The organism is Jatrophihabitans sp. sgz311053 (assembly GCF_056135305.1).
The window spans coordinates 223916-339258 of record NZ_JBWAXP010000003.1 but is presented as its reverse complement, the minus strand read 5'-3'; the positions used below and the strand labels follow the sequence as shown (position 1 = coordinate 339258).

98 protein-coding genes, 5 tRNA genes, 1 pseudogene and 1 riboswitch (2 of these 105 running past the window's edge) are annotated in these 115343 nt (G+C 71.4%); of the genes and pseudogenes, 40 read left to right on the top strand and 64 right to left on the bottom strand.

What is annotated here, in order from left to right; all coding sequences use genetic code 11:
* Nucleotides 1-376: the 3' end of an amino acid ABC transporter ATP-binding protein gene (locus tag AC0NZQ_RS19550; RefSeq protein WP_474531752.1), read on the top strand. The gene continues 407 nt to the left of window position 1, outside the view; the window shows 376 of its 783 coding nt (coding positions 408-783); its start codon lies beyond the left edge, outside the window; it ends in the stop codon at nt 374-376.
* A gap of 6 nt (nt 377-382) precedes the next feature.
* Here the strand turns inward: AC0NZQ_RS19550 and AC0NZQ_RS19545 are convergent, their stop codons facing one another.
* A complete protein-coding gene (locus AC0NZQ_RS19545; RefSeq protein WP_474531751.1) occupies nt 383-1417 on the bottom strand; it encodes an alcohol dehydrogenase catalytic domain-containing protein in 1035 nt (344 codons plus the stop codon).
* 9 nt (nt 1418-1426) lie between these two features.
* Nucleotides 1427-2365, bottom strand: coding sequence for a LysR family transcriptional regulator (locus AC0NZQ_RS19540; protein ID WP_474531750.1), 939 nt, complete (start codon nt 2363-2365; stop codon nt 1427-1429).
* 93 nt (nt 2366-2458) lie between these two features.
* Between AC0NZQ_RS19540 and AC0NZQ_RS19535 the strand changes: the two genes are divergently transcribed.
* Nucleotides 2459-3652, top strand: a complete 1194-nt coding sequence (locus AC0NZQ_RS19535; RefSeq protein ID WP_474531749.1) for a TDT family transporter — start codon at nt 2459-2461, stop codon at nt 3650-3652.
* Here the strand turns inward: AC0NZQ_RS19535 and AC0NZQ_RS19530 are convergent.
* The 3 genes from AC0NZQ_RS19530 to AC0NZQ_RS19520 form a co-directional block, all read right to left on the bottom strand.
* Nucleotides 3610-4935 carry a chloride channel protein gene (locus AC0NZQ_RS19530; protein WP_474531748.1) on the bottom strand — a complete coding sequence of 442 codons (1326 nt, stop codon included), beginning with the start codon at nt 4933-4935 and terminating at the stop codon, nt 3610-3612. The two genes, AC0NZQ_RS19535 and AC0NZQ_RS19530, sit on opposite strands and share 43 nt — an antisense overlap.
* Before the next feature lie 41 nt (nt 4936-4976).
* Entirely contained in the window at nt 4977-5339 is a 363-nt protein-coding gene (locus tag AC0NZQ_RS19525; RefSeq protein ID WP_474531747.1) for a fluoride efflux transporter FluC, read from the bottom strand.
* Complete coding sequence (locus AC0NZQ_RS19520; RefSeq protein WP_474531746.1) at nt 5336-5830, bottom strand: fluoride efflux transporter FluC; 495 nt, start codon at nt 5828-5830, stop codon at nt 5336-5338. The genes AC0NZQ_RS19525 and AC0NZQ_RS19520 overlap by 4 nt, the downstream gene beginning before the upstream one ends.
* Nucleotides 5827-5903: riboswitch (Fluoride riboswitch) on the bottom strand. (Overlaps the previous gene by 4 nt.)
* A 94-nt stretch (nt 5904-5997) precedes the next feature.
* Here AC0NZQ_RS19520 and AC0NZQ_RS19515 point away from each other — a divergent pair.
* The 3 genes and pseudogenes from AC0NZQ_RS19515 to AC0NZQ_RS19505 form a co-directional block, all read left to right on the top strand.
* Nucleotides 5998-6297 (top strand): annotated as a pseudogene (locus AC0NZQ_RS19515) (CinA family protein); the annotation flags it as partial.
* Nucleotides 6275-6517, top strand: coding sequence for a CinA family protein (locus AC0NZQ_RS19510; RefSeq protein WP_474531745.1), 243 nt, complete (start codon nt 6275-6277; stop codon nt 6515-6517). The pseudogene AC0NZQ_RS19515 and the gene AC0NZQ_RS19510, both read left to right, overlap by 23 nt.
* On the top strand, nt 6505-8562 hold the full coding sequence (locus AC0NZQ_RS19505; RefSeq protein WP_474532035.1) for an NAD(+) synthase: 2058 nt from the start codon (nt 6505-6507) through the stop codon (nt 8560-8562). Before AC0NZQ_RS19510 ends, AC0NZQ_RS19505 begins: the two co-directional genes overlap by 13 nt.
* 20 nt (nt 8563-8582) lie before the next feature.
* On the opposite strand, the gene AC0NZQ_RS19500 is transcribed toward AC0NZQ_RS19505, so the two are convergent.
* From AC0NZQ_RS19500 to AC0NZQ_RS19490, 3 genes are all read right to left on the bottom strand, one after another.
* On the bottom strand, nt 8583-9380 hold the full coding sequence (locus AC0NZQ_RS19500) for a TrmH family RNA methyltransferase (RefSeq protein ID WP_474531744.1): 798 nt from the start codon (nt 9378-9380) through the stop codon (nt 8583-8585).
* Nucleotides 9381-9425: 45 nt separating this feature from the next.
* Entirely contained in the window at nt 9426-9716 is a 291-nt protein-coding gene (locus AC0NZQ_RS19495; protein WP_474531742.1) for an ANTAR domain-containing protein, read from the bottom strand.
* A 128-nt stretch (nt 9717-9844) separates the two neighbouring features.
* A complete protein-coding gene (locus AC0NZQ_RS19490) occupies nt 9845-10810 on the bottom strand; it encodes an aldo/keto reductase (protein ID WP_474531741.1) in 966 nt (321 codons plus the stop codon).
* Nucleotides 10811-10906: 96 nt separating this feature from the next.
* Between AC0NZQ_RS19490 and AC0NZQ_RS19485 the strand changes: the two genes are divergently transcribed.
* Together AC0NZQ_RS19485 and AC0NZQ_RS19480 are read left to right on the top strand one after the other, a co-directional pair.
* Nucleotides 10907-12550 (top strand): dihydroxyacetone kinase subunit DhaK, encoded by a 1644-nt coding sequence (locus tag AC0NZQ_RS19485; protein WP_474531740.1) that lies wholly within the window; start codon nt 10907-10909, stop codon nt 12548-12550.
* 211 nt (nt 12551-12761) lie between these two features.
* Nucleotides 12762-12941 carry an ANTAR domain-containing protein gene (locus tag AC0NZQ_RS19480; protein ID WP_474531739.1) on the top strand — a complete coding sequence of 60 codons (180 nt, stop codon included), beginning with the start codon at nt 12762-12764 and terminating at the stop codon, nt 12939-12941.
* A 38-nt stretch (nt 12942-12979) separates the two neighbouring features.
* On the opposite strand, the gene AC0NZQ_RS19475 is transcribed toward AC0NZQ_RS19480, so the two are convergent.
* A complete protein-coding gene (locus tag AC0NZQ_RS19475; RefSeq protein ID WP_474531738.1) occupies nt 12980-13267 on the bottom strand; it encodes an ANTAR domain-containing protein in 288 nt (95 codons plus the stop codon).
* Nucleotides 13268-13499: 232 nt separating this feature from the next.
* Entirely contained in the window at nt 13500-14138 is a 639-nt protein-coding gene (locus tag AC0NZQ_RS19470; RefSeq protein ID WP_474531736.1) for a TetR/AcrR family transcriptional regulator, read from the bottom strand.
* Between the two features lie 111 nt (nt 14139-14249).
* On the opposite strand from AC0NZQ_RS19470, the gene AC0NZQ_RS19465 reads away from it, so the two are divergent.
* From AC0NZQ_RS19465 to AC0NZQ_RS19445, 5 genes are read left to right on the top strand one after another with little or no spacing between them, the layout of a single operon-like run.
* On the top strand, nt 14250-15374 hold the full coding sequence (locus AC0NZQ_RS19465) for a VOC family protein (RefSeq protein WP_474531735.1): 1125 nt from the start codon (nt 14250-14252) through the stop codon (nt 15372-15374).
* Nucleotides 15371-16327: a fumarylacetoacetate hydrolase family protein gene (locus AC0NZQ_RS19460; protein WP_474531734.1), complete on the top strand. Its 957-nt coding sequence runs from the start codon at nt 15371-15373 to the stop codon at nt 16325-16327. Before AC0NZQ_RS19465 ends, AC0NZQ_RS19460 begins: the two co-directional genes overlap by 4 nt.
* Nucleotides 16324-17895 (top strand): bifunctional 3-(3-hydroxy-phenyl)propionate/3-hydroxycinnamic acid hydroxylase MhpA, encoded by a 1572-nt coding sequence (gene mhpA, locus AC0NZQ_RS19455; protein ID WP_474531732.1) that lies wholly within the window; start codon nt 16324-16326, stop codon nt 17893-17895. Before AC0NZQ_RS19460 ends, mhpA begins: the two co-directional genes overlap by 4 nt.
* Nucleotides 17888-18724, top strand: coding sequence for an SDR family NAD(P)-dependent oxidoreductase (locus AC0NZQ_RS19450; RefSeq protein ID WP_474531731.1), 837 nt, complete (start codon nt 17888-17890; stop codon nt 18722-18724). The genes mhpA and AC0NZQ_RS19450 overlap by 8 nt, the downstream gene beginning before the upstream one ends.
* Nucleotides 18721-19884 carry a cytochrome P450 gene (locus tag AC0NZQ_RS19445; protein ID WP_474531730.1) on the top strand — a complete coding sequence of 388 codons (1164 nt, stop codon included), beginning with the start codon at nt 18721-18723 and terminating at the stop codon, nt 19882-19884. The genes AC0NZQ_RS19450 and AC0NZQ_RS19445 overlap by 4 nt, the downstream gene beginning before the upstream one ends.
* Nucleotides 19885-19916: 32 nt before the next feature.
* On the opposite strand, the gene AC0NZQ_RS19440 is transcribed toward AC0NZQ_RS19445, so the two are convergent.
* From AC0NZQ_RS19440 to AC0NZQ_RS19415, 6 genes are all read right to left on the bottom strand, one after another.
* Nucleotides 19917-20861, bottom strand: coding sequence for a formylglycine-generating enzyme family protein (locus AC0NZQ_RS19440; RefSeq protein ID WP_474532034.1), 945 nt, complete (start codon nt 20859-20861; stop codon nt 19917-19919).
* Nucleotides 20862-20911: 50 nt separating this feature from the next.
* Complete coding sequence (locus tag AC0NZQ_RS19435) at nt 20912-22606, bottom strand: WD40 repeat domain-containing protein (RefSeq protein ID WP_474531729.1); 1695 nt, start codon at nt 22604-22606, stop codon at nt 20912-20914.
* Complete coding sequence (locus tag AC0NZQ_RS19430; protein WP_474531728.1) at nt 22603-23184, bottom strand: flavodoxin family protein; 582 nt, start codon at nt 23182-23184, stop codon at nt 22603-22605. The genes AC0NZQ_RS19435 and AC0NZQ_RS19430 overlap by 4 nt, the downstream gene beginning before the upstream one ends.
* Nucleotides 23181-24452 carry an MFS transporter gene (locus AC0NZQ_RS19425; RefSeq protein ID WP_474531727.1) on the bottom strand — a complete coding sequence of 424 codons (1272 nt, stop codon included), beginning with the start codon at nt 24450-24452 and terminating at the stop codon, nt 23181-23183. The genes AC0NZQ_RS19430 and AC0NZQ_RS19425 overlap by 4 nt, the downstream gene beginning before the upstream one ends.
* Nucleotides 24449-26326 carry a WD40 repeat domain-containing protein gene (locus tag AC0NZQ_RS19420; RefSeq protein WP_474531726.1) on the bottom strand — a complete coding sequence of 626 codons (1878 nt, stop codon included), beginning with the start codon at nt 26324-26326 and terminating at the stop codon, nt 24449-24451. Before AC0NZQ_RS19420 ends, AC0NZQ_RS19425 begins: the two co-directional genes overlap by 4 nt.
* 268 nt (nt 26327-26594) lie before the next feature.
* Complete coding sequence (locus AC0NZQ_RS19415) at nt 26595-27269, bottom strand: GTP cyclohydrolase II (protein WP_474531725.1); 675 nt, start codon at nt 27267-27269, stop codon at nt 26595-26597.
* A gap of 232 nt (nt 27270-27501) precedes the next feature.
* Here AC0NZQ_RS19415 and AC0NZQ_RS19410 point away from each other — a divergent pair, with 232 nt between their 5' ends.
* The 6 genes from AC0NZQ_RS19410 to AC0NZQ_RS19385 are packed head-to-tail and all read left to right on the top strand — an operon-like array spanning nt 27502 to nt 32857.
* Nucleotides 27502-27927, top strand: coding sequence for a hypothetical protein (locus tag AC0NZQ_RS19410; RefSeq protein WP_474531724.1), 426 nt, complete (start codon nt 27502-27504; stop codon nt 27925-27927).
* Nucleotides 27928-27963: 36 nt separating this feature from the next.
* Complete coding sequence (locus tag AC0NZQ_RS19405) at nt 27964-28671, top strand: response regulator transcription factor (protein WP_474531723.1); 708 nt, start codon at nt 27964-27966, stop codon at nt 28669-28671.
* Nucleotides 28668-30143 (top strand): sensor histidine kinase, encoded by a 1476-nt coding sequence (locus tag AC0NZQ_RS19400; RefSeq protein ID WP_474531722.1) that lies wholly within the window; start codon nt 28668-28670, stop codon nt 30141-30143. The genes AC0NZQ_RS19405 and AC0NZQ_RS19400 overlap by 4 nt, the downstream gene beginning before the upstream one ends.
* Nucleotides 30144-30201: 58 nt before the next feature.
* Complete coding sequence (locus tag AC0NZQ_RS19395; protein ID WP_474531721.1) at nt 30202-31602, top strand: ferredoxin reductase family protein; 1401 nt, start codon at nt 30202-30204, stop codon at nt 31600-31602.
* Between the two features lie 11 nt (nt 31603-31613).
* A complete protein-coding gene (locus tag AC0NZQ_RS19390; protein ID WP_474531719.1) occupies nt 31614-32051 on the top strand; it encodes an FMN-binding protein in 438 nt (145 codons plus the stop codon).
* On the top strand, nt 32048-32857 hold the full coding sequence (locus tag AC0NZQ_RS19385) for an FAD:protein FMN transferase (RefSeq protein ID WP_474531718.1): 810 nt from the start codon (nt 32048-32050) through the stop codon (nt 32855-32857). The genes AC0NZQ_RS19390 and AC0NZQ_RS19385 overlap by 4 nt, the downstream gene beginning before the upstream one ends.
* 101 nt (nt 32858-32958) lie before the next feature.
* Here AC0NZQ_RS19385 and AC0NZQ_RS19380 read toward each other — a convergent pair whose 3' ends face one another.
* On the bottom strand, nt 32959-33363 hold the full coding sequence (locus tag AC0NZQ_RS19380; RefSeq protein WP_474531717.1) for a hypothetical protein: 405 nt from the start codon (nt 33361-33363) through the stop codon (nt 32959-32961).
* A gap of 111 nt (nt 33364-33474) precedes the next feature.
* Here AC0NZQ_RS19380 and AC0NZQ_RS19375 point away from each other — a divergent pair, with 111 nt between their 5' ends.
* Nucleotides 33475-35415: a PAS domain-containing sensor histidine kinase gene (locus tag AC0NZQ_RS19375; RefSeq protein ID WP_474531716.1), complete on the top strand. Its 1941-nt coding sequence runs from the start codon at nt 33475-33477 to the stop codon at nt 35413-35415.
* A gap of 2 nt (nt 35416-35417) precedes the next feature.
* Here AC0NZQ_RS19375 and AC0NZQ_RS19370 read toward each other — a convergent pair whose 3' ends face one another.
* The 8 genes from AC0NZQ_RS19370 to AC0NZQ_RS19335 all read right to left on the bottom strand — a co-directional run bounded on the left by AC0NZQ_RS19370 (nt 35418) and on the right by AC0NZQ_RS19335 (nt 42931).
* Nucleotides 35418-35807: a response regulator gene (locus tag AC0NZQ_RS19370; RefSeq protein WP_474531715.1), complete on the bottom strand. Its 390-nt coding sequence runs from the start codon at nt 35805-35807 to the stop codon at nt 35418-35420.
* A gap of 47 nt (nt 35808-35854) precedes the next feature.
* On the bottom strand, nt 35855-36499 hold the full coding sequence (locus tag AC0NZQ_RS19365; RefSeq protein ID WP_474531714.1) for a response regulator: 645 nt from the start codon (nt 36497-36499) through the stop codon (nt 35855-35857).
* Between the two features lie 292 nt (nt 36500-36791).
* Nucleotides 36792-38510: a DNA/RNA helicase domain-containing protein gene (locus AC0NZQ_RS19360; RefSeq protein ID WP_474531713.1), complete on the bottom strand. Its 1719-nt coding sequence runs from the start codon at nt 38508-38510 to the stop codon at nt 36792-36794.
* Entirely contained in the window at nt 38491-38817 is a 327-nt protein-coding gene (locus AC0NZQ_RS19355) for a nucleotide pyrophosphohydrolase (protein ID WP_474531712.1), read from the bottom strand. The genes AC0NZQ_RS19360 and AC0NZQ_RS19355 overlap by 20 nt, the downstream gene beginning before the upstream one ends.
* Nucleotides 38818-38878: 61 nt before the next feature.
* Nucleotides 38879-39307 carry a hypothetical protein gene (locus tag AC0NZQ_RS19350; protein WP_474531711.1) on the bottom strand — a complete coding sequence of 143 codons (429 nt, stop codon included), beginning with the start codon at nt 39305-39307 and terminating at the stop codon, nt 38879-38881.
* A gap of 280 nt (nt 39308-39587) precedes the next feature.
* Nucleotides 39588-39659: transfer RNA gene (locus tag AC0NZQ_RS19345), tRNA-Val, on the bottom strand.
* Between the two features lie 33 nt (nt 39660-39692).
* Nucleotides 39693-41252: a sensor histidine kinase gene (locus AC0NZQ_RS19340; RefSeq protein WP_474531710.1), complete on the bottom strand. Its 1560-nt coding sequence runs from the start codon at nt 41250-41252 to the stop codon at nt 39693-39695.
* A 200-nt stretch (nt 41253-41452) separates the two neighbouring features.
* Nucleotides 41453-42931, bottom strand: a complete 1479-nt coding sequence (locus AC0NZQ_RS19335) for a sulfatase family protein (protein ID WP_474531709.1) — start codon at nt 42929-42931, stop codon at nt 41453-41455.
* Between the two features lie 462 nt (nt 42932-43393).
* Here AC0NZQ_RS19335 and AC0NZQ_RS19330 point away from each other — a divergent pair, with 462 nt between their 5' ends.
* Together AC0NZQ_RS19330 and AC0NZQ_RS19325 are read left to right on the top strand one after the other, a co-directional pair.
* On the top strand, nt 43394-45838 hold the full coding sequence (locus AC0NZQ_RS19330; protein WP_474531708.1) for a molybdopterin cofactor-binding domain-containing protein: 2445 nt from the start codon (nt 43394-43396) through the stop codon (nt 45836-45838).
* Nucleotides 45839-45851: 13 nt separating this feature from the next.
* The gene (locus AC0NZQ_RS19325; RefSeq protein WP_474531707.1) at nt 45852-46328 is read left to right on the top strand and encodes a (2Fe-2S)-binding protein; all 477 of its coding nucleotides are present in this window, start codon (nt 45852-45854) and stop codon (nt 46326-46328) included.
* A gap of 59 nt (nt 46329-46387) precedes the next feature.
* On the opposite strand, the gene AC0NZQ_RS19320 is transcribed toward AC0NZQ_RS19325, so the two are convergent.
* The gene (locus AC0NZQ_RS19320; RefSeq protein ID WP_474531706.1) at nt 46388-47698 is read right to left on the bottom strand and encodes a cytochrome P450; all 1311 of its coding nucleotides are present in this window, start codon (nt 47696-47698) and stop codon (nt 46388-46390) included.
* Between the two features lie 50 nt (nt 47699-47748).
* Here AC0NZQ_RS19320 and AC0NZQ_RS19315 point away from each other — a divergent pair, with 50 nt between their 5' ends.
* From AC0NZQ_RS19315 to hrpB, 3 genes are read left to right on the top strand one after another with little or no spacing between them, the layout of a single operon-like run.
* A complete protein-coding gene (locus AC0NZQ_RS19315) occupies nt 47749-48243 on the top strand; it encodes a COG4315 family predicted lipoprotein (protein ID WP_474531705.1) in 495 nt (164 codons plus the stop codon).
* A gap of 5 nt (nt 48244-48248) precedes the next feature.
* Entirely contained in the window at nt 48249-48920 is a 672-nt protein-coding gene (locus AC0NZQ_RS19310) for a hemerythrin domain-containing protein (RefSeq protein WP_474531704.1), read from the top strand.
* Nucleotides 48917-51406 (top strand): ATP-dependent helicase HrpB, encoded by a 2490-nt coding sequence (hrpB, locus tag AC0NZQ_RS19305; protein WP_474531703.1) that lies wholly within the window; start codon nt 48917-48919, stop codon nt 51404-51406. Before AC0NZQ_RS19310 ends, hrpB begins: the two co-directional genes overlap by 4 nt.
* Nucleotides 51407-51411: 5 nt before the next feature.
* On the opposite strand, the gene AC0NZQ_RS19300 is transcribed toward hrpB, so the two are convergent.
* Together AC0NZQ_RS19300 and pip are read right to left on the bottom strand one after the other, a co-directional pair.
* Complete coding sequence (locus AC0NZQ_RS19300; protein WP_474531702.1) at nt 51412-51888, bottom strand: GtrA family protein; 477 nt, start codon at nt 51886-51888, stop codon at nt 51412-51414.
* Between the two features lie 520 nt (nt 51889-52408).
* Nucleotides 52409-53374, bottom strand: a complete 966-nt coding sequence (gene pip, locus AC0NZQ_RS19295; protein ID WP_474531701.1) for a prolyl aminopeptidase — start codon at nt 53372-53374, stop codon at nt 52409-52411.
* A 53-nt stretch (nt 53375-53427) separates the two neighbouring features.
* Between pip and AC0NZQ_RS19290 the strand changes: the two genes are divergently transcribed.
* Complete coding sequence (locus AC0NZQ_RS19290) at nt 53428-55188, top strand: DNA polymerase (RefSeq protein ID WP_474531700.1); 1761 nt, start codon at nt 53428-53430, stop codon at nt 55186-55188.
* Nucleotides 55189-55346: 158 nt separating this feature from the next.
* Here the strand turns inward: AC0NZQ_RS19290 and AC0NZQ_RS19285 are convergent, their stop codons facing one another.
* On the bottom strand, nt 55347-56633 hold the full coding sequence (locus AC0NZQ_RS19285) for an alpha-hydroxy-acid oxidizing protein (protein WP_474531699.1): 1287 nt from the start codon (nt 56631-56633) through the stop codon (nt 55347-55349).
* 138 nt (nt 56634-56771) lie between these two features.
* Between AC0NZQ_RS19285 and AC0NZQ_RS19280 the strand changes: the two genes are divergently transcribed.
* The gene (locus tag AC0NZQ_RS19280; protein WP_474531698.1) at nt 56772-57512 is read left to right on the top strand and encodes a response regulator transcription factor; all 741 of its coding nucleotides are present in this window, start codon (nt 56772-56774) and stop codon (nt 57510-57512) included.
* Nucleotides 57513-57578: 66 nt separating this feature from the next.
* On the opposite strand, the gene AC0NZQ_RS19275 is transcribed toward AC0NZQ_RS19280, so the two are convergent.
* The 7 genes from AC0NZQ_RS19275 to AC0NZQ_RS19245 form a co-directional block, all read right to left on the bottom strand.
* Nucleotides 57579-58409, bottom strand: a complete 831-nt coding sequence (locus tag AC0NZQ_RS19275; RefSeq protein ID WP_474531697.1) for an MEDS domain-containing protein — start codon at nt 58407-58409, stop codon at nt 57579-57581.
* Nucleotides 58410-58809: 400 nt separating this feature from the next.
* Nucleotides 58810-58884 (bottom strand) — tRNA-Val (locus AC0NZQ_RS19270).
* 33 nt (nt 58885-58917) lie between these two features.
* Nucleotides 58918-58988: transfer RNA gene (locus AC0NZQ_RS19265), tRNA-Cys, on the bottom strand.
* Nucleotides 58989-59014: 26 nt separating this feature from the next.
* A tRNA-Gly gene (locus tag AC0NZQ_RS19260) sits at nt 59015-59087 on the bottom strand.
* Between the two features lie 76 nt (nt 59088-59163).
* Nucleotides 59164-59763 (bottom strand): dephospho-CoA kinase, encoded by a 600-nt coding sequence (gene coaE, locus AC0NZQ_RS19255; RefSeq protein WP_474531696.1) that lies wholly within the window; start codon nt 59761-59763, stop codon nt 59164-59166.
* A 169-nt stretch (nt 59764-59932) separates the two neighbouring features.
* Nucleotides 59933-61399, bottom strand: coding sequence for a 30S ribosomal protein S1 (gene rpsA / locus AC0NZQ_RS19250; protein WP_474531695.1), 1467 nt, complete (start codon nt 61397-61399; stop codon nt 59933-59935).
* Between the two features lie 234 nt (nt 61400-61633).
* Complete coding sequence (locus AC0NZQ_RS19245) at nt 61634-62593, bottom strand: alpha/beta hydrolase (RefSeq protein ID WP_474531694.1); 960 nt, start codon at nt 62591-62593, stop codon at nt 61634-61636.
* 50 nt (nt 62594-62643) lie between these two features.
* Between AC0NZQ_RS19245 and AC0NZQ_RS19240 the strand changes: the two genes are divergently transcribed.
* Entirely contained in the window at nt 62644-63447 is an 804-nt protein-coding gene (locus AC0NZQ_RS19240) for a class I SAM-dependent methyltransferase (RefSeq protein WP_474531693.1), read from the top strand.
* Nucleotides 63448-63631: 184 nt separating this feature from the next.
* On the opposite strand, the gene pgfA is transcribed toward AC0NZQ_RS19240, so the two are convergent.
* Nucleotides 63632-64645 (bottom strand): cell envelope lipid trafficking protein PgfA, encoded by a 1014-nt coding sequence (pgfA, locus tag AC0NZQ_RS19235; protein ID WP_474531692.1) that lies wholly within the window; start codon nt 64643-64645, stop codon nt 63632-63634.
* A 123-nt stretch (nt 64646-64768) separates the two neighbouring features.
* Here pgfA and AC0NZQ_RS19230 point away from each other — a divergent pair, with 123 nt between their 5' ends.
* Complete coding sequence (locus AC0NZQ_RS19230) at nt 64769-66646, top strand: hypothetical protein (protein ID WP_474531691.1); 1878 nt, start codon at nt 64769-64771, stop codon at nt 66644-66646.
* Nucleotides 66643-67839, top strand: a complete 1197-nt coding sequence (locus AC0NZQ_RS19225) for an acyltransferase family protein (RefSeq protein WP_474531690.1) — start codon at nt 66643-66645, stop codon at nt 67837-67839. The genes AC0NZQ_RS19230 and AC0NZQ_RS19225 overlap by 4 nt, the downstream gene beginning before the upstream one ends.
* Here the strand turns inward: AC0NZQ_RS19225 and AC0NZQ_RS19220 are convergent.
* Nucleotides 67735-71898: an alpha-(1->3)-arabinofuranosyltransferase domain-containing protein gene (locus tag AC0NZQ_RS19220; protein ID WP_474531689.1), complete on the bottom strand. Its 4164-nt coding sequence runs from the start codon at nt 71896-71898 to the stop codon at nt 67735-67737. The two genes, AC0NZQ_RS19225 and AC0NZQ_RS19220, sit on opposite strands and share 105 nt — an antisense overlap.
* A gap of 91 nt (nt 71899-71989) precedes the next feature.
* Here AC0NZQ_RS19220 and AC0NZQ_RS19215 point away from each other — a divergent pair, with 91 nt between their 5' ends.
* Complete coding sequence (locus AC0NZQ_RS19215; protein WP_474531688.1) at nt 71990-73126, top strand: glycosyltransferase family 4 protein; 1137 nt, start codon at nt 71990-71992, stop codon at nt 73124-73126.
* A gap of 42 nt (nt 73127-73168) precedes the next feature.
* On the opposite strand, the gene AC0NZQ_RS19210 is transcribed toward AC0NZQ_RS19215, so the two are convergent.
* Nucleotides 73169-73315 (bottom strand): hypothetical protein, encoded by a 147-nt coding sequence (locus tag AC0NZQ_RS19210; RefSeq protein ID WP_474531687.1) that lies wholly within the window; start codon nt 73313-73315, stop codon nt 73169-73171.
* A 77-nt stretch (nt 73316-73392) separates the two neighbouring features.
* Nucleotides 73393-75153 carry an MmpA family trehalose lipid delivery protein gene (locus AC0NZQ_RS19205; RefSeq protein WP_474531686.1) on the bottom strand — a complete coding sequence of 587 codons (1761 nt, stop codon included), beginning with the start codon at nt 75151-75153 and terminating at the stop codon, nt 73393-73395.
* A gap of 93 nt (nt 75154-75246) precedes the next feature.
* On the opposite strand from AC0NZQ_RS19205, the gene AC0NZQ_RS19200 reads away from it, so the two are divergent.
* Entirely contained in the window at nt 75247-76527 is a 1281-nt protein-coding gene (locus AC0NZQ_RS19200; protein WP_474531684.1) for a hypothetical protein, read from the top strand.
* Here AC0NZQ_RS19200 and AC0NZQ_RS19195 read toward each other — a convergent pair.
* A complete protein-coding gene (locus AC0NZQ_RS19195; protein ID WP_474531683.1) occupies nt 76440-77882 on the bottom strand; it encodes a hypothetical protein in 1443 nt (480 codons plus the stop codon). The genes AC0NZQ_RS19200 and AC0NZQ_RS19195 overlap by 88 nt on opposite strands.
* A gap of 18 nt (nt 77883-77900) precedes the next feature.
* Between AC0NZQ_RS19195 and AC0NZQ_RS19190 the strand changes: the two genes are divergently transcribed.
* Together AC0NZQ_RS19190 and AC0NZQ_RS19185 are read left to right on the top strand one after the other, a co-directional pair.
* Entirely contained in the window at nt 77901-78587 is a 687-nt protein-coding gene (locus tag AC0NZQ_RS19190) for a class I SAM-dependent methyltransferase (RefSeq protein ID WP_474531682.1), read from the top strand.
* Between the two features lie 57 nt (nt 78588-78644).
* A complete protein-coding gene (locus tag AC0NZQ_RS19185) occupies nt 78645-79511 on the top strand; it encodes a GNAT family N-acetyltransferase (RefSeq protein WP_474531681.1) in 867 nt (288 codons plus the stop codon).
* Between the two features lie 46 nt (nt 79512-79557).
* Here AC0NZQ_RS19185 and polA read toward each other — a convergent pair whose 3' ends face one another.
* From polA to AC0NZQ_RS19145, 8 genes are all read right to left on the bottom strand, one after another.
* Nucleotides 79558-82299: a DNA polymerase I gene (polA, locus tag AC0NZQ_RS19180; protein ID WP_474531680.1), complete on the bottom strand. Its 2742-nt coding sequence runs from the start codon at nt 82297-82299 to the stop codon at nt 79558-79560.
* Between the two features lie 33 nt (nt 82300-82332).
* Complete coding sequence (locus AC0NZQ_RS19175) at nt 82333-82923, bottom strand: GNAT family N-acetyltransferase (protein ID WP_474531679.1); 591 nt, start codon at nt 82921-82923, stop codon at nt 82333-82335.
* Nucleotides 82924-83106: 183 nt separating this feature from the next.
* On the bottom strand, nt 83107-83880 hold the full coding sequence (locus AC0NZQ_RS19170; RefSeq protein WP_474531678.1) for an ABC transporter ATP-binding protein: 774 nt from the start codon (nt 83878-83880) through the stop codon (nt 83107-83109).
* Nucleotides 83877-84803, bottom strand: a complete 927-nt coding sequence (locus AC0NZQ_RS19165; RefSeq protein ID WP_474531676.1) for an ABC transporter ATP-binding protein — start codon at nt 84801-84803, stop codon at nt 83877-83879. Before AC0NZQ_RS19165 ends, AC0NZQ_RS19170 begins: the two co-directional genes overlap by 4 nt.
* Nucleotides 84803-87088: a branched-chain amino acid ABC transporter permease gene (locus AC0NZQ_RS19160; RefSeq protein WP_474531675.1), complete on the bottom strand. Its 2286-nt coding sequence runs from the start codon at nt 87086-87088 to the stop codon at nt 84803-84805. The genes AC0NZQ_RS19165 and AC0NZQ_RS19160 overlap by 1 nt, the downstream gene beginning before the upstream one ends.
* Nucleotides 87085-88050, bottom strand: coding sequence for a branched-chain amino acid ABC transporter permease (locus AC0NZQ_RS19155; protein WP_474531674.1), 966 nt, complete (start codon nt 88048-88050; stop codon nt 87085-87087). The genes AC0NZQ_RS19160 and AC0NZQ_RS19155 overlap by 4 nt, the downstream gene beginning before the upstream one ends.
* A gap of 183 nt (nt 88051-88233) precedes the next feature.
* Nucleotides 88234-89433 (bottom strand): branched-chain amino acid ABC transporter substrate-binding protein, encoded by a 1200-nt coding sequence (locus AC0NZQ_RS19150; RefSeq protein ID WP_474531673.1) that lies wholly within the window; start codon nt 89431-89433, stop codon nt 88234-88236.
* A gap of 187 nt (nt 89434-89620) precedes the next feature.
* Entirely contained in the window at nt 89621-90256 is a 636-nt protein-coding gene (locus tag AC0NZQ_RS19145; RefSeq protein ID WP_474531672.1) for an ANTAR domain-containing response regulator, read from the bottom strand.
* A gap of 83 nt (nt 90257-90339) precedes the next feature.
* On the opposite strand from AC0NZQ_RS19145, the gene AC0NZQ_RS19140 reads away from it, so the two are divergent.
* Nucleotides 90340-90424 (top strand) — tRNA-Leu (locus tag AC0NZQ_RS19140).
* 81 nt (nt 90425-90505) lie between these two features.
* On the opposite strand, the gene AC0NZQ_RS19135 is transcribed toward AC0NZQ_RS19140, so the two are convergent.
* The gene (locus tag AC0NZQ_RS19135; protein ID WP_474531671.1) at nt 90506-92122 is read right to left on the bottom strand and encodes a metallophosphoesterase family protein; all 1617 of its coding nucleotides are present in this window, start codon (nt 92120-92122) and stop codon (nt 90506-90508) included.
* An 82-nt stretch (nt 92123-92204) separates the two neighbouring features.
* Here AC0NZQ_RS19135 and AC0NZQ_RS19130 point away from each other — a divergent pair, with 82 nt between their 5' ends.
* The gene (locus AC0NZQ_RS19130) at nt 92205-93611 is read left to right on the top strand and encodes a pyridoxal-dependent decarboxylase (RefSeq protein ID WP_474532033.1); all 1407 of its coding nucleotides are present in this window, start codon (nt 92205-92207) and stop codon (nt 93609-93611) included.
* On the opposite strand, the gene tesB is transcribed toward AC0NZQ_RS19130, so the two are convergent.
* From tesB to AC0NZQ_RS19085, 9 genes are all read right to left on the bottom strand, one after another.
* Entirely contained in the window at nt 93594-94478 is an 885-nt protein-coding gene (tesB, locus tag AC0NZQ_RS19125) for an acyl-CoA thioesterase II (RefSeq protein ID WP_474531670.1), read from the bottom strand. The two genes, AC0NZQ_RS19130 and tesB, sit on opposite strands and share 18 nt — an antisense overlap.
* Nucleotides 94471-95904, bottom strand: a complete 1434-nt coding sequence (gene pyk, locus AC0NZQ_RS19120; protein ID WP_474531669.1) for a pyruvate kinase — start codon at nt 95902-95904, stop codon at nt 94471-94473. The genes tesB and pyk overlap by 8 nt, the downstream gene beginning before the upstream one ends.
* A 99-nt stretch (nt 95905-96003) precedes the next feature.
* Nucleotides 96004-96642: a DUF1345 domain-containing protein gene (locus tag AC0NZQ_RS19115; protein WP_474531668.1), complete on the bottom strand. Its 639-nt coding sequence runs from the start codon at nt 96640-96642 to the stop codon at nt 96004-96006.
* Entirely contained in the window at nt 96642-97061 is a 420-nt protein-coding gene (locus AC0NZQ_RS19110) for a hypothetical protein (RefSeq protein WP_474531667.1), read from the bottom strand. Before AC0NZQ_RS19110 ends, AC0NZQ_RS19115 begins: the two co-directional genes overlap by 1 nt.
* On the bottom strand, nt 97054-97416 hold the full coding sequence (locus tag AC0NZQ_RS19105; RefSeq protein ID WP_474531666.1) for a hypothetical protein: 363 nt from the start codon (nt 97414-97416) through the stop codon (nt 97054-97056). Before AC0NZQ_RS19105 ends, AC0NZQ_RS19110 begins: the two co-directional genes overlap by 8 nt.
* Before the next feature lie 76 nt (nt 97417-97492).
* Nucleotides 97493-102043, bottom strand: a complete 4551-nt coding sequence (gltB, locus tag AC0NZQ_RS19100; protein WP_474531665.1) for a glutamate synthase large subunit — start codon at nt 102041-102043, stop codon at nt 97493-97495.
* Between the two features lie 190 nt (nt 102044-102233).
* Complete coding sequence (locus AC0NZQ_RS19095; RefSeq protein WP_474531664.1) at nt 102234-104546, bottom strand: [protein-PII] uridylyltransferase; 2313 nt, start codon at nt 104544-104546, stop codon at nt 102234-102236.
* Between the two features lie 7 nt (nt 104547-104553).
* On the bottom strand, nt 104554-104892 hold the full coding sequence (locus AC0NZQ_RS19090; RefSeq protein WP_474531663.1) for a P-II family nitrogen regulator: 339 nt from the start codon (nt 104890-104892) through the stop codon (nt 104554-104556).
* Complete coding sequence (locus AC0NZQ_RS19085) at nt 104889-106184, bottom strand: ammonium transporter (RefSeq protein WP_474532032.1); 1296 nt, start codon at nt 106182-106184, stop codon at nt 104889-104891. Before AC0NZQ_RS19085 ends, AC0NZQ_RS19090 begins: the two co-directional genes overlap by 4 nt.
* Before the next feature lie 220 nt (nt 106185-106404).
* Between AC0NZQ_RS19085 and pepN the strand changes: the two genes are divergently transcribed.
* The 3 genes from pepN to AC0NZQ_RS19070 all read left to right on the top strand — a co-directional run bounded on the left by pepN (nt 106405) and on the right by AC0NZQ_RS19070 (nt 109819).
* The gene (gene pepN, locus AC0NZQ_RS19080) at nt 106405-108843 is read left to right on the top strand and encodes an aminopeptidase N (protein ID WP_474531662.1); all 2439 of its coding nucleotides are present in this window, start codon (nt 106405-106407) and stop codon (nt 108841-108843) included.
* A 132-nt stretch (nt 108844-108975) separates the two neighbouring features.
* Nucleotides 108976-109362, top strand: a complete 387-nt coding sequence (locus AC0NZQ_RS19075) for a helix-turn-helix domain-containing protein (protein WP_474532031.1) — start codon at nt 108976-108978, stop codon at nt 109360-109362.
* A 37-nt stretch (nt 109363-109399) separates the two neighbouring features.
* Nucleotides 109400-109819: a VOC family protein gene (locus tag AC0NZQ_RS19070; RefSeq protein WP_474531661.1), complete on the top strand. Its 420-nt coding sequence runs from the start codon at nt 109400-109402 to the stop codon at nt 109817-109819.
* Here the strand turns inward: AC0NZQ_RS19070 and AC0NZQ_RS19065 are convergent.
* Genes AC0NZQ_RS19065 through ftsY form a run of 3 tightly spaced genes read right to left on the bottom strand, consistent with a single transcriptional unit; the run spans nt 109816 to nt 113246 of the window.
* Nucleotides 109816-110997 (bottom strand): glycine C-acetyltransferase, encoded by a 1182-nt coding sequence (locus tag AC0NZQ_RS19065; protein WP_474532030.1) that lies wholly within the window; start codon nt 110995-110997, stop codon nt 109816-109818. The two genes, AC0NZQ_RS19070 and AC0NZQ_RS19065, sit on opposite strands and share 4 nt — an antisense overlap.
* A 2-nt stretch (nt 110998-110999) precedes the next feature.
* Nucleotides 111000-112031: an L-threonine 3-dehydrogenase gene (gene tdh / locus AC0NZQ_RS19060; protein ID WP_474531660.1), complete on the bottom strand. Its 1032-nt coding sequence runs from the start codon at nt 112029-112031 to the stop codon at nt 111000-111002.
* A complete protein-coding gene (gene ftsY / locus AC0NZQ_RS19055) occupies nt 112032-113246 on the bottom strand; it encodes a signal recognition particle-docking protein FtsY (protein WP_474531659.1) in 1215 nt (404 codons plus the stop codon).
* A gap of 295 nt (nt 113247-113541) precedes the next feature.
* On the opposite strand from ftsY, the gene AC0NZQ_RS19050 reads away from it, so the two are divergent.
* Complete coding sequence (locus AC0NZQ_RS19050) at nt 113542-113970, top strand: hypothetical protein (protein WP_474531658.1); 429 nt, start codon at nt 113542-113544, stop codon at nt 113968-113970.
* Between the two features lie 17 nt (nt 113971-113987).
* Here AC0NZQ_RS19050 and AC0NZQ_RS19045 read toward each other — a convergent pair whose 3' ends face one another.
* Nucleotides 113988-114227, bottom strand: coding sequence for a hypothetical protein (locus AC0NZQ_RS19045; protein ID WP_474531657.1), 240 nt, complete (start codon nt 114225-114227; stop codon nt 113988-113990).
* A gap of 122 nt (nt 114228-114349) precedes the next feature.
* On the opposite strand from AC0NZQ_RS19045, the gene AC0NZQ_RS19040 reads away from it, so the two are divergent.
* Nucleotides 114350-114595, top strand: coding sequence for a hypothetical protein (locus tag AC0NZQ_RS19040; RefSeq protein WP_474531656.1), 246 nt, complete (start codon nt 114350-114352; stop codon nt 114593-114595).
* A gap of 105 nt (nt 114596-114700) precedes the next feature.
* On the opposite strand, the gene AC0NZQ_RS19035 is transcribed toward AC0NZQ_RS19040, so the two are convergent.
* On the bottom strand, nt 114701-115343 hold the 3' portion of the coding sequence (locus tag AC0NZQ_RS19035) for a L,D-transpeptidase (protein ID WP_474531655.1). 347 nt of this gene lie beyond the right edge of the window; the window shows 643 of its 990 coding nt (coding positions 348-990); the start codon falls outside the window, past its right edge — the gene reads right to left on this strand; it ends in the stop codon at nt 114701-114703.

Sequence of the window (115343 nt, the reverse complement as noted above, 5' to 3'; positions counted from 1 at the left end):
CGAGCGGGTCGGGCTCCGGGAGCGGGCCGGTGCCCGACCGGACGACCTCTCCGGCGGGCAGCAGCAGCGGGTGGCCATCGCTCGAGCCCTCGTGACGCGGCCGCGGGTGATGCTCTTCGACGAGGTCACGAGCGCGCTGGACCCCGAGCTCGTCGGCGAGGTGCTGCGCCTGATCGGCGAGCTGAAGGACGACGGCATGACGATGCTGCTCGCGACCCACGAGATGGGTTTTGCGCGTCAGGTGGCCGATCAGGTCTGCTTCCTCGACGGGGGCCGGGTGCTGGAGCAGGGACCGCCGTCGCAGGTGCTGGCCGATCCGGTGGAGGAGCGCACCCGGCAGTTCCTGCGCCGCATCATCGACGCCGGGCGGCTCTGAGCGCAGTCACGGCTCGATGAGCGTGACTCCGTCCACGGTGGCCGTCGCCAGGCCGGCGAGGGCGGCGGGGGCCTCGTCCAGGGTGATGCGGCGGGTCACGAGAGCGGCGAGGTCCAGCTCGCCCGAGGTGACCGCCGCCAGCAGGGCCGGATAGTCGGCCGCGGCCATGCCGTGGCTGCCGACCAGCTCGAGCTCGCGCGCCACCGCCAGGCTCACGATCGACGCCGGCACCGTGGCGGTGTCGCCGAGCAGACCGACCTGGACGTGACGGCCGCGCCGCCGCAGCGACGAGACCGCGGTGAGCATCGGCTCGGCACCGCCGATGGCGTCGAGCGACACCCGAGCACCACCGCCGGTGAGGTCGGTCACGGCGGCCGCGACATCGGTGCCGGCGGGGTCCAGGGCATGGTGGGCGCCGAGGACGAGGGCCCGTGCCCGCCCCACGGGCGAGACGTCGACGGCGACGACCCGCGCCCCGCGCGCCACCGCGATCATGATCGCGGCGAGACCCACTCCCCCGCAGCCCACGACCACGACGTCGTCGCCCGGTCCCACGCCGCCGTGGGCGACGACGGCGCGCCACGAGGTCGCGACCCGGCATCCCAGACCGGCCGCGAGTCCGAGCTCGAGATCGTCGGGGAGGGCGACGGCGTTGACGTCCGCCGCCGGCACGGCCACGAACCCGGCATACGAGCCCGGGTAGGTGAACCCCGGCTGCTGCTGCCGCTCGCAGACCTGACCGTCACCGCGGCGACACGTCGGGCAGGTGCCACAGGCGCAGACGAACGGGGCGGTGACCCGATCCCCGACGCGGACCCGGCCGACCGCCTGCCCCACCTCGACCACCGTGCCGGCGAACTCGTGGCCGGGGACGTGCGGCAGCACGATGTCCGGGTCGTGCCCCATCCAGCCGTGCCAGTCGCTGCGGCACAGGCCGGTGGCGGCCACGGCGACGACGATGCCGTCGGCCGGGCAGGCGGGATCCGGCACCTCGCGGACCTCCGGCGGGGCGGCGAAGGCATCGATGACGACGGCACGCACGGACCCACCCTAGGAGCCGGACGCCCGCGCGCCGATGTGGGCCAGCAGGTCCCGGACCGCGCCGGCGGGCGGAGTGCGGGTGCCCGCCCACACCGCCCGCAGGTCCCGGCGCAGTTCGAGGTCGGCCACCCCGACGCGCCGCAGCCGGCCCGTGGCCAGATCGTCGGCGACGGCCAGCCGGCTGACCACGGCGGGCCCGGCCCCGGCGAGCACCGCGCCCCGCACCGATGCCGACGTGGAGAGCTCCAGGGCCGGCGGCACGATCTCGGTCACCCCGACGGCCGCCAGTGCGGCGACGAGGGCGTCCCTGGTCCCCGAGCCCGTCTCGCGCACCACCAGCGGTGTCGCGGCGAGTTCGGCCGCGGTGACGACCCGGCCGCGTCGGGCCCAGCGGTGCTCGGCGGGGACGACCAGCACCAGCTCGTCGCGGGCGACGACCCGGCCGGCCAGACCCCGAGGCGCCCGCGGGCCCTCCACGAAGCCGAGGTCCGCGCGCCCCTCCCGCACATCGGCCGTGACGTGGTCGGAGTTGGTCGCGGTGAGCACCACCTCGGGGGCGACGGCGCCTCGCCGTGCCGCGGCGTCGCGCAGCGACACCAACCAGCCGGGCAGCAGGTGCTCGGCCACGGTGAGGCTGGCACTGATGCGCAGCCGGGAGCGGGTGTCGTCCCGCAGCGACGCGAGCCCGGCGTCGACCTCGGCCGCCACCCGGAGCAGCCGGTCGGCCCACTGGGCGACGACGGCGCCGGCGGAGGTCAGCTCCGAACCCCGCGACGTCCGCACCACCAGCGAGACCCCGGTCCGCGCCTCCAGCGCGGCGATCCGCGCGGAGACCGCCTGCTGCGTGAGTCCCAGCTCCCGTGCCGCTGCGGTGAGGCTGCCCGTCCGCGCGACGGCGAGCAGCACCTCGAAGACGGCGAGGTCGGGCATACGGGCACTCAGGGCCATGCCCGCACGCTACCGCCGGCCACAAATCGCGGTTGTGACCTCACAACCAGACGCCCGCTACCGGCGCGACGACCGGACGACCACCGTGGAGCCATGACCGCCGCCGTGACCCGGACCGCCGCCGTGACCAGCGCCGCCGTAACCACCGCCGAGTCCACCGCCGTGCCCGGACCCGCGCGACGGTCGGGTGGGTTCTCCTCGACGCGGATCACCCCCAACTGGTTCGCCGCGGTCATGGGGACGGGCATCGTCGCCGTCGCGGCCGCCGGGTTGCCGCTGCAGCCCGACGGGCTGCACACGATGGCGGTGGCGCTCTGGTGCGCGGCGGCCCTGCTGCTGGTGACCCTGCTCGGCGCGTCGCTGCGACTCTGGCATCGGCATCGCCCGATCGCTCGCAGCCACCACCGCGACCCGGTCATGGCGCACTTCGTCGGCGCGCCGCCGATGGCGATGATGACGGTGGGGGCCGGGGCCATGCTGGTGGGGCGTGACGTCATCGGGGCTCGGGCCGCCCTGGTCGTCGACATCGTGCTCTGGACGGCCGGGACCCTGACCGGGCTCGCCACCGCCGCCCTGGTGCCGTACCGACAGTTCACCCGGCACGAGCTGCGCCTCACCGACGCCTTCGGCGGCTGGCTGATGCCGGTGGTCCCGCCGATGGTGTCGGCCTCCACCGGGGCCCTGCTCGTCCCGCAGCTGCCCGCCGGGCAGCCCCGCGAGAACTTCGTGCTGCTCTGTTACTGCCTCTTCGGCGTGAGCCTGCTGGCCAGCCTCGTCGTCATCACGCTGGTCTGGCTGCGGTTGGCGAGCCGGGACGTCGGGCCGGCCGCGATGGTGCCGACCCTCTGGATCGTCCTCGGACCGCTGGGGCAGTCCGTCACCGCCGCCAACCTTCTCGGCGGCGTCGCGGCCACGGCGATGCCCGCGCCCTACGGTGAGGCCTTCCAAGCCTTCGGGCTGGTCTACGGCCTGCCGGTCTTCGGCTTCGCGATGCTGTGGGCCGTCATCGCCGGAGCGGTCACCGTCCGCACCGCCCGTCGCGGCCTGCCCTTCGCCCTCACCTGGTGGTCGTTCACCTTCCCGGTCGGCACGTGCGTCACCGCGGCGACGGGGCTGGCACTGCACTCCGGGTCACACCTCTTCGCCGCCGCCGCCGTCGTCGGGTTCGTCGCGCTCGTCGCGGCCTGGGCCGTGGTCGCCGGCCGCACCCTGCACGGCTGCGTCGTCGGCGACCTGCTCCGCGCTCAGACCGAGGTCGGCGCCGGTGCGGTGAGCCGCGCGGAGTAGATGCTGTAGCCGTCGATCCAGCGGGCCACCGCGGTCGCCAGCGCCGTGGCCAGCACGATCGGCACCATGAGGCCGAAGCCGCTGTGGGTCAGCTCGAGCACCAGCGCCACCGCCGTCAACGGTGCCTGCATCGCCGCGCCGAGCAGGGCGGCGGCACCGATCATCGCGTAGGCGCCGACCGGCGAGCCGGGCCAGAGCTGGCTCCAGAGGAGGCCGAGACCGCCGCCGAGGACCGCACCGGTGCTGAGGACCGGCGTCAGCAGCCCGCCCGAGATGCCGGATCCCAGGCAGAGCGCGGTGACGACGGGCTTGAGCAGCGCCAGCGCCAGCAGCAGACCGATGCTGCCGAGACCGAGGAACGCCTCGTGCGCCATCCCCTTGCCGTTGCCGTAGAGCTGCGGATATCGCTGCCCGATGAGCGCCAGGATGCCGAAGGCCAGCAGCGGCGTGACCAGCACCCAAGCGCCGGTCACCCGGTGGTGGGACAACCAGCCGATCACCCGCACGTAGCCGGCGGCCAGCACGCCGGCGAGCGGTCCGAGCAGCAGCGCCCAGACCAGCAGTCGCAGGTCGAAGGCGTGCTCGACGATGCCGAGGTAGGTCGGTTCGCGGGGCAGGTAGAGCCAGGCGGCCAGGGTGGCGGTGGCCGTGCAGGCCAGCGCAGGCAGCACCACCGGCAGGTTCACCGCGCCCACCATCACCTCCGCGGTGAAGAGCGCACCGCCGAGCGGGACGTTGTAGACGCCGGCGAGTCCGGCGCCGGCCCCACAGGCGATGAGCAGGCGTCGCTGCGGGTCGGTGAGGCCGGTCCAGCCGGCAAGCAGGCTGCCCGCGACGGCGCCGAGCAGCTTCGGCGCGGCCTCACGCCCCACCGAGGCGCCGAGGCCGATGACCACCTCCGAGAGCACGGCGGTGCCGGTGCTGCGCCGGAAGGACAGCCGCCCCGCGCCGCTCCAGAGGACGTCGTCCACCTCGCTGCGGCGGCCCGGTGTGAAACGGCGCAGCAGGTACCAGCCGGGGCCGGCGATGACTCCCGCGACGAGCAGCGGCCAGGCCCGGTCCCAGCCCTCGGCACGCCCCACGGCTGCCGTGAAACCGCGGCCGTCGAAACCGACGTCGAAGGCGAGGTGCTGGACCGCGAAGAGCAGGGCCATCAGCGCGGCACCGATCAGGCCGGCAAGGCCGCCGGTGGCCAGCAGCGCCAGCCACAGCCGCAGCGTCAGCCGGGCCTCACCGTCGCCGGTGACGTTGGGCTGCAGCATCGACCCGACGCCCGAGGGCATCCTGGTCCTGAGTAGCGGCGCGGGACGGCGCTGCCGCTGGCTCACGCCGTCACCGCCAGCCCGGCGCCCGCCGCGAGCAGGCTCAGCGCGACCGTGCCGGCGGCGTAGCCGAGCGTGGGCAGCGGCGCCCGCCGCTGCGCGAGCCGCACCGTCTCCACGCTCGCGGTGGAGAACGTGGTGTAACCGCCGCAGAGCCCGGTGCCGAGGACGACACGGAGGTCGCCCGGAGCGCCACGGAACATGACCCAGCCCGTCAGCAGCCCCAGCAGCAACGACCCGGTGACGTTGATCAGCAACGTCCCCCACGGGAAACCGTCGCCGAGGCGGGCCTTCACCGCGCCGTCCACGCCGAAGCGGAGCACCGAGCCGAGGCCACCGGCCAGCACGGCGAGCAGGACGATCACGGCGTCCGACCCGTCACGCGCCGGGCCAGGCCGATGCCCAGCCACGCCACCAGCGCGCCGACGACCACCGTCGTCCCGACGTAGGCCAGAGCCAACCCCGCGACATGGTCGCGGACGAGCAGGTCGGTCTCGACGGCGAGCGTGCTGTAGGTCGTCAGGCCGCCGCAGAACCCGGTGCCGACCAGCAGCCGCAGCCGACGGCGACCGCCGGTGTCGGAGCCGGCGCGACTCAGCGCTTCGAGCAGCACGCCCAGCACGAGCGCGCCGACCAGGTTGGCGACGAAGGTGCCGGCGGGCCAGTGACCCGGTCGTGCCGGGCCCAGCGTCTCGACGCCGAGACGGGCGGCGGTGCCGAGGGCACCGCCGACGAAGACGAGCAGCAGCGCCGCCGGTTGCCGGTGCAGCGGACGGCTGCCCGTCCCGCTGGCCGGAGCCGCGGGGACGGCGCGGGGATCTGGCGAGGACAGGGCTATCCCTCCCGGTGTCGACACGAGAAGGAACCATCAGCCGGGACGGCGGTTCGATCGAGGCTTCGATCAGGCGGGATCCATCGCCGCGGACATTCTAACGCGGCCTCGCCGTCCGGACCGCGAGACGGTTGTCCGCGGCAGGGAACGCCGTCGGTGACGCGGACCGGAGCGCCGGGCAGGTCGGGGTCGTGACCACGTCCGACCCCTGGCAGGAGGCCCGTGCGCAGGCCGACCGCGTCCACAGCCGGCTCGTCGAGCTCGGCGCCACCGTTGCGACGGCCGAGTCGCTCACCGGCGGGCTCATCGGCGCCCTGTTGACCGAGGCCCCGGCCACCAGCGTCACCTATCGCGGTGGCCTCATCGTCTACGGCGAGGACACCAAGCAGCACATGGCCGGCGTCGACGACGAGCTGCTGGAGACCCACGGCCCCGTCCACCCCACCGTCGCCGCGCAGCTCGCCGCCGGTGCCGGTAGTCGCGTCGACGCCGACTACGGCCTCGGCATCACCGGGGTCGCCGGTCCGCCGGACGCAGGGCGGCCGGCCGGTGGGCGAGGTCCACGTCGGGATCGCCTCGGCGCGCGGTGCGGACAGCCGTCAGCACCACCTGGAGGGCACCCGCGGGGAGATCCGGGTGGCGGCGGCGATCGCGGCGCTGGGTGATCTGGTCGCCGTCCTGGACAGCCACACGGCACAATCGGCCTCGTGAGCGACTTCGCGAGCCTGCACGCGCACGGCCTGGCGCGGGTGGCCGCCGCCACCCCGTTGACCGCCACCGCCGATCCCGCCCGCAATGCCGAGGCCACCGTCGAGCTCGCCCGCCGGGCCGATGCCGAGGGCGTGGACCTGGTGGTCTTCCCCGAACTCAACCTCTCGTCCTACGCCATCGACGACCTGCTGCTGCAGGACGCCCTCCTCGACGCCACCGAGGCGGCGGTCGCGACGGTGCGGGAGGCGAGCCGGGACCTCTCCCCGGTGTTGCTGGTCGGCGCCCCGCTGCGGCACCAGGGCCGGCTCTACAACACGGCGGTGGTGATCAGCCACGGCGAGATCCTCGGCGTCGTCCCCAAGACCTTCCTGCCGAACTACCGGGAGTACTACGAGAAGCGCTGGTTCGCGTCGGGGGCCGGCACCGCGGGTGGCGAGATCAGCGTCGCCGGTGCGCGGGTGCCGTTCGGCAACGACCTCGTCTTCGCCGCCGACGATCTCGCCGACTTCGTCGTCGGCGTCGAGATCTGCGAGGACTTCTGGGCCACCGTCCCCCCGTCGTCCCACCTCGCCCTGGCCGGGGCAACCGTGCTCGCCAACCTCTCGGCCTCCAACATCACGGTCGGCAAGTCCGCCGATCGCGCGGCGCTCTCGGCGGCGCAGTCGGCCCGGGCCGTCGCTGCCTACGTCTACTCCGCGGCGGGGCCCGGCGAGTCGAGCACCGATCTGTCCTGGGACGGCCAGGGCACCGTGCACGAGATGGGTGCGCTGCTCGCCGAGTCGGAGCGTTTTCGCGACGATGCGCAATTGCTGGTGGCCGACGTCCACCTCGCTCGCATCCGATTGGAAAGGATGCGGACCGGCACGTTCCACGACTCGGCCCGGCTCGCCGGGGCCGGGCCGGTGCGGCGCGTCGGCTTCAGCCACCGCCCGCACGGCCGTGACGTCGGCCTGCGCCGGCCGCAGCGCCGCTTCCCCTTCGTGCCGGACGAGCGCGCCCACCTCGACCAGGACTGCTACGAGGCCTTCAACATCCAGGTCGCAGCGCTGGCGCGGCGCTTCGCGTCAGCCGGCGACCGGATGATCATCGGCGTCTCCGGTGGGCTGGACTCCACCCACGCCCTGATCGTGGCGGCCAAGGCCTGCGACAGGTTGGGGATCCCGCGCAGCACCATCCTCGGCTACACGATGCCGGGCTTCGCGACGGGTGACGCGACGAAGTCCAACGCGTGGGCGCTGATGCGGGCGCTCGGCATCGAAGCCGCCGAGATCGACATCCGCCCGGCGGCCGAGCAGATGCTCGCCGACATGGGCCACCCCTACAGTCGCGGCGAGCGGTCACGCGAGGTCTACGACGTGACCTTCGAGAACGTCCAGGCCGGGCTGCGGACCGACTACCTCTTCCGGTTGGCCAACCAGCACGGCGGCTTCGTCGTCGGCACCGGCGACCTCAGCGAGCTGGCGCTGGGCTGGTGCACCTACGGCGTCGGCGACCAGATGAGCCACTACGCGGTGAACTCCGGTGTCCCCAAGACGCTGATCCAGTACCTCATCCGCTGGAGCGTCAGCAGCGGACAGTTCGACGAGCCCACCGGCGAGCTGCTGACCTCGATCCTGGACACCGAGATCTCCCCCGAACTCGTCCCGGCCGACGAGGAGACCGGGGCGATGCAGAGCACCGAGGACCGCATCGGCCCCTACGAGCTGCACGACTTCTTCCTCTTCCACGTGCTGCGCTACGGCCTGGCGCCCTCGACCGTCGCCTTCCTGGCGTGGCACGCCTGGCGCGACGCCGACGCCGGGAACTGGCCGGCCGGTTTTCCCGACGACGGCCGCCACGCCTACGACCTGGCGACGATCACCCGCTGGCTGCGGGAGTTCCTGCAGCGCTTCTTCGGCTTCTCGCAGTTCAAGCGGTCGGCGCTGCCCAATGGTCCCAAGGTCAGCGCGGGCGGGGCCCTCTCGCCACGCGGCGACTGGCGGGCCCCCTCCGACGGCAGCGCGGCCGCGTGGCTCGCCGAACTGGAGCGCAACGGGCCGACGTGATCAGCGCGGGCGGCACAGAGTCAGCGCGGGCGGCGCAACTCGTAGAGCATGATCGCCGCCGCGGCGGCGAGGTTCAGTGACTCGGCCGTCCCCGTCATGGGGATCCGGACGGCGAGCGTGCTCGGCACGTCGGCAGGCAGCCCCTGCCGCTCGCTGCCCAGCACCAGGACGGGACTCTGCGGGTAGTCGACGCCCCAGTGATCGGACGTGGCGGCACCGGTGACGGCGACGATCTCCCGGTCCGCCGCCGCGGCCGCCGCCGCGAGGGTGGCGAGGTCGGGCAGCCGCAGCACCGGCACAGCGAAGAGCGATCCCATGCTCGCCTTCACCACGGCCGGGGAGTACGGATCCACGGCGTCGCCGACCAGCACCACCGCGGCCGCGCCGGCGGCGTCGGCGGTACGGACCACGGAGCCGACGTTGCCGGGGTTGGCCGGTTCGAAGAGGGCGACGACCGGGCCGGGACGGGCCAGGAGGTCCACGGCCGAGGGCGCCGGCCGGCGGACCACGGCGGCGACCCCGGCGGGGCCGTCACGCTCAGATATCCGGGTGAAGACATCGCGGGAGAGGTCGACGACCCGCGTGGTCCCGGCCAGCTCCCGCACCATTCGACCCGCCGGGGAGTCGCCGAGCAGCTCGGTGCACGTGAGGACGACCTCGACGTCCCAGCCGGCCTCCAACGCGCGTCCCGTCGGCTGCGCCCCTTCGACGACGAAGGCCCCGTCGCGCTCACGGTGGCGGCGATCGGTGAGCAGTCGCCTTACCCGCTTGACCAGCGGATTCGCCGGGCTGGTGATGCGGTCGTCCGGCGCGGTCACACCGGCGACCCTAGCGTCAGCCGGGGGTGGGGTTGGTGGGTCTGATCAGATGGTGGGCAGGGCTCGCGCCGCGACGACCTCGTCGGCCAGCGCCCGCAGCCGCGACTCGCTGCGGCCGGCGGCCCGTCCCAGCAGCTCGACGGCCTCGGACTCGGTCGCATGGTGGCGCGCCATCACGATGCCGATCGCCATCCCCACGCGACGCGACGACTGCAGCGTCTCCTCGAGGTTGTCGAGCACCCCGTCGAGGTGCTGCACGCTGGCGCGCATCACATCCAGTTCCAGACGGCACTCCTCGATGCCGCAGGTGCTGGTCTCAGCGTCGTCGTGCGCCATGGCTGCGCCTCGGGCGCCTATCGCGATCATGACGTCAATTGAACCAGTTCAGTTGCGCGCTACCTATGATTCGGCTCGCAATCAGGCAGCCGAAAGACCCGAGTTTCCGGGCCTTGGACGGTGATTTGTCAGCGCCAGGGACGGTCCGAGCGTTTCGTCCAATAGTCCTCCGGTGCCTCCGGGGCGGTGACGACCGTCACCAACTCCTCGTCGGTCAGCCCGAGCTCGACCGCCGCGAGATTGCTGCGCAGCTGCGCGACGGTGACCGCGCCGGAGAGCACGCGTGGCCGCCACGGCTGGGCGAGGACAGCGGCGAGGGCGACCGTGTCGGCACCCACGCCGTGAGCCGCGGCGATCCTCCTCACCGCGGCCGCCGCCGGCGCCGGGTCATCGCTGCCGGGCGCGAGCCGGCCGTTGGCCATCCCCTCCTTGATCACCACGACGAGCCCCGACGCGGCAGCCTCGGCCAGGGCCGTGCCCGCGGAGGTCTCGAGAACGTTCCAGGTCGACTGGACGATCCGGAAGAGCGGGCTCCCGCCGCGGGCGATCGGCAGCGCACGCCGGATGGTCTCCCCCTGCCTCGGCCCGGAGGTGGAGAAGCCGACGGTGACCCCGGCGTCGCGCAGGCGGGCGAGGGCGTCGAGTGCCATGGCGTCGTCGAAGAGCGGATCGTCGGGCATGACGGAGTGCACCTGGTAGCCGGCGAGCCGATCGCCGAGCAGGTCACGGGTCTCGGCGAGCTGCCGGTCGAAGGCCACCGCCGAGTGGTCCTTGATCTCGTGGACCTCCGCGTCGAGGCGCCACTGGCCGACGTAGCGGTACCCCCACTTCGAGGCGATCACGACGTCGTCGACCTCCGGTCGCGAGCGCAGCCACCCGGCGAGGAACTCCTCGGCGCGACCGTAGGAGCGCGCCGCGTCGACGTAGCGCACCCCGGCCGCGTAGGCCGCATCGAGCAGCTGCCCGGTCAGCGCCTGCATCGCCTCGACCGAACGCGCGCTCCCGAGGTCCTGGTCGCGGCCGGCGGTGATGTAGGCGGGGCGACCCAGGGCGGCGAGGCCCAGCCCGAACCGCTCCGTGATCGTCTCCGCCATTGCGCTCCTCTGGTCCGTCGTCGTCGGTGGTGGCCGTCGTGCGTGCCCGCTGCCAGGATCGGTGATACCCACCCCCGACCCCTCGGAGTGCCGCGCATGACGCATCTGGTGAACGATCTCGACGCCGTGGTGACCGAGGCGATCGACGGCCTGATCCGCTCGGCCGGTGGGGCCCTGGCCCGGCTCGACGGCTATCCCGACGTCAAGGTCGTCCTCCGGACCGAGGCCGACGCCGGACACGTCGCGCTGGTCTCCGGTGGCGGCGCCGGGCACGAGCCCGCGCACGCCGGTTTCGTCGGACGCGGCATGCTCACCGCCGCCGTCTGCGGCGAGATCTTCGCCTCCCCCAGCGTGGACGCCGTCCTCGCCGCCATCCTCGCCGTGACCGGCGACGCCGGCTGCCTGGTGATCGTGAAGAACTACACCGGCGATCGGCTCAACTTCGGCCTCGCGGTCGAGCGCGCGCGCACGCTGGGGTTGGAGGTCGAGATGGTCGTCGTCGGCGACGACATCGCCCTGCCCGACACCCCGCAGCCGCGGGGTCTGGCCGGCACCCTGCTGGTGCACAAGATCGCCGGTGCCGTCGCGGAGTCCGGGGCCGATCTTGCCACCGTTGCCGGCATCGCCCGACAGGTCGCCGACGGCGTCCGCACCCTCGGGGTGTCGCTGAGTCCGGTCGCCATCCCCGGCCGCCCGGTCGAGGACCGCATCGCCGAGGGCCGCGCCGAGCTCGGTCTCGGCATCCACGGCGAACCGGGTGCCGAGACGATCGACGTCGCCAGCGCCCGGGCAGTGGTCGGCACCATGACCGAGCGACTCGCCGCCACCGTGGCCGACGGTCCGCTGGCGCTGCTCGTCAACAATCTCGGCGGCATCGCCGCGCTGGAGCTCGGCGTGGTGCTCCGCGACGTCCTCGACACCCCTCTCGGGCAGCGGGTCGAGCTCGTCACCGGTCCCGCCGCGCTGATGACCTCCCTCTCGGCGCAGGGGCTCTCCCTCACGGTGCTGCCACTCACCGACGCCCTGCGAGACGGGCTCACGGCACCGGTGGCCGCGCACACCGCCTGGCCGGCCGCGCGGACGGTCGGCGCGGTGGCGCTCCGGCCGCTGCCGGACCTCGCCCACGACGCCCCGGCACCGTCGTCCGACGCCGGCGTGCGGCGGCTGCTCGAGGGGGTCGCCGCGGCCCTCGTCGACGCCGAGGCCGAGCTGAACGCCCTCGACGCGAAGGTCGGCGACGGCGACACCGGCTCGACCTTCGCCACCGCCGCCCGACGCGTCGCGGCCTCGCTCGATCAGCTGCCGCTGGCCGAACCGGCGGCGCTGTGCCGGGCGCTCTCCACCACGCTCGCCACCGCCATGGGTGGCTCCAGCGGGGTGTTGGGATCGATCTTCTTCGCCGCGGCCGGGACGGCGTTGGACGAGGGCGCCGAGGTTCCCGACGCGCTCGCCAGCGGTGCCGAGTCGATGCAGCGCCACGGCGGGGCCGCCCCCGGTGACCGCACCCTGCTCGACGCGCTCGTACCCGCGCTGGCAGCCCTGCGCGACGGCGGCCTCGCTGACGCCGCGGCGGCGGCCGAGGCGGGCGCCAACGCGACCGCGGGGATGACCCGCGCCGCCGCCGGCCGCTCCGCCTACGTCTCTGCCGAGCATCTCCACGAGGTACGCGACCCGGGCGCAGCCGCCATCGCGATCATGCTCCGCGCGGCCGCCGAGGCGGCCACGACCGAGTCGCCGTGACCCTTCCGACGTCGATGGCCGGGGGCGGAGGCGACCGGCCATCCTGCGCATCTTTGCGGTATCCGGATTGCCCGCCGCGGTCCCGCGACGATGGACTACCGCTGACGCGGGTGATCGACACAAGACACCCGCGCTGAGCCATGTCACGAGGTAGGACTGCTTGGACAACTGCGGCGGCAGACTCGACATCGCCGAGGCCGAGATTGAGAACTTGAAGATCGCGCTCACGAGCGCCCGCCGGATCGGCGCCGCTGTCGGCATCATCATGGTGCGACGCGGGATCACCGACGAGGCCGCCTTCGCGGTGCTGAGCAAGGCCAGTCAGGACCGCAACCAGAAGTTGCGCGACCTCGCCGAGCACGTCGTCCTCACCGGCGAGCTGCCCGACTGACGCGTCCTCGGGCAGCGACCAGGGTCTCCGACCGGCGATCAGGGCAGCCGGCCGGTGCTGACGAGGTGCGCCGCGATGTCGGCGATGGAGTGGCCGATGTCGGCGGCGACGGTCTGCAGGATGCGCTCGGCGTGATCGACGGTGATCTTGAGCTTGTCCGCGACGATGCCGATGGCCATGCCGACGGTGCGACTGTCCGTCAGTTGCCGGGAGAGTTCGGCGTTGCGTTCGCGGAGCGCGGCGAGTCGGTCGGCCAACTCGTCGGCTACGGCGTCGGGGGCGACGGGCAGCGGACGGGATGTGGTGGATTCCAGCTGGATCGTCATCTCTGGTGTCCGATCGTCGGGCGATGACCGGGCTCTCGGGTCGAGCAGCATGTCGCGGTCTTTCACTGCACCACAGCGGCCCCCCGGCGGGCCAGGGCCTTGTCCGGTGACCTCACAAGATCATCCGCGGAGCGCATAGTCCGCAATCCGGATGCCCGCTTCCGGCCGCGAGGGCGGGACGCCGTTTCCGTGGGGCGAACCCCGACCCCGGCGGGTCAGCGCATCCGGCAGGTCAGCGCACCCGGCGCGGCCTGGGGAGCGGTCGTCCGGCGATGGCGACAGCCTCCGCCTGCGGCAGCCCGAACATGGTGAGCATGTTCTGCGCGAGCTCGTCGGCGGCGCGGTCCACCTCGCGGCGGCGAGCGCCGAAGGTGTGGATCACGCCCATCAACGCGCCGCCCACGCAGGCCAGCGCGACCTGGACGTCCCGGTAGCGGAACCGTCCCGCCGCCTTGGCCCGCTCCAGGTCGCGCAGCGCCCGGGGCGCCAGACCGCGATCGCTGTCGAGATAGGCGGGACCGGTGCGGACCATGATCGCGGCCAGGTCGGGGCGCGTCTTGGGGAACCGGGCCGTGATCCGCAGGCTGGCGGCGAAGATTTCGGCGGGGTCGTCGAGATCCGCGGTGAGCTCGTCGAGCATCGCGCCGTGCTCGTCCAGGACCTCGACGATCGCCGCGGCGAAGGCGTCGTCCTTGGAATCGAAGTGGTTGTAGAAGGAGCCGAAGCCGACGTCGGCGGTGTCGGTGATCTGCTTGATGCTCACCGTCGCCGGGTCGCGTTCGATCAGCAGCGCGCGGGCGGCGTGGACCAGCGCCGCCCGGGTCCGGGCCTTGCGACGCTCCGACCGGGACTCCGTCACCTCGTCGACCATAGACCGATGATAGCTCATTTCTGATGAGGCGATCATTCATGATGCACGTCTGGACCGCGCGACGTCGCGGACCCGATCCTGGTGCTCCCACGGCATCCGGAGGTGAGCGACGTGACCGCACCGGCGACGCACGGCGCCCTGCACAGCGAGGACGGCGCCGAGCGCGGTGACCGTCCTGACCGCTCCCGCAACCCCGTCGTCAAGGTCGAGGATCTGGCCTGGCTGGAGTTCACCAAACCCGACCTCGACGCCGCCGAACGCTTCGCCCACGACTTCGGCTTCGCCACCGCGGCCCGGACCGCCGACGCGCTCTACCTGCGCGGAGCCCTCGCCGGCGGGGTCTGCGTCGTCGTGCGGCGCGGTCCGGCCTCCCGCTTCGTCGGCCCCACCTTCCGGGCGGCCGACCGTGAGGACGTCCGGCGGCTGGCGGCGGCGCACGGGACGCTCCCAACCGCAGTCACCGACCCCTGCGGCGGCCTCGCCGTCGACCTGCGGGATCCCTCTGGGATGCCGGTGCGGGTCGTCGCCGACGCGACCGTCCTGCCCGAGCTGAACCGGCAGCGACCGCTCACCGTGAACACGCCCGACGAGCTGGCCCGGGTCAACGCCATGCAGCGCCCGCCGCGGCAGCCGGCGCGCATCGAACGGCTCGGACACGTCGTCATCGAGTCGGCGTCGTTCAGTAGGGACCTCGACTGGTACCTCGACAACTTCGGACTGATCGTCTCGGACTTCCTCTACTACGCCGGCCAGCGCGACCGCGGACCGAGCATGGCCTTCATCCGCTGCGATCTCGGCGAGACCCCGGCCGACCACCACACGCTGGCGATGAATCTCGGCCCGGGCCGGCGCTACATCCACTCGGCCTATCAGGTGGCGGGGCTCGACGCGATGGCCGCCGGCCAGGCATACCTCGCCGAGCGGCGCTATCGCCACGCCTGGGGCATCGGCCGGCACATCGAGGGCAGCCAGATCTTCGACTACTGGCGTGACCCGGACGGCTTCATGGTCGAGCACTTCACCGACGGCGACATGTTCGACCGCTCCGTGGCGGCCGGCTGGGCGCCGATGTCCGCCTCCGGCCTGTCGCAGTGGGGGCCCAAGGTCACCGCCGAGTTCCTCGGCACCAAGCCCTCGGCGTCCATGGCGCGCCACGTGCTCACCTCGCTCGCCGACCGTGACAACGAGTTCGACCTCCGCCGACTCCTCGGCCTGATCAAGGTGGCTGCCACATGAGCACGACCTTCGTCCGCCACGACACCGGTACTGACGCGGGTACCGACACCGGGCCGCGCTGGGGGCTGCTCGTCGGCGACGCCGTCCACGAGCTCCCCGCCTCGATCCAGCAGACCGCCGAGGTCATCGGTGAGGCCGCCGCGCTGGCCGAGACCGCTCGGACCGCAGCAGCCACGCCGCTGCACGAGCTGCGGCTGCTGCCGCCGACCCCCGGTGCCCGCATCCTCTGCCAGGGGGCGAACTACCGCTCCCACATGGTCGAGTCCGGGATGGACCCCGACCGCGCCTTCAACATGCTCTTCACCAAGTCGACCGCGTCGCTCTCCGGCCCCGAGGACGACATCGTCCGCCCGGCCCACGTCCGCCTGCTGGACTACGAGGTGGAGCTGGGCATCGTGCTGCGGGCAGCGATCACCGGCCCCACCGAGGTCACCGACGCGACGCTGGCCGACTACGTCGGCGGCTTCGTCGTCGCCAACGACGTCTCCGCGCGCGACATCCAGCTGCCGCAGGGGCAGTGGTACAAGGGCAAGTCGTATCGCAGCTTCTGCCCGGTCGGCCCCTACCTCGTGGTGCCGGAACGCGACGAGGTGGCCCGCTGGTCGCAGCTGCGGCTGCGGCTCTCGGTGAACGGCGAGCTGCGGCAGGAGGGCCTGGCCGGCGACATGGCCTTCGGCCCGGCGGCGACGCTCACCGAACTCTCGCAGCTCGAGGACCTCGCCCCCGGCGACCTGCTGCTCACCGGCACCCCCGGCGGCGTAGCGCTGCAGCCGCCGCCGGCCGCGGTGCAGCGCATCGCCGGTCTGCTGCCCGAGGCCCGCCGCTGGGCGCTCTTCGTCACGGGGCAGTCCCGCAGCGAGGCCTACCTGCGACCCGGTGACCTCGTCGAGGCGAGCATCCGCAGCGACGACGGCGCATTGGACCTCGGCACGCAGCGGACCCGGGTGCGATGACCGCGGACGAACCGGAGTTGCGCCGCAGCCAGGTCGTCGTCGTGGGGTGCGGCCCCACCGGCGCCACCGCGGCGATCTCGCTGGCGCAGCGCGGCCTCGAGGTGCTCGTCCTGGAACGCTGGTCCGAGCCCTACCCGCTCCCGCGGGCCGTCCACTTCGACGACGAGGTGTACCGCATCTTCGGCGACCTCGGCATCGCCGACGAGCTGGCCGACATCTCCCGCCCGGCGCCGGGGATGCAGCTGGTCGATGCCCGGCTGCGGCCGCTGGCGACCTTCCGCCGCGACCCCGCCGGCGGCCGGTACGGCTATCCGCAGGCCAACATGTTCGACCAGCCCGAGCTCGAGCGCGTGCTGCGTCGGCGGATGGCGGACTTCGACGCCATCACCGTCCTCGCCGGGATGGCGGTGGTCGGCATCGACCAGCCTCGCCGCGCCGGGGAGCCGACGACCGTCCGGGCCCGCTCGGTCGCCGACGGGACCGAGCTCGTCGTCGCCGCCGATGCCGTCCTCGGCTGCGACGGCGCCAACAGCACGGTGCGCAGCCTGCTCGGCGCGAGGCTGCGCAGCCTCGGCTTCGAGCAGCGGTGGATGGTCGTGGACGTCACCAGCCCCGTCGCCCTCGACGTCTACGACGGCGTGCAGCAGGTCTGCGACGCCGACCGGGCGGCGACCTTCATGATGGTGACCCCCGGCCGGTACCGCTGGGAGTTCCGGCTCCGTGCCGACGAGGCGGCCGAGGACGTCACCGACGAGGACGTCCGCCGGCTGATCGATCCCTGGCTGGGCGGGGTCGACCCGCAGCAGCTGACGGTGGTCCGCCGGACCTGGTACACCTTCCGCGGCGCCGTCGCCGACCACTGGCGACACGGCCGGGTCTTCCTGCTCGGCGACGCGGCGCACCTCACCCCACCCTTCATCGGGCAGGGCATGTGCGCCGGCATCCGCGACGCGGCCAATCTGGGCTGGAAGCTGGCCGCCGTCCTCGCCGGTGCGGCCGGCGAGCGGCTGCTCGACACCTACGAGCAGGAGCGTCGCCCCTTCACCGAGCGGGTCGTCCGGCTCGCCATCGGCGTGGGCTGGGTGATGACCGGCGGCTCGGCCGGCTCCGGAGCGCTGCGCCGGGCCGCGCTGCGCGGCCTGTCCCGGCTGCCCGGCGTCGAGGACCGGGTGGTCAGCACCGCGATGCCGAGCTTCCCCCGCGGTCCGCTCACCACCGCGCACCGGGCGGCCGGCCAGCTGCTGCCCCATGTCCCGGTCGAGCTCGGGCTCGGCTGGGCGCTGGTCACCCTCGACGCCGCCGCGGTGGACGTCTTCGAGCCGCAGCTGCTCGCCTGGTTCGACGAGCTCGGCACCCGCGTCGTCGCGGTCGAGGCCGGCGACCCGGCTGCCGCTCACCTCACCGCCTTCTGCCGCGAGACCGGCGCCCGCGCGCTGCTGGTCCGGCCCGACCGCACCGTGGCCGCCGCGGCCGATCGTCTTGACCTGCGGGCCTGGCGCGAGCAACTGCAGGCGGCCGGGATCTCGGCGGGCTCCGGCGCGCCTCGGGAGCGTGTGAACCATGGCTGAGCGGATCGCGATCGTCACCGGCGCCACCCACGGCATCGGCCGAGCCCTGGCGGTGGAGCTGCGCGACCGCGGCTTCGCTGTCCACGGCACCGGCCGGGACGTCGCCGCGCTGCGCGACCTGGAGCGGGTGGGCATCCACGGCGTGGCCCTCGACGTCACCGACGAGGCGGCTCGGGATCGCTTCGCCGCCGCATTCGACAGCGTCTCGCTGCTGATCAACAACGCCGGCTACGGGCTCATGGGGCCGGTCGTCGAGCTGCCGCCGGCGCAGCTGCGGCACCAGTTCGAGGTGAACACCTTCGCCCCGATCGCACTTGCCGGGGCGCTGCTGCCCGCACTCGTCGCGGCCAGCGGCACGGTCGTGAACGTCACCAGCATCAGCGGCGTCCTGACGACACCCTTCGCCGGTGCCTACTGCGCGTCGAAGGCTGCCCTCAACTCCCTCACCGAGGCGCTGCGGGTGGAGCTGGCCCCCTTCGGCGTCCGGGTGCTCGCACTGCAGCCGGGGCACATCGCCTCGGACTTCGGCAGCACGGCGGGACGGCTCGCCGAACGCGACTGGGCGCAGTCGCGCTACGCGCCGGTGCGGGAGGCCATCGCGCAGCGCGCCCAGGCCTCGCAGCACCGCGCCACCCCGGCCGCGGAGTTCGCCCGCGAGGCGCTGGACCACGTCCTGTCGTCCCGGCCCCGGCCGGTGGCGACCTTCGGCCGTGGCGGCCGGCCGCTGGTCGTCCTGGGACGGTACGTGCCGGCGCGGTGGCGCGACCGGCTGCTGGCCCGCCGGTTCCGGCTGCAGGCGCTGGCCGGCACCGCGGCGGAGGCTCGATGACGACCCCCACCCTCGCGATCGACCTCTACGGCAACCGGGCGCTGGACGATCCCGACGGCACCTATCGCGCGATCCGGGACGCCGGCGCCGCCGTCTGGCTGCCGCGGAACCGGCTCTGGGCGATCGGCCGGTACCGGGACGTCAAGGCCGCGCTGCGCGCCGCGGACGTCTTCACCAGCGGCGCCGGCGTGGCGGCGAACCCGGTCACCAACCGGCTCGGCAGCCACACCGTGCTCGCCAGTGACGGCAGCGACCACAAGCGCCGCCGCGGCGTCATGCTGGACTACCTCGCCGCCCGCCGCGTCGCCGCGCTGGAGCAGACCCTCGTCCCGCGCGCGGAGCAGGTGGTGGACGAGCTGCTCACCCGCCCGCGCTTCGACGCCGTCACCGACTTCGGCGCGGCGCTGCCGGTGGGTATCGTCGCCGACCTGGTGGGGCTGGGCCGGGACGGCGCGTGGATGCTGACCCGCGCCGCCGGCACCTTCGACGCCCTCGGTGGGACGAACCCGCGGCTGCTGCGCGCCGGGGCGCGCGGGCTGTCGCTGAAGCTCTTCGGGGCGCGCCTGCGCGAGCGCGACGTCGCGCCGGGCAGCTGGGCCGCCGGCATCTTCGCCGCCGCCGAGCGGGGCGAGATCAGCCGGGCCGAGGCGCGGGCGATGGTCATCGACTTCACCGCGCCGAGCCTGGACACGACTATCCTCGCCAGCGCGCACCTTCTCGCCCTGCTCGCCGCCGATCCGCAGCTGTGGCAGGCGGTCCGCGCCGACGAGAAGCTCATCGGCCCGATGGTGGCCGAGGCCGTCCGCCTCTCCTCCCCCATCCGGGGCTTCACCCGCCGGGTCGCCTCCGACACCGTGGTGGACGACCAGCCCCTGGCCGCCGGTCAGCGGGTCGCGGTCCTCTTCGCCGCGGCCAACGGCGACGAGCGGCAGTTTCCCGACCCCGCCCGCGTCGACCTGACCAGGCCGGGCAATCAGCAGCTCGGCTGGGGACACGGTCGGCACGCCTGCGTCGGTATGCACCTGGCGAAGCTGGAGATGTCGGCACTGCTCAGGGCGATGCGCGACCGTGTCACCGCCGTCCGGCGGCACGGCCGGGGCACCAGGCTGCGGAACAACACGCTGCAGGGGTATGCCAGCCTCCCCGTCTCGTTCTGCTGAGCGGCCCACCATGCGACAGCCGAGCCCGTCGCCTAGGTCTCGCAGGCGTCCTCGGCGAGGCGAAAGCCGACGGCATAGATGTCTCGGTCGAACCACCCGTGTCGGCGGCGGCATCGAGCGAGATCGCCGAACCGAGTGAAGCTGCCGCCGCGAGTCACCCGATATCTTCCGCGAGTCGCGGTCAGATCGTCATCGACGACGGTGCCGCCCGGATAGGCGCCGTAGTAGTCGGCAACCATCTCCTCCACGTTCCCGGCGAGGTCGGCATGGCCGAACGGACCGTCTCCCGCCGGATACGCGCCGACAGGAGTAGTGGTGAGCGGACCGGCCTCCACCGTGTTGGCCTTCGACGGATCGAACTCGTCCCCCCAGGGGTACTCGCGCCGACTCCCTCCGCTCGCGGCGTACTCCCATTCGATCTCGCTGGGCAGGCGAAAGGCACGTCGAGTCGCGGTGCGCAACCACGCCAGGTAGGCCGCCACCGACTCGTCGTCCACGCCCCACACCGGGTGGTTCGCTTGCTCTCGCGGAAAGGCACCGAAACGCCACGACGTGGGCAGTCGAGGCCATCCGGTCCCCTCGAGAAAGATGCGAAATTCGTCATGGGTCACCGGAAACCGACTTAGACGGTAGGACCGGATCGACACCTCGTGGGCAGGACACTCCTTCTTTATCCACGAGGCTTGCACGCCGACCGAGGCCCAGCGCGCTACGACCTCGGGCACCTCGGCGGGGTCGGTCCCCACGACGAACGTGCCACCCGGCACGTCGATCATGGGAGGGTCGAGGACATCGATACGTGGGTCACCCACCAGCGCGAGAAGAGCGCCAGCGGCGTGCCGCGCTGCCACCGTCTCCCGCGCGTCGCCCACGATGCCGAGGGCGCGACGGACAACGTCGCCGCCGAGGCCGATCCGAGCGGCCTCATCAGCGGTTGGCGGTCGTCCACGAGCAACGAAGTGCTCCGGCAGTCCCATAGCAGCGCGCGTCGACTCGGCATGGGGGTCGACGAGCAGGACGTCACCGGTCAACGGTCGATCCGCGGGTAGCTGATCGGAAAGACGTTGCCGTCGTAGCTGCTGGCAAGAAACTGCCTGCTCTCGTCATCGGCGTACAGCGACGAGATTCCGCTCGCAGTCGGCCGTTGCACCTTCTGCCACTCGCCTCGCTCACGGTCATAGACCGCCACCGTCCCGAAGTAGGAGCCCGTGGCGACGAAGCGGCCGGAATCATCGCTGGCCACGCACTTCACCGAGTGGTCGTGCGGTGTCGGGATCTCCTCGGCGCGGTGGGTCGTATCCCAGAGCCGAAGGGTCAAGTCACGACTGACCGAGGCGAAGCACCCACCGGGCAGGGCTGCACAACCATTGGCGATCTTGCGATGAGCCCCGGGGAGCCGTTCGAGGAGTTCGAGGGTCGATGCGTCGAACCACGCGGCAGAAGCGTCGGCGCAGACCGAGAAGATGACCCCGTCGGATACGGCGATCCCCTTGATGGCGTTGTCATGCATCGGCACGTCGGCGACGTGGCGGACATCGTCGTCGACGCGGAAGATCAGTGCCTCTCCGGTGTAGGAACCGACGACAGCGTGCTGCACACCATCCCGGACGAATGCGGCACCGCAGTTGAGCGGCGAACGGTGTTGCCAGAGGGTTCGGCCTGTGGCGGCGTCGAACACCCTGCCCAGCTGTCCGCCGGTGAACACGGCGTCACCGGCCGGCGTCAGAAAGTTGCAGAGGCTACCGAGCTCGTGCCGGGGCCGGCCCTCGCTGCGAACCGTTCCGGCATCGCCAACGGTGAGGCGCCTACCACCGACACGCGTCACGGCATTGACGCCGCCGGTAGGAGGGACTTCGTGGTCCTCCCACCGGTCTTTCGCCACGTCATAGGTGCGGTACGTGGCGCCGAAGGTCGCGAACACAAGCGTCGACTCCCCGGCGTAAGCACACGACCGCGCCCAGACATCATCCGGATACCCGGCCTGACGTATCAGCTGCGGGTGACCCTCCGTCAGATCCCACAGTGCCATGGAGCGGTCATAGCTGAGCGTGACCAGCTTGTCGCGTTGTCGGTCGAGGACGACGCGCTTGACGCCTGCGGCGTGAGCGGGAAGGAAAGCGACCTCGCCTTTGGCGATGGTGATCAACTCGCCGCGATCGTTGCCGGCGTAGATGGTTCCGTCGGCATGAATCGCCACCGTGTCGGTCTCTACGCCGTCCAGATCGATGTCCTCGAGCAAGCTGCCGTCGACCAACGACCAGCGCTTGATCGTGCCATCGTCGCTGGAACTGATGACCGACGTGCCGTCGGAAGACCACTCGACAGAGATCACGTCAGCGGTGTGGCCTCGAAACGAGACGACAGGTGTGCCGTCGAGCCCAAAAACGCGAACGACATGATCTCGCGATGCTGTGGCCACCTGACATCCCGACGCGTCGAAGACGGCCATCTCGACGTCGTCGTCGTGGCCACCCAGCACCGCGCTCAGCCGGAGGTCCGGCACCGACCAGAGACGCGCTCCGTAATCGCTGGAGGACGAGACGAGCAACGTTCCATCGGGGCTGAAGGCGCAGTGGTTCACAAGGTGGTCGTGACAGGCACGAGCGACGCTTTCGTGCGTCCGCTGATTCCACAGAATGAGCTGGTTGTCGTAGCCGGCGGTGGCGACCCACTGGTCGCTGTAGGCGGCAATGCCGCTGATCGGCGCGGCGTGACAGATCATCGGAAGGTCCTCTCATGAGACAGGGCACGCGAGACGCGGGCGAGCCGTCGGCCCTGGTGGCGTGCAAGCTCGCGCACGGCTTCGGGGATGGTGAAACCGTCGGCCGTGGAGACCGAGGTCCCATACGGGTTGCCGCCCGCCTCGACGGCCCGCGGGTGGGCATAACCGGTGGGGACGATGACGCCGCCGAAATGGCAGAGGCTCGCGTAGAGGCCGGCGATAGCCAGTTGCGAGCCGCCTTGGGGCGAGTTCGAACTCGTGAACGCGGTGAAGGCCTTACCGTCGAGCTCGTGGGTCTTCCACAGCGGCGCCCACGATTCGATCTCCGCTCTGAGGGCAACGGTCGCGGCGCCGAAGCGGACCGGGGATCCGAGGGCAATCCCGTCGGCCCAGATCAGATCGTCGGGAGCGTCCACGACAGCCGTCGCGCCGGAGACGTGATCCTTGCCGACGCTCTCCTCACAGCACCGGCGCAGACGGACCTCGGCGCCCTCATCAAGGGCACCGGTTGCCAGCTCGTCGGCCAGTTCGAGGGTTGTGCCGTGTCTCGAGTCGTAGACGACCAGAATGCGGGTCATCGCGCGTTCCCCCCGGTGCTCGTCCGGTACGGGAGGAGCGAATCGGAGGTGCGCTGCGAGATGTTCCCCGGGCCGGTCATCGCCACTCTGGCGTGGCACAGCGAGCTGATCGCCAGACCCGTCACCAGCACGCCGAGGTAGAGGTAGAGCCACGTCAGGCTACTGGCGGTGGCGACGGTGACAGCCGCTCCCGAGATCAGCACGGCTACCCCGCCGAAGAGCCCGAAGCCGCCGGAGATCGCGCCGTAGGACGACTCCGGGGCGAACTCGACCAGCGCGACGACGTAATAGCTGATGCCGACGCCGACCGCGAATCCAAGTGCGGCAATGCCCACGGCGCACGCGATCAGATTCGGCGACGGAACGAGGACGGCTCCGGCGACAGCGGCGACCAGTCCGCACCCGATGGCCAGTGCCGGGCGGACCGCCCTGAGCGCCGACACGGTCTGATTTCCCAAGTACACGCACAGATTGACTGCAGCCAGCACGTTAAGCGGTTTGTCGTCGATGTCGAATCGGACGGCGACGAGGACGGCCAGGACACTGCCGGACATCGCCACCAGACTCAGGTAGTAGGCGAGCAGGCTGCGGATTCGTCGGTCTCGACCAATAGTCCTGGCGGCCGCCGCCACCGCACCGATGAGCGCCGGCGGGGTGCCTCCGGAAGGCGAGGGCGACGGAGATTGGTGACGGCGATCGAGCAGAACCAGGGCGCAGACGGGTGCTGCGAAGGTGAGAAAGTCGAAGATCAGGAACCAGCCGAACCCGCCTGCGACGAGGATCCATGAGGCGAGCAGCGGCCCGGCAACACCGGCTGCGTAGAAGGCGGTGTTCAGACTGGCTCGGGCCCGCTTCCGAAACTCCGGGAAAAGCTCACCCAATCCCACCTTCCATCCGTTGAGGTAGGCGTTTGCGCAGATCTGATTGATGACGATCACGACCGCGAATGCCCCCACCGAGGCCACGTGTCCACCGACGAAGGCCGCCAAGGTAGCGATCGACATGGCCTGTCCGGCCAGCCCGAACGCGAAGAAACGGCGCCATCCCCACCTGTCGATCGCGGCACCCAACCATGGCGAGGCCAGGCTCGACACGCCGGTAGCGATGACGAAGACGCCGGCGGCTCCTACGCCGGCCCGACTGGCAAGAAGTAGCGGGGCAATGCCGGTGAATGCAGTCTCGCCCAGGTTGTTCACGACATTGCCGGCCGCGAAGAGACGAAAGCGACCGTCCCGAAGCGGGGGCGCCTCGAGGGCACCCAGGCTCATGACGACGTAACCCGTAACCGGAGCTCCGGAGCAGCGGATCGCACGTAATGCTCCGCCGTGCACCGAAGCTCGACGGACCCATCCCCGTCGACCTCGAGGTTGTAGACGCGTAGGTAACCGCCCCGCCCGCCGACCACGAAGCAGGTGTCGTTGATGGCGAAGATGGCCTTCGTGAAGTCTGGAAGCGTCTCGTCCAACGCGACCGGCTCCGCGTCGTCGGCGCGATACACGGCGACCTGCATCCCGTAGGAGACACAGACCACGTAGTCCCCGATGCGAACAGCATTCTCGGCGGTGTTGTCGAGATACTCCTTGTACGTGGCCGACACCGCTCCCGTCGCCACGTCGTAGGAACGCACTCCACCGCCGCCGGTGAATACGAGCCTGTCTCCCCACCACAGTGCGCGCTTGGGATATCCACCGATGTCCCCAACACGGATGGTGGAACGACGAGAAAGATCCAGGTGGAAGACCTGGCCGGTTCGGCTCGCAGCGAAGAGCGTACGGCTCGCGTCGTCGTAAGCGACCGACCAGATCGGTAGCCCGTCGAATTCGAGGCTGTCGACCCGCCGACCTTCCGCGCAGTCGATCACGTCGATGCCTTCGAAGGTGCCGACGTAGACAAGTCCGTCGACCACCGCCATCTCGTACACCGGCTTGCCGAGGTTCACCGACCACAGGACGCGCCCGGTGCGGCTGCGACGCTCGACCGTCTCGTGCCATAGCAGGGTGAGAAGGTCCCCGTCGGGCAACGGCGCCAGTCGACGGACGAATGCCCCGGTGGGAATGTGCTCGACGTCCGCGGACAGCTCGCCGGTGGTGGCGTCCAGCCGGCGGAGTTCAACGCCTGAGTCGGTCGCGATGGCCATCTCCCCGCCTCCGCTGAGTGGTTTGATGTCCCAGACGCACGAGCGTTCGAAGCCTGCGCTGCGGCGCAACGCTCCATCCCACATGACCTCGGTCAGTTCACCGTCCTGCGTCAGAACGACGATGGCGTCATCACCGGTGACGACAGCGTCGATGATTTGATGCGAGAAGCCGGTGACGATGCGTTCCGGGTCGAGCTCCGAGGAGCTGGTGGACATAAGGTACAGAGCGTTGTCGAACCCGCCGAAGGCCATGCGCCGCCGGTCATGGGACAGGACGATGGTCTCCATATCGTTGCGGGCGCCGAGCCACGTCGCGACGACCTCACCCTCGGGAGAGACCTTCGCGATGCCGTTGCGGAATGCATGCTCCCCGGAGCCGGCATCGAGGGTGGCCCAGTAACACCGGTTCGCACTGTCCCACACCGCCTTGTGGACGTTGCCGCCGTCTACCCGCACCTCGAAGTGGACAGTGGGCTTGGAGAGATCCGCAAAGCTGAGGCAGCCCTCGCGGTCGGAGACGACGTCGACCGGCCCGTCCAGACTGAAGGAATCGATCCGCCGGTCAACGAGAACGTCCGTGACCACCTCTGGCCGAAGCGTTTCGAGATCCACCCGCGTGAGCTGGAAGAAGCCGTTGGAGTAGTAGGCATACCCATCGACGATTCCGACACCTCGAACGATGGTTGGCGACGGTTCCTCGCCCGGCATCAGGAGTTCACGGGCGGCGACGGCCTGCGCCGGCAGGACGGCAACCACCCTGCCCGAACGCAGGTCGGTCACACCAAAGGTCCCTCGCTTGTTCCGCGTATACGCACGATCTCCGTGGACTGCCAGCCCGTAGATGGCGCGAGCAGCGGGTTGCGCACCGAGGTCGGGCACCGGAATGCGCCGACATGCCTGCAGATCCTCACCGATGACGAGGAGGCTGCCCTCGACCGTCGCAGCGACGAGGCCCCACTCGGTGGACCACACCAGCTTGGTGATTCGCTCGGAATGTGTCGTCACTCTGTACTCCTCAGTTGACTCGAGACTCCTCAGATGACTCGAGCTGCCGAGATTGCGCTCGAGATGACCTGCGCACGCCAGCGCGTCGTGCTCACGGCGCGCTGGCGCTCGCCCTTCGACGCAAGCCGAGCGGGCGAGCGCCAGCCGCCGGCGGGAGAACTCAGATCTCGACGGAGACCTTGCGGCGGACGATCTTCGCCATGGCAATCCCTCCTCTCTACGTCGTCATACCGCTCGCCTTGTGGAGCGGCCGGTCTCGACTGCGCAGCTACCCGGCGATGTTCACCGAATGCTCCGCCCGGGCGACGGACGTGACGGGATCGTCGCCGTCCAGACGCAGCGCATGCCGCGTGACGTCGCGTTTAGCGCGCAGGTACTGGACGTTGTACGGGTTCTGCGCGGTACGGGTCGGCAGAACGCGACGGACGATAACGCCGTGTCGACGCAACTGGTCGACCTTGTCCGGGTTGTTGGTGACCAGATCGACGCGGTTCAGGTCGAGCGCGCGCAGCATGGCCGCGGCCTCACCGTAATCACGTTCGTCGCTTCCGTGACCCAGTGCCCGGTTCGCTTGAAACGTGTCCAAGCCGGCATCCTGCAATACGTACGCGTCGATCTTGTTGTACAGACCTATTCCGCGCCCCTCTTGACGCAAGTAGAGCAGCACCCCGGCCGTGCGGGAGAAGTAACGCAGCGACTCCCTCAGTTGCGGTCCGCAGTCACATCGCAACGAGGCCAGCACGTCGCCGGTGAGACATTCGGAATGAACCCTTACCGGTGAAATCCCGGAACCCCCCACATTCCCCAGCGACACCGCGAGGTGTTCCAGACCGCTGGGCAGTCCGTCGAATGTTGTGACCTTCGCCGGGACGCTTGCGTCTCCGATGGCCAAGGGCACCGTGACTTCAGTCCTGATCCGCACCTTCGACAAGATTTCGGCCATGTCCGCTTTATCCCAAAGAAGTTACTTAGGTCGATTCGCGACGATTTTTACTCCGTTTCGAGCACGAGTCAAGGCATACGTTGCGCGCGATCCACAGCGCGGTGCCAGTCGTTTCACGCGCTGTCGCGCAAAACCAGGAGCGGCACGATCAGATGTCGGACGAACAGGTCCCCACCGGATCTCTCCGTCGATCGCAGAGGGTTTTGAGAGCAAACCTGGTGAGGCTGCCGGCATGAGCGCTGGTCACTCCCCCACCCACCCCACCACCACGCGGGCCACCCCCGCGCGCGTCTACACCGTGCTACTCGGCCTCGCCGCGCTGGCTGTCCTGCTGCAGGGGCTCTGGGCCGGCCTCTTCGTCCACGAGGGGCAGGACTACAAGGACAACTGGGTCGAGGTCCACGCCCGCGGCGCCGACACCGCCATCGTCCTGAGCATCGTGGCCTTCGCGGTGCTGGTCTGGAAGTTCCGCGAGCGCCGGGACCTGCTCGTCGGCACCGGCGCCCTCGCCGTCGTCCTGGTGCTCGAGGCCTACCTGGGCGGGCTCATCGGCGACTCGCCGGACGTGACTGTGATCCACTTCCCCCTCGCCATGGCGCTGATGGGACTCGCGGTGTGGCTGCCGATCAGGGCACGGGGCCTCGGCCGCTCGGCGTAACCGGCCGTCGCGACACCGGCACGGCATGCTGGGCGCGTGCAGTCCGTGACCCCGCCGGCGATCCGCGCGCTCGTGGTCGAGGACGAGCGGGATCTCGCCGACGTCCTGGTCCGGGTGCTGACCCTCGAGGGCTGGACGGCGGCGGCCGCCCATGACGGGAACGCCGCCATCCGCGCCGCCCGGGCCGAACCGCCGGACCTCGTCGTCCTCGATGTCGGACTGCCGGACATGACCGGGCTCGACGTGCTGCGCCACCTGCGCGAGGCCAACCCGGCGGTCTGCGTGCTCTTCCTCACCGCGCGCGACGCCGTCGAGGACCGGGTCGCGGGCATCACGGCCGGCGGCGACGACTACCTGACCAAGCCCTTCGCGATGACGGAGCTGGTGGCGCGGCTGCACGGCTTGGTGCGGCGCGCGGCCATGGTGGCGGCGGCCGAGCCGGACGACCGGCTGGTCGTCGGCGACCTCACGATGGACGAGGCGGCCCGGGAGGTGCGGCGCGGCGGCGAGGTCGTCGACCTCACCGTCACCGAGTTCGAGCTGCTGCGCTACCTGATGCGCAATCCCCGCCGGGCACTGTCGAAATCGCAGATCCTGGACCGGGTCTGGTCCTACGACTTCGGCGGCGACGCCCACGTCGTCGAGCTCTACATCTCCTACCTGCGCCGCAAGATCGACAAGGGCCGCGAACCCATGATCCACACCGTCCGGGGCGTCGGTTACCTGCTGAAGCCCGCGCCGTGAGCTGGCCTCCGAGGCGGCCCAGGCCGCACCTGCCCCGCACGCTGCGGGGGCGACTCGCCGCGGTCCTGGTCGTGGTGCTCACCGTCGGCCTCGCCGCCGCCGCGGTCGTCATGGCGCTGGTGGTGCATCACGTCCTCGTCGACCGCCTCGACGGGCAGCTGCGGGCCGCCGGGGACCGCTACGCCGTCAGCCTGGAACGCGACGACGGCGACGCCGACAACCGCTTCGGGGAGGTGACGGGCCAGGCCGACGGCACCCTGGGGGCACGGTCGAAGGACGGCCGGCTCACCGACGCGGCGATCGTCGGCGAGCACGACAACGCCGCCGGTATCCCGGACGAGGCCCGCGACAAGCTCGCCGGCCTCACGCTCCACCCGAAGCCACAATCGATCCACCTGCACGACCTCGGTGACTACCGCGTCACCGTGACGGCCGGACGCGACGGCGACCTCCAGATCACCGGGCTGCCCGAGGAGGAGATCGAGGAGACCACCGACAAGCTCGTCGCGGTCGTGGTCGCCGTCTTCGCGGTGAGCCTGCTGGTGATCGTCCTGGCCGCCACCGGGCTGCTGCGCGTCATGCTGCGGCCACTCACCCGGATGTCGGCGGTCGCCACCGAGATCGCCGGCATGCCGCTCGGACAGGGCGCGGTGGTGCTGCCCCCGCGCGTGGCGGCAGGCGATCGCGGCGCCGCCAGCAGCGAGATCGACGCGCTCGCCGATGCTTTCGACGCCATGCTCGCGCAGGTCGAGGGGGCGCTGGCCACGCGAGCACAGTCCGAGGAGCGGCTGCGCCGATTCCTCGCCGATGCCTCGCACGAACTCCGCACCCCGGTCGCCGTCGTCCGGTCCCACGCCGAGCTCGCCCGTCGCGAGGGCGGCGAGGCGGTGCCGGCGGCGGTGAGCGGCTCGCTGGCGCGCATCGTCGCCCAGTCCGAGCGGATGGGGCACCTCGTCGAGGATCTGCTGCTGCTCGCTCGCCTCGACGCCGGACGCCCGGTGGGGCGCGAGCCGGTCGATCTGGTCCGGGTCGCCCTCGACGCGGTGGACGATGCCCGTCACGCGCACGCCGATCATCACTGGCGGCTCCGGCTGCCCGAGACGGAGCTGACGGTCGTCGGTGACCGGCACGCCCTCGGCCAGATCCTCACCAACCTGCTCGGCAACGCCGCCGCCCACACCCCGCCCGGCTGCGCCGTCACGGTCTCGCTGACCGCCGTCGGCGAGCAGGACTCGGTGCGCCTCACCGTCGCCGACGACGGTCCGGGGATGCCACCGGCCGTCGCGGCCAGGCCCTTCGACCGCTTCGTCCGCGGTGGCGGTGATCGCGCCGACAGCCGGGGGTCGTCCGGTCTGGGGCTCTCCATCGTCGCAGCCCTCGTCGCGGCGCACGGCGGCGAGATCGACCTCACCACCGGTCCTGCCGGGACGACGGTGACGATCACGCTGCCGGCGACCGCGGCTGAGGCTTGAGAGGGTCTGCAGAGCAACCGCGGCCACCCTGATCGGCAGTCACCGAGAAGGGATCATCATGACCGCGACGCTGCCCGCACCCCGCGCCGCCCGAGCAGGACGCCGAGCAGGACGCCGGGCCGCGTCGCCGACGCTGCGTCTCGCGGCGCCGGGCGCTCTCGTCGCCATCGCCGCGGGGGCGCTGCCGGTGGTCGCCCTCTGGTGGCAGGACACCGGCTTCGTCTACGGCTGGGGCAGCGAGCTGACGAACGCCGGCCGGCTCACCGGCCTCGCGGCGGGTTACGCGATCCTGGTCGTCCTGGCCCTCATGGCCCGCGTCCCCGCCCTCGAACGCGGCGTCGGCGCTGACCGGCTCGCCCGCTGGCACGCCGCCGGCGGTCGCTACGTCGTCTCGCTGGCCGTCGCGCACACGCTGCTGATCATCTGGGGTTACGCCGTCACCGCCCACGCCGGCGTCGTCACGGAAACCGCCATGCTGGTCACGAGCTATCCCGACGTCCTGCTGGCCACGATCGCGGTGGGCCTGCTCGTGCTCGTCGGGGCGGTGTCGGCACGCGCCGCACGGCGCAGGCTGCCCTACGAGGTGTGGCACCTGCTGCACCTGACGACCTACGTGGCGATCGCCCTCACCTTCGCCCACGAGTTCGCCACCGGCGCCGACTTCACCGACCTGCGCGTTCGGGTGCTCTGGCTCTCGCTCTACCTCGTCGTCTTCGGGCTGCTGCTCTGGTACCGCATCGTGGTGCCGCTGCGCCGTTTCGTCCGCTCGCCGCTTGTGGTCCGGGCGGTCGTGCCGCACGGGCCCGAGACGGTGTCGGTGATCGTCTCGGGCCGCGGTGTGGCGCAGCTCGGGGCGCAGGCCGGCCAGTTCTTCCGCTGGCGATTCCTCACCCGGTCGCTGGTCGGTGCCGCCAACCCGTACTCGCTGTCGGCAGCCCCCACCGACGACGAGCTCCGCATCACCGTGAAGACGGCCGGACGCCACTCCGCCGCGCTGCGCGGGCTCCGCCCCGGCACCCGGGTCCTGGCCGAAGGGCCGTACGGCGCCTTCACCGGCGACCTCGCGCGCCGTTCCACGCGAGGCCGCCGTAGCGGCAAGGTGCTGCTCGTCGGCATCGGCATCGGCATCACGCCGGTGCGGGCCCTGCTCGAGACCGCGCCGGCGGCGCCGGGTGGGATCACGCTGCTGTACCGAGCCCGCTCGGCGAGCGACCTCGTGCTGCGGGACGAGATCGAGGAGCTCGCCGCGGCACGCGGTGCTCGGGTGCACTACCTGCTCGGACGACGCGAGGAGGGCAATCACCTGGACGTCCGGCAGCTGCGACGCCTCCTCCCCGACCTCGCCCGGCACGAGGTCTATCTCTGCGGGCCGGACGAGCTCGTCGGCCGGCTCACGCGCGAGCTACGCCGGGCCGGGGTCTCCCGCGGTGGCATCCACGTCGAGTCGTTCAGCTTCTGAGGGGACACCTGATGCGACGCCTGCTTCTCACCACCGGGGCCACGCTGGCCGGCCTGGCCGCCCTGCTGTCGATCAAGACCGAGACGGCGCCCGTCGCCGACGGCGGTCCGCTGCCGTCGGCGACGCTGCACCTCCCCACACCACCCGCCACCGCGGCGCGGCTGCAGCCCGCCCGCAGTGACGTCGGCAAGGCCGTGACGACGCGATACGGGGTGGTCCAGGTGCGGGTCACCGTGGCCGGTGGCCACATCACCGACGTCGGCTTCACCCGCTTGGACGCCTTCGACCACCACTCGCAGCGCATCAATGCCGCGGCCGGACCGCAGCTGCTCCGCCGAACCCTCGCTGCGCAGACGGCGCAGGTCGACACCGTCTCCGGGGCGAGCTACACCTCAGCGGGTTATCGCGAATCCGCGCAATCGGCCCTCGATCGGGCGGGACGGCGATGACGCTCCAGCTCCGTCCGGGACCCACCGCGCTCCCGCTGCACCATGTCGAGCACTGCATGGGGACGGTCTTCTCCTTCCGGGTGCCGGCCCCCGGCGTCTCACCTGCCGCGCTGGCCGACGCGGTGGCGTGGCTGCACGAGATGGACGCGCTCTTCTCCACCTACCGTCCCGACAGCGAAGTGAGCCGGATCAACGACGGCTCGCTGCGGGTGACGCGCGCCAGCCGCGAGCTGCGCCAGGTGCTCGCCGCCTGCGAGGAGCTCGAGACCGAGACCGGGGGGTGGTTCAGCCCGCGACCCGACGGGCGCAGCCTCGACCTCGACGGCTACGTGAAGGGCTGGGTGACGCAGCGCGTCGCCGATCTCTTCGCGGCGGCGGGGTCGGCGAACCACTGCGTCAACGGTGGCGGCGACGTGGTCTGCGCGGGCCGGCCCGAGGCGGGGCGGGGATGGGGTATCGGCATCGCCGACCCGCACCGGCGCGGCTCGCTGCTGACGGTTGTCGAGGCCGAGGGCCCGGTCGCGGTCGCGACCTCCGGCCTCGCCGAGCGCGGCGCGCACATCCTCAATCCACACCGCGCCGCCCCGGCCCTCGGGCTGGCGTCGGCCACCGTGCTGGCCGCCGACCTGGTCACCGCTGACACCTGGGCGACCGCCGCCGTGGCGATGGGCCCGGACGAGGCACGCAGCCGGCTCGCCCGGCTGGACGGCGTCGCCGCCCTGCTCGTGCTGCCGGACGGCGCCGTCACCACCGTGGGTCCCTGGCCCGCGGCGGCTGAGATCGGCCCACTCGATGAGGGGCGCTGACACCGTGGGTCCGCCGGACGAGAGGACCCCGACCCCCGTCGGGGGAACGGGGGCCGGGGTCGTCGAGCGCCGTGACGCCGGGGGAACGTCACGGCGAGCTGTCACGCCGTGAGGCGGCGGGTGACCTCGTCGAGCAGCTCGGCGAGGCGGAGCGACACCTCGCGCTGCGGCGCGTGCCGTCCGTCGGCGCTGCCGTCCGAGGTGGGGTCGGGAGCCGCCCCGAAGGCGTCCACCCTCACGACGTCGGCGATGCGGCGCACGCTGATCCACCGCGGCAGCCAGGCCGTCGAGAACGGGTCCGCGACGAGAGCGTGGGCGGTGGCCGCCGCGCTGCCCACGGCGAGCAGGCGATGCCCGTCGTGACCGGCGGGCTGATGATCGCCGAGGTGACCGGCGACGTCGACTTCGGCCAGGATGTGAAGACCACGGCGGCCGGCCTCGTCGCGGATGAGCACCATGACGGCGTCGATACCGGCACGCACCGATGTCGTCGTCTTCGAATGCACGGTTCTTCCGTCCCTGGCGTCGGCGCCGCGCAACGACCAGTCTTGCCGAGACGCGCGGAGTGCCCGCTGGTGCGGGCCTCACTGTGAGAACACTGCCGGAGGTCCACGCCGATGAGCAGAGCCGATCGCACCAACTTGACCGGTGCCGATGCACTACCTCCCCCGCTTGACGACCGGCCGTCGCCGGCCCAGATGATCACCGACCTGGCCCACGTGCTCGTCGGCGACGACGACTGCCGAACCTGCATGAGCGCCGCGGTGAAGCTGATCGCCCCCACGCTGCGCGCCGACGCCGTGCTCGTGCTGGCCGATCCGCCGGGCTACGACGGGCAGGTGCTCTCGGCCGCCTCGGCGACGTCCCCGGCCGCGCGGGAGTCCGCCGCGGCGATCACGCAGGCGCTCGTCGCGGTGCGTGGCGACGACGGCGGCCGAGCACTGCCGCCCGAGCGGGCCGGCGAACGGCTCGCCGAGGTGGTGCGGCCGTGCCCGGGACAGCAGGTCATCGTCTCGCCGGTGCCGGGCGACCCCGGGCTGGTCGGCGTGCTCGCCTGCTCCCGCCCTGCTGACGCGGCCGCCTTCGACGACGCCGACCGGGGTGACCTCGCCGCGGCGGCCGGCGTCATCGGGCTGCTGCTGCGGATCTCACGCCAACGCTGGGAGCAGGATCGCCTCTCGCGTCGCTGGCAGGAGGCCTTCGACTCGGCTCCGGTGGGCATGGGCGTGCTCGACGCGGCCGGCTGCATCGCCCTGGTCAACCCGCGCGCGGAGCAGATCTTCGGGCGCAGCGCGGAGCAGCTGGCGGGAGTGAACTGGCGGGAGGTGACACACCCGGATGACCTGGAGGCGGAGAGTCGCCACCTGGCCGACGTGCTGCTGCAACGGGTGCCCCGCATGGACCACACCAAGCGAGTGCTGCGGCCGGACGGCGAGGCGCGGTGGGTGCAGGCCTCCACGGTCATCCGCGCACCCGCCGAGGACGAGCCGGCCGAGTACTTCACCCAGCTGCTCGACATCACCGACCAGCGCGCGGCCGAGGGCGAGGCGCACCGCTTCGCCGCGCTCGTGGAGTCCAGCGTTAACTTCATCGGCCTCGCCGGCCTCGACGGTCGGCTCACCTACCTCAACCCGGCCGGACGCCGCCTGGTCGGCCTCGCCGAGGACGTCGACGTCACCGGCCTGGTCACCTCGGACTTCGCCGTCCCCGAGTCGGTCGAGGCCGGGGCACGGGACCGGCTGCTGCGGGAGGGCCGTGTCATCTCGACCCTGGAGCTGCGTCACTGGGACGGCGGCGAGGCGATCAGCGTGGCCTCGAACGCGTTCCTGCTCACCGATCGCGATACCGGGGCGCCCATCGGGTTGGCCACGATCTGCCGGGACATCCGCGGCGAGATCGAGTCCCGTCAGGCGCTGGAGCGGGTGAGCGAGCAGCGTCGCCAGCTGCTGCAGGAGGTCGTCACCGCCGAGGAGAACGAGCGCGGCCGGCTGGCCGAGGTGCTGCACGACGAGCCGATGCAGCTCGTCGCGGCGATCGGGCTGCGGCTGCGGGCGCTGGCCGGCGCCGAGGCGCCCACGGGCGAGCTGGGAACGGTCATCGACCTGGTCGACCGCGCCGGCCACAGCCTGCGCGCCGTGCTCAGCGACCTCGATGTCGGCCCCGCCGACGAGTCGTTCGCCGCCATGATCGCCGAGGTGGCGCCACGGCTGTGTCCGGGCGTCGTCGTCACCGTCGAGGGAGATCCCGGCCCGCTGCCGGACGCGGCGGCCCTGGTCCTGGCACGGGCGCTGCGGGAGACCCTGACCAATGTGGGACGTCACGCCCACGCCCGCTCGGTCTCGATCGGCTTCGACCGGGACGAGCGCGGCTTGGCGGTCCGGGTCCGCGACGACGGTGTGGGAATGGGTCGCGTGCCGGAACGGCGGGGGCATCTCGGCCTGCGCACGCTCACTGCCCGCATCGAGGCGCTGGGCGGTTCGTGTCGGGCCGGCGACGACGAGCGGGGCGGCTCGGTGGTGCAGCTGTGGTTGCCCGCCGCGGCGCTGGACCTCAGCTGATCTCAGCGCGGGTCGGCGGCCACGACCCGGCGCACCAGTTCGGCGACGCGGGACTTCTCCGCGAAGTAGGAGGCACCAGCCGTCAGCATGCGCTCGCGCTGTCCGGTGTGGGTGGAGGTGCTGACGATCGTCGTCGTCGGCCAGCGGTTGCGGACGGTCGTGACGAGTTCGGCCCCGCCGCCGGCCATGCGGACGTCCAGCACCGCGATGTCGACGTGCTCGTCCTCGAGCGTGGCGACGGCGCTCGTGCCGGTCTCGGCGAGACTGATCCGTAGCGGCGGTGAACTGTCGGCCGACCCGGCGATCGCGTCCCGCAACGCCTGCAGGACATCCGGTTGATCGTCGGCGATGAGGACGTGCAGCGTGGCCGCAGTGGCCTCGTCCCGACGCATCCTTCGATGGTGACCGCTGCTCCGGCTCGTCGGTAGGTGCGATTGCACTATTGGCTGTCCAGGACGGACTCCCGGGTCGCGATGGCTGCCGCCTCGAGTTTCGAGTGCGCGCCGAGCTTCGTCAGCACCGACTGGACGTGGTTGCGGACCGTGTTGACCGAGACCACGAGATCGCCGGCGATCTGCTGGTTGGACTGGCCGGCGACGATGCCACGCAGCACGTCCCGCTCGCGGGCGGTGAGGTCCGCACCGGGCCGGCGGCCGGTCTCGGAGCGGGCGATCCGCGCCAGCAGCCGGGCCAGCAGGTCCGGGGCGACGGTCGACTCCCCCGTCGCCGCCCGCGCGATCGCCTCGCGGACCGTCTCCAGCGAACCGGTCTTGGTCACGAACCCCGCGCAGCCGGCCTCGATCGCCGACAGCAGCACCCGCTCGTCCTCCACCGCCGTCACCATCACCACCGCCGCATGCGGCGCCAGCTCCGCGATGGCGCCGGGGCCGTCGAAGCCGGTCGTGTCGGGCAGGCGGTAGTCGAGCAGCACGACGTCCGCGGTGCGCGTCCGCAGCACGGCGAGTCCCTCGGCCAGGGTCGCCGCCACGCCCACGACCTCCAGGTCAGGGTCACTGGCCAGCGCCGCCCGCATCGCCTCGGCGAAGAGCACGTGGTCGTCGATCACCAGCACGCGAGTCGCCACCCACGCCTCCTCCGGTCGGCAGAGGGCAACAGTATGCGCATCGGCCGGCGACGAAGGTCGTGCCGGGAGGTCGGGCCAGCGGTCGCCGCTCTCGTCGTCGCGTGTCGAGGCGTCGATTCACGATGGCCACGCAGTTCCGGTCTACGGATCCGCCCCCGGTGTGAGACCGCAGAGCCGCCGGAGCCCCCCGAGGCCACGCTGCCCGCGGCGAGATCCACATCGCGTAGCCGCCACGGTCGGCGCCTGCTCGCCAGAGCGCACAGTCCCTCGACGCCATCCCGGCACGATTTCTCTAGCCCCCGAACACCCGTCGCAGGTGCTCCCGAAGCCGCTCGTCACAGACGTAGACGTAGGTACCTCGCATGCCGCGGGTCAAAAGCACGGCGTAGATGTTCCGCACGAAGGCGAGCAGGTCGTCATCGCTGTATCGCAGGCCCCTCGCGGGGTTGTTCTGCTTTCCTCGCTTGTCGAAGTAGTTGCTTCGGTCGAAGCGAAGGCGGCCGCTGCCGGGGTCCAGCTGCAGGTCGCGCCCAATGACGACCCCTGCGTAGTTTAGGTCGTAACCCTGAATGGTGTGAATCGAACCGACCTCGTGCTTCGAGGTGGGCGAGTTGACCCAGTCCACGTCTGTCTGGTTCCACTGCAGGTCAACCCCCTCGAGGCGGATGTCCGTCGCGGTGCGGTCGTCCTTACTCACCCAAGGCCAGGCGAAACCCGCGAGTAGACGGGCCAGTCCGTCCTCGGCATCTCGTCGCTGGAGCTCCGTCCGCATGGCGACGAAGTCGTCGAAGAAGCGAAGATCGTAGTTCGGGAACTGCCTCGGCGCTGGTGGGTCGTCACTCAATGCTCGCCGCACGTAGTCGACGTAATCGTCGCCGCCCCGAACTCGAAGCTGCGACCGCAGTCGGTGCAGGCGCTGTGCAGTTCCCGCCGCTCCCAGCACCGCTTCCAGAGTTCTGCGCGGGAGGTCCGCCGGTCGAACACCCTGAGATGCGTCGAGCAACAGCACCCGATGCCTGCTCTTCGCGCGGATCCAGTCCAGCTGCGTGTGTGACGGATCGTCGTCCCCGAAGAGCGAGAGGTTGATCTTCTTGAACTTCGCGTTCAGCACACCGGTCGACTGATTCGCTCGCTGGCTGAGTCGATGCGTCTCATCCACGATCAACAGATCGAATGCCGTGTTGGACTCGCCCACCTGAAATGGCGTCAGGACACTGGCGGGATCCAACCCGGGGGTCTTTCGAAATACCCTCTCGATGGACTTACGAAGGGATTGTTGCGGAACGACAATGCCAATCTTGAACTGGCGAAGAAGGTCGGCGTTGTCGCTGGCGAAGAACTCGGCGAGCCGGGTATCAACCTCGGAGGCGGTGAGCGCATCGTCGGCACGGATGTCTGCCAGAAGTTTCATCAGAAAGATTCCGACGACGGTCTTGCCGGTACCGGGATCACCCTGAACAACCGTCTCGGAGTGCTCCCCGGAGCGAAGGTCGGCGAACAGGCCGGCCAGTAACGACTGCACTGATTCGCTTTGGTCGTGCGTCAGCGCCTTGAAGGGCGAGAGCTTGAAGAGATCGCTGTTCTCGATCTCCCTAACGGTGCGAACGAAAACACCATCACGCCGAAGTTCGGTGAAGATCTGCTCGAACGAGCGCCGGTAGGCGTCGCGTTGGTAGTAATCGGCATCGGTGATTCCGACGTTTCGGTTGCGAACTTCGAACCTGCCGTCGCCTGCCAACAGTTTGATCAGGTACGACTCCAGGTCGAGCGCCGCCGACTTGTTGAACGTCGGGTCGATCACCACGTGGGCGCGCGAGAGGCCGTCCTTGTCCGGGCTGTCGAGGTGCTGCCGAAACCGCGCCTCGACGTTCAGCGACTCTCCGACGTAGATCGCCTTCCCACCTTCGAGCATGTAAACCACGGGCCAATTGCGCAAGCGCACATCGGCCGAACTCCATTCACGAAGGACGCGCGCGGCTATTTCGACCCGCTCAATCCGGAAGCTGGTCATACCGCGTGCTCCGTCCTCGCGCCTTATCGACGGGATACTTCGCCCGGGTCTTCTCGACCTTGGCGAGGACGACGTCATCGACGTCCACGCCCAACCGATCGGCGAGTAGGTAGCAATACGTGAGCACGTCTGCAAGCTCGTCAGCAATCTCGTCCGGGTCTGCGCCATCGTTCCACTGGAACAGTTGCAGTAGCTCGCTCGCCTCGATCACGATGCTCTTGGCAAGATTCTCCGCCGAGTGGAACTGATCCCAGTCCCGTGCGGCCACCATCGCCCGAATGGCTGCTCGGGGGTCGTGATGTGACATGGCCGGATCGTAGCCGGACGTTTGCGCCCCCCATGCCTCCTCGACCGCGGGGGCCAGCGACCTACGGCGAGTTCAGCACGTGACGCAGCTCGTCCCGCCGGTGTTCGAGCTGGACCTCGATATAGACGGCATTCGCAACCAGCGCAGCCGCAACCAACGCCATGACGATTCGGACCACCACTGCGAGCGCCTTCGGGAACCAGCACAGCAGCGCCGCCGCGACGGCCATCACCGCGCCGGTCCAGACCTTGCCGGAGCCCTCGATGAGGTTGACCGATTGAAGGTTCAGGACGGTGCCAATCGCCGCCAGCAGGGCTACGACGACGCCGATGAGGGCGCGAACGTTCTTGTCCCCAGCTGTGTCGGGGAACGGCATGGTCTGCCCCGTGTAGCGGTAACCATCCCACCAGTGCAGGTGGCCGTCCTGGCCCGGCACCCATGAACCAGCCGGCGGTGGCGCTTCCGGGAACGCGAGCGACGGCCCCGGCACTGCCCAATGTTCGGGCGCCACCGGTCGTGGGCGGGGACGGTTCGGCGCCGGCACACCACGCTGCTCCCACGGTTCCAACCCTGGCTCGCGCATCGACGTGCTCCCCTCCCGATGACCCGCCACACGCGGATCACGGTGGATGCTCCCTCGCCCCGGCCGCGTCGGCAAGGAGGTCGAGGTTCCCAAGGGCATGTCGGTTAACTAGCGGCCGCGAAGGTCGCCGGAGCCGCCTAAGCATCGCCAGCTGGAGGCCCCGGTATTTCGCGGTGCGAAGGTAGGGTGGGCGATACTGGGATCGAACCAGTGACCCCTGCCGTGTGAAGGCAGTGCTCTCCCGCTGAGCTAATCGCCCGGGACGGCCGCGGAAGCCGCAGCGCAGGCAAGGTTACCCGGCCGGGACCCGCCACCGCACGCGGGTACCCGAGGGCTCGTTCGGCTCCCAGACGCAGTCGCCGCCGCGCTGCCGGGCACGCTCGGCCATGTTGCGGGTGCCGGAGTTGTAGGACGTCTCCCCCATACCCTTGCCGTTGTCGGCGATGAGCATCGAGACCTGGCCGTCGCCGGCCTGGACGCGGACCTCGACGGCGGTGGCGGCGGCGTGGCGGGCGACGTTGGCCAGCGACTCCCGCAGCACGGCGAGCAGGTCGTCGCGGACGGTCTCGGCCTCGAAGTCGGGGTCGTCGACGGAGACGTCGGGGCGGAAGCCGAGGATGCGCGTGGCTTCCTTGCAGACCTCGTCCACCGCGGTCGTGATGTCGACCGGCGCCACCGATCCGCCGCCGAGCTCGAAGATCGAGTGCCGCAGATCCTTGATCGCGATGTCCATCGCCTCGACGGCGGTGTTGATGCGATCGCGGACGTCGGGGTCGGCGCCGGGGTGGTTCGCGCCCTGCAGGTACATGCCGGCGGCGAAGAGCCGCTGGATGACGATGTCGTGCAGGTCGGCGGCGATGCGCTGCCGGTCCTCCAGCACCGCGATGTGCCCGCCGTGGCGACGCAGCTGACCGGCCCGCTCGGTGACCTGCCGTTCCAGGTCGTTCTTGAGCTCGGTCAACTCCTCCAGCGCGAGCGCGCGACGCTGGTCGACCCGGGCGATGCGCCGGGCCGCCACCCAGGTGAGGTAGCCGAAGGCGAGGGCGCAGACCACCACCATGATCGCGATCGTGGAGGCGGCGTCGTCGAGCCAGTCGCGCCGCCGCGCGACGAGGCAGACCAGGCCGATCAGCGGCAACCCGATCAGCGCGAGCGGCCAGAGGCGGCGCATGAGCAGCGCGCCGGCGTCGGTGCCCCTCGCCGTCCACGTCAGCACGCCGCCGTCGACCGCGGCGAGCGCGGCCAATCCCAGCAGCGCGCCGTCCAGCGCGGTGATCAGCGCGACGGTGGTGACCGGACGGGCCGAGTAGAGCGAGCGGACGTCGTAGAGGTAACCCAGCAGGACCACCGCGGCGGCCAGGACCGCGACGAAGGCGAGCGCCTGACCACGCCGGCCGTGGCCCCGCGGCACGAGCAGCCGGGACGACGCCAGCACGATCATCCAGACCACGGTCATCACCGACGACCGGCCCGGGTGAGCCGACCTCGTGGGGTCGTCGAAGAGCAGCTCGTCGATGCCGAGGTCGACGGCGAAGACATACTCGACCAGCGTGGCGGCCCCGAGCAGGAGTGCCAGCGTCGCCAGCACATCACCCGCGCGCCGGGGCACGAGCCAGGAGACGGCGATCAGCAGCATGCCGATCGCCGAGTTGGCCTTGATCCCGATCTGGCCGGGGACGAGTTCCCGCAGCCCCTCGACGCCGAAGACCCATCCGGCCAGCCCGACCAGCGCGAGCACGGCGGCGAGCGCGGCGCAGGCCCGCGCCACGCGAGGCATCGACCCGTGGCGCGCGCGGGTGCCGCCGCACGGCACCAGCCGGGCGGCGTCGGCGAGGGCCTCAGCTGCGGACATTCGGACTCGTTCCGTCAGACCGGGGAGATGGTCGGGGTCGATCGTATCGGGGAATGGCTATGGCAGTGCGCGCCGACACGGACGACGAAATACCCACTCCGGAGCCGCTGTCACCAGGCTTTTGAGCCGCGAGATCAACTTCGGAATGCGAATTTCGCGGCATGTGCACAAAAGCCAGCAATGTCCGCGTCACGGGTCGATCAGGACCGCTGCGGCAGGCCCGCCCGCCAGCAGGCCGCACCACCCACGCAAGACGTCAACGCGGTGAGCTGCCGGTCCAGAGCGGCACGCTGCGCCGCGGTCAGCGAGCCGGCCAGGTTGTCCATCTCGTAGGGGTCGGTGGCCCGGTCGTAGTACTCCCGCTCGCCGTCGCGGTAGCGCGTGTAGGTCCAGTCGGGACCCCGCAACGAGTCGTAGTCCGGCGGCTCACCGGCCGCCCGCGGCTGCAGGTCCGGGTCACTGGAGTGCGGCACGTTGGGACCGTGGTGCTCGACAAGCGCTCGCGTCCGCCACGCCACCGACTCGCCACGCAGCAGCGGCACGATGCTGCGGCCGTCCACGGTTGCCGGAGGGGTCAGCCCGGCCAGCTGCTCGAACGTCGGGGCGAGGTCGATGTTCTGCACCATCGCGTCGCTGGTCGCCCCCTGCTTCACACCGGGACCGGCGACGATCAGCGGCACGTGGACATCGGTGTCGAAGGCGGTCCGCTTGCCGGCCGCGAGCATGTGCTCACCGAGGTGCAGTCCGTTGTCGGAGTTGAAGACGAAGACGGTGTTGGCGAGCTGTCCGGTCTGCCGCAGCGTGTCGCGCAACTGCCCGATCGACCGGTCGATCGACTGCACCGACTCGACGCGCTTGCGGAACGCCAGGTCGAGCGACGCGATCTGCTTCGCGTTCAGCTTCTTGCGCGACTGCGCCAGCCAGCGTGGCGCGTTGGTGGGGAGCTTGTTGAAGGACGGCCCGCGCGGAGCCTTCAGCCCCGGGAACGTATTGGCATCGATCGGGTCGGGCGTGTACGGGTCGTGCGGCGAGTACGTGGCGAATTCCAGCGCAAAAGGCTTGCGGGCCGAGACCGAGTTCTCGATGAACTTCTGGCTCAGCCTGGTGATGACGCGGGTCAGGTAGTCCTCGGGTTTGTAGCCGTAGCGGACCGTCTTGCCGTTCTCGTTGAGGCCGTACCCGAAGTTCCGGTACGCCCCTGCGCCGACGGCCCACGTCGACCAGCCCGGCGGTACGTAATTGGCCGGCAGGTTGGCGAGCTTCTTCCCGACGAGATAGTTGTTGAGGTATTTGCCCATCATGGCGGTGCGATAGCCGGCACGTTGCAGGGCGAGTCCGTAGGAGGCCTGCGGCCCGCCGTGCTTGTTGAAACCGAGCAGCCCGCCGTCGGGCGGGATGTTGGTGAAGACGCCGGTGTTGTGCGGGAACTTCCCCGTGAAGATGGACGAGCGCGACGGGCAGCAGAGCGAATCGGTGACGCTGTAGTTCGAGAACGACATGCCCTCGGCCGCCAGTGCCCGGACGCGCGGCATGTAGGGAACGAGGTTCATCGACAAGTCGTCGGTGAGCACGTAGACGATGTTCGGCCGCGGCGAGTAGGCCGGCAGCGACGGCGGCGCGGACGAAGCGGACGTGCTGCCGCCGCCCCCCGTACAGCCGGCGACCAGCACAGCTGTCACCGCCAATGCCGCCAGGGTCACCGGCCACCGCCGGTGAGTGGTCCGAGCGCGCCGCGCCATCTTCGCGTTCCCTCCGGATCGACGCCGGGTTCGCCCACCGGCCACATCCGACCCGTGCCGGACATCGCGGCGAGTGTAGTTCGGGAGCTTCCGGACACCGCGAGGGCCACCTGCCGCCGACACGCCAGGTGCCGTCACACCGCCGCGCAATCCGCAAAACTCCTCTTTTGCCGTCGTTAAGCCCGCACCTGCGGCTCCCGACGCCGTCACCGCCGGCAGACTGTGTCCCCCGTCATAGCGCGCCGAAAGCCCTCTCGCTCGACATCTCTCTGACGGCGATCTGCGGTCATGTAGCGGGTGCGGGTCGGCCGTTTCAAGTTGTCTTGTCCGAAATCGGATAGTTACATGGCGTCGACATACCTCAAGGTTTGGTACCCGACCCACCCGGTGAGAGGACCACGTATGACCGCCACGTCCCGGCACCCTGCTGCTCCCGACGACCGGCCCCTCCCCTTCCCCCGCAGCCTGCCCACCGACCAGCGCCCGCCGGTTCGGCCGCGAGCAGACGACGAGGACGCCACGACCGGGGACGAGATCCGCGGGCCGGGACGGCGCGGCTTCCTCAGCTGGGCGATCGCCGCGCCGACACTGGTCGTCGGCACCTCGATGCTGGCCTCGCTGGCCACCGACGCCGAGCCCGCCGCCGCGGTCGGCACGTCGATCCCCGAGCCCGCCGACCTCTTCGACCTCGGCGATCTGCAGGACCTCGCCGCGCTGCCGACCTCGAACCTCATCACGGTCACGGTCGGCACCGACGGCATCGCGCGGTTCGCCATTCCCCGCTCCGAGGTGGGGCAGGGCATCACCACCTCGACCACCATGATCATCGCCGAGGATCTCGACATCCCGATGTCCCAGATCGAGGTGACGCTCGCCGACGCCCGTCCCGAACTGCTCTTCAACCAGCTGACGGGCGGCTCGAACACCACCACCTCCACCTACCACGCGATCCGCACCGCGGCGTCCCACGCCCGTGATCGGCTGATCGCGGCTGCGGCGGCGCAGTGGAAGGTGTCGGCCTCGACGCTCACGACCAAGGACGGTGTCGTCCTCGGCAGCGGCGGCAGGAAGGCGTCCTACGGCTCGCTGGCCACCGCGGCGGCGGCGACGAAGACGGTGACGCTGCGAGGCAAGCTCAAGTCGCCGGAGAAGTTCACGGTCCTCGGCAAGGGACATCGGCGCGTCGACGCGCTCGCCGCCGTCACCGGCAAGAAGCAGTTCACCCTCGACCTGCAGATCCCGGACGCGCTGCCGACGATGATCGCGCGGCCGCCGACGCTGAACGGCACCCCGACGTCGATCTCGAACCTCGCTGCGGTCAAGGCCATGCCCGGCGTCACGGACGTCGCGATGATCTCCACCGGCATCGCCGTCCGTGCCAAGACCTTCGGCCAGTGCATCGACGCGATCCGCGCCGTCGACGCCACGTGGAGCAAGGGCACCGAGGCGGGCAAGTCCAGCGAGGACATCTTCCGGCAGCTCAAGGGCGCCGAGCTGCCGCTGGCCGTGCCGAAGGTGCCGCTGTTGGCCAAGACCGTCGAGGGCAGCTTCCGGTTCCACTTCCGCAGCAACTCCCCGCTGGAGACCGGCTCGGCCATCGCGAGCTGGCAGCCCGACGGCATCGAGGTCTGGAGCACGCTGAAGGCGCCACTGGTGCTGCAGAGCGACCTCGCGGAGAAGTACAAGATCCCCAGCAACCGGATCAAGGTCCACGTCACCGAGGGCGGGGGCTCCTTCGGCCGTCACCTCTTCAGCGACGCCGCGCTCGAGGCCGTCGAGGCGTCCAAGGCCTTCGGTGGCAAGAAGGTCAAGCTGATGTGGAGCCGCACCGACGACTTCCGGCAGGGGCGCGTCCACCCGGCCGCCACGTCGCGAGTGCGGGCCACGTACCTCTCCGGCAACGTCCTCACCTACGAGCAGCGCCACACCAGCGTCTCGACGTCGTTCGGTCACGGTCTGGGCGAGATGCTCTCGGCCTTCGCATCCCGCCTGCCCATCGCCGGCAACTACTCGATCGCGCAGGGCATCTTCCTGCTCACGCAGACGGTCTCCTACAAGTACGGGCTCACCACGCAGCTGCTCAACGAGGTCAACGAGGGCTTCAACACCGGCAGCATGCGCAACATCTACTCCCCCGACACCCGCACGGCACAGGAGCTGATCACCGACGAGCTCGCCAAGCTCGCCAAGAAGGACCCGTACCAGTTCCGTCGCGCCTTCATCAAGCACGCCCGCGGCCGCGCCGTCCTGGACAAGGTCGCCGAGGTCGGCAACTGGGGCCGCAGCATGCCGGCGGGGACCGCGCAGGGCATCGCGGTGCACAACGAGTACAAGGGCTGGTGCGCCTGCCTGGTCGAGATCGACACCCGCGCGTCGCAGACCGGCCGCGAGATCGAGGAGGCCTACACCGGGCCGCGCGTCACCAAGGTGACCTTCGCCGTGGACGTCGGTCTACCGCTCAACCCGACCGGCCTGGAGGCGCAGATGCAGGGCGGGATCATGGACGGCATCGCCCAGACGTTGACGTCCAGCCTGCACCTCGAGGACGGCTACTTCCTCGAGGGCTCGTGGGACAACTACTACTACACCCGGCAGTGGAACGTCCCGCCCGAGATCAACGTGATCATCATGCCGCCGACCGGCGACAAGCCCGGCGGTGCCGGCGAGTTCGGCGTCGCAGCGTCCATGGCGGCCACCGCCTGCGCCTACGGTCGCGCCGTCGGCAGGATGCCGACGGAGTTCCCGATCAATCACGCGGACGCACCGTCGCACTTCACGGTCATCCCGACCGTGCCGTCCACCCCGCAGAGCCCCACCGACGGCCTCACCACCGACGTCAGCGGCTGACAGGAGAACCGACATGGGAACCCACAAGTTCGTCCTGAACGGCGAGAAGGTCACCGTCGAGGTCGAGGACGACGTCCGCCTGCTCTGGGTGCTGCGCGACGTCCTCGGCATCGTCGGCCCGAAGTACGGCTGCGGCCTCAACGTCTGCAAGGCCTGCACCTCACACGTCAATGGCAAGGCCTTCAATCCGTGCTCGGTGAAGGTTGCCGACATCGCCGAAGACGACGAGATCACCACCATCGAGGGGCTGCCGGCCACCGTGGGCAAGGAGCTGCACCCGATGCAGGAGGCCTGGCTCGACATCGACGTCGCACAGTGCGGCTACTGCCAGCCCGGCCAGATCATGAAGGCGGTCGCCCTCGTCAACGAGGTCAAGAAGTCCGGCCGCAGCATCACCGACGACGACCTCGACGAGATCCGCAACATCTGCCGCTGCGGCACCTACCACCGCGTCCGCGAGGCCATCAAGGCCGGCGCCGAGCGGATGTGACCCGATCGGGGAGCGCTGGTCCCGCTCAGCGGGACCAGCGCTCCCCGATCGCGGCGGGCTCAGGCGGCGGCGGAGCGAGCCGGCTGTCCGGGCCGGACGGGCAGCGAGGCCCAGCCACGGAGCACGCGGGTCTGCCGGCGGCGGCCGGGTCGGCCGGCGGCGAGGTCCGGGAAGCGGTCGAAGAGGCTGCGCAGCCCGACCTCCCCCTCGAGCCGTGCCAGGGCGGCGCCGAGACAGAAGTGCCGACCGCCGGAGAAGGCCAGGTGCTTGTTGGCGTTGCTCCGGGTGACGTCGAACCGGGCCGGCTCCTCGAAGACCTCGGGATCCCGGTTGGCCGCGGCGAGGATGGTGACGACGAAGCTGTCGCGGGCGATCGTCCGTCCGGCGAGCTCCACCTCGGCGTCGGCCACCCGTCCGGTGAGCTGGACCGGCGGCTCGACGCGCAGGCACTCGTCCACCGCGTTGGACCACAGCGACGGGTCGTCGCGCAGGATGCCGAGCTGGTCGGGGTGGTCCAGGAGCAGCTTGGTGCCGGTGGAGAGCAGGTTCACCGTCGTCTCGAAGCCGGCCGCGAGCACCAACCCGGCGGTGGCGCGCAGCTCGTCGTCGGTGAGGCTCGCGCCGTCGAGCTTGGCCTGGATCAGCCGGCTCATGAGGTCCTCGCCCGGGTTGCTGCGTAGGCCGTCCATGTGCGCGCCGAGCCAGCGGTCGAAGGCGAGCAGGCCGCGTTCGACCTCGCGGAACTGCCGGTACGGCAGCCCGAAGTCCAGGCTGGGGGCGACGCGGTCGCCGAAGTCCAGCACCCGGCCGCGGTCGGCCTCCCCCACCCCGAGGATGTCGCTGATGACGGCGACCGGCAGCTGCGCGCAGTACCGCTCGACCAGGTCGACCTCGTCGTCGGCCTCGGCCGCGATCGCGTCCAGCAGCCGATCGGCGCGGGCCTGGACCTCCTCGCGCATCGCATTCACCGCGCGGGCGGTGAAGACCGAGGAGACGAGCGTCCGGTAGCGGGTGTGGTCCGGCGGGTCGGTGGCCAGCAGCGACGGCGTCTCCAGGGGGTGCAGGGCGCCGGTGCGGGTGAGGCGTTCGATCCTGTCCAGCGGCGACGGGATGCTGCTGCTGACCGAGGTGGTGCGGAAGTCGTCCGAGCGCAGCACCTGGCTGGCCACGGCGTGCGAGGTCGTCACGTAGCCGACGCGGGTGGTCAGCAGCGGCCCGGTGGCGCGGATCTGCTCGTAGAGCGGGTACGGGTCCAGCCGCACACTCGGGTCGGCGATCAGCCGTGCCTGCAGATCGCCCTGCTTGGCCCAGCGCCGGGTCGCCGCGCGACCGAGACCGTGCAGGACCACCCATCGCGCCACAGATCTCATGAACCCACTCTGGCAGATACGCCACAGGTCGTCGCGGCACACTGGAGCCGATGTCCCGACTCGTGTTGCCCCTTGCCGCCGCGCTCTGCGCCGCTGCGCTCGCCGCGTGCGGGTCGCAGACCGCCGACCGCGGTGATCCCGCGCTGGTCCAGCGACCGGCCGAGTCGGTCTCCGTCCGGACGGTCTCCGTCGGCGGCCTCGGTCCGGTGCTGGCCGACGGCTCGGGGCAGGTGCTCTACATGTTCCCGCCGGACGCGCGCCGCGTGGTCAGCTGCACCGGACCCTGCGCCGGCACCTGGCCGCCGCTGGCACTCGCCGACGGCCGCAGACCACGCGCCGGCGCCGGGGTCACCGCGAGCAAGCTCGGCACGCTCCCCGATCCCAACACCGGGGGCCGCGTGGTGACCTACAACGGCTACCCGCTCTACCGCTACGCCGGCGACCTCGCTGCGGGGCAGGCACGCGGCCAGGCGCTGAACCTCAACGGCGGTCCGTGGTACGTCCTGTCGCCGGCCGGCACGCCGCTGACCAAGGCGGTGTCGTGATGGGGGTGAGCCGTCGCGAGCTGCTCACCGGAGTCGCCGGCCTCGCGGTCGGTGCCGGTGCCGGCGCCGCCGGGTCCGCGGCTGCCGAGAGCGGCCCGCCGCCGGACCCGTCCCGCCTGCCCTCGGCCAACGAGGAGCTGATGACCGAGCACGGCGTCCTGAAGCGGGTGTTGCTCTGCTACCGCGCCGTTGTCGAGCGCATCGACGCCGGGCGGACGGTGCCGGCCGGCGCGGTCACCGACAGCGCGCAGATCGTCCTGGACTACGTCGAGGACTTCCACGAGGGGCTGGAGGAGGGCTACGTCTTCCCCCGGGTCCGCGCGGCCGAGCCGACGCTCATCCGGACCCTGCTCGAACAGCACGACCGCGGGCGGGTGATCACCGCCAGGTTGCTCACCGTCCCGGCGGCGCTGCCGCGGGCGGCGCGCACGCAGGTCCGCGACGACCTCGCCGCCTTCGTCCGGATGTACGAGCCGCACGAAGCCTTCGAGGACACCGTCGTCTATCCCGCGCTGCGGGCGGCGCTGCGGCCGGCGCAGTTGACCGAGCTCGCCGAACGGTTCCACGACCTGTCGGACAAGGAGTTCGGCGACGCTGCACTGCGGCAGGTGCTGCGCCGGGTGCACGGGGTGGAACAGCAGCTCGGCATCGACGACCTGGCCAGCTTCACGCCGTGACGGGTCGCCGCCTGCTGCCGCCGCGGACGACACCGGGGGCGGACCTGCCCGTCCGCGAGGCGCTGCCGGAAGTGGTGGCGGCGGTGCGAGAGCAGGGCACAGCGCTGCTGGTCGCTCCGCCGGGCTCGGGCAAGACGTCGCTGCTGCCGCTCGCGCTGGCCGATGCGCTGCCCGGACGGATCCTGGTGGCCGAGCCCCGCCGCATCGCCACCCGCGCGGCCGCGGTCCGGCTGGCCGACCTGGTGGGCGAACAGCCCGGCGACCGCATCGGGTACGCGATGCGGGGCGAGCGGGTCGGCGGCGCGCAGGCGCGGGTCGAGGTGCTCACCACCGGGCTGCTGGTGCGCCGGCTGCAGCGCGACCCCGAGCTCACCGGTGTCGCCGCCGTCGTCGTCGACGAGTGCCACGAGCGCCACCTGGACACCGACCTGCTGCTGGGCTTCGCCGCCGATGTTCGCAGCCACCTGCGCGACGACCTCGCGCTGCTGGCCATGTCGGCCACGCCGGATGTTGCGACCGTACGCCGGGTGCTCGACGACGTTCCCGTCGTGACCGCAACCGGGACCTCTCACGACGTGACCACCATCTGGGCGCCCCCGCCGCAGCCGATCCCGCTGCGACCCGGCGGCCGGGTGGACGACCGGCTGCTCGCGCACGTCGCCGCCGTCACCCGCCGAGCCCTGGACGAAGGCGAGGGGGACGTGCTCGTCTTCGTCCCCGGCGAGCGGGAGATCGCGGCCGTCACGCGGGCCCTGGACGGCGTCGCCGCCGACGTGCTGACGCTTTTCGGACGGCAGTCCCGCGCCGAGCAGGACCGCGCGTTGCGGGCCGGCCCGCGGCGGCGTGTCGTCGTCACCACCGCAGTGGCGGAGAGCTCGCTGACCGTGCCCGGCGTCCGGGTTGTCGTGGACGCGGGACTCTCGCGTGAACCGAGGACCGATCACGACCGCGGGCTGTCGACGCTGGTCACCACGAAGGTGTCACGCGCGGCCGCCGATCAGCGGCGCGGCCGGGCCGGTCGTGAGGGTCCGGGCCGCGGTTACCGCTGCTGGAGCGAGGCCGAGCACGCGCTGCTCGCCGAGCATGCCCCGGCCGAGATCGCCACCGCCGACCTCGCCCCCTTCGCTCTCGCCCTCACTGCCTGGGGCACGCCCGGGGGCATCGGCCTCCGCCTCCCCGAACCTCCCCCGGAGCGGGCCCTGTCCGCCGCCACCGAGCTGCTGGCCGATCTCGGCGCGGTGGGCGAGGACGGCCGGATCACCGAGCGGGGCCGGGAGCTGGCCGAGGTCGCCGTCCATCCCCGGCTGGCGCGGGCGCTGGTGGACGGCGCCGAGCTGGTCGGCGGTGACCGAGCCCGCGAGATCGTGGCGCTGCTAACCGAGGACGGGCTCGGTGGCCGCGACGACGACCTGAGCATCCGTTACCGCCGGGTCCGCGCCAGCCGCGACGCCCGCTGGCGTGACGAGGTCCGTCGACTGGGGACGGGCGGTCCGGCGCGAACCGCGGTCTCCGACGACCGGGCCGCTGCCCTCGTCACCGGACTCGCCTATCCCGAACGGCTGGCCCGCGCCCGCGGCGGTGACACGACGGCGTACCTCATGGCCGGCGGCACCGGGGCCGCGCTCGCCGACGAATCCGCCCTGCGGGGCAGCCCGTGGCTCGCCGTGGCTGCCGCCGAGCGGGGGCCGGGGCGAGCCGACGCACGGATTCGCTGTGCGGCGCCGCTCGACGAGGAGTCGGTGCGGCTGATTGCCGGCTCCCGGCTCGGCGAACACGACGAGGTGACCTGGCGCGACGGCGATCTCGTGGCCCGCCGGGTGGAACGGCTCGGCGCAATCGTGCTGCGGGAACTGCCGCTGCCCGACCCCGACCCGCTTCGGGTCCGCGAGGCGGTCCGGGCCGGGCTGCTGGCCGACGGCTGGGGGCTGCTGTCCTGGACCGACGCCGCGGCAAGCCTGCGGCAGCGGCTGGCCTTCCTGCACCAGCATCTCGGCGAGCCATGGCCGGACGTCTCGGACGCGGCCCTGCTCGCGCGCCTCCACGACTGGCTCGGTGCCGACCTCGACGGGGTGCGGCGGGCCCGCGACCTGGCCCGGATCGATGTCACGTCGGCACTGCGCCGGCTGCTGCCCTGGCCGGCGGCGACCCGCCTCGACGAGCTCGCCCCGGAGCGGCTGGCGGTGGCCTCCGGCTCGCGGGTGCGGTTGCGTTACGACGGCGCCGAGCCGCCGGTGCTGGCGGTCAAGCTGCAGGAGCTCTTCGGCACCGTCGACACCCCCACCGTCGCCGACGGTCGGGTGCCGGTCGTGCTGCACCTGCTCTCCCCGGCCGGACGTCCGGTCGCGATCACCGGCGACCTGGCGTCGTTCTGGCAGCAGGGCTACCCGCAGGTCCGTGGCGAGCTGCGGGCCCGCTACCCGCGGCACCCGTGGCCGGACGATCCGCTCACGGCGGCGGCCACGAAGCGGACCACGCCGCGCGGCTGATCAGGTCAGTCGCGGAAGACCACCCTGCGCATCGCGAGATACATGAACGCCGCCTCGCAGCCGCCGGCCACGATCCGGGCGAGCCGGAAGTCCAGGCCGACCCCGGCCAGCGCGGTTGCGACGCCCAGCACGCAGACCAGGTAGTTCGCCGCGACCACGACGACGTAAAGCCGCAGCTGCCGGCCGACCGGAGCGTGCGAGCGGAAGTTCAACACCCGGTTCAGCGCGTACGCCAGAGCGAACGCGGTCGCGTAGGCGACGGTGATCGCGAGCGCCAGCGGCCAGCGCGCGGGACCGTGCAGCACCGCCAGCAGCGCGAGGTCGACGCCGAAGGTGACGGAGTTGATCACCACGAAGCCCAGGAAGGTCGGCGCGACCCAGCGGGACAGCCCCCACGGCAACCGCCGGACCACCGCTCGCATCGCCTCGGCGTAACGCTCGCCGGCGGTGCGCGCACCCGTTCCGCGCGCCAGGGTCTCCATCGCGCCAGCCTCCGCGTCCGGGATGAACGCGGGTGAGCCGGCGCGTGGCCGACGGTGAACACGGGGTCGACACCGACTGGCCTGCGGGTGCGGTGGCCGACGGACCCTGCGGGTGCGGTGGTCGACGGATCCTGCGGGTGCGGTGGTCGACGGATCCTGCGGGTGCGGTGGTCGACGGACGCTGCGGGTGCGCTGGCCGGCGGCGTGGCCGACCGACCGGGGGCGGGCACCGACAGGCACGGGCTGAACACCGAAGGTGTCCTGCCCTTTTCGGCCCCGTGTTCTGCACCCATATTCGGGTGCAGAACACCCGACGACCCTCTTTGCAGCCCCGTGTTCTGCACCCATATTCGGGTGCAGAACACGGGGCGCTCGGTAGGGCGTTCTCCCGGTGCGATCGCGACCTGCACACCGGGCGCGTCGTCGGGCGCTCTGTCGGTGCGATCGGGATCTGCACACCGGGCGCGTCGTCGGGCGCTCTGTCGGTGCGATCGGGATGACCAGTGGACCGGGCGCGGCCTCAGGCGGTGGCGAACCGATCGGTGGCGTCGATGAGGGCCGCGAGGATGCCGGGCTCGCTGAAGGCGTGGCCGGCGTCGTCGACGATGACGAACTGCGCGTCGGGTAGCGCTCGATGCAGCTCGTAGGCGGTGGTGGCGGGGGTGCACATGTCGTAGCGCCCCTGCACGATCACCGTCGGAATCCCCGTGACCAGTGGCGCGTCGCGCAGCAGCTGGTCGGGTTCGAACCAGCCGTCGTGGGTGAAGTAGTGATTCTCGATGCGCGCGAAGGCCAGCGCGTAGGCGGGGTCGGCGAACTCGGCGACGAGGCCGGGGTTGGGCAGCAGGGTGACACCGTTCGCCTCCCAGGTCGCCCAGGCGACCGCGGCCGGTCCGTGCACCGCCGGATCGGGGTCGGCGAGCAGCCGGGCGTAGGCGTCGATCAACCCGCCGGGTTGCCGCTCGGCCACCGGCACCGGCGCGAGAAAGCGCTGCCACGCCTCGGGATAGACGTTGCCGGCCGGTCCCTCGTAGAACCAATCCAGCTCGCTTCGGCGCAGCGTGAAGATCCCCCGCAGGACGAGCTCGGTCACCCGTGACGGGTGCCGCTGGGCGTAAGCCAGAGCGAGGGCGGAGCCCCAGGACCCGCCGAACACCTGCCAGCGGTCGATGCCGAGGTGCTCGCGCAGCAGCTCCAGGTCGGCGACGAGGTGCCAGGTCGTGTTGGCCGACAGGTCGGTGCCGTGGTCGCCGGCCGACGGCGTGCTGCGGCCACAGTTGCGCTGGTCGAGCAGGACGATGCGATAGCGCTCCGGGTCGAAGAGCCGGCGGTGCTTCGGCCCGGTGGCCCCGCCGGGACCCCCGTGCAGGAAGACGACCGGCTTGCCGTCGGGGTTACCGCTCACCTCCCAGTAGACGTGGTTGCCGTCGCCGACGTCGAGCATGCCGGTGTCGTGCGGTTCGATCTCGGGATAGAGCTCAGCCACCCGACGACCCTAACCGGCGCGGGCCGAACGACGCGTGCGCCATGCTTGCCGTCATGCCAGCGCGGGAGGGACGGTCGCCGCAGCCCACCCGACCGGCACCGACCGCAGGCGAGCTGGTGCTGACACCCGGCCGAGCCATCGGGGTGGCGCTGTGGCCGGGCGTCGGGCTCGGACTCGCCGCCGGTGAGGGCACCCACCGCGTCACGACCAGCGACCCCGCCGCGCTGGTCGCCGAGCTCGACGGCGAGCACCGTCCGCGATGGACGTGGTGGGGTCGAGAGACGGCCGACCTGCTGGTGGCCGCCGGGGTCCGGATCGGCGCCTGCTGGGACGTCGGCGCGGTCCAGCAACTCCTCGACGGCGGACCGCGGCCCAGCATCGCCGCCACCTTCGCGGCCCTGCACGGTCTGCCGGTCTCCGGGCTGCCACGATCCGGACAGCTCGATCTGCTCGCCGGCGGCCCGGTCGACGCCGACGGCGGCGACCCCGAGGACCCGGTCCGGAGCGATGGCTATCTGCGGCCGGAGTGGACCGACGACGGTTGGCACCGCGATCCCGACCGCCTCGCCCGCTGGGCCGCCCTCGCGCTGCGCTGCGCCGAGCGGCAGCGGACCGCCCTCGCCGACCTCCCCGCCACCGGCGATCCGCTGCTGACGGCCTACTCGGAGTCGGCCACCGAACTGCTCTGCGCGGAGCTGGCCCGCGACGGGCTGCCCGTGGACCGCACCACCGCCGAGCAGCTGATCACCGCGACCGCCGGGGCGCGGCCGGCCGACGCGGACGACGCGGTCCGGCTCCGCGCCGAGCGCGACGAACTCGTGCTGCGGCACGCGCGATCTCGCGTGGATCTGCGCAATCCCGGTCGGGTGCGGGAGATGCTCGAGGCGATCGGGGTGTCGGTCCCGGACACGCGGTCATGGCGCCTGGAACCGTTACGCGGCAGCCATCCCCTCGTCGATGCTCTGCTGCAGTGGCGCAAGGCCGAACGCATCGCCACCACCTACGGCCACGACTGGCTCGACGCGCACGTCCACGACGGCCGGCTGCGGGGCGCGTGGGCCGGCAGCGACGGCGCTGCGGGACGGATGACCGCCTCCGCCGGTCTGCACAACCTGCCGGCCGAGCTGCGCCCCGCCGTCGCCGCCGAGCCGGGACAGCTGCTGGTGCGCGCCGATCTCGGGCAGGTCGAGCCGCGGGTGCTGGCCTCGGTCTCCGGCGACCCCGCGCTCGCGCGGGCGGCCAGGGAGGACGACCTCTACGCGCCGGTCGCCGCCCGGTTGGGGGTGGAGCGTCCCGTCGCCAAAGTCGCGGTGCTGGCCGCGATGTACGGCCAGACCTCGGGGACGGCCGGCGCCGCCCTGGCCGGCCTCACCGCCGCCTATCCCACTGCCATGGCGCTGCTCGAGGCGGCGCACGCCTCGGGTCGCGCCGGGCGGGACGTCCGTACCAGCGGCGGCCGCCGGGTGCGGATGCCGCCGCTGCCCGACCATCTCGACGAGGCCGCCACGCAGTCCTTCCGGCAGAGCCGCGGCCGCTACGCCCGCAACGCGGTGGTGCAGGGGGCGGCGGCCGAGCTCTTCAAGACGTGGGCGGTCACCGTCCGGGCCCGCGCCGCGCCGCTCGGGGCGCGCATCGTGCTCTGCCTGCACGACGAACTGCTCGTCCACGTCCCCGCCGAACGTGCCGAGGCGACGGCGGCGCTGCTGGCGACCTGCCTGGACGAGGCGGCCGCCCGCTGGCAGGGCGGACGCAGCGCGGTGCGTTTCCTCGCCGACGTCTCCATCGTCGGGCGATGGTCGGAGGCGAAAAGCTAGGGCGTGTCTGACCATTCTCGCTCGTCGCGAGCGGCGGTCGGGTGCGCGCGATGCAAGGCGGAGGAGGACGGCCGTAGCCTGCTACGGCCGACGACGACAACGCCGCAGCGTGCGTGCCCGGGCGTCGCGCAGCAGAGCACGGGATTGTCAGACACGCCCTAACCCACCGGCTGCACGACCTCGCGACTGATACCAGCGAGATCGCGGACGCCGGCCAGCCCCATCGTGAGGTCCAGCTCGGCGACGACGTTCTCGATCACCTGTGCCACACCGTCGGCACCGGCGAGGGCCAGCCCGTAGATGTGCGGCCGTCCCAGCAGGCAGGCGTCCGCGCCGAGGGCCAGGGCGACGAAGACGTCGGCGCCGGTGCGGATGCCGCTGTCGAAGAGCACCGTCGCCTCCGGCCCGACGGCCTCGCGGACGGCGGGGAGTGCATCGAGCGCCGCGACGGATCGGTCGATCTGCCTGCCGCCGTGGTTGGAGACGATGACACCGTCCACGTGCTCCAGGGCTCGGACCGCGTCCTCGGGGTGCAGGACGCCCTTCAGCAGCACCGGCAGCGACGTGCGCGAGCGCAGCGTGGCGATGTGCTCCCAGGACAGCGCCGGGTTGGAGTACGTGCCGAGGAAACGTTCGACGGCGGCGCGTGGCTCGGGCGAGCGGAGATTGTCCAGCAACCGGCCGGGATACTGCCGCGACATCGACAGCAAGGTGCGCACCGCCGAGACCGTCACCTCCACCTTCTCCCGAGGCCCGGCGGCGGCTGCCACCTGCTCGCGGACCAGCGACCGGAAGGCCGGGTCGGAGGTGTACTGGGCGATGCCCTCGCCGCGGGCGAACGGCAGCGACCCCAGGTTGAGGTCCTGCGGCCGCCAGCCGAGCATGGTGGTGTCGAGGGTGACGACCAGCGCGCTCGCCCCCGCCTTCTCGGCTCGGTCGATCATCGACGACACCACCGTGTCGTCGGTCGACCAGTAGAGCTGATACCAGAACGGCGTACCGGACATAGCCGCAGCGGTGGCCTCCATCGGGTTGCAGCCCTGACAGGAGAAGACGTACGGCGTCCCTGCCGCGGCCGCGCCGGCGGCGATCTTCACGTCGCTGTCGTCGGTCACGAGCTGCGCCGCCCCCACCGGCGCGAGCAGCAGCGGGGCGGCGAGGTCCGTGCCGAGCACCGAGGTGCGCAGGTCCCGCGTCGCGGCGCCGGCCAGCATCCGGGGCACGATGCGCCAGCGGTCGAAGGCTTCGCGGTTGTGGCGCATGGTCGCCCCCTCGCCCGCGCCGCCGGCGATGTAGGCGCGGCCGCGCGGCGTCATCCGGGCGGTGGCGCGACGCTCCAGCAGGGCGGCGTCCGTGGGTACCGCGGGACGACGACCGAAGACGCCGTCGCGGTAGATGGCGGACTGGCGGTCCCGGCCACGGCCGGCCGCGCTCACAGGCTGCATCCGGGAAATCTAGCTCGTCGGGCGCTGCGGCAGGCCGGGCGCCGGGGGCGGCGGAGGCCTAGGCTGAGGTCTGAGTCACACCCGCTCGGGGCTCCGAACGGCGCCGGGTGGTTCGCTCCAACGGGTGGAGGTGCGCGGATGATCGAGACCCGTCCGCCCCGCCGCGTCCTGGTCGCGGACGACGACGACGGCGTCCGGACCGTGGTGAGCTGGCAGCTCGAAGCCGCCGGCTACGCCGTCTCGCAGGCCGGTAACGGGGTGCGGGCGCTGCAGGCGCTGCTCGCCGACCGGCACGATCTGGTCGTCCTCGACCTGTCGCTCCCCGGCCTCGACGGGCTCGACCTGCTGCGCCGGATCCGCCGGGGCAAGACGGCGGCGCAGGCCGACACCCCGGTCATCGTCCTCTCCGACCGCGGCGCGCCGACCGGCCGCATCACGGGCCTCGACGAGGGCGCCGACGACCACCTCGACAAGCCGTTCTCCCCCGACGTGCTGGAGGCGCGGGTGCGTGCGGTGTTCCGGCGGCGCGAACGCACCGGCGTCGCCGAGACCGTGCCGCAGATCCCGCCCGACACCGTCCGGGTAGGACAGCTCGAGGTCGATGCCGCCGCCCGTCGCGTCACGCTGCGGGGTGAGCCGGTGCAGCTCACGGCCAAGGAGTTCGACCTGCTCGTCTTCTTCGCCTCCCGGCCCGGACTGATCTTCAGTCGGGGCGAGCTGCTGGCGCGAGTGTGGCAGTCGCCGACCGGACGCCAGGGCGAGGCCACGGTGACCGAACACGTGCACCGGCTACGCCGCAAGATCGAGGACGACCCCGGGCGTCCGACCCTGCTCCGCACCGTCCATGGCGCGGGTTACCGGTGGGCGCCGCCGACCTGAACACTCCGCTCCGCCACGTGAGGACGCGTCCCTGCAGCGGCCCGCGACGTTCGGCCGCGGGCGCCGTCAGGCAGCAAAACCGGCGAGGGGCGGCAGCACGCTGAGCAACCGGGCGACAGGCGCGGAGGGCGCGACCAAGCGGAGGCTCTCCGTCCGTTCCGCGAGCTCGGCCAGCGCGAAGGGAACCGAGTGGTGCAGGAACGTGGTGGCGGCCAGCGAGACCTCGACCTCACCGTCGCACTCGATGCAGGTGCCCAACGCCTCGACCAGCTCGGTGACGTCGAAGGCGTCCACGGAGCCGGCCAGCGCGACGTGCAGTCCACCGCCGATCGCCCGCTCGTAGCCGAGACGCCACGAGCGGACAGCACCGACGCTGGCCGGATGGCGGCAGAGCGCCGCGTCCAGCAGCTGCTGCGGCAGCAGGTCGCGGTCGAACCAGCAGTTCCCGGCCACCGGACGCTCCGCGAGCCAGCGGTCGGCCACCTGCTCCCACGCCAGCCACCGGGCCACCCGGTCGCCGGAGCCGAGCAGGGTGGCGGTGTTGTCGGCGACGATCCGGAGGCCGGCGTATCCCTGATCCAGCGCGTCGTCGACGACCTCGTCGAAGCGGCGCAGCTGCTCGGCGAGCACACCAGCGCCACCGACCAGCAGCGGCTCGTAGGCCTCGTCGGCGGCGAGCACGGTGAGACGTCCGGAGGCGAGGTCTGCGGCGAAGTCCTCGCCGATCGCACCCGCGTCCCCGTCACGCGGCAGGAAGAGCAGCCGCTCGTCGGGGGCAGCCACCGTGAAGACGGCACGAGCCGTCTCGTCCAACCCTGACCGGCCGTGGCCGACCCACCCGAGATGATCATGGAGACGCGTCGCCGCGGCACCGTCCAGCAGGCCGCGACATCTCATCCGATGGACGCTACCCGCTGGTCCGGACCACAACGGATATTCGGGACCAACGGCCCGGCACGCAACCGTCGTCGCCGTGATCGCTCCGGGGCCGCGGCGCGCAACGTCACGAGCGCGACACGCCGGTCGCCGTCCCCCGGTTTTGCGGCGACCGGCGTGTCGAACCCGGACGCGTCCAGCACGTGGCACGCAACGCGCTGCGCTCCGCACGGGCGTCGCCGTGCTCGCGGGATGAGGGGCGACGCGTTGGCAAGATGATGCACCCGGCGTCGATCCGCGCCCAGCCCGACGGCCGCCCGGCGGCCATACGATCCGGCTTACGCACCGCACACAACGCGCGGACAGACCGGCGGAAATCCGGCGGAGACGACGAAGGCCCCGGGAACCCCGGGGCCTTCCGTGGTGGGCGATACTGGGATTGAACCAGTGACCCCTACCGTGTCAAGGTAGTGCTCTCCCACTGAGCTAATCGCCCTTATGTACACCGCTGACGCGGCGGTTGTGCGCGAGGTGGCGACGGGATTTGAACCCGTGTACACGGCTTTGCAGGCCGTTGCCTCGCCTCTCGGCCACGCCACCGTGAGACGCCGTCACAGCGTCTTCCGAGCGGACGACGGGATTCGAACCCGCGACCCTCACCTTGGCAAGGTGATGCGCTACCAGCTGCGCTACGTCCGCATGGAACCCGGCCGAACCTGCTGCCGTGTGCCAGGAGGAAACACTACCTGATGGCCCGACGGAGGTTCGACCCGGCTCACCCCCCGGTCGCCGACGCCTCCTCGATCCGCTGCCACACCCGGTCCACAGCGGTGCGCAGCGCCGGCAGATCGCCGTTGTTCTCGATGATCTCGTCGGCGACCGCGCGACGCTGCTCGTCGCTGGCCTGCGCGGCCATCCGCCGCCGGGCGTCGGCCTCGGGCATCCCACGGCCGGCGAGTCGCCCCAGCCGCAGCTCGGCCTCGGCCAGCACCACCACCACCAGGTCGAAGCCGGCGGCCATGTCGTTCTCCACGAGCAGCGGGACGTCGTAGACCGTCACCGCGCCCGCGGGCGCCGCCTGCTCCAGCTCGGCCACCCGGGCGCCGACCAGCGGGTGGACGATGCCGTTGAGCGCCGCCCGCCGTCCCTCGTCGGCGAAGACGACGGCGGCGAGCGCCGCCCGGTCGAGCGCGCCGTCGGCGCCGACGACCTCGTCCCCGAACTCCGCCACCACGGCGGCGTAGCCGGGCGTGCCGGGCTCGACCACCTCACGGGCTACGGCGTCGGCATCGATGATCACCGCACCGTGCTCGGCCAGCAGCCGCGCCACCGTGCTCTTGCCCGAACCCACGCCCCCGGTCAGTCCCACGCGCATGCCGCCGACGCTACCGCCGCGACCCGCTTGCACCTCCCGGCGCCGCTATCGCACCTGCTGCGGTGGCGTTAGCGGCGCTGCGAGATGCAAACCATGACGAGGGCGAAACACGACGACGCCCCGCCGGCCACGAGGGCCGACGGGGCGTCGAGGTAGTACGGGCTACTGCTCAGCGACCCGCGAGCTTCTCGCGGAGGGCAGCGAGCGCCTCGTCCGAGGCGAGCGAGCCGCCGCTCTCGGCCTGGCCGCCGTTGCCGGCGTCCGAGCTGTAGGACGTCGCCTCGCCGGCCTCGTTGGCCGCCTGCGCGTCGGCCTTCTGGGCCTCCTCGAGCTGCTTCTTGTGGGCCTCGAAACGCTCACGCGCGGCGGCGTAGCGCTTCTCCCATTCCTCACGCTGCTGCTCGTAACCCTCGAGCCACTCGTTGGTCTCGGGGTCGAAGCCCTCGGGGTAGATGTAGTTGCCCTTGTCGTCGTACTGGGCCTCCATGCCGTACTGCGCCGGGTCGAAGGCCTCGTCCGAGAGCGCGCCCTCGTTGGCCTGCTTGAGGCTCAGCGAGATACGGCGCCGCTCCAGGTCGATGTCGATGACCTTGACCAGCAGGTCGTCGCCGACGTTGACGACCTGCTCCGGGATCTCGACGTGGCGCTCGGCCAGCTCGGAGATGTGGACCAGGCCCTCGATGCCGTCCTGCACGCGGACGAAGGCACCGAACGGCACCAGCTTGGTGACCTTGCCGGGCACGACCTGGCCGATCTGGTGCGTGCGGGCGAAGTGACGCCACGGGTCTTCCTGAGTCGCCTTGAGCGACAGCGAGACGCGCTCGCGGTCCAGGTCGATGTCCAGGACCTCGACCGTGACCTCCTGGCCGACCTCGACGACCTCGGAGGGGTGGTCGATGTGCTTCCAGGAGAGCTCGGAGACGTGGACCAGACCGTCGACGCCACCGAGGTCCACGAAGGCACCGAAGTTGACGATCGAGGAGACGACGCCGGTACGCACCTGGCCCTTGGCGAGCTTGTTGAGGAACTCGCTGCGGACCTCGGACTGCGTCTGCTCCAGCCACGCACGGCGCGACAGGACGACGTTGTTGCGGTTCTTGTCCAGCTCGATGATCTTGGCTTCGAGCGTCTTGCCCACGTAGGGCTGCAGGTCGCGCACGCGACGCATCTCGACGAGGCTCGCCGGTAGGAAGCCGCGCAGGCCGATGTCCAGGATCAGGCCGCCCTTGACGACCTCGATGACGGTGCCCTCGACGACCTCGTCGTTGTCCTTCTTCTCCTCGATGGTGCCCCAGGCACGCTCGTACTGCGCCCGCTTCTTGGAGAGGATCAGCCGACCTTCCTTGTCCTCCTTCTGGAGAACCAGGGCCTCGACCTCATCGCCCACGGAAACGACCTCGTTGGGGTCGACATCGTGCTTGATGGAGAGTTCACGGGAGGGGATGACACCCTCGGTCTTGTAACCGATGTCGAGCAGGACCTCGTCACGGTCGACCTTGACGATGGTGCCTTCGACGATGTCGCCGTCGTTGAACGGCTTGATGGTGCCGTCGACAGCGGCCAGCAGCTCTTCGAGCGAGCCGATGTCGTTGATCGCAACTTGCGGGGTGGTCGGAGCTTCTACGGTGGACGTCATTGAGTAGGTGGATCCTGACAAGAGTCGAATGGCTGCGGACACGCCCGGATCGCCGACCGATGGTGCTGGTGGGCGAGCGGCCTGCACCTTGTCGAGGCCGCAGACTTGTCCACTTAGCAGCCTACCTCGCACCCTCCGGGGACCGGTAATCCGGGGGTTGCGTCATTTCCGCCGGCGATCGGGGAGCGCTGATCCCGCTGAGCGGGACCGGCGCTCCCGAATCGCCGCAGGGGCTCAGCCGGCGAAGGCCTCGCGCAGCGCGGCCGAGGCCTCCGCCAGGGCCTGCTTGGCCGCCGGGCAGATGCCCGGCAACGAGATGTAGCCGTGGACTGCGCCGACGTAGTTGGTGAGCCGGACCGGGACCCCCGCCGAACGCAGCGCCGCCGCGTAGGCCGGACCCTGGTCCCGCAGCGGGTCGTACTCGGCCGTCTGGACCAACGCCGGCGGCAGGTCGTGGTGGTCGGCGAAGATCGGTGAGGCGAGCGGGTCCGTCTTGTCGGCACCCTGCAGGTAGAGCTTGGGGACGTTGTCCAGGTCGGCCTTGCCGAGGATGGGCGCGTGAGCGTTCTCGTTCTCCGACGGGTAGTCGGTGACGAAGTCGACCGACGGATAGATCAGCAGTTGGAACGCGATGGCCGGACCCTGGCGGTCCCGGGCCAGCAGCGAGACCACCGCGGCCAGGTTCCCACCGGCGCTGTCGCCCATCACGGCCAGTCTCGAGGTGTCGACGCCGAGGTCGTCGCCGTGCTCGGCCACCCAGACGGTCGCGGCGTAGCAGTCCTCGACCGGACCGGGGAAGGGATGCTCCGGCGCGAGCCGGTACTGCGGCGAGACGACGACGGCACCGGTGCGCGCGGCGATCCCCGCCGACCACCACTCGGACTGCTGCGGCGTCCCCGAGACCCAGCCCCCGCCGTGGTAGTTGACGATCACCGGCGGCCGCTCCCCCGCGGTGACCGGGCGGTAGATCCGCAGCGGGAGCTCGACGCCGTCGCCGATCGAGCAGGACGACTGCGTGATCGTCACGCCCTTGTCCGGTCGACCCGTGATCAGCTTCGCCGGCGGCAGGCTGAGCAGCTTGTTGCGCAGGTCGCTGGCCTTCCGGACCCGGTCGGCCGGCTGCTGCATGGCCGGCGCCCGCTCCGCGATGCGGTAGACGGCCCAGAACGCTGCGGTCTTCAGAGGGAGGCCCATGCCCGGACGGTACCGACTCGTACCGGAGGGCGCTGGCTAGGGTGGCGGCCATGACGCATGCCTCCGGCGTCGGGCGCCGTCACGTCGACTCCGGCGCCGCCAGCCGGGCCAGCCGGGGCTGGTGGGACGCCGACGCCGACGCCTACCACGACGAGCACGGCGACTTCCTCGGCGTGACCGACTTCGTCTGGTGCCCGGAACGGCTGCGCGAGGCCGAGGCTCACCTGCTCGGCGACGTCCGGGGCAAGCGGGTGCTGGAGCTCGGCTGCGGCTCGGCCATGTGCTCACGCTGGCTGGTCGGCGCCGGGGCCCGCCCCGTCGCCTTCGACCTCTCCACCGGCATGCTGCGGCACGCCCGCGCCGGGGCCGCGGCGACCGGGGTGACGGTGCCGCTCGTCCAGGCCGACGCCGAGCACCTCCCCTTCCGCGACGGGGCCTTCGACATCGTCTTCAGCGCCTTCGGCGCGGTCCCGTTCGTCGCCGACCCCGGCCGGGTGATGCACGAGGCGGCGCGGGTGCTGCGCCCCGGCGGCCGCTGGGTCTTCGCGGTGAACCACCCGGTGCGCTGGGCCTTTCCCGACGACCCCGGGCCGGCCGGACTGACGGCGACCATGTCGTACTTCGACCGCACCCCGTACGTCGAGCACGCCGCCGACGGGACTCCCACCTACGTGGAGACCCATCGGACGATGGGTGATCGCATCCGCGAGATCGTGGCCGCCGGCCTGCGCCTGGTGGATCTCGTCGAGCCGGAGTGGCCGGCCGGTCACACCCGGCCGTGGGGACAGTGGTCACCGCTGCGCGGTGCGATCCTGCCCGGAACCGCGATCTATGTCTGCGAGCGACCGGACTAGGGCGTGTCTGACAATTCTCGCTCGTCGCGAGCGGCGGTCGGGTGCGCGCGATGCAAGGCGGAGGAGGACGGTCGTAGCCTGCTACGGCCGACGACGACAACGCGGCAGCGTGCGTGCCCGGGCGTCGCGCAGCAGAGCACGGGATTGTCAGACACGCCCTAGGCCGGCCCGCGGTGACTCGGAGCTACGACGCCCGGCCGGAGGCACCGCTGTCGGCGAACCACGGACCGCTCTGGTCCGGGTCGTCGTCGGATGACGGGCCGTCGTGCTCGTCGGGGTGGACGCCATCGTCTCCCCCGTCCCGGTCGACGCGACGCCGCAGCAGGAAGAAGGCACCCACGAGCGCGAGCAGCCCCAGGATGCCGGCGCCGATCGGACCGTAGACCTGCGCCAGCTTGAGCTGGTCGATCTTGTCCTTGGCGTAGTTGGCCTGGTAGTCGACCGATCCCTTGCTGAAGGTGAGCGTGGTGTCCAGGGCGACGATCTTGGTGGCGCCGTCCAAGGTCTGGATCTGGCGCTCGGTGCCGTCGACGATCACCCCGGTGTTCGGCTCGACCCAGACGGTGCGGGTGTCGTTGTAGGTACCGGGGAAGGTGCCCTTGATCGTGTAGGGCTGGTCGCCGGTGGCCGAGACGAACTTGTACACCTCGAGGCCGCGCCGGGTGTCGGTGCCGACGAAGCGGGCAGGGAACGCCTTGCCGAGGTCCGGGCTGAAGAGCTGATAGGTCTTCTTCTCGGTGTCGATGGGGAACTTGTAGGACAAGCCCGTGTGGCGAGCGCTGGTGTCGCCGTTGATCGCCTCGTGGTACTTGGGGACGTGCACCGACTCGCCGGAGCGCCGGTTGGCAGTCACGCGGTCGGTGCTGACACTGAGCAGCCGGGGGTCGGCCGAGGTCGGGCAGTTCTTCGGCAGCTTGCCGTCGTCCACCGCGACGCAGAGGCTCTCCACGACGGTCGTGTTGGTGCCGTCCGAGGCGCTGGAGTCGGTGCGGACCTTGCGCAGGGCGCGCAGGCGCACGTCCTCGGTCCGACCTGTCGCCGCGTCGTAGAGCTTGGCCGGACCGTTCGCGATCTGCGTGATGTTCAGATCCAGCGGCGTCTTCTTCGACTTGTCGACCACGACCGTCGGCAACAGGACAGCCATGACGATCCCGAAGACTCCGACCCCGACCAGGACGAATCCCAGGGCTTTACGCACGTACGATCCCCTTTGTCAACTCGACGTTGCGTCGATGTGAACGAACCGTATCAGCGAGAGGCGCGTACCCGTAGCATCCGCGGTGATCTCGACACCATCCGACGAGCGAACAGGCGACAAATCGTGAGTGCGCCCGCCGGCATCGGGACGGAACGTCCGCACATGCGCCGGTTCGCGGCGAGACCGCCGTCCTTCCGTCTCGCGCTGGCCATCATCGTCGTCGTGCAGGCCTGCTGGCTCGGCACGCTGATGAGCCGCGGCTGGTACTACCAGGACGACCTGGCCTTCCTCGCGCAGGCGACCGGCCGAAGCCTCGGACCGGGGTATCTGACCGACCCCATCAACGACCATCTCAGCCCCGGCACGCGGCTCGTGTTCTGGCTGATCCGGCCACTGGGCATCACGGACTTCTACTGGACGACGACCGTCGCCCGGCTCGCGATGCAGGCTGCCACGACACTGCTGCTGGGACGCCTGCTGACGCAGCTCGCGGGGCCCACCCGCCTCGTGCTCGGCGTGCTCGCGGCCTACGCCCTCTCGCCATTGCTCCTCGGACCGCTGTGGCTGGCCTGCGCCGTGAATGTCATGCCCGCCCAGCTCCTCGCGCTGGTTGGTCTGCTGCGCTGGGTCCACTACGCGCGACGTCGGCGGCTGGCCGACGCAGCCATCGCGGGTGCCTGCTTCGGCCTTGCGGCCACCTTCCTCGAGCTCAGCGCGGTGACGCTGCTGCTGCTGCCGCCACTCACCGTCGGGTTCCTGCTGCAGGGTTCTGCCCGGCAACGACTGCTGACGCTTGCCTCGCACTGGCGGGGCTGGCTGCTGGTCGCAGCTCCGGTCGCGGCCTTCGGCGTGTGGTTCGTGGCGGGCGGCTACGGCGGCTCGCTGCGCCGCCCGTCAGCGGGCGGCCTGCTGCGCGCGGTCTGGGAGTCGTGGAGCCAGACCGTGGTGCCGGCCGCGCTCGGCGGCCCCTGGCGGTGGCAGTCGGTCGACGGCGTCTACTTCAGCGCCACCGACATGCCCACGGCCGGCGTGATCCTGGCCCAGCTCGCCCTTCTCATCGCCGTCATCGTCTCTCTCGTACGCCGCGGTCGTCGCGCGCTCGTCGCCTGGAGCATCCCGGTGGTCGCGTCGGTCGCCGTCAGCGTGCTGGTCGCGCTGGGACGGCTGTCGCAGTTCGGCCTGATCTTCGCTCACCAACTCACGTACGCGTGGAACCTCGCCGTGCCGCTCGCCCTGGGCGTGACGCTCGCCTTCGCGACGCCTGTCCGCGAGACGGCCGCGTCCCCGGTGGCTTCACTGTCTACGCCGACTTCGACGGCGACGCGCCGGGTGCGCGCCGGTGTCGCCGCCCTGCTCGCCGTCGTCGTCGGCGGCGCCCTGCTGTCGGGGTGGACGTTCACCGACCGCTGGCAGGAGAACCCGACGCGGGACTTCTTCGCGACCCTGCGGCACGAGTTGGACGACCATCCCGACGTCCGGATGTACGACACCACCGTCCCGCTCGACGTGGTGCCGTTCATCGAACCGCGGCGCCGGCTGTCGGACTTCGTCCCGCTGCTCGGTGGTCACGTTCGGCTCCCGACGTCGGCGGCACCCGACACCGTGGTGGATGCCGAGGGCAGGCTGCGGCCGGCGGTCTTCCTTCGCGCCGCCAGAGCGCGCACCCGGCCCGCGCCCTTCTGCAGCACCCTGTTGCGCGGCCGGACCACCATCACCCGCCGACTCGTCGGTTCGGCGAAGGCGAACGAGTGGTTCGTGAAGCTCGCGTACTTCCAGCAGACCCCCAGCACCGTCTACGTGACGATGAGCGGGCCCGGCGGGCATGAGGTGGCTCCGGTCAGCGGCACGCGCACCATGCTGGACGGGCGCCTGTCGACCTACGTCCTCCGGTTTCCGACCATCCGGCCGGAGGCCATCCACATCCGCACCGATGCCTCCGCCACCAACCTGTGCCTCACCGACATCGACGTCGGCTACCCGTTCCCGAAGGCGACCCGATGACCGTCACCCCGAACCCGGCGGCGCCGGCGGCCACCGGCCGCAGCGCCGGACAGCGGCCGGCAGCACCGCACCATGTCGACTCGCTCGACGGAGTGAGGGCGCTTGCCGCGCTGGCCGTCGTCGCCACGCACGCCGGCTTCCTGTCCGGTCGCTCGTTGGACAACGGACCGTTCGCACCCCTGCTGGCTCGCCTGGACTTCGGGGTCACGCTGTTCTTCCTGCTCTCGGGCTTCCTGCTCTTCCGCCCGTTCGCGGCGTCGATCCTCGCCCGTGCGCCCTTGCCCGGCGCGCGCACGTTCTGGTGGCGCAGGGCCGTGCGCATCCTGCCCGCGTACTGGCTCGCCACGGCGGTCGTGCTGGGCGTGCTGTCGTTACGCACGCCGAGCGGCGCGGACTGGGCCGCCTACCTGACCCTGACGCAGACCTACACCGGCCACAACGTCGACTCGTCGCTGTCACAGATGTGGACGCTGGCCACCGAGATCGCGTTCTACGCCTTCCTCCCCCTGCTCGCCACGCTGTGCCGGTGGCTGGCGAGCCGCATCGATCCCCTCACCGCACTGCTGTCGCTGCTCGCCGCGATGGGGGCCGTGACGGTGGCCAGCGACGTGGTCATCCACGTCGCGGTCGGGCCCGCGACACCGTCGCTGCTCTGGCTGCCCACGAACCTGGACTGGTTCGCCCTCGGCATGCTGATCGGCGTCGTCAGCGTGGCCGAGCCGGGTCGATTCGCCCTCGGCGACAGGCTGCGTCTGTGGGCGACCGACGCGCCCGGCACCTGCCTCCTCTTCGGCGGGCTGGTGTTCTGGCTCGCGACGCTGCCCGTCTCCGGCCCCTACGACCTCACTCCCTCGTCCGGCTGGCAGTGGACGATGCGACACGGCCTGTACGGGCTCGCGGCCTTCTTCCTCCTCCTCCCCGTCATGCTCGGCGACAACGCCACGATCCGGCGAACGCTGGGCAACCGGGTCATGCGCTGGTTGGGCACCGTGTCCTACGGCGTGTACCTGTGGCATCTGGCGTTGTTGATCGCCCTGCAGCACTGGCTCGGCTGGGCCGTCTTCAGCGGTCACTTCGCCGTGTTGTGGCTACTTGCCTCCAGCGGCGCGATCATCGCCGCCGCTGCCTCCTGGTATCTCCTGGAACGCCCGCTGCTGCGACGCCTCTCGCGGGGCCGCAGGTCGCGCGAATAGCGTGGCCACGGTGAGGGCAACGGCGGCGAGCACGAGGGTCTGCACGAGCGGCGTTCCGGCCCAGTAGCCACTCGACGCCGCGGTCCGCAGCGCGCTCGCCACGCCCGCGACGAGGACGAGTCCGACCGCCGCACACGAGAGCGCCCGCACGCTCACGTGCTTCCACCGGAATCGGTGATTCGCAGCGATGACGACACCGGTCAGGCCAGCGACGACGGCGCCCACCCATCCGCCGGCCAGCACCATCGCGGCGGTCAGCGCCACGGCAGCCAGCCCTCTCGGCCTGTTCTCGCGAATCCGCGCATATTCAGTCGACCGTCGGGGGCCACGGTGGAGGAAGGCCAGGGCGAGCAACAGCACGACAGCCGCCGCTCCCCCCAGCAGGCCGACGGTGGCCGCTCGTTGCGGGCCGAAGGTCAGCTCGACTGTCCCGGACGCACCGGCCGGCACCAGCCAACCCTGCTGCCAGCCGTCGACGGTCACCGCCCGGAGGGGGCGGCCGCCCAGCTCGGCCTGCCACCCGGCATTGGCGTTCTCGCGCACCACGAGCAGCGCAGCCTCGTCGGCACGGACCCGGACGGCACGCCGGGTCGCGGTCCACGTGACGATCTCTGCGCGACCCGCGGATCGTCCCGTGCCGATGTCGGAACCGGGCTCGCGCAGCACGACCCCGCGCGTGGCGAGCAGAGCGTTGCTCCCCCCGGCAATCACGTGGCGACCCGCCGCCAGCGACACGGTGGCGGCGCCACAGGGGCGCGCCACGACCTCACGACCGGCGAGGACCGTCGCCGTCCGGGCCCGCACCTGCATCTGCACCGGTCGGCCGTCGACCACCAGGACGAGGCCACCGCCGCAGCCGATCGAGATCTCGCTCGGCGGTGTCGGCACGATCGGCTGTGTTCCGGCGAGCTGGATCTCACCGATGCCGACCGGAAGCAGCCTGCGCTGCCCGGTCTGCGAGTCGGTCGTCGAGCGCACCGACGCGCGCTCCACCGTGACGGTGACGGCGGAGGTGCGGACCGCCCGTGGCAGCTCGATCACGCCGTCGGCCGGGATCCGGCTGCGGAAAGAGACGTCGGCGGCCCGGATGGAGACCTCACGCGCCGTCGCCACCGGAGCCCGCGTGAAGGGCCGGAGCCGGATCGAGCGCAGCGTCACCGGACGAGCCGTCGTCACCGTGATCGCCGGACGCGTGTCGCCGGCCGCCGCCACCCACCCCGAGTCGGTCGAACCGTCCACGACTGCGCCGGGGCGTTGCCGCGGATCGGCGGAGTCGCGCGAGGTCGCCGTGGCGGCCAGGATGTTCCCGCGATCGAGCAGCGCGTCCAACTGCCGACCCGCGCGGAACATGACCGACTGCTCGGCGAGGTAGGACCGTGCTGCGCCGAGGGAGAAGCCGCGGGTCAGCACCACGTCGTCCTCCCCCGCGCTCACCCACGACGGGTCACAGACCGGGGCTCCGCGGAGGGTGACGCACTCGTCGCGCTCGCCGAATGCAGCGCGGAAGGTGATGACCTCGGGCGTCCGCGGACCGGTGACGTCCAGTACCCGCGCGGGCGAGACCCCGCTGATGGTCAGCGAGCGGATGCCGACCTGCCGGGCCGATCCTTCGGCGGCGAGCACGGTGACCCGCACCTGCCGGGTGGCGCCTGCCGGCAGACGCAGCGCCTGCGGACGACTCGTTGCCACGACGTCCTGCGCGACCGCCGCGCTGTCGGTGCTGACCCTGACGCGGGTGGGGTAGCCGCCCAGGCCGGGCGTGAAGGCGATCTGCAGCTCAGCCGGGCGGACCAGGCGGCCGACGTTCACGTCCAGCCACTGCCCCGTCGGCTGTGAGTCCGTCGCGCTGATCCACGATGTCGCCGAGCTGCCGTCGAGGGCGGCCCACGGGCTGTACTGCGGACCGCGATAGAAGATCGCGGTGGGGTCGCTCGCCGACGACGACGCGGTCACCGCGTCGATGCCCAGATAGCTCGCGGTGGTGAGGGGGCCGGCGTCGTCAGGCAGATAGTCGTGCGCGGCGCGCTGTGCCTGGAAGGGCGCGTCCCGGGTGAGGGTCTCCGAGTACCGGTCGACGCTGCCGAAGCCGAACTCGCGCCGCCGGATGCCGTCCGTGAGGACGTTTCCGGGACCGCTGCCGAGCACCACCGGCGTCTCGGTGGTCAGCCCGGCGTGCAGCAGCGCGGGGAGCGCGTCGGTCGACCCGTTGGCCCGCACGGTGTCACCGGCCGCCATCAGGGAGACCTCACCCGACCAGGCCGCGTTCTGGTAGATCTCCACCGCCGGCCTGCCACCGCTGAGGCCCTGGTCCACGAGGCGGGACGGGTCCGGCGGGCCGTCCACGTCCGGCCCGAAGCTCGCCACCCGCCGCAGGTCGGGACTGCCGTCCAGGGCGGCGTGGACGAAGCGTTGCGGGGTCGCTCCCGAGCGTGCGGCGTCGAGATCGTTGCGCACCACGAGATACCTCACGCCTGCCCGCGCGAGCATTGCCGGCAGCGTCGGATCGGCGGTCCCGGAAGCCAGCGTCGCCTCGACGGCGTCGAGCCAGCGCACGTACCCGGCCCGGGCGAGCGGCGCGACGTCGCGCACCGTCCACGGCCCGCCCGCGACCGGCTGCAGCGCGTCGTCACGTGGTTCGCCCCAGAGGTAGACCGGTGCCGGAGCTCCCGGCACGACGAGCGCCCGGCCGCCGCCGTCGCGTTCGTGGTGGCCGAGCCAGCTGCCCGCCGAGCGCCACCACGACGGGTCGTTGGATGTGCGGGTGTCGGGGACGACCCGCCCGGAGAGGGCGGGTGCAATAGCGACGAGGCCGACCGCGAACGTCAGTCCCAGCGCGAGCGCTCGGGTGGGCAGCAGAGCGCCGCCGGGTAGTGCGAGGGAGCGGCTGGCACGCACCCGGTCGGCACACCAGGCCAGGGCGTGACCGACCCCGACGGCCAGCGGCAGCCGGACCAGCGGGTCGAACTTGTGGATGTTGCGAAAGGCGTTGAGCGGGCCGTCCAGAGCGTGCCGCAGTTCCGGCGCAAAGAGCGGACCAACCGTCGAGACATGACCGGCGGTGATGACCACGATGCCGAGGGCAAGGCTTGACAGGAGGAAGAGCCGCTGCGGCGGGCGCCGGCTCAGGCCGAACACTCCGGCGGCGGCCACCAGGACCGTGGCGATCACCGTCGCGCCGGAGGCGACGAAGATCCACCCGGCCGGCCAGACCGAAGGACCCAGGTAGGCCTGCCAGTGATCGGTGCCCCGCAGCACCTCGACGAGGTCGGTGCGACCCGTGGTCACCGCGCTCGACTCGATCCAGTCCAGGAACGGCGGGCTGTAGCGCCCCAGCACCAGCAGCGGCACGATCCACCAGGCGCAGGCCAGCGCGACCGCCACCACCCACCACGACAGCAGCGATCGGCGGCGCGGGCCCTTGGCCCGCGTCAGCAGCCACAGCGCCGGGACGGGCAGCACCGCAAGCGTGGCGGCGGCGTTGATCCCGCCGGCGAACAGCAGCGCCACCCCGGACCGCGCCGCCGCCCGACGCGGCGAACCCCGCGTCGAACCCTCGACGAGCGGAATCAGCAGCCACGGCAGCGCGACGACCGGCAGCAGCTCGGAGGAGATGACCCCGATCTCCATGATCATGCGTGGCGCCAGCGCGTAAGCAAGCCCCACACCGACCCGCGGCCACGTGCCACGGACCTGCAGCAGCCTCGCCAGGCGGACCGCGCCGAGGAAGGCTGCGACGATCAAGCCCGATTCCCAGGCACGCTGCACCACCCACACCGGGAGCTGGCTCCAGTGGCCGAGCAGGAACGCCGGCCCCATGGGGAACAGGTAGCCGTAGGCCTGGTTCTGCAGCTGTCCGGCGTTGCCGAGCGGGTCCCACATGCGGACGCCGTTCGCCAGGAAGCGCAGCGGATCGACGACGAGGTCGAGCTTGGTGTCCGCGGCGGGAAGGCCGGAGCTCTGCGAGAAGACGAGCAGCGTCAGCCCGACGCAGATCGCGGCGAGTCGCAGCCGGTGAACCGAGCGGCGCCGGCGGCTGGCGCTATCGGATCCGACGAACACTCCGAGACGGTACCTGTCACTGATCGCGGGGTGGCGGCGGCGCAGCGGAGGATCGGCGGGCTCGATCAGCGCTGTTAGAGTTCTGCCCCTCATGCCTGCCGCCGCCCGACGTCACGTCTCCTTTCTCGTGTGGCGCGACCTGCAGCACCCCGAAGGCGGCGGCAGCGAGCTGTTCGTCGAGCGCGTCGCGCAGTACCTCGTGCGCCGCGGGTGGCAGGTCACCCTCTGCTGCGCGGCGTACCCGGGGGCACCACGAGACGAGGTCGTGGCGGGCGTCCGCATCCGTCGCCGCGGGGGCCGCCTCACGGTGTACCTGCACGGCCTGGCCTACGTGCTCGGCAGGGGCGGCCGGCGCAGCGACGTGGTGGTCGACGTCCAGAACGGCATCCCTTTCTTCACCCCGTTGGTCCGCCGCCGCGCGATGCTGACCCTCGTGCACCACCTGCATCGCGAGCAGTGGCACATCATCTATCCGGGGCTGGTCGGCCGCGTCGGTTGGTGGATCGAATCGTCGTTGACGCCCCGGCTCTACCGACGGAGCCGCTACGCCACGGTCTCCGAGGCCTCCCGGCAGGATCTCGTCGGGCTGGGCATCGACGGCCACCGGATCGACGTCGTCGCCAACGGAGTGGATGTCCCACATCCGACCGGCACCGTCGACCGGGCGGCCTCCCCCACCATCTGCGTGCTCGGACGTCTCGTCCCGCACAAGCAGGTCGAGCACGCCCTCGACCTGCTGCACACGCTGCGCGACGTGCTTCCCGACCTGCGCGTCGAGGTCATCGGCGACGGGTGGTGGCGGGGACGCCTGCAGGACTACGCCGACCGCACCGGAGTCAGCGACCGGGTTCGGTTCCTGGGGCACGTCAGCAACGACGAGCGCGATGTCGCCCTGCAACGGGCCTGGCTGCTGGTGTTGCCGTCGGTGAAGGAGGGCTGGGGCATCGCCATCACCGAGGCGGCTGCCCACGGCGTGCCTGCGTTGGCCTATCGGTCGGCCGGCGGCGTCAGCGAGGCCATCGTCGACGGCGCCACGGGATGGCTGGTCAGCGACCAGCCCGAGCTCGCCAAGCGAGCCGAGGAGCTACTGTGCGACGCCGAGCTGCGCGAGCAGTTCGGACGGGCGGCCCGGGCTCGGGCCGCCGCGTTCTCATGGGACGCCACCGGAGCCCGCTTCGAGCGTCTGCTCGAGCAGGCGCTCGACCACCGGAGGTCGCCCCGGCGCTGACCGCGGCGACCCCGCGACCTGGAGTCGCCGGCCGTCGCTGCGCTACTTGTCGCCGTAGTTGACGATCTGCTGGCGCGCGGGGTTGGAGGCCGGTGCGGCGGTGTTGCTGCTCACCACGCCCCAGGCCGTCAGTGCGGCAAGGCCGGCGCCGACGACACCGGCGACAACAGCCGAGATCAGCTTGATCATCGCGTGGGGACTCCTCGCAGCCTGAGGCCCGCCGGGGCGTGACGGGATAACAGAGACCATAGCAGGCCGCGCCCTGCCTAAGGGCTCTTCGCCGGCCCGCCACGGCTCGCCGGAATCGCTCGCCGGGCGCGACGTCTCCGGCCGACGAGCAGACCGAGACCGGTCGCGACAGCCGCGAGAAGCGTCAGGGCGGCGAGCGCGTTGGCGAGGACGACCGCAGCTGCCCGCGGGCGCGAAGGCGCATACTCCACCACCGCGCCGGGGACGCGGTAGAGCGAGACATCGCGCCCGGCATAGGACTGTGTCAGACCTCGTAGCGACGGGACGTGACCCGGTGTCCCGTGTTCGACGACGACCCATCTGATGCCGGCTGCGGCGAGGGCGCTCCGCGGGGTCGGTGACCGCAGTGCCTGCCGCACGCGGTCGGCGCGCGGGTCGTCGCCGCGCACCGACTTCCCCGCGACGACGAGCTCGTCGTCGACCACCACCGTGGTCGGCAGCAGGCGGGGCGCCGGGTCGAGGACGACCCGGTCATCGGTCCAGTCGAAGCGGCGGTACGACCCGAACGGGACGACGGTCGCGTCGCCGCCGCGCACCAGCTGTGCGACGCGCTTCCAGTCCTCGGGGTACCTGACCGGATGGAGGACGGGACGGATAGTGGCGGCGGCGTCGGGCAGCAGCAACAGCGGCAGGCACAGCGCGGCGACGAAGACGGTGGCCGACCACGCCCGCGACGCCGAGGTCCGCCGCGCCACCGTTTCGGCCACCCGATCGACCGTCGCGCCGAGAAGCAGGGCGCTCAATAGGACCAAGGGCATGATCCACTTCTGCGAGTCCCGCAGCAGCCCCGCACCGGGCACGCTCTCGATGACAGCACGAGCAACCGCAACACCGCCGGGCAAGGCGGGCAGCGCCGCGACGAGGACCGCGATCGCCGAGAGGACGGCCAGCACGACGACAGTGCGGTTCCCCAACAGCCGCCGGAGCCGTCGCAGACCCCAGAGGGACGCCGCCAGAACCACCAGGGCAAGCCAGCCGGTCACGCCGCCGCGGCTCGTGGGAGCGGCAGCAGCGCTCCACACCCCGCCTCCGGTGAGGAGCGTGACGACGGTCGAGCCGTACTCGGTCCGGGCGGCGAAGGCGGTGACGCCGGTCGGATCGCCGGTCGCCCGAGCCGTTGTGGTGAGCGCCGGGACCAGCCACGGCAGCTGCATGACGAGGGCGAGCACGCCGAACGTCGCAGCCTCGCGACGAGGACGGAGCGCGGTCGCGAGGGCCGTGCCCGAGACCGCCGCCACGACCCCGCCGGTCGGGGTGAGGGAGGCGCCGGCGAGCACGAGCACTCGCGCTGCCCAACCACCACGACCCCGGCCGTCGCGCACCGCGAGAACCAGCCACGGCAGCGCCGCGTAACACCACAGCAGTGCCCACTGGCCCAGGGCCAGCCGCTCGACGACGTAGGGCGTCCAGACGGCAGCACCCGCGGCGGCGATCCTGCCGGCCGCGCTCGCTCCCTGCAGCAGACGGCCCGCGCCGATACCTGCTGCCAGCAGCGGCAGCGCGACCGCGAGCCGCCCCACCACCGCGCCGTCCACCAGCTGCTCCGCCAGCGCGACGACCGCGTCGACCGGCACGGCACGCGGCTGCGCCGAGCTCACCCCGAGGCTGGCCAGCGTCAGCGGCTGGTGCGGCGTGAAGACCATGTCCACCCCGAGCAGGTAGCCGGCGTGCCACAGGGGTTGCAGCAGGATCGCGACCAGCAACAGCACGACGATCGCCTCGGGTCGGGTCCGCGTCGCCCGCCCGACTGCGCCCCACAGGGCTCGGGGGCGCGTCACGGCATCACCCTCGACGCTCTGCGCAGCACCAGGTCAGTCTGCCGGGCGGCGGCTGCCGTCGCGACGCTCCCCGACGCCGCTATCGTCTCCCACGTGGTCGGGTCAACGTCCCGCGCGGCCGTACCCGTCGCCTTCCTCGCCGCCAACGCACTCAGCTACGCCCTGCTGCTCGTCGCTGCCCACCGGATGACACCGGCCGCCTACGGCGCGCTCTCCTCGTTGCTCGGGCTGCTGCTGATCGCCGGCGTCCCCATGCTCGCCGTACAGACCGTGGTGGCCCGACGCGCAGCGACCGACGCCACGACCACGGGTCTGCTCGTCGGTTGCGCCCAGCTCGCCGGCGGCGCCACCGCCATCCTGGCGGCAGCGGCCCCCGCATTGGCGATGTTCCTGCGGCTCGACGGTGTCACCGGCGTGCTGCTCGTCGCCCTGACCGTGCCGCCGACGACGGCGCTGGGAGCAGCCACCGGATGGGCCCAGGGGCGGCGGCAGTACTGGCGGCTCGCCGCGCTGATCCTCGCCAGCACCGGTGGACGATCGCTGGGCGGGATCGTCGGCCTCCTCACCGTCGGCGGTCCCGACGCCACGATCGCGGGGGTGCTCCTCGGCACCGGGATCACCGCGCTGCTTGCCCTCCCCCGCCGAGTGCGGCACCGACTGCGACGCCCAGGCTGGGGTGACGCCGCTCGCGGACTGCGGCGGCGCGACGCTGGCGGGGTTCTCGTCGAGGCGCTGCACGCCGGTCACGCCCACGGCGCATTCCTGTTCCTGACCGCGCTCGACGTCCTGCTGGCTCGTCACCTCCTCACCGCGCACCAGGCTGGCGTATACGCCGTCGGCGCGGTGGTCACGCGGGCCGCGCTGTGGTTGCCGCAGTCCGTGGTGCTGCTGCTGTTCCCTGCCCTCGCCGAGGACGGCAGTCACCGTGCCACGGCACGCCGGGCGATGGCCGCGGTCGGCGCGCTGGGTATCGCGGCGGTCGGCGGCTGCGCGGTGCTGGGCAGCCTCGTGGTCCGCGCCGTGGGGGGCACTCGGTACGCAGAGCTCGACGGCGTCGTCTGGCTGTGGGCACTGCTCGGCGCCTTGCTCGCCGTGGTCCAGCTGGCGGTGCTGGCCGGGCTGGCCCGGCGCAACCAGCGCCGCGCGCTGCTGCTCTGGTGCACCGCGCTCGCCGACATCGGTGCGGCCTTCGCAGCCAGCGGATCAGCGACTCCGCTGCGACTCGTCGCCGTCCTCACTGGCGTGGCCGCTTTGGCTGCCGCGCTGGCGCTGACGCTGGTGCTGCGTCAGACCGCCGCCGGCCATGCTCCCGGCACGAAGCTGGCATCGAGGCCGGCGCCGAAACGGGAGACGAGACCCGACGGCACCGGGTAGGTGTCCTGTCGCACCCAGCGGTCCAGGCTCGCCACCAGCGCGAGCCGCTGCTTGTCGGAGAAGTTGCAGTGGCCCGCACCGTAGGGTGCTCCCGCCGATTCGCTGTACCTCGCCGGTGACGCGATGTAGAGCTGAACGAGGTTGCCGGCCTTTCCCTGGGCAGCGGCACGGTTCTGCAGCACGGACTCGTTCTGCACCAGAACCAGGGGATCGGCCTCGGTGTGCATGGTCACCGTCGGCACGTGCACGTTGCCCGTGGTGTCGCCCAGCTTCTCGAAGGCGGCGCGGGCTGCCGCGTCAGCGGTGATCCGGGGGGCGTCGGCGAGGGCGGCGGCGTACTGGTCGGGCTTGCCGCCGACGGTCTCGAGCAGAGCTTTCTCTCTCGTGGAGATCCGCTCGGCGTAGTCGGTCGAGCTGTTGCCGGACGGGTTGCCGCCGACCCGCTGCTCGATGTCGTAGCGCCCGAGGGTGCCGTAGGCGAGGGCCGTGAGCAGCGATTCGACGGTGGCCTTGACCTGCGAGGTGATGTCAGCCCCGTCGTAGGTCGCGGTCTTGGTCGCCGCGTCGACGAGCGCACCGACGTAGAGCACCTTGGCGGTGCCACCACCGGCGGTGTCGGCCGCGGTCCGCTGCAGGATCGCCGAGGTCCGCCGCCACTGTGCGTTGGCCTCGTCGGCGCTCGTATAGCCGGTCAGCTTCAGCGTCGGGTCGATGAGGGTCTTGATGGCGAACGCGACGTCCAGCGCGAGGTCGAGGTTGAGGTTGGGGCCGGCCACCGCGCCACACATCGGTGCGGCGCCGTCGACCCACGACGCGTCTCGCTCGGCGACTATCTCGGAGATGAGTCCGCCCAGCGAGTCACCCCAGACGTAGGTACGGTTCGGCCGACCCACGGTCTTGACGAACGTGTCGTGCAGCGCCTCGGCCGCGGCGACACCGTCGGCGACGGCCCAGCCGTTGGTCTTGTAGGACGAACCGGCCAGCGCATACCCCTCGGCGAGCAGCGTCCGGCTCAGCGCGTCCCGGCCGGTGCCGTCGTCGTCGGTGGAGCTCACCTGCGCGTCGGTGCGGGGAGTCTCGAAGCTCGGCGGACCGGCCTGCGCGAAGCGATAGCCGTGCGAGTAGAGCAGCAGCGTCCCGTTCCACTTCTCCGGCAACACGATGCTGTACTTGGCGCCGGCGATGGTGCCGGTGCAGGCGTCGCCGCACTTCTTGTACGACACGTCGCTGTCACGGGAGTGGACCCGGCTCTCGCGCGCCGACACGGGGGTGGTCGACGAGGAGCAGGCGGAGAGCGCGGCAACCGCGGTCACCGCCAGCACGACAGGGAGCAGGGCACGGCGAGCAAGCGGCATGCTGGCATCCTGCACCATGTGGTTGACGACTTCGACGACGCCTGGGCCGTGGCGGACTCCGTGCCGGGCTGGCTGACACGCGGCCAGGGCCGCTCCCTCTGGAACGCTGCGCGGGCACTGCCGGCCGGTGCTTCGATCGTCGAGATCGGCAGTCACCAGGGACGCTCGACGGTGGTGCTCGGCCGGGCCGCGGCGGTCACCGGCGCTCAGGTCATCGCCATCGACCCCTTCATCGACGGCATGATGTTCGGCGGCTCCGCCACCCGGGGACGGTTCGAGCACAACATCGCCGAGGCCGGCGTCGAGCCCGTGGTCCAGCTCGTCGCCCAGCCCAGCACCGAGGTACGGCCGACGTGGCAGACGCCGTTGGCCATGGTGTACGTCGACGGCAAACACGACTACTGGACAGCCAGCGACGACCTGCGCTGGGCGGCGCACCTGCCACCGGCTGCGCCGGTCTTCGTGCACGACGCCTTCTCCTCGATCGGCGTCACCTTGACCGTGCTGCGCCACGTCCTGCCCGGACGAGGGCTGCGCTACCTGGGCCGGGTCGGCTCGTTGGCACACTTCGAGACCGGCACCCCGGATCGGCGCGACCGGCTGCGCATCCTGGCCGAACTGCCCTGGTTCGCGCGCAACGTGGTCATCAAGATCGCCCTCCGCGTCGGGCGTCTCGTCGGGTACCGCCGACCCGATCCGTACTGAGGCCCCCGTCGCGAGGTCGCGCCGTACTCGGTCGACAGCGACTCTAGGGTCACCGCCATGCAGACCCGTGCGCTCACCCCGGCGGACCTCCCCGCCCTCACCGCGCTCTACGCCGCAGACGACGGTTACTGGTTCGGCGCCGTCGAGCACGACGCGGACGAGGTCGCCGAGGAGTTCGGCCGGATCCCGGACCCGGCGACGCAAAGCCTCGCGCTGTGGCGGGACGATGACCTCGTCGGCGCCGCCTGGTGGTGGGGTGTCGAGACCACTGTCCTGGCGCTGGCCGGCCCGGATCGCCCCGCCGCGCTGGTCGTCCTGCTCGACTTCCTCCGGGACGCCGGAGCCGGCCAGGCGACAGTGCTGGCCACGGACACCGCGCTGCTCGACGAGGTGGCGCGGCGCGGCTGGGAGCACCGTCATTCCGCCTTCGACCTGGTCCGGCCGGTGACCCCGGACTGGGAACTCGCCGAACCGGCATGGCCGATCGGGATCGAGGTCTCCCCCGCCACGGCCGAGGAACTGCCGTCGCTGCATCGACTCGTCTACGACGATGCGGGCTGGGCGGAGATCCCCGGCCACGTCCGCCGGGAGCCCGACGAGTGGCGCTCGCTGTTCGTCGTCGAGCCGCTGCCGTCCTTGGCCTACCCGGTGGCGCGTCGGGACGGACGACCGGTCGGTATCGCGCTGACACGCACCTTCTCCGACGGCACCGGCTGGATCGGCCAGCTCGCGGTGGCGCGCGCCGAACGCGGCCGGGGTCTGGGACGGGCGCTGCTGCTCGCCGGGCTGCGCGGTCGCCGGAACGCGGGGGCGACCCAGCTCGGCCTGGGCGTGCAGGCGGCCAACGACCGCGCGCTGCGCCTCTACGAATCCGTGGGCCTGCGCATCGACCGAGAGTTCCGCACCTTCGAGTCCCGCGACTGAGACTGCCGGCGGATCGGGAGCCGTGCGGCGCGGTGACGTCGGACCCTCAGTGCGCCGCCTCGTGCCAGGTCCGTCCCACCCCGATCGAGACGTCCATGGCGACGTCGCCGAAGTGGACGGCGTCGGTCATCTGCTGCTTCACCAGTTCGCGGACCGCCGGCTCCTCGCCGGGCGCGATCTCGAGGACGAGCTCATCATGCACCTGGAGCAGCAGCCGTGACCCGAAGCCGCCCTCGGCGAGGCCCCGGTGCACGCCGAGCATGGCCACCTTGATGATGTCCGCGGCGCTGCCCTGGATGGGGGCGTTGAGGGCTGCCCGCTCGGCCATCTCGCGTAGGTTCCGGTTGGTGCTGTTGAGGTTGGTGAGGTACCGGCGCCGGCCCATGATGGTCTCGGTGTAACCGTCCATCCGGGCCTTGTCCACGACCGAGCGCAGGTAGTCCCGGACGCCGCCGAAGCGGGTGAAGTAGGCCTCCATCTGGCCCTTGGCCTCGTCGGTGCTGATCTTGAGCTGCCGCGCCAGGCCGAAGGCCGACAGACCGTAGGCCAGGCCGTAGCTCATCGCCTTGACGCGCCGGCGCAGCTCGGGATCGATCTGGTCGGCGGGGAGGTCGAAGGCGCGGGAGGCGACGAAGGTGTGCAGGTCCTCCCCCGTCGAGAAGGCCTCGATCAACCCGGCGTCCCCGGACAGATGCGCCATGATCCGCATCTCGATCTGGCTGTAGTCGGCGGTCATCAGGGATTCGAAGCCCTCACCGACGACGAAGGTCTCGCGGATCCGCCGGCCCTCGGCGGTCCGCACCGGGATGTTCTGCAGGTTCGGGTCGGTCGAGCTGAGCCGACCGGTGGCGGCGATAGTCTGGTTGAAGGTGGTGTGGATGCGGCCGTGGTCGTCGATGAGCGGGATGAGGCCGTCCACCACCGACTTGAGCCGGGCCACCTCGCGGTGCCGCAGCAACACCTCTAGGACGGGGTGCTCGGTCTTGACGTAGAGATCCTGCAGCGCGTCGGCGTCGGTCGTGTAGCCGGTCTTGTTGCGCTTGGTCTTGGGCAGCTGGAACTGCTCGAAGAGGATCTCCTGCAGCTGCTTGGGTGAGCCGAGGTTGAACTCGCGACCGACCAGCTCGTGGGCGGCCGCCGCGATCTCGGTGACCCGCTCGCCCAGCTCCAGCTGCAGGTCGACCAGGCGACCGGTGTCGGCGGCGATGCCGACGGCCTCCATGTCGGCGAGCACGGCGGCGAGCGGCAGCTCCATGTCGACCAGCAGCTCGGCGGCCTTGCCCGCCTCGCCCAGCTGACTCTCGAAGGCGTCGGCGAGGTCCCGGACCGCCGTGGCCCGCACGGTCTCCACCTCGGCTACAGCGTTGTCCGATTCCTCCACGCCGCCGTCGAGGGTGAGCTGACCGGAGTCGACCTCCACGTTGCTGCGCAGCTCGCGGTGCAGGTACCGCAGCGCGAGATCGGCGAGGTCGAAGGCGCGGGTGTCGGGGCGGAGCAGGTAGGCCGCCAGCTGCGTGTCGCTGGTGACGCCGGCCAGGCTCCAGCCCTGCTCACGCAGCGCGAGCAGCGGGCCCTTGACGTCGTGGACCGCCTTCGGCCGTGCGGCGTCGGCGAGCCAGCCGGCGATGGCCCGGTCGTCGTCCGGGGTGAGGGCGGTCGGGTCGAGGAAGGCAGCGGCACCGTCCGCGGCGGCGAGGGCGAGACCGGTGAGCACGCCCACGCCGCGGCCCCAGGTGCCACGGAAGGAGACCCCGACCCGCCGGCCGTCGCGAGCATGCTCGTCCAGCCAGGCAGCGACCTCGTCCGGCCCGAGCCGGACGAAGGCGACGTCGAAGCCCTCCTCGGCCTCCGGCTCGGCGGCGGCGACGCTGTCGAAGAGGCGCTCGCGCAGCACCCGGAACTGCAGGTCGTCGAAGAGCCGGTGCACCTCGTCGCGATCCCACTGCCGCCGCGCCATGTCGTCGAGGGTCAGCTCGACGTCGACGTCCCGGACCAGCTCGGTGAGCTGCCGGTTGAGCTGAACCGACGCCACATGCTCGCGCAGCGAGTCCCCCACCTTGCCCTTGACGGTGTCGATGCGCTCGATGAGCTCGGTGAGCGAGCCGTACTCGCGGATCCACTTGGCCGCGGTCTTCTCGCCGACGCCGGGGATGCCGGGCAGGTTGTCCGACGGGTCCCCGCGCAACGCGGCGTAGTCGGGGTACTGCACCGGCTCCAGGGTGTACTTGGCACGGACCTCGTCGGGGGTGAAGCGCGTCATCTCACTGACGCCCCGCTTGGGATAGAGCACGGTGACGTGGTCGTTCACCAGCTGCAGGGCGTCGCGGTCGCCGGTGCAGATGAGCACGTCCGCCCCGGCCGCCGTCGCCTGCGTGGTGATGGTGGCGATGACGTCGTCGGCCTCGTAGCCCTCGACCATGAGCGTGGGGATGCGCAGCGCGTCCAGCACCTCACGGATCAGCGTCACCTGGCCGCGGAAGTCGTCGGGAGTCTCGCTGCGGCCGGCCTTGTAGTCGGCGTACATCTCGGCCCGGAAGGTCTTGCGCGAGACGTCGAAGGCGACGGCGACGTGGGTGGGCTGCTCGTCACGCATCAGGTTGATGAGCATCGAGGTGAAGCCGAAGACGGCGTTCGTCGGCTGCCCCGTGGTGGTCGACATCTCGACCTCGCGCAGGGCGTAGAAGGCGCGGTAGGCCAGCGAGTGGCCGTCGAGCAGCAGCAGCCGGGCAGGCGTACTGCCGGACGCGGTCGTCGTGTCCGGAGCGGAGTCGGTGGTCGTCGCGGTCACGTGCTCACTGTAGGGGCCGCCACCGACAGCGGGTCAGGCCCCGCGACCCACCGGGCGGTGGCCGAAGCCGGTGCGCTGGGCACGGGCCAGCCGGGCCCGCCGCAGCATGGCGAGCTTGCCCGCCGGGTCGGTGAGTCCCAGCGTGCGGCGCAGCGTGGAGACGGGGGCGATGCGGTTGACCACGAGCGGTGCGAAGCCGATCCGGGCCAGGTACCGGTTGCCTTCCCGCGACCCGGCCGCAGAGGTGGTGAGCACGTTCTCCACGCCGAACTCGTCGGCGAGCGCGACGGCCGCGGCGAGCAGGGCCCGTCCCAGACCGCGGCGTCGCTGCTTGGGCGACACCATGAGGTGGGTGATGTGCAGGACCCGGGTGAGCTCGATCGAGCCAACCTCGTCCAGTCGGGTGCAGAGCAGGCCGGCGACCTCGCCCTGGTCGTCGGTGGCGACGAGCAGGGTGCGGTCCTCGGCCGTGAGGAGATCGGAGAGCCGGGTGCAGAGCGGGGTGACGTCGTCGTCGGTGCAGGCGCGGGCGTAGGCGGCGGGGTCCACCGCCCGGACCAGGGCGGCCAGTTCCGGGACGTCCTCGCTCGTCGCGGGTCGGACCCGTCCGTTCGCTCGTGTCATGTCGAGCCGCTCCTGTCACTGCGCATCGCAGTCTGAGCCCTCCCCCGAAAACCCCGCCCCCGGCGGGGCGAGAGCAACACTAGAACCACCCGCCCCACCCCGACAGATGGGGTGGCGACGGGTGGCAAGTAGTGCCCTGACCCTGGTTACCGAACCGTAACCAGGGCTATCATCCGCCCGCTGCTACGAGCTGGCGATCTCCTCGCCGAGGTACGCCGCGCGGACCCGGTCGTCGGCCAGCAACTCCCGGCCGGTGCCCTCCAGGACGATCTCGCCGGTCTCCAGGACGTAGCCTCGGTCGGCCAAGGACAGCGCCTGCGCCGCGTTCTGCTCCACGAGCAGCACGGTCACGCCGCTGTCGTTGATCTCCTTCACGATCTCGAAGATCTGGGCCACGATGAGCGGCGCGAGCCCCATGGACGGCTCGTCCAGCAGCAGCAGTCGCGGCTTGCCCATCATCGCGCGGCCGATGGCGAGCATCTGCTGCTCGCCGCCGGAGAGCGTCCCCGCCTGCTGCTTGTACCGCTCCCGCAGCCGGGGGAAGAGCGTGAGCACGCGCTCCAGCTCGACCTTGTCCGGCTCCTTGAAACGGAACGCGCCCATCTCCAGGTTCTCGGCGACCGTCATCCGGGGGAAGACGTGGCGCCCCTCGGGCACGTGACAGATGCCGAGCCGGATCATGTCGTGGGCGGCGACACCGTCGATGCGCTTGCCGTCGAAGGTGATCGAGCCCAGCGCCGGTCGCATCATGCCCGACACGGTCTTCTGCGTGGTCGTCTTGCCGGCACCGTTCGCGCCGAGCAGGGCGACGATCTCGCCCTCGCCCACGGTGAAGCTGATGCCCTTGAGAGCGGCGATCGCGCCGTAGCGCACCTCGATGTTGTCGACGTCGAGCAAGGTGCGGCCGGTGCGGCCGGTGCGGCCGGCGGTCGTGGTGTCCTTCTGCAGGTCGGTCACGCCCGCTCCTCCGTACCGTCGGGGTGGCTCTCGGGGTGGGTGTCGGTGTCGATCAGGTGCAGCTCAGGCTGCTCGTCGACCTCGTGCTGGGCGTCCTCGGCCGAGGTCCCCAGGTAGGCAGCCACCACGACCGGGTCTCGCTGGATCTCGCGGGGGGTGCCTTCGGCGATCTTCTGGCCGAAGTTCAGCACCACGATCCGGTGCGCGACCGACATGACGAGCTTCATGTCGTGCTCGATCAGCAGCACGCCGATGTTCCGCTCGACGTTGATCCGGGTGATGAGCTCGGCAAGTTCGCGCTTCTCGGCCGGGTTGGTGCCGGCCGCGGGCTCGTCCAACAGCAGCACGCCGGGGTCGGTGCCGAGGGCCCGTGCGATCTCCAGCCGCCGCTGCTCACCGTAGGCGAGCGAACCGGCGAGCTCGTTGGCTCGCCCGGCCAGCCCGACGTCCTTGAGCAGGGCGTAGGCGCCGGCGGTGCTCTCCCGCTCCTCGCGACGCTGCCAGGGCATCCCGAGCATGGCCGCGATCGGGCCCGACTTCTGCCGGGTCTCGATGCCGATCTTGACGTTCTCCAGCGCTGTCAGCGCCGGGAAGAGCCGGATGTTCTGGAAGGTCCGGGCGACGCCGCGGCTGTTGATGACGTGGGTCTTCTGGCCGAGCACCGATCCCGGCTTGTCGCCCTTGCGGCCGGCCAGCATGATCGACCCCTCCTGCGGCGTGTACACGCCGGTGAGGGAGTTGAACAGCGACGTCTTGCCGGCGCCGTTCGGCCCGATCACGGCGAGGATCTCGCCGCGGTACATCTGCATGCTGACGTCGTTGAGGCTGACGACGCCGCCGAAGCGCAGCGTCACGTGCTCGACGTCGAAGACGACATCGCCGGACGGCGACGGGGATTCGACGGTCTCGGTCGTGGTGGTCATCAGTTCCCCTCCGCAGCCGGGACGGCACGCACCGAGGTGCTGGTGTCCTCGTGCAGGCCCGCCAGCTCGGCCTTCCGGCGCCGGGCCGGGATCAGCCCGGCGGGCCGGAAGATCATCATGAGCAGGACGAGCGCGCCGATCCACATCTGTTGATCCTCCTGCGGCACCTGGCTGCGCAGGAAGACGGGCAGCCAGGTCAGCACCGCGGCGCCGGCGAGGGCACCGGGCAGCGAGCCCATGCCGCCGAAGACGACGTAGGCGACGATGAGGATCGAGTTCTGCAGCGTGAACAGTGACGGGTCGAAGTAGCCGACCTGGGTGGCGAAGAAGACGCCAGCCAGACCGGAGGTCGAGGCGCCGATCGCGAAGGCGAGCAGCTTGACCTTGATGGTCTTGACGCCGCTGGCCTCGGCGGCGACCTCGTCCTCACGGATCGCGGCCCAGGCACGGCCGAGCCGTGACCGCTCGAGCCGGACGAAGACCACCACCACGATGCCGAGCATGGCGAGCAACAAGTACCAGAACGGCAGGTTGTCCTCGCCCCAGGTGATGTTGATCGGGCCGATGTGCAGCACCGGGCTCGGCACGTTCGGACCGCGGGCACCACCGGTGACACCGCCGGGGTTGTTGTTGGCGACGACCTGGATGATCTCGCCGAAGCCGAGCGTGACGATGGCGAGGTAGTCGCCGCGCAGTCGCAGGGTCGGCGCGCCGAGCAGCACGCCGGCGAGCAGGGCCGCGGCCACCGCGAACGGGATGGCCCACAGCGGCGACGAGAACGGCGAGAGGAACGACGGCGGCTTCACCGGCAGCGATCCGGTGAGGTAGGCCGTGGTGTAGGCGCCGACGGCGTAGAAGGCGATGTAGCCGAGGTCGAGCAGGCCCGACCAGCCGATGACGACGTTGAGGCCGACGGCGAGCAGCAGGTACGGCCCGATCTGGGTGACCAGGGTGTTCTGCCACTCGCCCGTGAGCGTCGGCGGGTAGAAGAGCGCGATGGCCACCGCGATGGGCAGCAGCGCCCGGCCGCTGGTGGAACTCGAGACCGCCCGCGCCGCATTGCTGAGCGGGAAGCCGCCCGTCGTCGCCGGCTCGCGCCGCCGTCCGTCGCGCAGCACCAGCGTCCCGGCGGTGAGCAGCAGGCTCAGCGCGATGCACATCACCCAGCCGCCGGCGCCGAGGTTCTGCCAGAGCTTGCCGTACTGCGAGGCCTTCTCCGTGCCCGTCTGCGAGAAACCGTGCATGGCCACCAGCGTCAGGACCAGCGAGACAGCGGCGAGCACGATGGCGACGAGGCCGAGGATGCGAATCCGCAGCACGCCGCCGGCCAGGGCGACGGCGGCCGTGACGACCACCAGCACCACGCCGAGCCAGTCGGCGTAGGCGAGGGCGAGTTGCTGCACGCCGGTGCCGTCGAAGACGTCGGAGAGACCACGGAAGTCGGTGTTCAGGCCGGTCGGGGCGAACCAGGTGTTGTTGACCAGCGAGATGAGCGCCAGCAGCGCGCCGAGCACGGCCAGCGGGAAACCGGGACGCCAGGCCATCACCGCGTCGACGAAGGCGCGGGGATGCGACTCCTCGGAGCGGGCGAAGACCACCACGAGCCCGGCGCCGGCGGTGACGAGGAAGCCGAGGGTGGCGACCCAGACGCCGAGGGCGTGATCCGGCCCGAGCCGCGGCGAGGCGAGGTCCACGACCTGGTCATGACCGTAGAAGGCGCAGAAGGCGGCGAAGGCACCGAGCACGGCAAGCGCCCAGCCCAGCACTGCCGTCCGCAGCGCGACGGCGACGACACCGAGGACGAGACAGGCGAACCAGAGGGCGTAGCCGAACCAGCCGAAGAAGAGGCTGGCCGGGAACCCGAGCGCCGGGGTGTCGGCGACCTGGTCACTGAGCGGACCGAACTTGCCGACCGGGTCGAACCACTTGAGCAGCTGCAACGCGATGAGGACGAGCAGGAAGCCCCCGGCGACACCGGCCATGCCGGGTCGGCTGACGTAGGGGGTGATGACGAAGCGCAGCGACAGCACGAGGAAGAGCGCGATGCCGATGCCGACGAAGAGGAGCCACCGGTTGTCGGTGAGCAGCGCCTTGTGGAACGACTGGCCGTAGTCGTCGGTCGAGCCCTCCTGCTGTCCCACCATGAGGCCCAGCACGAGACCGCCAGCGATGCAGGCCAGCAGTCGCTTGAGCGCGGCCTCGCCGCGGAAGGCGTCGAGCAGCGCCTGACGTCGTGAACCCTCGCGGGAGACGTCGCGGGTGTCGTCGGTGACCGCGGCGCTCATGCGGCACGTCCGAGCCGCTCGCCGAGCAGACCGGTAGGTCGCACGATCAGGACGAGGACGAGGACGACGAAGCAGATGACGTCGTTCCACTTGACGCCGACGAAGCTGAGGTTGCTGACGAGCACCTCGACCTCACCGAGCAGGATGCCGCCGAGCATGGCGCCGCGGACGTTGCCGATGCCACCCAGCACCGCGGCGGCGAAGGCCTTCACGCCGGGCGTGAAGCCCATGTTGTAGGCGGCGCCGAAGGCGACACCGAAGAGGAAGCCGGCGATCCCGGCGAGCGCGCCGCCGATGACGAACGTGCGCGAGATCGTCTTGTCGATGTTGATGCCCATCAGGGCGGCGGTCGGCGCGTCCTCGGCGACGGCGCGGATGCCGCGGCCGAGCTTGGTCTTCGAGACGAGACGGTCGAGGAAGATCATCATGACCACCGCGGTGAGGATGATGATCAGGTTGAGCGTCGACAGCTTGAAGTACTCGGTGTCGATGAGCCGGTGGTCGAGGTTGAAGTAGGTGCTCTCACCCTCGTTGGTGCCGGGGAAGGAGTTGTTGCGCTGGAAGTTGAAGAGCTTGCCGGCAAGGCCGGATAAGAAGAACGAGGCCCCGATCGCGCTGATCAGGAACGCGAGTTTCGGTGCCCCTCTCCGCCGCAGGGGACGATAGGCGACCTTCTCCAGGACCCAGGCGATGGCAGCGCCGACCATCGCGCCGAAGAGCGCGCCGGCGAGCAGGACCAGCGGCAGCGCCGGTCCGCTGAGATGGCGACCGTCGATGAGCGAGCCGATCAGCAGGAAGCTGCCGAAGGCGCCGGACATGAACACCTCGCTGTGCGCGAAGTTGATCAGCTGCAGTACGCCGTAGACGAGGGTGTAGCCGAGCGCGACCAGCGCGTACAACGATCCCTGTTCGAGACCGATGAGCAGGTTCTGCGGCAGCTGTTCGAACCAGTTCTGACTCACGTGCGAAGGCTCCTGGGGTGGGGTCGACCTGCAAAGAGCAACCGTCGGCCGGTGGGCGTCGACGGGACGTGGCATGGGCACCGCGACGGGACGGCGCGGTGGGGCACGGTGTGGGGCCCGGACGTGGCACGGGCGGGGCCCACCGACACTGTGTCGGCCGACCCCGCCCGTGGGCGCGTCAACTCACTTCTGGTCCTTGATGTCGCCGAGGACCTTGATCTGACCGTTCTTCTGCTCGTACAGGTTCACGACCTGGCCCGAGGCGTCGAGGTCACCGTTGGACTGGAACTTCAGCGTGGCGGTGATGCCCTTGAAGTCGGCCGACTTCAGCTTCTCCACGACCGTCGAGCGAGTGGCGGAGCCGCCACCGGCCTTCTTGATCGAGTCGATGATGAGGTTGGCCGCGTCGTAGGCCTCGGCCGAGTAGGTGGACGAGGGCGTGTTGAACGTCTTCTGGTAGTTCGTCGCGAACTCCTTGGAGTCCGCCGCGACCGTCGAGTCCTGGCAGCCGCAGGTCATGTACCAGCCGTTGCCGGCGCCGCCGGCGCCCTTGGTGAAGACCGAGGACTTGATGCCGTTGCCGCCGACGCGAAGACCCTTGAAGCCCGCACTGGTGAGCGCCTTGGCCAGCAGCGCGGCCTGCGCGTCGTAGCCGGCGTAGAAGACGGCGTCGGCGCCCGAGGCGGTGATCGTCTGCGCGATCGGGTTGTAGTTCTTGGTCTGGGTGCCGTCGAGGCCCTGCTCGGTGACCTTGATGCCCTTGGCCTTGGCCTCCTTGGCGACGGTGTCACCGACACCCTGGCCGTAGGGGCTCTGGTCCTGCAGCACGAAGAGGTTCTTGATGCCGTGCCGGACCAGCCAGTCCGCGCCCTGCGAGCCCTCGACGTTGTCGTTCGGGATGACCCGGAAGAACGTGGAGAAGCCCTGGTTCTGCAGCGTCGCGTTCGACGCCGAGGGGGTGACGAAGGCGAGGCCGGCGGCCGAGTACTTCTTGCCGACGGCGAGGGTGCTGCCCGAGAACGACGGGCCCACGACGCCGAGGACCTTGGCGTCGTCGATGAGCTTGGTGGCCGCGGCCGGCGACTTGGCCGGGTCGCCACCGTCGTCGGAGCGGACGAGCTCGACCTTGAAGCCGAGCGAGCTGTCCTTGTTGGCCTCGGTCACGGCGAGCTGGACGCCGTTGACCTCGTTGATGCCGAGCTGGGCGTTGTCACCCGACAGCGGACCCTCGAAGCCGATCTTGACGGTGCCGCCCGTCGAGGTGGAGCCGGAGCCCGCCGTGGACGAGCCGCCGCCCAGACCGCCGCCGGACTTGCTGCTGTCGGACGAGCTGCTGCCGCAGCCGCTGAGCGCCAGGGCGCCTGCTGCGGCGAAAACCACCATGCCGGTAACTACGCGTGGTCGCACTACTGAGCCTCCTGTGAGGGCTTGTCAAAAGGTTTCGGCGCACGGGTGCCGTGCGACCGGTTGGCGGGACGTTAGCTGATCAAGACGGGGGTGGGCACCTAGTCGAACGGCCCTCGTTCGGACCGTGACCAAATCTCAATCCAGCGCTGCCCGAAATGTCGCGCTACTGGCCGGTAGTCCCGTCCGCGGCCGGATCCTGGGTGGTGTCGCCGTCGAGAACGAGCTCGGCCACCACCTTCATCGGACGCCGGTTGTCCATGGCCGCGCGCTGGATCCAGCGGAACGCCTCGGGCTCGGAGAGGCCGTGCTGCGTCATGAGCGCGCCCTTGGCCCGCTCGATGAGCTTGCGGGTCTCCAGGCGGTCCTTCAGCCCCGTGACCTCGCTCTCCAGGGCGCGGATCTCGGCGAAGCGGGACGTCGCCATCTCGATCGCCGGCAGCAGGTCGCGCTTCTGGAACGGCTTGACCAAGTAGGCCATGGCCCCGGCGTCACGAGCTCGCTCGATGAGATCGCGCTGGCTGAAGGCCGTCAGCATCACGACCGGCGCGATGCGCGCCTCAGTGATCTGACCCGCGGCGGCGATGCCGTCCATCTTCGGCATCTTGATGTCGCAGATGACGAGGTCGGGCTCGAGCTCCTTGGCCAGCTGGACGGCCTGCTCGCCGTCGGCTGCCTCGCCGACGACGTCGAGGCCCTCCTCCTCCAGCATCTCGCGCAGGTCGAGGCGGATGAGGGCCTCGTCCTCGGCGATCACCACTCGCAGCGCGGGGGTGGCCTGATCCTCGGGGGCGGCAGTCACTCGAACGTCTCCCATCACGCCGACAACACTGGCGACAAGTGCGAGCTGCCAGACTAGCGCCGGTAGTATTTCGGAGACGTCACGCCCCTGTGATGGAACTGGTAGACATGATGCCCTCAAAAGGCATTGCCGCAAGGCGTGTCGGTTCGAATCCGACCGGGGGTACCACGCGGGCTCCTCCCCGACGCCACGGCGTCCTGACGGCCCCGCTTCAGACCACAGCGGCGGGGAGATCGAGGCGTGGCGGCGTCAGCCGACGTCCTGGCTGATGGAGATCTGCCGGTCCGGGCTGAACCGGAACGTGGTGATGCCCACCAGTGCGCCCGAGATTCGGTCGACGCTGACGACGTAGACGAAGGCGTCGTTGTTGAGCGGCCCCACGGTGAGGCGCGAGGCGAAGCTGCGCTCGATGGTCCCCTCCCCCGGCGCCCCGCCGCCGGAGCCACCGGTGAATTGGCTGCCACTGCCCCCGCCGGCGAGGGGCACGGTGACCGGGCCGGCCTGCGCGTGGGTGTGGCCGTCCAGGGCCAGCGTCGCGTGGCCGCAGCCGTCCTCGAGCGCAGCGGTGCCGACGGTGGGGTCGTGCGCGACGACGATGATCGGACCGTCGGCGTCACAGGCGGTGCGCGCGAGGCCCGCCGCCTGCTCGCGCAGCACCCGCTGCTGGTCGGCGGCGGAGGCGGGGCGGATGCCCTCGCCGTAGCGGCTGCTGCGCGGATCGGGGCTGCCGAGCAGGCGCAGCCCGTCGACCTCGACGACGTCGCCGGTGAGAGTGCGCATGCCCTGCTCTCGTTCGTCGTCGACGGTCTGCGTCGAGTCGTGGTTGCCCGCAGCGACGACGTCGGTGATCCCGGCCCGCCGCGACTGCTGCGCGAGGTTGCGGGTGCAGGCCGCCTCGAAGGCGAAGGTTCCGCTGAAGGCGTCGTCACCGGCGCTGACCAGGGTGCCGACACCCAGCCGCTTCAGCAGCGCGACCGTGACCCGGTCCATGCCGGTGTTGCAGTGCCGGTCGGTGACGAAGCCGAGGTGGGCGACCTGCTGGCCGGGTCGGCCGGTGGGCAGCGTCACCGCGTCCGAGTCGAGCCGGGTCTCCAACTCGGTGCGGAGCGAGTCGTAGTAGCGGTCGGTCTGTCCGGCGTAGGTGCGGATGTAGTTGCGGGCCGCGACCAGGGCCGGACTGAGCAGGCCGGAGACCTCGACCCCGGCCAGCGGGGTGTCGGCAAGGATGGGGTTGCCGGTCACGCGTCGCGGCGTCGGCGGGTCGGCACGACCCGACGGGACGGCGCCAAGCACCAGGGCCAGGACCACCGCCGCGGCGACCCGAGCGGCCCATTGCCGCTCCCGGTGCCGGTAGGCCAGGGCAGCCGCGCGCAGGGCCCCGTCGGGGTCGTGGCGGGCGTCCGCCCGGCGACGCCAGCGGCGATAGGACCACCGCGCCACCAGCGCCAGCGGGACCACCGCCGCACCCGCGAGGACCCAGCGGGTGAGATGCCAGATGACGGCGTGGCGGACGTCGCTGACGAGCTGTTCCGGGTCGCTGTAGGCAGCGACGTAGGCCGGGACGACGTCGGTGTTCAGCTCGCCGTTGCGCACCAGCTGCGAGGCGTCGACGTCGATCACCGCCTCGACTCCGATCCGCTCGCCGGCCACGGCACGATCGGTGGCGCGGGTCAGCGTGACCAGGCCGGTGACACCGATCTCGTCCACCGCGGCCCCGGGCCGCAGCCAGATCCGGGTGTCACTGCCGGCGATCTCGACGTGGGCCGGTGTCAGTAGCCCGACGACGAGGCCGGCCAGCGCACCGAGGACGACGAGCGCCGCGGAGACCACGGCGGCCCCGAGCCACCTGCGCCTCGTCCCACCCATCACGGCCGACGGTACCCGTGGGCGTGGCTACCCTCACGGCATGGACGAGGCAGGGCACGACCACGTGGCCAGCGCCGGTCACATGAGCGCGGCGGAGTTCCGCCGCCACGGCCACGCGGTGATCGACTGGATCGCCGACTACCACGAACGGCTCGAGTCCTTCCCGGTGCTGTCGCAGGTCTCCCCCGGCGACATCCGGGCGGCGCTGCCGGCGAACCCGCCGCAGACCGGCGAGCCCTTCGAAGCGGTCCTCGCCGACCTGGACAGCCACCTGCTGCCGGGCATCACCCACTGGCAGCACCCGTCCTTCTTCGCCTACTTCCCGGCCAATGTCAGCGGGCCGGCGATCCTCGGTGACCTGCTCGCCTCCGGCCTCGGCGTGCAGGGGATGCTCTGGGCCACCTCGCCGGCGGCGACAGAGCTCGAGACGCTGGTGCTGGACTGGTTCGCCGAGCTGCTGGGGCTGCCGCCGTCGTTACGCTCGGACGGAGCCGGCGGCGGGGTCATCCAGCACTCGGCCTCGGACGCAGCGCTGGTCGCGCTGCTGGCCGCGCTCCACCGGGCCAGCGAGGGCCGCACCGAGCACGAGGGGGTGGCCTGCGGCGACTTCGCCGTCTACACCTCGCAGCAGACGCACTCCTCGATCGCGAAGGCCTGTCGGGTGGCGGGCCTCGGCGCCGACCGACTGCGCCTGATCGACGTCGAGCCGGAGACGCTACGGGCACGTCCGGAGCACCTGCGCGAGCTGATCGCCGCCGACGTGGCCGCCGGGATCACCCCGGCCCTGGTCGTCGCCTCGATCGGCGCGACCGGCGTCGGCGCCGTCGATCCGGTGGCCGAGCTCGGCGAGATCGCCCGCGAGGCCGGGCCCTGGCTGCACGTCGACGCCGCCTGGGCCGGGGTGGCCGCGGTGGCACCGGAGCTGCGCTACATCCTCGACGGCGTCGAGCTCGCCGACTCGTTCGCGACCAACCCCCACAAGTGGCTGCTCACCAACTTCGACTGCGACACGTTCTGGGTCGCCGACAGGGCCGCGCTCGTGGGGGCGCTGTCGATCCTGCCCGAGTACCTGCGCAACACGGCCACCGAGTCGGGCGAGGTGATCGACTACCGCGACTGGCACGTCCCCCTCGGCCGCCGGTTCCGCGCCCTGAAGCTCTGGGCGGTGATCCGCCACTACGGCGCCGAGGGACTTCGCGCGCACGTGCGCAAACACGTCGCGCTGGCGGCGGAGTTCGCCGGCTGGGTGGCCGCCGACGACCGCTTCGAGCTCACCGCGCCGGTGTCGCTCTCCCTGGTGAGCTTCCGGCTGCGGGCTGGCGACGACGCCACCCGCGCGCTCATGGACACCGTCAACGCCTCGGGGCGGATGTACCTGACCCACACCGTCGTCGACGGCGCGGTCTCGCTGCGGCTGGCGATCGGCTCACCCTGGACCGAGCGCCGTCACGTCGAGGCTGCGTGGGAGCTGCTACGTGGCCGCGCGTGACCGGACCCGGACCATGCCCTCCTGCACCACGCTGACGACCTGCCGCCCCTGCCGGGTGAAGAACCGTCCCGAGGCCAGCCCACGACCGCCGGAGGCCGACGGCGACTGCGTGCTGTAGAGCAGCCACTCGTCGGCGCGGAAGGGCCGCTCGAACCACATCGCGTGGTCCAGCGAGGCCAGGGCCACGTCGTCGATGCCCACGGCCAGCCCGTGTCGGGTCAGGACCGAGTCGAGCAGCGTCATGTCCGAGGCGTAGGTGAGGACGCAGACGTGCACCAGCGGGTCGTCCGGCAGCGTGCCGTCCGCCTTCATCCACACCCGCCGCGTGCCGTCGGTGGGGCCGTGCTGCCGCTGCACCCAGGCCGGCTCGTCGACCCAGCGCAGGTCGATGGGCTTGGGCATCTCGTCCCACTGCCGCACCGCCTCCGGCGAGTCGCCGTAGCGGTTGAGCTGCGCGGGGAGGGTGTCGGGGTCGGGGACGGCCGGCATCTCCGACTGGTGGTCGACGCCGTCCTGCAGCAGCTGGAAGGAGGCCGAGAGCGAGAAGATCGCCTTGCCGTCCTGCTGCGCGATGACCCGGCGGGTGCTGAAGGAGCGGCCGTCCCGGACCCGGTCCACCTCGTAGACGATCGGCTTGGTCGAGTCGCCCGGCCGGATGAAGTACGAGTGCAGCGAGTGCACGTGGCGGTCCGGGTCGACGGTCCGCCCCGCCGCCACCAGCGCCTGCCCGGCGACCTGCCCACCGAAGACGCGCAGCCACCGGGTGCGCATGCTCTGGCCGCGGAAGATGTCGGCCTCGATGCGCTCCAGGTCCAGCAGCGTCACCAGCGCGTCGACCGCCGCCTGCCCGCTGAGCCCCTCACCCATGCCGCAGGACGTCGCCGATGTGGTGGACCCGGATGGTGTTGGTGGCACCGGGCGTCGACGGCGGCGTGCCCGCGACGACGATCACCAGGTCGTGAGGATGGCAGACTCCGCGGCTGACGAGGGCGGAGTCGACCTGTCGCACCATGTCGTCGGTGGTGTTGACCGTCCACACCAGGTGCGCTTCGGCGCCCCAGAGCAGCGCCATCTGCCGCTGCACCGTCTCCAGCGGGGTGAAGACGAGCAGCCGCTGCTTCGGCTGCAGCCGGGACAGCCGGCGCGCGGTGTCGCCGGTCTGCGTGAACGCGACCAGGGCGACCGCCCCGAGCGAGTCGCCGATGTCCTTGGCCGCCTTGACGATGGCGCCGCCGGAGGTGCGGGGGTTGTGCAGCAGCCCGCCGGCGCGCAGCGTCGAGGCCTCGACGCTGCGGATGATGCGGCTCATGGTGGCGACCGCCTGCACCGGGTACTTGCCGACGCTGGTCTCCCCGGAGAGCATCACCGCGTCGGCGCCGTCGATGACGGCGTTGGCGACGTCGGAGGCCTCGGCGCGGGTAGGGCGCGAGTGCGTGATCATCGACTCGAGCATCTGCGTGGCGACGATGACGGGCTTGGCGTTGTCGCGGCAGATCTGGATCGCCCGCTTCTGCACCACCGGCACCTGCTCCAGCGGCATCTCGACGCCGAGGTCGCCGCGGGCCACCATCATGCCGTCGAAGGCGAGCGCGATCTCCTCCAGCCGATCGACGGCCTCGGGCTTCTCCACCTTGGCGATGACCGGTACCCGGACGCCCACCTCGTCCATGATGTGGTGGACGAGCTTGACGTCCTCGGGGTTGCGGACGAACGACAGGGCCACGAAGTCGACCCCGAGCGCGAGGGCGAAGCGCAGGTCCTCGGCGTCCTTCTCCGACATCGCCGGGACGCTGACGTCCACGCCGGGCAGCGAGAGTCCCTTGTTGTTGCTGACCACGCCGCCTTCGGCGACGTCGCAGACCACGTCGGTGCCGTTCTCGACATCGACGGCGATGAGGGCCACGTTGCCGTCGTCGACGAGCAGCCGGTCGCCGGGACGGACGTCGGCGGCGAGATTCTTGTAGGTGGTCGAGACCCGGTCGTGGTCGCCGTCGCACTCCTCGACGGTGATCCGGATGCGCTCCCCCGTGGCCCAGGTGACCGGGCCCTCGGCGAAGCGGCCCAGCCGGATCTTGGGTCCCTGCAGATCGGCGAGGACGGCGAGGTTCCGGCCTGCCGCGCGGGCGGCCTCGCGCACCTCGCGGAAACGACGGCCGTGGTCGGCGTGCGCGCCGTGGCTGAAGTTCAACCGCGCGACGTCCATGCCCGCCTCGACGAGCGCGCGCGCCCGCTCGGGCGTATCGGTGGCTGGTCCCAGGGTGCAGACGATTTTGGCGCGCCGGATCACACCCACAGCCTAGGCGCTCGCGTGGTGACGGGGAGGACAACGCTTCCGGTCCGGCTTTGTCACCGACCTCCAGCCCGCCCCGCCGCGACCCCGGCCGCGCGGTCCTCAGGAGGTGACGAGTCCCGCGACCAGGTTGATGGTGGCGGCGAGGATGACGGTGCCGAAGAGGTAGGAGAGCACACAGTGCCGCAGCACCATGGCCCGGATGTCGCGGCGCGAGACGTTGGTGTCCGAGACCTGGTACGTCATGCCGAGGTTGAACCCGAAGTAGAGGAAGTCACGGTAGGCGGGGGCCTCGTCGCCGTTGAAGTCGATGCCGCCGACCGGCTCCTCGTAGTAGAGGCGCGCGTACCGGGCCGAGTACATCAGGTGCAGCATCGCCCAGATCATGAAGACGCCGAGCAACCCGACGGCGGCCGCGGCGGTCCGGGTGTCCGAGCCGCGCAGGACGATGATCGCCGCGATCCCGCCGATGCTGGCCAGGGCCACCGCGACGACGAGCAACTCGTCCAGCCGCGGGTCGAAGTCCTCGCCCGCCGCCCGCGCCCGGGTCTGGTCGGCCGACATCGGCCAGAGCACGAGCAGCCCGGCGACGACGAAGACCGTCGCCATCACCGTGATGCCGGTGAGCACCCCGAGCACGACCGGCGCGACCAGGCCCACGACCACGGCCGCGAGCAGGCCGGCGGCGGCCGCCAGCAGCAGCCGGAGGACGGCGGGATGGCGCCGGGGGGCTCGCGCCATCAGCGGCCCGCGGCACCGGGGCGCGGTGCGCGCCGCAGCCAGAGCAGGGCGAGGACGGGCAGCACCGCCGGCAGGTAGCCGTAACCGCTGCCGTAACCGGACCAGACCGTGGTGTCCGGGAAGTCCCGGCGCAGGGTGTAGCTGAGCGTCCCGACCACGAGCACACCGACGAACTCGACGCCGCACGCGACGAGCGCGATCGTCCGGCGCTCCCGGACGAGGGCAAGGAAGGCGACCACGTAGATCACCGCCGCCACCGCCGACAGCACGTAGGCCAGCGGCGCCTCGTCGTACTTGGTGATGAGCTCGAACGACGACCGGCCGAGGGCGGCGACGGCGAGCAGCCCGTACACGAAGACCAGCACCCGTCCCGGACCGCTGCGCAGCGACGACCGCGACGCCGGCGGCGCGTCAGGCACTCGGAGTCCAGAGCTGGTGCACCCGGGCGAGGAGGACGGCCACGACCAGCGCACCCACCGCGACGATGACCGGGCCCCACCGCGACCGTTCGAAGAGCCCCACCAGCGCCGCCGCGGGCATCACCAGCGCGATGCCGATGAGGTACGACACCGCGAGGGCGGTCGAGGAGGTGCGGTGACCGCCGACGAGGTCGGCCACACGCACGCCGACGTAGACGAGGACAGCCGCCTCCAGCACCCCCGCGAGGACGATCTCGCCGGTGTCGACGGCCCGGTCGGCCCGGTAGCGCAGCGCCATCACCACGACCACCACGAGGACGAGCGCCAGGTTGACGACCGTCACCACACCGGTCATCGGCTGTGCCTTCCCGACCGGTGTGGCCGCCGCGCGCCGACGCGTCGGCGACCAGCCCGGCCGGGAAGGCGGCAGATCACCGCTTCGCCGCCGCCATGATCGCCTCGTCGACGTCCTCGCCCCGCTCCTCGGCCAGTCGCGTGGCCTCCAGGACGGCGGCGAAGTCCCGCGGGACGACGGCGGTGAAGCGACGCGACGCCGCACCCCAGTCCGCGAGCAAGGCCGCCGCGACCGGCGAGTCGGTGTAGGCGTGGTGCGCCTCGACGATGCCGCGCAGCCGGTCGAGCTCGTCGCCCGGCACGTCGGCGAGATCGACGAGCTCGCGGTTGACGATGGACTCGTCGAGGTCGAGCACGTAGGCCCAGCCACCCGACATGCCGGCGCCGAGGTTGCGTCCCGTCGGTCCGAGGATGACGGCCGTGCCGCCGGTCATGTATTCCAGGGCGTGGTCGCCCACGCCCTCGGCGACGACGGTGGCACCGGAGTTGCGGACGCAGAACCGCTCCCCCACGACGCCGCGCAGGTAGATCTGCCCCGCCGTCGCGCCGTAGGCGATGACATTGCCGGCGATGACGTTGTCCTCCGCCACGAATGGCGCCGACTCGTCCGGGCGCACCGCGATGACGCCGCCGGAGAGTCCCTTGCCGGCGAAGTCGTTGGTGTCGCCGAAGAGCCGCAGCGTGATGCCGTGGGGCACGAAAGCGCCGAAGGACTGCCCGCCCGACCCTCGGAACGTGACGTCGATGGTGCCGTCCGGTAGGCCGTCGGCACCGTAACGCCGGGACACCAGCGAGCCCAGCATGGTGCCGACGGTCCGGTTGACGTTGCGGACGGGCAGCTCCAGCTTCACCGGTGAGCCGTCGAGCAGCGCCCCCTCGCAGAGCTGGATCAGCGTGTTGTCCAGCGCCGCCTCCAGGCCGTGGTCCTGCTCACGGGACTTGATGAGCGTCTGGCCGTACGGGTTGGCCGGCACCGACAGGATCGGCGACAGGTCCAGGCCGTCGGCCTTCCAGTGCTCGATCGCCTTGGCGGTGTCCAGGACGTCGACGTGGCCGATGGCCTCGTCCAGCGACCGGAAGCCCAGCTCGGCCAGCAGCTCGCGGACCTGCTCGGCGATGAACTCGAAGAACGTCACCACGAACTCGGGCTTGCCGCTGAAGCGCTCGCGCAGCACCGGGTTCTGCGTCGCGACGCCGACCGGGCAGGTGTCCAGGTGGCAGACCCGCATCATGATGCAGCCGGAGACGATCAGCGGCGAGGTGGCGAAGCCGTACTCCTCGGCCCCCAGCAGCGCGGCGATGACGACGTCCTTGCCGGTCTTCATCGCGCCGTCCACCTGGACTGTGATGCGGTCGCGCAGACCGTTGAGCAGCAGCGTCTGCTGGGTGTCGGCGAGGCCGAGCTCCCACGGCAGGCCGGCGTGCTTCAGCGACGTCAGCGGCGCGGCACCGGTGCCGCCGTCGTGCCCGGAGATGAGCACGACGTCCGCGTGGGCCTTGGAGACACCCGCCGCGACGGTGCCGACGCCTGCCTCGGAGACCAGCTTGACGTGGACCCGCGCCTGCGAGTTGGCGTTCTTCAGGTCGTGGATGAGCTGGGCGATGTCCTCGATCGAGTAGATGTCGTGGTGCGGCGGCGGCGAGATGAGGCCGACGCCCGGTGTCGAACCGCGGGTCCGCGCGATCCACGGATACACCTTGTATCCGGGCAGCTGCCCGCCCTCGCCGGGCTTGGCGCCCTGACTGATCTTGATCTGCAGGTCGTCGGCGTTGACCAGGTAGTGGCTGGTGACACCGAAGCGTCCCGACGCGATCTGCTTGACCGCGGAGCGGCGCAGGTCGCCGTTCTCGTCGGCGGTGAAGCGGCGCGCGTCCTCGCCGCCCTCGCCGGAGTTGGAGCGGCCGCCGAGCCGGTTCATGGCGATGGCCAGCGTCTCGTGCGCCTCGGCCGAGATCGAGCCGTAGCTCATGGCACCGGTGGCGAAGCGCTTGACGATCTCGCTGACCGGCTCGACCTCGTCGATCGGCACGGCCGGCCGAGCACCCTTCTTGAAGTCGAAGAGGCCCCGCAGCGTGCCGCCCTCGCGGTTGAGGGCGTCCACCTTGTCGGCGTACTGCTTGAAGACCTCGTACTGCCGCGAGCGGGTCGAGTGCTGCAGCAGGAAGACCGTCTCGGGGTTGAAGAGGTGCAGCTCGCCCTCGCGGCGCCACTGGTACTCGCCGCCGACGTCGAGGCGCCGGTGGGCGCGCGCGGTGTCGACCAGCGGGTAGGCGGCCTCGTGCCGCTTCTCCACCTCGGTGGCGATCTCGGCCAGGCCGATGCCGCCGAGCCGGGACGGCGTGCCGCCGAAGAACTCGTCCACCAGCGGCTGCGCCAGCCCGAAGGCCTCGAAGACCTGCGCGCCGGTGTAGCTCTGGATGGTGGAGATGCCCATCTTGGACATCACCTTCAGCACGCCTTTGCTGAGGCCCTTGACGTAGTTGGCGATGGCCTTGTCGGCGGTGATGCCCTCGATCTGGCCGTTGGCGACGAGGTCGTCGATCGTCTCGAAGGCCAGGTACGGGTTGACGGCGGCGGCGCCGTAACCGATGAGCAGCGCGATGTGGTGGACCTCGCGCGCCTCGCCGGTCTCGACGACCAGGCCTGCCTGGGTCCGCTGGCCGGTGCGGACCAGGTGCTGGTGCACCGCGGAGGTGAGCAGCAGCGACGGGATCGGCGCGTGGTCGGGGTCGCAGTCACGGTCGGAGAGGATGAGGATGCGCACCCCCGCCTCGACCGCGGCCGAACACTCTCGCCGCACCCGCTCGAGCGCGGCGGCGAGCGCCTCGCCGCCGCCGTGGACGCGGTACCGGCCGTCGATGAGCTGGCAGCGGAAGCCGGGCATGTCGCCGTCGGCGTTGATGTGCCAGATCTTGGCCAGTTCCTCGTTGTCGATCACCGGTCGCGGGATGACGATCTGCCGGCACGACGCAGGGCCGGGGTCGAGCAGGTTCAGCTCGGGACCGATGCCGCCGGCCAGCGAGGTGACCAGCTCCTCGCGGATGGCGTCCAGCGGCGGGTTGGTGACCTGCGCGAAGAGCTCGGTGAAGTAGTCGAAGAGCAGCCGCGGCCGCTTGCTCATCACCGCGACGGGCGTGTCGGTGCCCATGGAGCCGATGGGTTCAGCACCCGCCGTCGCCACCGGCGCGATGAGCAGCCGCAGCTCCTCCTCGGTGTAGCCGAAGACCTGCTGGCGCCGCAGCACCGACTCGTGGCTGAAGACGGTCCGCTCGCGCTCGGGCAGGTCACCGAGCTGGATCAGCCCGGCGTGCAGCCACTCGGCGTAGGGGTGCTCGGCCGCGATCTCGCTCTTGACGGCCTCGTCGTCGCGGATCTCGCCCCGCTCGGTGTCGACGAGGAACATCCGGCCCGGCTGCAACCGACCCTTGGCCACCACGGTGGCGGGGTCGAGCTCCAGGACGCCGGACTCGCTGCCCAGCACGACCAGCCCGTCGGCGGTCTGCCACCAGCGGCCGGGGCGCAGGCCGTTGCGGTCCAGGACGGCGCCGATCACGGTGCCGTCGGTGAAGCTGACGCAGGCCGGGCCGTCCCAGGCCTCCATGACGCAGGAGTGGAACTCGTAGAAGGCGCGGCGGGCCGCGTCCATCTCGCGGTTGTTCTCCCACGCCTCGGGGATCATCATCAGCACCGCGTGCGGCAGCGAGCGACCGCCGAGGTGCAGCAGCTCCAGCACCTCGTCGAAGGTCGCCGAGTCCGAGGCCTCGGGCGTGCAGATCGGGAAGAGCCGCTTGAGGTTGCCGGGGATGAGGTCGGACTCCAGCAGCGCCTCGCGGGTGCGCATCCAGTTGCGGTTGCCCCGGATGGTGTTGATCTCGCCGTTGTGGGCGATGTAGCGGTACGGGTGGGCCAGCGGCCAGGACGGGAACGTGTTCGTCGAGAACCGGCTGTGGACCAGACCGATCGCGCTGGTGAAGCGCTCGTCGGTGAGGTCGGGGAAGACCACGCCGAGCTGGTCGGTGGTGAGCATGCCCTTGTAGACCAGGGTGCGCGTCGACAGCGACGGGAAGTAGAGCTCGACCTGCGCCTCGCGGCTGCGGCGCTCGGCCACCTTGCGCAGCGCGTAGGCACGGCGCTCTAGCTCCATACCGTGGGCGCCGTCGTTGCCACGCAGGAAGAGCTGCCGGAAGCTGGGCATGACGCTGCGGGCGGTCTCGCCGAGGTCGTCGGTGACCGTGGGCAGGTCGCGCCAACCGAGGACGGTGATGCCCTCGCCGGCCGCGACCGTCTCGATGATCTCGACGACCCGGGCCGCCTCTTCCGCGCCGGCGGGGAGGAAGACGTTGCCGACGGCGTAGCTGCCGACCGGCGGCAGCTCGAAGTCGGTCACCGCACGGAGGAACTCGTCGGGGATCTGGACGGTGATCCCGGCGCCGTCGCCGGAGCTCGGCTCGGCGCCCGCGGCACCGCGGTGGTCCAGGTTGTGCAGGGCGGTGAGCGCCTGCTCCACGATGCGGTGCGACCGGCGGCCGTGCATGTCCGCGACGAACGCGACGCCGCAGGCGTCGTGCTCGAAGTCGGGGTCGTAGAGACCCTGCGCGGACGGCACGGTGGAGAAGAGACTGCGCACGCGAGCTCCCGTCATTCGGTGCAGAACGACCACACTCTGCCATCCGCGGACCGACGGTCCGGATCGCTCATGGGTGTTCGGGCGGAATCATCCAGCAGGGACGTCGTCGGCCCGGGGTGCAGCTTCCCAGGTTACCGTCAGGTTTCACCTGACTTCGACGGCGGGCCGGTGTGGGATCTCACCTGCCCGCTCAGCGGGGCCAGGCCGCCCGGAGCTCACCGTCGATGCGCTCGCGCTCGGCCTCGTCGACCTGCTTGCCGTCACGGTCGGTGACGTAGAAGGCGTCGACCACCGTGCCGGCCAGCGAGGAGACCCGCGCGGCGCGGATGTCCAGGCCGGCGGCCTCAAGAGCGGCGGTGATGCGGCAGAGCAGGCCGATCTCGTCCTCGCCCCGGAACTCGACGACGGTGGCGTCGGCGGAGTCGTCGAACCACAGCACGGCCGGTCGGCGCCGCGGGGCGCCGGCGGGGCGACGCGAGTAGGTCTCCTCCTTCTGCCGCAGCTTCTCGGCCAGACCCAGCTCGCCGCGCATCGCGACGGCGAGGTCCTGCCGGACCCGGACCGGGTCGGGCATCTGACCGAAGCGCGGGTGGACGACGAAGCGGTTGACGGCCATCCCGGCGTGCGTCGCCACCGACGCCTCCCGGATGTCCAGCGAGTGCAGCGCCAGCACCCCGGCGGTGCGGTACAGCGTGCCGCGATCGTCGGGTGCGGCCACCAGCACCTGGTCGCCGTCGATGCGGACGGCCAGCTCGCCGGCCTCGGCCAGCGCCCGTCGCTCGTCGTCCAGCGGGCTGACCTCGGGGAGCTTGCGGCCGCCGATGGCAGCGCGGGTACGACGCGCCAGGTCGTCGATGAGGCGGGACTTCCAGTCGCTCCAGGCCGCCGGTCCGGTCGCGGTGGCATCCGCGCGGGCCAGCACCTGCAGCAGGTCGAGCAGGTCGAGGTTGTCCGCGACCGACTCCCGGACGATGGTGATGGTCATCGGGTCGGCGATGTCGCGGCGGGTCGCGGTGTTGGGCAGCAGCAGGTGGTGGCGTACCAGGCCGACGACGGTGGCCAGATCGCCCCCGGAGAGCCCCATCCGCTTGGCGATGGTCTCGGCGTGGCGCGCCCCGACGATGGAGTGGTCCTCGCCCGGATAGCCCTTGCCGATGTCGTGCAGCAGCGCGCCGAGGACGAGCAGGTCGGGGCGGTCCACCTCCGCGTCGTAGGCAGCCGCGGCGGCCGCGCACTCGAGCAGGTGCCGGTCGACGGTGTAGCGGTGCACGGGGTTGCGCTGCGCGCGGCAGCGGACGGCGTCCCACTCCGGGATCAGCGAGACGAGCAGTCCGGCCTGGTCCAGCGCCTCCAGCGTGCCGATCGCCGGACGACCGGTGCCGAGCGTGGCGAGCAGGTCCGCCAGCGCGGCCGACGGCCACGGCGTCGGCAGCGGCGCCGTCTCCGAGGCGAGCCGCTCCAGCGCGAAGGGCGCGATGGGCAGATCGTTCTCGGCGGCGGCGCGGGCCACCCGCAGCACCAGGCCGGGGTCGGCCCAGGGGTCGGCGTCACGGGCCAGCACCACCTCGCCGTCCTGCGAGACAACGTCCTTGGCCAGGCCGACCCGCTCGGGACCGGCGCTGCGCTGGCCGAAGAGCCGACGCCGGGGTCGCGACGGTCCCGAACTGGCCGCGACCCGCCGCCAGGCCGTCTCGACGGCGTGCGAGATCGAGCGGGCCGCCTCGTTGACGCGGCGCAGCAGCTGGTCGCGCGCGGTGGCATCGGTGGCGTCGGTGTAGCCGAGCGCGGCGGCGACGCCGTCCTGCTCCTGCTGGTACAGCACGTCCTCGTTGCGCGAGGTCAGCCGGTGCAGCTCGCCCCGGACGTCCAGCAGCACCGGATAGGCCTCGCGGACCCAGACCGGATAGTCGACGAGCTGCGCCGCGGCCAGCGCGTGCAGCGCCTGGGCGTCGCGCAGCCCACCCCGCGACTCCTTGAGGTTGGGTTCGAGCAGGAACGCGGCGTCCCCGGTCACCTGCCAGCGTTCGCGCGAGATCTCGCGCAGTTCGGGGAGGCGCTTGGCCGCCGTGGCGCGCCAGACGTCCAGCACCGAGCCTCTGACTCGCCCGGTGAGCCCGGCGTCGCCGGCGACGTGACGGATGTCCAGCAGGCCCAACAGGGCCTTGAGGTCGTCCCTGGCGACCGCGACGGCCTGCTCCGGCGTGCGGACGGAGTGGTCGAGGCTGACGCCGCTGTCCCAGATCGGGTACCAGACGGCGTCGGCGATGTCGCCCAGAGCGTCGACGCGGCCGTCGTGCAGCAGGACGAGGTCCAGGTCGGAGTAGGGGGCGACCTCACGACGTCCCAGGCCGCCGACCGCGACCAGCGCGACGTTCTCGACCTCGGCGACGAGCGGTCGCAGCCACTCGTCGTAGCTCTCGGCCAGTTCCTGCCGGAGCCGCGCACCGACGAGTCCGGGCCGGCGTAGGACGCCGGCCCGGACCTCGTTCAGGTTCTCTGCCAAATCGCGGTCAGACGGCGTCCGCGTCACGCTCGCCGGTGCGGACCCGCACCAGACTCTCGACGGGCGTCACCCAGACCTTGCCGTCACCGATCTTGCCGGTACGGGCGGCCTCGACGATGGCGCCGACGAGCTTGTCCACGTCGCCGTCGCCGACGATGACCTCGACCTTGACCTTCGGCACGAAGTCGACGGTGTACTCGGCGCCGCGGTAGACCTCGGTGTGTCCACGCTGCCGGCCGAAGCCCTGGACCTCGCTCACCGTCAGGCCCTGGACTCCCAGCACCTCGAGGGCGGCTTTCACGTCGTCCAACTTGAACGGCTTGACGACTGCGGTGATCTGCTTCACGCCAGCGCCCCTTCCTTCGTCGTGGTGGCCGTGCCGGGGATGCCGCTGGAGCGACCGTCCAGATCGTAGGCGGACTCGCCGTGCTCGGCGTAGTCGATGCCGTCGACCTCCTCTTCCTGCGTCACACGCCAGCCGATGGTGAACTTGATGGCGTAGCCGATGATCGCGGTGGCGACACCGGACCACAGGATGGCGATACCCGCACCGGCCGCCTGGTCACCCAGCGAGGCCCAGCCGCCGCCGTGGAAGAGACCGTCCACGCCGCCCGCGCCGGCCTTCACCGAGAAGAGACCGATGAGCACGGTGCCGATGATGCCGCCGACGAGGTGGACCCCGACGACGTCGAAGGAGTCGTCGAAGCCGAACTTGAACTTCAGGCTCACCGCCCAGGCGCAGACCGCGCCGGCGATGGCACCGATCGCGATGGCGCCGACGAGGTCCACGGCGCCACAGGCCGGGGTGATGGCGACCAGACCGGCGACCACACCGGAGGCCGCGCCGAGGGCCGAGGCCTTCTTGTGCAGGATCCGCTCGATGAGCAGCCAGCCCAGCATGGCGGCCATGGTGGCGATGGTGGTGTTGAGGAAGGTGCGGCCGGTCTCGGAGACGAACTGCTCCAGGTTGCTCGACATGCCGCCGTTCTTGCCGTCGTCCCAGCTGCCGGTGAGCACGATCGAGCCGACGTTGAAGCCGTACCAGCCGACCCAGAGCAGGCCCGCGCCGAGCATGGTGAGCGTCAGGTTGTGCGGACGCATCGGGTCGCGCGGCCAGTTGACGCGCTTGCCGACGATGAGCGCGAGGACCAGACCCGCGACACCGGCGTTGATGTGCACCGCGGTACCACCGGCGTAGTCCTGCGCGCCGATGGTCTTGCCGATGTAACCGCCGCCGAAGACCATGTGCGCCAGCGGGAAGTAGGACAGCGTCGCCCAGATGGGCAGGAAGACGATCCAGCTCGACAGCTTGACCCGGTCGGCGATGGCACCGCTGATGAGGGCCGCGGTGATCACCGCGAACGTCAGCTGGAACATCACGCCGACGTAGGCGCTCGGGTCGACGTCCTTCAACCCGAAGAGCTTGAACGGGTCGGCGAAGAGCTTGCCGTCGCCGCTGAAGCCGTCGCTGAAGCTCATCGACCAGCCCCAGAGGACATAGACGATGCCGACGACGCCCATCGAGACGAAGGACATCATCATCATGTTCAGCACCGACTTCGACCGCGACATGCCGCCGTAGAAGAAGGCCAGTGCCGGTGTCGTCATCATCAACACCAGCAGTGTCGCCACGATCATGAACGCGGTATAGCCGTCCACCAAACCTCCAGCAGGTGAGTTCGTCCGGGTCGCGCCACCCGCGCGGTGGCCCCATCCCCGATCGGGTCGAACTCTGGGTGTCGCAGGTTTCTGTCGGCTGCCGTCTGTGTTTCGCGCCGGTAACACGGCCGACCACACAGCGGCCGCAGACGGAAATGTCCGGCGATGCCCGAAGTGCCGGGCCCACTACGGTGGCGTGGTGTCCAGCCTCACCCACCGCGACGCCACCGCCCGCGCAGCACGACTGGCCGTCACCGGCTACGAGATCACGCTGGACCTCCGCGACGCGGAGACGGCCGAGACCTTCGGCAGCACCACCACCATCCGGTTCGCGACCCGACCCGACACGGCCGGACCGAGCTTCGTCGACGTCTCCCCCGCCGTGCTGGGTTCCGCGCTGCTGGACGGCCGCAACGTGGCCCCGGCCTTCGCCGACGGGCGGCTCCGGCTGGACCCGCTCACCGACGGCGAGCACGAGCTCGTGGTCACCGCCGAGATGGCGTATTCCCACGACGGCGAGGGGCTGCACCGCCACGTCGACCCCGCCGACGGTCGCCGCTACGTCTACGCCATGAGCTTCCTGGACGCTGCGCCCCGCTGGTTCGCCTGCCTCGACCAGCCCGACCTGAAGGCGCCGGTGGCGCTGGAGGTTCGCTGTCCTGCTGACTGGAGCATCGCGGGGAACGGGCCGGCGACGGAGGTGGCGCCGGGGCACTGGCGCGTGGCGGCCGGCCATCCCCTCCCCACCTACGCCACCACGGTCGTCGCCGGCCCGTATCACCGACTGCGCGACGAGCACGACGGCATCCCGCTCGTGCTGCACGTCCGTCAGTCGCTGGCCGAGCACCTCGATCGTGACGCCGCCGCGCTCTTCGACCACACCCGCCACTGCCTCGACGCGCTGCACGAGCTCTTCGGCGTGCGCTACCCATGGGGCGAGTACCACCAGGCCTTCGTCCCGGACTTCAACGCCGGCGCCATGGAGAACCCCGGCTGCGTCACACTGCGCGACGAGATGATCTTCCGGTCCCGGCCCTCCGCGGCCGAGCTGGCCAACCGTGACGTCACCATCGCCCACGAGATGGCGCACATGTGGTTCGGGGACCTGGTCACCATGCGATGGTGGGACGACCTCTGGCTCAACGAGTCCTTCGCCGAGTACCTGGGTCACCGTGCCACCGGCGAGCAGACGTGGGCCGCCTTCGGCATCGCGCGCAAGTCCTGGGGATACCGGGCCGACCGGCGGCCGAGCACGCACCCGGTCGCCGGCAACGGCGCACCGGACGCCGCCGCGGCGCTCGCCTCCTTCGACGGCATCTCCTACGCCAAGGGCGCCTCGACGCTGCGGCAGCTCTCGGCACGCCTCGGCGACGAGGTCTTCCTCGGCGGGCTGCGGCGCTACATCCGCGACCATGCGCACGGCAACGCCGAGCTGGCCGATCTGCTGGCGGCGTGGCGCGCCGAGGGCGGCGACGTCGACGCGTGGGCCGAGGCGTGGCTGCGCACCACCGGCGTCGACACGCTCACCATCGAGGGCGAGCTGCTGCTGCGGTCCGGGGACGACTCGCGCCCGCACACGGTGACGGTGTCCTCGCTCGCGGACGGGGCGTCGACCCGGCTGACCCTCACCGGCGCCTCGGTGCCCCACGGTCTCGACCCGGAGTTACCGCTGCTGCCGGACGCCCGGGACGAGACCTGGGCCAAGATCGCGCTCCGGGACTGGGCGGCGATGGCAGAGCGGCTGCCGGGACTCGCCGACGACCGAAGCCGCGTCGTGATCTGGAACGCCCTGATGCTGGCCGTCGCCGATGCCGAGCTGGACCCCCGTGTCGCTGCCGAGATCGTGACCTCCGGGCTCGCCGTCGAGTCGCACGACACGGTGGTCACCGTCGTCTCCGAGTGGTTTCTCGACGTCGTCACCGCGACCTACGTCGACGATGCAGATCGCCGCGACCTGCTCGCACCCTTCGCGGTCGCAATGGCCACGGCCGCGGAGGCGGCCAGCGGAGAGGGACGTCAGCTCAGCCTGCTGCGGGCCTCCATCCGGGCGAGTTCGGACGTGGGTCGGCTGCGGTCGCGGCTGGCGGGCGACCTGCCGGCCGGCGTCGACCTCGACCCCGAGCTGCGGTGGCACGTGCTGCGCCGTCTCTGCGAGCTGGGTGCCCTCGCCACCGACGAGCTCGCAGCCGAGACGGCGGCCGATGCGACGTCCCGCGGCGCCGCCCACGCCGCCTGGTGCCGCGCCGCCCGCCCGGATGCCGACGCCAAGGCCGCCGCCTGGACCGTGCTCATGACCGACGCCGAGCGCCCCAACCACGAGCTGTACGCCCTGGCCGGTGGCTTCTGGCGTCCGGGACAGGAGGCGCTTACCGAGGCCTACGTGCCCCGCTACTTCGCCGAGCTCCCGGCCGCGGCCGCGCTGCGGTCCGGGTGGGTCGCCGACCGGCTCACGCAGCTCGCCTATCCGGCCACCGCGGTGTCACCGCGGACTCTCACCGCCGCCGCCGAGCTCGCCGCCCGTGACGTCCTCACGCCCGGCGTGCAGCGGGCGCTCGAAGACAGTGCCGACGATCAGCGCCGCGCCCTGACCGTCCGTACCCGCTTCCCCGCCTCCGGTGAGTGGGCCGACAACAGCTGAGTGGGCCGATATTCCGGCCCGCTCACCTCGTCTCGGCCCACTCAACGCAGCTGGGCAGACGGTGGGAGGATCGCGCGGGTGACGACCCCGCAGCAGCGTTCGAACCGCGCACTGCTGCGGGCGCGCGACGCCATGGACCGCAGCTACGCCGAGGCGTTGGACGTCCCGGCCCTGGCAGCGATCGCGCACGTCTCGCCGGCCCACTTCAGCCGGAGCTTCAAACAGACCTTCGGCGACACGCCCCACCGCTACCTGCAACGCCGGCGGGTGGAGCGGGCGATGTTCCTGCTGCGCACGACCGACGACCCTGTCACCGGGATCTGCGTTGCCGTCGGCTTCAGCAGTCTGGGCACCTTCAGCCGGACGTTCCGCGACATCGTCGGAACGTCACCGAGCCGCTACCGAGCAGCCCGGCCGGTGACACCGCAGCCGGTTCCGACCTGCTTCGCCCTGTCGTGGACGCGCCCGTGCGGTGATCGAGCAGTTTCGGATAAGCGCGCCTCGGGTGCGCGCCCCTAACGTCTCGGTTCGACAGCCACCGACGATAGGAGCGCCCATGTGGAACTCGATCAACATCTCGCACGTCTTCGTCCTGGACCAGGAGGAGGCCAAGACGTTCTACGTTGACACGCTCGGCCTCGAACTGAGCGACGACATAGACTTAGGTCCGATGCGCTGGCTCACCGTCCGGGTGCCCGGCGACCCCGCGCGCGAGATCTTCCTCGAACTCGCCGGACCGCCGTCGCTGGACGAGAACTCCGCCGCGCAGGTCCGCGACCTGGTGAGCAAGGGCGCGACCGGCTTCTCTTTCGGCCTCACGACCGACGACTGCCAGGCGACGTACGAGACCCTCAAGGCCCGCGGTGTCGAGTTCACGCAGGAGCCCACGCGGCAGCCGTACGGCATCGACTGCGGCGCCCGTGACCCGTTCGGCAATCACTTCCGCATCGTGCAGCCGCTCGCTCCGCCCGCTTAGGCCGGGTGGGCCGCCGCGGCGGCGGTGAAGGCGGCCACCGCCGTCTCGATGTCCGCCGGCGTGTGAGCCGCCGAGAGCTGGACCCGGATGCGCGCCTTGCCCTGCGGCACCACCGGGTAGCTGAAGGCGATGACGTAGACGCCGTGCTCGAGCACGGTGTCGGCGATCCGGGCGGCGCGGGCGGCGTCACCGAACATCACCGGGACGATGGCGTGCTCACCCGGCAGCAGGTCGAAGCCGGCCTCGGCCATCAGCCTGCGGAACAGCGCGGCATTGGACCGCAGCTGCTCACGCTGCGCCGAACCGCCGCTGACCAGCTCCAGCGCCGCGAGGGAGCCCGCCACCACCGAGGGGGCGAGGGCGTTGGAGAAGAGGTACGGCCGGGCCCGCTGGCGCAGCAGCTCGACGATCTCCGCACGGGCGCTGACATACCCGCCCGACGCCCCGCCCAGGGCCTTGCCCAGCGTCCCGGTGTTGATGTCGACGCGGTCCTGCACGCCGAAGAGATCCGGCGTCCCGCCGCCGTTCGGGCCGACGAAGCCGACAGCGTGCGAGTCGTCCACCATCACCAACGCGTCGTAGCGTTCGGCGAGATCGCAGATCTCGGGTAGCGGCGCGAGGTAGCCGTCCATGGAGAAGACGCCGTCGGTGACGACGAGCCGCCGTCGCGCCCCGGACGCTGCCTGCAGCTGCGCCTCCAGGTCGGCCATGTCCCGGTTGCGGTAGCGCAGCCGCTGCGCCTTGCAGAGCCGGATGCCGTCGATGATGGAGGCGTGGTTGAGCTCGTCGCTGATCACCGCGTCGCGATCGTCGAGCAGCACCTCGAAGACGCCACCGTTGGCATCGAAGCAGGAGGAGAAGAGGATGGTCGCCTCGGTGCCGAGCAGGTCGGAGAGCCGCCGCTCCAGCTCGGTGTGCTGGGTCTGGGTGCCGCAGATGAAGCGGACGCTGGCCATGCCGAAGCCCCACTCGTCCAGTGCGGTCCGGGCGGCGCCGACGACGGCGGGATGGTCGGCCAGCCCCAGGTAGTTGTTCGCGCAGAAGTTCAGGACGTCGGCGCCACCGGCGCTGACGTGTGACGACTGCGGCGAGGCCAGCTGCCGCTCGTGCTTGTAGAGGCCGGCCTCGCGGATCTCGTCGAGGGTGGTGCGCAGCTGTGCGCCTACGGTTCCGTACACCATCAGACCTCCGTCCAGTCGAGCACGACCTTGCCGCACTGTGCGCCCCTGGCGGTGGCGAAGCCCTCGGCCCAGTCGCGCGCGGCGAAGCGGTGGGTGATCACCGAGCCGATGTCGAGGCCCGAGCGCAGCATCGCACTCATCGCGTACCAGGTCTCGAACATCTCACGGCCGTAGATCCCCTTGAGAGTGAGCATGTGGGTGACGACGCGACCCCAGTCCACCTCGATCGGCGCGCTGGGCAGGCCGAGCATGGCCACCCGTCCGCCGTGGTTGAGGTTGGCGACGACATCGGGGAGCGCGCTGGGGTGGCCGCTCATCTCCAGGGCGACGTCGAAACCCTCGACCATGCCGAGCCGGCGTTGCGCGTCCGCGATGGAGCCCTGCGACACGTCCAGGGCCAGGTCGACACCGAGCTGCTCGGCCAGCTCCAGCCGGTAGCGGGAGACGTCGGTGACGACGACGAAGCGGGCTCCCACGTGTCGCGCGACCGCCGCCGCCATCAGCCCGATGGGGCCGGCGCCGGTGATGAGGACGTCCTCGCCGACGAGGGGGAAGGAGAGCGCGGTGTGCACGGCGTTGCCGAACGGGTCGAAGATCGCGCCGAGGTCCGGGTCGACCGGCGTGTGGTGCACCCAGACGTTGGACTCCGGCAGCGCCACCAATTCGGCGAAGGCGCCGTCGCGGTTCACGCCGATCGAGGAGGTCCGGATGCAGAGGTGGCGCCGGCCGGCGCGGCAGTTGCGGCAGGTGCCGCAGACGACATGACCCTCGCCGCTGACCAGGTCGCCGACCTTGACGTCACGGACGCCGGGCCCGATCTCGACGACCTCGCCGCAGAACTCGTGGCCGGCCACCAATGGCGCGTTCACCGCGCCGGCCGCCCACGCGTCCCAGGACTCGATGTGCAGGTCGGTGCCGCAGATCCCGGTCCGCAGCACCCGGACGAGGACGTCGGTGGGCCCGACCGACGGCTCGGGACGATCGGTGAGTTCGAAGCCCGGCGACGCTGCCGGCTTGAACAGGGCTCTCATCTACTCCCCCAGCAACGCGTCCACGAAGGACTCCGGCTCGAAGGGGGCGAGGTCGTCGGCGCCCTCCCCCAGCCCGATGAGCTTGACGGGGACGCCCAGCTCGCGCTGCACGCTGATGACGATGCCGCCCTTGGCGGTGCCGTCCAGCTTCGTCAGCACGATGCCGGTGACGTCCACGACCTCGGTGAAGACCCGAGCCTGGACCAGGCCGTTCTGGCCGGTGGTCGCGTCGAGGACGAGGAGCGTCTCGTCCACCGGACCCTGCTTCTCCACGACGCGCTTGACCTTGCCGAGCTCGTCCATCAGCCCGACCTTGGTGTGCAGTCGACCGGCAGTGTCGATGAGGACGGTGTCGACCTTCGCCTCGGTGCCCTTCTTGACCGCGTCGAAGGCGACGCTGGCGGGGTCGCCCTGCTCCGGGCCGCGGACGGTCTCGGCGCCGACCCGCTCCCCCCACGTCTGCAGCTGATCGGCGGCGGCGGCGCGGAAGGTGTCGGCCGCGCCCAGCAGCACCGAGCGACCGTCGGCGACGAGCACGCGGGCGAGCTTGCCGCAGGTGGTGGTCTTGCCGGTGCCGTTGACGCCGACGACCATGACGACGGCGGGACGGTCCCCGGTCGGCGTCGAGCGCAGCGTCCGGTCCAGGTCCGGCTGCAGGGCGGTGACGAGCTCCTCGGCGAGCAGGGCGCGCAGCTCGCCGGTGGAGCGGGTGTTGAGCACCTTGGTGCGGGTCTTGAGCCGCTCGACGATCTCGGTGGTGGCGCCGATGCCGACGTCGGCGACGAGCAGCGACTCCTCGACCTCCTCCCAGGCATCGTCGTCGAGGTTCTCGCGGGAGAGGACCGACAGCAGCCCGCGGCCGAGGGCGTTCTGCGAGCGGGAGAGCCTGGCCCGCAGCCGCTGCATCCGTCCGGCCGTCGGCTCGGGACGGTCCAGCGTGCGATCGGCGGTGGAGGGAGACGGCACGCCGGCCTCGGGGGCGGCGATCTCCGGGGCGCCCTCGGGCGCGGCCGTCGGGACGTCGACCGAGACCTCGGGCGGGGCTACCGGGTCGGTGGTGTCGACGACGCCGATCGGTGGACGCCCCGAGCGGGTGACGTGCGTGCCCGGCGGCGTCTGCTCCCGGCTGACGGCGCGGCGGCGCGGGACCACGAGGGCGACGGTGAGGAGCAGCGCCACGACGACGATGCCGATGGCGATGAAGAGGAAGACCACGACTCCATCCTGTCAGGCGGCAGTGACATCACGGCGGGGCGCACAGCCCACTGCCCGTCCCGATGTGCGACGGTCGGTACTCACACCCACCGCGTCGCTTCGGTGGCGGCGAGAGGAGCTGGCGATGACGGACGGGACTCCGCGCCCTCGACCCGCGCCCCGCAGGAGCGTCGACCCGCCGCCGGCGGAGGTTGCTGAACCCGACGACGCACCGGCCGACCTGCCCGCCGGCAGCTCCCCCATCGTGGCAGCGGCGGCAGAACCTGCCTCGAGTCCGCCCGGGTATCACAGCACCGTGGTGGCGCCCCTGCAGATCCTGCTCGGCGTGGTCAGCGGTCTGATCGTCGCGGTCATCCTGCAGAGCCTGGACAGCGGACTGTGGCCCGTCGCCGTCCTCCTCTTCCTCCTGGCGGCCGCCACCGGCTGGTACCTCTCCCCCGTCTCGGTCGATGTCGTCGGCCGGCGGGTCATCGTCGGGCAGGGTCGCCGCGAACGCGACCCGCTGGTGATCTACCTCGGCGAGGTCCGGGACGCCGAACTCCGCGACGTCACCCTCGCCCAATGCCTCGGCTTCGGCGGCGTCGAGTCCGACGACCGCACCACGCGCCTCGCCGTCCGCCCCGGCGCGACGCTGGTCCTCACCCAGCACAACGGCGAACGGCTGCTCGTCAGCGTCGCCGACGGCCCCGCCGCGCTTCGGGCGCTACAGCTCAGCGGGCGCTAACTCAGCCGGCCCTGACCTCATTCGTCGGCGAGGAGCCTCCCCGCCGCGACGACGACTGCCGGAAGCACAACGATCGCGGCTTGCAGCACACCGCTGGCCATGCACCACACCACGAAACCTGCGCAGGTCGCCAGCAGCGAGCCCAGGACGACGACCCTGGGACGGCCTCGGTCGAGCGGCACCGTGGCCCAGACGCAGGACATCACGAACATCAGCGGCAAGCCGACGATGAGGAGTGCCCCGACTCCGCCCGTCACCCGCGGTGCCCTGGCTCATGCCGCAGTGGTGAACGCTCCGTAGTCGCAAGATCACCGACCTTCATTGCCTCTCACCCTCGACCCGCTCTGCGAGCAAGGTGAAGCCGTCCACCATGAGTCGCATGAGCGCGATACCGACCGCCGGGACGACAACGATCCCGCCGGACCCGAAGTCCAGGGATGCGCACCACCCGGCGAAGGCGGCACACGCGGCGAGTAACACCGCCGGTGAGACTGCCCTGCTGCGCGGCGAACGGAACGGGTACAGCGCCCAGCAGCACGATGCCAGCAGCACGAACGGCATTCCGAAGAAAAGCAGAGCCAAGCTGACACCACCACCTACTTCTCTCGATGCACGGACTTCGTGACCGAGCCGACCTTCAGCGCAAACGCGCTTGGATCGGCTGGTTCTCCGCACCGTATGACGACGCCCGCACCGGAACCGGTGCGGGCGTCGTGGCGGAAGACGTTGGTCAGCGCGTCGCGACCAGACCGCCGGTCTGGTACTCGCTCCACGGGACGTTCCAGAGTCCGTAGCCCTGGCCCATCTGCATCATCGGGCCGTTGGCGTTGGGGAAGGTGACGACGTCGCCGACGCGGAGATCGCCGTAGAGGGCCTCCGCGTCCGCCGGCTTGAGGTTGGTGCAGCCGTTGGACGAGTTGATGCCGTTGTTGATATTGCTGATGTTCCACGGCGCCGAGTGCAGGTATTCGCCACCGTAGGTGAGGCGCTGGGTGTCCTTCACGTGCGCCTCGTAGTACCCCGGACCACGCATCGAGATGTCGCGACCCTTCTCCATGATGACCTTGATGCCGCGCTGCGTGGGGGTGTTGCGGGCACCGAGGGAGACCGGGTACGTCAGCTTCTTCTTGCCGTTGACCGTCAGCGTCAGTTCGTGCGTGGAGTTGTCGACGGTGACGATGCGCCGGTCGCCGATCTTGAAGTCCAGCGAGCTCAGCTTGCCGTCGGAGACGTAGTTGCCACCCAACGAGGTCCCGGCGGGCGGGAACTCGACGTGGATCTTCGAGTCGGCCGGCCAGTAGTTCTTCGGCCGCAGCTGCGCCTCGATGGGCCCGCGACCCGCGCTGGAGTACTGGAAGTACCAGGCGGTGTCG

What these genes read in the sequence shown, in the direction of transcription:
- AC0NZQ_RS19540 (WP_474531750.1), bottom strand. Translation starts at nt 2,365, where the DNA reads ATGGCCCTGAGTGCCCGTATGCCCGACCTCGCCGTCTTCGAGGTGCTG.
- AC0NZQ_RS19535 (WP_474531749.1), top strand. Translation starts at nt 2,459, where the DNA reads ATGACCGCCGCCGTGACCCGGACCGCCGCCGTGACCAGCGCCGCCGTA.
- AC0NZQ_RS19530 (WP_474531748.1), bottom strand. Translation starts at nt 4,935, where the DNA reads ATGCCCTCGGGCGTCGGGTCGATGCTGCAGCCCAACGTCACCGGCGAC.
- AC0NZQ_RS19495 (WP_474531742.1), bottom strand. Translation starts at nt 9,716, where the DNA reads ATGGCGCACGACGACGCTGAGACCAGCACCTGCGGCATCGAGGAGTGC.
- AC0NZQ_RS19490 (WP_474531741.1), bottom strand. Translation starts at nt 10,810, where the DNA reads ATGGCGGAGACGATCACGGAGCGGTTCGGGCTGGGCCTCGCCGCCCTG.
- AC0NZQ_RS19485 (WP_474531740.1), top strand. Translation starts at nt 10,907, where the DNA reads ATGACGCATCTGGTGAACGATCTCGACGCCGTGGTGACCGAGGCGATC.
- AC0NZQ_RS19475 (WP_474531738.1), bottom strand. Translation starts at nt 13,267, where the DNA reads ATGACGATCCAGCTGGAATCCACCACATCCCGTCCGCTGCCCGTCGCC.
- AC0NZQ_RS19470 (WP_474531736.1), bottom strand. Translation starts at nt 14,138, where the DNA reads ATGGTCGACGAGGTGACGGAGTCCCGGTCGGAGCGTCGCAAGGCCCGG.
- AC0NZQ_RS19460 (WP_474531734.1), top strand. Translation starts at nt 15,371, where the DNA reads ATGAGCACGACCTTCGTCCGCCACGACACCGGTACTGACGCGGGTACC.
- mhpA (WP_474531732.1), top strand. Translation starts at nt 16,324, where the DNA reads ATGACCGCGGACGAACCGGAGTTGCGCCGCAGCCAGGTCGTCGTCGTG.
- AC0NZQ_RS19450 (WP_474531731.1), top strand. Translation starts at nt 17,888, where the DNA reads ATGGCTGAGCGGATCGCGATCGTCACCGGCGCCACCCACGGCATCGGC.
- AC0NZQ_RS19445 (WP_474531730.1), top strand. Translation starts at nt 18,721, where the DNA reads ATGACGACCCCCACCCTCGCGATCGACCTCTACGGCAACCGGGCGCTG.
- AC0NZQ_RS19440 (WP_474532034.1), bottom strand. Translation starts at nt 20,861, where the DNA reads ATGGGACTGCCGGAGCACTTCGTTGCTCGTGGACGACCGCCAACCGCT.
- AC0NZQ_RS19435 (WP_474531729.1), bottom strand. Translation starts at nt 22,606, where the DNA reads ATGATCTGTCACGCCGCGCCGATCAGCGGCATTGCCGCCTACAGCGAC.
- AC0NZQ_RS19430 (WP_474531728.1), bottom strand. Translation starts at nt 23,184, where the DNA reads ATGACCCGCATTCTGGTCGTCTACGACTCGAGACACGGCACAACCCTC.
- AC0NZQ_RS19425 (WP_474531727.1), bottom strand. Translation starts at nt 24,452, where the DNA reads ATGAGCCTGGGTGCCCTCGAGGCGCCCCCGCTTCGGGACGGTCGCTTT.
- AC0NZQ_RS19415 (WP_474531725.1), bottom strand. Translation starts at nt 27,269, where the DNA reads ATGGCCGAAATCTTGTCGAAGGTGCGGATCAGGACTGAAGTCACGGTG.
- AC0NZQ_RS19410 (WP_474531724.1), top strand. Translation starts at nt 27,502, where the DNA reads ATGAGCGCTGGTCACTCCCCCACCCACCCCACCACCACGCGGGCCACC.
- AC0NZQ_RS19395 (WP_474531721.1), top strand. Translation starts at nt 30,202, where the DNA reads ATGACCGCGACGCTGCCCGCACCCCGCGCCGCCCGAGCAGGACGCCGA.
- AC0NZQ_RS19390 (WP_474531719.1), top strand. Translation starts at nt 31,614, where the DNA reads ATGCGACGCCTGCTTCTCACCACCGGGGCCACGCTGGCCGGCCTGGCC.
- AC0NZQ_RS19385 (WP_474531718.1), top strand. Translation starts at nt 32,048, where the DNA reads ATGACGCTCCAGCTCCGTCCGGGACCCACCGCGCTCCCGCTGCACCAT.
- AC0NZQ_RS19375 (WP_474531716.1), top strand. Translation starts at nt 33,475, where the DNA reads ATGAGCAGAGCCGATCGCACCAACTTGACCGGTGCCGATGCACTACCT.
- AC0NZQ_RS19370 (WP_474531715.1), bottom strand. Translation starts at nt 35,807, where the DNA reads ATGCGTCGGGACGAGGCCACTGCGGCCACGCTGCACGTCCTCATCGCC.
- AC0NZQ_RS19360 (WP_474531713.1), bottom strand. Translation starts at nt 38,510, where the DNA reads ATGACCAGCTTCCGGATTGAGCGGGTCGAAATAGCCGCGCGCGTCCTT.
- AC0NZQ_RS19355 (WP_474531712.1), bottom strand. Translation starts at nt 38,817, where the DNA reads ATGTCACATCACGACCCCCGAGCAGCCATTCGGGCGATGGTGGCCGCA.
- AC0NZQ_RS19340 (WP_474531710.1), bottom strand. Translation starts at nt 41,252, where the DNA reads ATGTCCGCAGCTGAGGCCCTCGCCGACGCCGCCCGGCTGGTGCCGTGC.
- AC0NZQ_RS19330 (WP_474531708.1), top strand. Translation starts at nt 43,394, where the DNA reads ATGACCGCCACGTCCCGGCACCCTGCTGCTCCCGACGACCGGCCCCTC.
- AC0NZQ_RS19325 (WP_474531707.1), top strand. Translation starts at nt 45,852, where the DNA reads ATGGGAACCCACAAGTTCGTCCTGAACGGCGAGAAGGTCACCGTCGAG.
- AC0NZQ_RS19320 (WP_474531706.1), bottom strand. Translation starts at nt 47,698, where the DNA reads ATGAGATCTGTGGCGCGATGGGTGGTCCTGCACGGTCTCGGTCGCGCG.
- AC0NZQ_RS19315 (WP_474531705.1), top strand. Translation starts at nt 47,749, where the DNA reads ATGTCCCGACTCGTGTTGCCCCTTGCCGCCGCGCTCTGCGCCGCTGCG.
- AC0NZQ_RS19300 (WP_474531702.1), bottom strand. Translation starts at nt 51,888, where the DNA reads ATGGAGACCCTGGCGCGCGGAACGGGTGCGCGCACCGCCGGCGAGCGT.
- AC0NZQ_RS19290 (WP_474531700.1), top strand. Translation starts at nt 53,428, where the DNA reads ATGCCAGCGCGGGAGGGACGGTCGCCGCAGCCCACCCGACCGGCACCG.
- AC0NZQ_RS19285 (WP_474531699.1), bottom strand. Translation starts at nt 56,633, where the DNA reads ATGCAGCCTGTGAGCGCGGCCGGCCGTGGCCGGGACCGCCAGTCCGCC.
- AC0NZQ_RS19280 (WP_474531698.1), top strand. Translation starts at nt 56,772, where the DNA reads ATGATCGAGACCCGTCCGCCCCGCCGCGTCCTGGTCGCGGACGACGAC.
- AC0NZQ_RS19275 (WP_474531697.1), bottom strand. Translation starts at nt 58,409, where the DNA reads ATGAGATGTCGCGGCCTGCTGGACGGTGCCGCGGCGACGCGTCTCCAT.
- coaE (WP_474531696.1), bottom strand. Translation starts at nt 59,763, where the DNA reads ATGCGCGTGGGACTGACCGGGGGCGTGGGTTCGGGCAAGAGCACGGTG.
- rpsA (WP_474531695.1), bottom strand. Translation starts at nt 61,399, where the DNA reads ATGACGTCCACCGTAGAAGCTCCGACCACCCCGCAAGTTGCGATCAAC.
- AC0NZQ_RS19245 (WP_474531694.1), bottom strand. Translation starts at nt 62,593, where the DNA reads ATGGGCCTCCCTCTGAAGACCGCAGCGTTCTGGGCCGTCTACCGCATC.
- AC0NZQ_RS19240 (WP_474531693.1), top strand. Translation starts at nt 62,644, where the DNA reads ATGACGCATGCCTCCGGCGTCGGGCGCCGTCACGTCGACTCCGGCGCC.
- AC0NZQ_RS19225 (WP_474531690.1), top strand. Translation starts at nt 66,643, where the DNA reads ATGACCGTCACCCCGAACCCGGCGGCGCCGGCGGCCACCGGCCGCAGC.
- AC0NZQ_RS19215 (WP_474531688.1), top strand. Translation starts at nt 71,990, where the DNA reads ATGCCTGCCGCCGCCCGACGTCACGTCTCCTTTCTCGTGTGGCGCGAC.
- AC0NZQ_RS19210 (WP_474531687.1), bottom strand. Translation starts at nt 73,315, where the DNA reads ATGATCAAGCTGATCTCGGCTGTTGTCGCCGGTGTCGTCGGCGCCGGC.
- AC0NZQ_RS19195 (WP_474531683.1), bottom strand. Translation starts at nt 77,882, where the DNA reads ATGCCGCTTGCTCGCCGTGCCCTGCTCCCTGTCGTGCTGGCGGTGACC.
- AC0NZQ_RS19185 (WP_474531681.1), top strand. Translation starts at nt 78,645, where the DNA reads ATGCAGACCCGTGCGCTCACCCCGGCGGACCTCCCCGCCCTCACCGCG.
- AC0NZQ_RS19175 (WP_474531679.1), bottom strand. Translation starts at nt 82,923, where the DNA reads ATGACACGAGCGAACGGACGGGTCCGACCCGCGACGAGCGAGGACGTC.
- AC0NZQ_RS19165 (WP_474531676.1), bottom strand. Translation starts at nt 84,803, where the DNA reads ATGACCACCACGACCGAGACCGTCGAATCCCCGTCGCCGTCCGGCGAT.
- AC0NZQ_RS19160 (WP_474531675.1), bottom strand. Translation starts at nt 87,088, where the DNA reads ATGAGCGCCGCGGTCACCGACGACACCCGCGACGTCTCCCGCGAGGGT.
- AC0NZQ_RS19150 (WP_474531673.1), bottom strand. Translation starts at nt 89,433, where the DNA reads ATGGTGGTTTTCGCCGCAGCAGGCGCCCTGGCGCTCAGCGGCTGCGGC.
- AC0NZQ_RS19135 (WP_474531671.1), bottom strand. Translation starts at nt 92,122, where the DNA reads ATGGGTGGGACGAGGCGCAGGTGGCTCGGGGCCGCCGTGGTCTCCGCG.
- AC0NZQ_RS19130 (WP_474532033.1), top strand. Translation starts at nt 92,205, where the DNA reads ATGAGCGCGGCGGAGTTCCGCCGCCACGGCCACGCGGTGATCGACTGG.
- tesB (WP_474531670.1), bottom strand. Translation starts at nt 94,478, where the DNA reads ATGGGTGAGGGGCTCAGCGGGCAGGCGGCGGTCGACGCGCTGGTGACG.
- AC0NZQ_RS19115 (WP_474531668.1), bottom strand. Translation starts at nt 96,642, where the DNA reads ATGGCGCGAGCCCCCCGGCGCCATCCCGCCGTCCTCCGGCTGCTGCTG.
- AC0NZQ_RS19105 (WP_474531666.1), bottom strand. Translation starts at nt 97,416, where the DNA reads ATGACCGGTGTGGTGACGGTCGTCAACCTGGCGCTCGTCCTCGTGGTG.
- AC0NZQ_RS19085 (WP_474532032.1), bottom strand. Translation starts at nt 106,184, where the DNA reads ATGATCGTGGCGACACTGCTGGTGTTGATGATGACGACACCGGCACTG.
- AC0NZQ_RS19075 (WP_474532031.1), top strand. Translation starts at nt 108,976, where the DNA reads ATGGACCGCAGCTACGCCGAGGCGTTGGACGTCCCGGCCCTGGCAGCG.
- AC0NZQ_RS19070 (WP_474531661.1), top strand. Translation starts at nt 109,400, where the DNA reads ATGTGGAACTCGATCAACATCTCGCACGTCTTCGTCCTGGACCAGGAG.
- tdh (WP_474531660.1), bottom strand. Translation starts at nt 112,031, where the DNA reads ATGAGAGCCCTGTTCAAGCCGGCAGCGTCGCCGGGCTTCGAACTCACC.
- AC0NZQ_RS19040 (WP_474531656.1), top strand. Translation starts at nt 114,350, where the DNA reads ATGAGCGCGATACCGACCGCCGGGACGACAACGATCCCGCCGGACCCG.